The organism is Mesorhizobium sp. WSM4830 (assembly GCF_055811495.1).
In genome coordinates this window covers 1-115343 of sequence record NZ_JBVVQI010000019.1, presented here as the reverse complement: position 1 = coordinate 115343, position 115343 = coordinate 1, and the positions used below count along the sequence as shown (strand labels likewise).

Genomic DNA, 115343 nt, shown 5'->3' with positions numbered 1-115343 from the left:
AGGATCTGTTGCAGCGGTTTGACCACCGGCGGTGTCGTACAGAGCGTCTCAACGAACCTCGGCGGCCTGGCCCGTTCAAGCGAGGTTAAGTGTGATTGGTGTGTGATCTTGTGGGCCTATAATCAAAGTCTGCCAGCGCGTATCGGCTTCTTCCTTGCCGCGAGCTTGCGCTCCGCGCCGGAGCGCGGCTCCTCGCTGAGCGCTACCTCCAAAACTCATTTCCACGAGCGGCAGGCACCTGGGTTGAAAAGAGGGAAAACCGGAGAGATATCCGTCATCCGACCGGCGGTGTTTCCGGGTTAGTGTAAGAGCCCGGGGGCAAACCGGAAAGCGGTCTGTTACGGGCTGAGCGGCGGGGTGGAGGGGGTTTGCCCTTCCTCCTCTGAGCGTTTACGGCGAAGTACTCGTAGTCGATGCCGTGCGGCCGCAGATATCCATCTGGATGGTTACAATGCAGGCCGTCGACGATCGACTTGAGCAGTTCCGTCTGCCGACGCCATTCCGTCCAGATCGACCGGTCGCCGCAGGCCCGTACCACCCGAGAATGGGACGGATGCGGACGAGTTGGTCACTTAAGCGCAACGGCAACCGGACCTTGCCGCGAGGCGAGCACGTCAACGATCGCTGTGGTAAGCTCACGTCAATGTCGCCGAAGTGCCGTTCTGGCTGGCTGAGGCCGACGCGTGCGCCTACCGCCAGACTACCCCGCTCAGGAGCGCGACGGCAGCACTCCCATCTCCTTTAGCAACCGGCCAGCGCCGTCAATCTTGTCCATGGTCCAGAGCATGAAGCGACTGTCGACATGGATGCTGCGGCTGAGGTCCGCGTCGCGCCCCCAGTCAGCGATTACGCCCTCGAGCGTGCCGTCGAAGGCGAGACCCACGAACTCGCCGCGTCCGTTCAGCGTCGCCGAGCCGCTGTTGCCGTTGGTGATGTCGGCGGTGGACAGGAAGTTGACCGGTAACGTGCCCAGCGCCGGCGCGACATAGGGGCCATAATCCTTGGCTCGGATCGCTGCGATAGCCGCATCTGGAGCATCGAACTCACCCTTGCCCGTTTCTTTGGCCAGAAGTCCCTCGGCCGTGGTGAAGGGCATCCAGATCTGCCCGTCGCGTGTTCGCCCCGCCACCTTGCCCCAGGTGATGCGCAGCGAGCCATTCGCGTCGGGATACATCAGCCGGCCGATTGCCTGCTGGTAGGCACGCTGGCCGTGCATATAGATGGCGCGAGCCGCCTGGGTGCGTCCAGCGCGGTCCTTCGCAGCGTGCTCCGCAGCTATGTCGCCGGGATAGAGAGCGACCGCCAGCTTGATGAAAGGATCCTCCGACGCCTCGAAGGCAGCAGCGGGCTTGTCAAGCCAGCCGAGCCGCGTTGCCGTGTCTGCGAGCTTGGTGTCTGCATAAAGTCGGTCAAGGCCAATTTGGCCCAAAGCGCTTTCGAAAGCAGTATCGCGGTCCTTTGCATCCAGCCGGCGATATTCGTCGAGTGCGGCCTCGAACAGCTTTCGATCGATGTCTGGCAAATAGGCGCGCTCGATCTGCGTCAGCTGATCCGAGATTTCTTTACGGTCACGATCCTGAAAGCCGCTTTCACGGTCTTCATCGGCCTTCTCGTGCTCCTTTGTCCAGCGATAGAGAATGCGTGCCGATGACAGTAGTTGCGCGCGATTGAGCAACGCCTGGCGCAGCCTCGCCAGCGAAGCCCGGCTATTCTCGCCCACCATCCCGTCCAGTTCGCGGATTGCTGCGTCAAAGCGCGTCTGCCGCACGGGATACTCGGCGACCCAGGCGCGAAAAGCTTTCTCCTCGATGGCCTTCCGCGCGTCGAGGCCGATCGCGTCGGCGCCGGCTAGATCGCCCGCCAGCTTCTTTTTGTAGTTTTCCACGCCTTGCAGGATGGAGGCGTAGCGGATCTGCGCTTCGCGATTGCCTGCCGTGGCTTGGTTGATCTGAGCGGCATAATCCGAGAGCAAACGCTGGGACAGTGGTTCGTAGTCGGCGAAGTTGAACCGGACTTCATCGGCGGTGAGGAGCCGGTGGGTTGCGCCGGGAAAGCCGGCGACCATCACGAAATCGCCTTCTTGGACGCCTTTAGAGGCCATGCGCAGCCAGCTCTTCGGCCGGTAGGGCACGTTGTCGCGCGCATAGGGCCGGGAGGAACCATCAGGAGCGACATACGCGCGATAAAAACCGAAGTCGCCCGTGTGGCGCGGCCACATCCAATTGTCCGTTTGACCGCCGAAGTTGCCGATGCCGAGCGCGGGCGCGTAGACGAGGCGCACGTCCTCAATTTCAAGCTTCTGCTGGAGGTAGTAGAAGGCGCCGCCATAATAGGGCCTCACGTCGCAGCGGCGATCGGGCTGTTCTTCACATGCAGCGATTAGCGCCTTGCGGTTCGTGTCGAGCTGCTCATGGCGGGCAAAGCCGCTCAGCATGTCCGAGACGCCCCTAAGCATCTCGGCGGTCACATCCCGCACATCCTCGATCACATAGATGCGGCTGGCGGGCGCGGCGGGTAATTCTTCACTCAGGCTCTTCGCTAGAAAGCCGTTGGTTAGATAGTCTTGGCTCTCCCTGCTGTTATACTGCATGGATGGGAACACGCAGTGATGATTAGTCGCGACCAGTCCTTGCGGGCTGACGAAGGAGGCGGAGCATCCGCCCAGTGATACGATCGCGTTAAGCGGGGCAGCATACAGTCGGCTCAACTGCGCGGGATCGATCTGGAGCCCATCCGCCTGCATGGCCGCGCCCACTTCCGCAGTCTGGCCCGGCATCCACATACCTTCGTGCGCCGACGTAGCGGTGACCGTCCAGAGCAAGTTCATGGCAGTTGCTTGGGCCAAACATTTCAAATTCGAGTTCATGCTGATCTCGCTCCCATTCTATGTATTGTTCTGCGCAGACTGGATTGATGAGCTATTGGGCTGGCCGGCGTCCGCAAGCGAGCGCGGCAGCCACTGCGTGAAGACTGATTGGACGGTCAACGCAATGACGCCCCCCTCACATCGGATTGGTTTGTGCAACGTTTGCGGATCATCCGTTGCACCAATCGTGCCAAGGCAACAAAGCTTTCGACGACCCAAATGGTAAGCTGCCTTCGATGTCCGACCTCCGACATTTGGTTGGAGACCCGACACCCTCGTCCTCGCTAGCGACGAAGCCCGCTGCCGAACGGCCGTCGCCTGTCCATAATCTTGAGAGTGCGTGCTATCGTTAGGCGGCGGGAGCGATCACGTGTTCGGGTTGTTCGCTCTGATCGGCAAGCGCTTTGCGCCTCGGCTGCGCAATCTCAAAGATCGGAAGTTCCACACCTTCGAGAAAAATGATGCCTACCCGGCGCTGTCGGACCACATCGGAGCGCCGATCAACACCACGCTTATTCTCGACCACTGGGACGATCTTCTTCATCTGGCGGCGTCGATCACGACGCGATCAGTCGTGTCAACGATCCTGAAGAAGCTGTCAGCATCACCGAAGGAAAGCCAACTCGCAAGGGCCCCGCGCGAACTCGGCCGAATCGAGCGATCGCTGTTCATAATCGAATGGTACTCAAGTCCAGCGCTACGCCGACGTTGCCAGGCCGGCCCCCTCAACAAGGGTGAGGCGGCGCATAAGCTGAAGCGCGCCGTCTTCTTCCGCGAGCGCGGTGAGATCCGGGACCGATCGCTCGAAAGCCAGGCGTTCCGCGCCTCCGGCCTCAACCTCGTCGTCAGCGCGATCGTACACTGGAATACGGTGTATATCGAACGGCCGCCACCCACTTACGCAACGTGCGTATCGAGATTCCGGATCATCTGCTCAAGCACATCTCGCCGCTGAGCTGGAGGCGTTGCAGCATGGGCCTGGTCACGAACGCTTCAATCCGCAAACCTTTTTTGCGTCGGAAGCTCGGCAAGAATGTCGGAAGACCGACCAAAAAGCGTATGGGCGAGGCCGCCGGTATGGAGAAAACGGTGCAGCCAGACAGTGCGCCAGCTCGGCATGCGTTTTGCTACGATTCTGCTGTCACCGGGCGGACGCAATGGCGGATCAATGATTGTCCCGCATGGGTACGTTCGTGACGACGAGTTTCTTGCGGAAGTGCCATCAAAGGTCGTCTCCGCCGGTAGAGACAGTGGAGGTGAGACAGAACTGTGTGGAGGGCATGCTGATAGGCGTACGTGCACAGCCGGATTCCCGATCAGTCCAACTGCCGGCCTTTACATCATGAGCTTCTCAGAAACCGAAGAGCGCTCAAAGCCGTGACCTTCTTACCGAACATTTGCGACAGAGCCCGAGACCGACACCCGGGGACACGAAGGAGAATTATCTGATGCAGCGACTGTTTCTGACATATTTGGCGCTTTGTGGGCTGACGGAGATCGCTACCGCTGCCGATGTTCCGGTGATAACCGATCCGGCAATTGTAGCCGGGGCAGCGGCCCCAGTCTTTTCGTTCGAGGCTGGGCTACGCAACTGGTACAGTACCGGCGAAGCATCGAAGGACCTTTACGACGACAGTGGCACGCTGCTGATCTCTCGGCTCACTTACGACCATCTCGATATGCATTCGAGCGAAGTCTTCTTCAACGCAACCCACAATCCGACCGGCATTTTCGTCAAGGGCCTCCTCGGTGCGGGCGGAGTCAGCGAGGGCTCTCTCGTCGACGAGGATTTCCCGCCAACAGTCGAACCTTATTCGAATACGTCGAGTGATCAGCGCGCCGGCGACATCACCTATTTCACCACTGATCTGGGATACTATTTCTGGAACACGCCGCGCTACCGCATCGGTGCTTTGGTCGGCTATAACTTCTGGAACGAGCGCTACAACGCTGTCGGTTGCGCGCAGCAGGCGGCTATCTCGCAGGTATGCGCGCCGGCTTTGCCGACCAATGTCGGCGTGATCAGCCAGGACAACGATTGGCATTCGCTGCGACTCGGACTGGCCGGGCAGACGCAACTCACCGAACGGCTCAGCCTTTCTGGCGACGTGGCGCTCCTGTTCACGCGATTAAACGGCAAAGATCGGCACCATTGGCGCCCAGCGATCAACCCCACTCCTGAAGACGGCGACGGGCATGGGGTCCAACTCGAGGCGGTGTTGAACTACAAGGTCACAGATTTGTTCAACATCGGCGTCGGCGCCCGCTACTGGAGGGTGGCATCTGAAGGTGCCGCGCATTTCGAAGAGACTCCGGCCGGCGGTTCCCCGCAGGTCGTGGACTGGCAGGCAGAGCGCTACGGCATGTTCGTGCAGGCGAGCATCAAGTTCAACTGAGAAAGGAAACCAGTGGCGTCCGCCGGCGCGCCTTTCATTTGCCGAGCTTCCCGGGTCGATTCCGGTAGGGGGCAAAATGACACCCTAAGCGCCACGGCGACGCACACACGACGCGATATGGCCGGTTCGCCACACAACAGTCGTTGGATAAGCACCTTGCAGACGCCAGAGTGCGACCCATAGCTGCCGCTCGTAGATTCGGACCGGAATTTCCGGACCCGGCCGAGGCCGACAATCGTCTAAAAAATTCATTGGCTCAACTTTAGCCGCTGCGCCCAATCTTTGACTCAAGGCCTTTCTGGGCTGCATTGCGGCATTGCGGCGCATACCGGCACGATTTACCGCGCTGACGCGCGCAACTGCTCCACGGAAACGTTCAACGCCCTCACTTTGGACAGAGACATTCCGCACGCCATACCTGGATGGACTTTCTTCGCCACCACAATCGGCTCATGGCGGCGGACAAGGAAGTAGGCTGGCACCCTCGCCCAGCATCGTGGAGAGCTTCCTCCAAGCGCAGTGCTGTGGCGTTCAGAATTATCTGTCGCTGTCCGGAATTAAGTCAGGACTTTGAAGCCTGCGCACAATGCCCACGCTGAGATGCTGACGCCGTCTGGCACAACGCGATTGTAGGGGAAGCGCAGAGCGGGACCTTGGTCGACGGGCTGCCTCAGTTTTTACCAATCCTGTCGTTTCAGGTTGACCAATCTGTTGCCGACTATAATTGGTTGACCAACAGGGCGCCCATATCCGGCGGAAATCCAGTCACTTAATGCCAATCCGGAATAACCTGTCATTGAGGCCATTGGTAAACTCGGTCTCAGGATCGGAAACCTACCCTCAGCCATAAAACTCTCCTGTTTACAATCGCATAGCCACACACCAGCGACCCATAATTCCGGACTGGTAAACTCCGTGAGTGCCAAGACATTTCCGGACATCACACCAGTCTGCCTTTATGCGAGTTTCGAAGCACAAGTGGCGAACACGCGGGAGGCAAGATGTCAGCCTTCTGGCGCGTTCAACAGGGTTTCCAACCGTTGGACGCTCTCGATCACCAAGTCGAAATTCGGGACGGGTCCGAAGATCATGGCGCTCATGGCAACATAGTCTCGCCCCAAAGCGTCAATCATTCCGTCATATGGCAGCAGAGCAAATGTCGGCGGCTCCGCAGTCGCAAGGTCGTAGTCCTTGCGATTGAAAAACATGCGAGCATGAGCCACGCAGTCGGCGCCAAGCTCCATCTTCGCGATCGCCCGGCGGCCGGTTTCGAATTTCATGAGCCGATGAATGTCATAGTAGTGGCGCGAGATCCGTTGGCCGTCACCACGCAGTTCGCCGCGACGCTCAAACCAGCGACGCAGGCCGTGAAAAATCACGGCCTTATCCCAAAAGGTCCGCTCTGGATCGACCGTGGTGACGTTGGGCACCCTCAGATCGAGACCTGGCGCATCTTCATCGACATAAGGTCGAATGATCTGCGGCGTGTTCGGGTCGAGTGCCGACTTCACGCCTGACTCAATCTTCACTGCCGGACGGACATTCGTCTCAACAGGCGTTGCGGTCGGATACCAAAGCAGGAGGGTCTGCTGTCGTCGTCGTCAGCTCGTACCTGAAAGTCTTCGAGCGACACGCTCTGCGGCGGCAGCTACCAATTCAGTCAAGGCCGCCGCCATCGGTCCTTGGATATTAGGCGCCTCGAGAAGACCTTACAATTGACGGATGCAATGATGCTAGCCTCGGCGAAGCCCCGGGGTTCTTCACGCGCAAGTCTTCCGTGAGCCCATGCTATTGTGCGACTCTCGCAGACCGGGTGGCTATATCGCTTAAGACAGCACGGAGAAGCGTTCCAATTTCCTGTTCGGCGAGCCCCCGTGCAATTCCTAATTGGGACAGTTGGACGAGAATTGTCTTCACGGTGCTGCGCCAGAAGGCATTGGCGTCCTCCCCGTTCTTGCATTCCAGAACCCGGGCGATACCTTCGACCAATTTCCGCCGCCGATGCAGCGGAAACGCGCTTATGTTTGAGTCCCCCATCGATCACCTCACGCCTTCAGTCTCGCGATTAAGCATTGGCGGGTTAAAAAAATTCGTTAACGGCGCTTTTTTTGGACAGAGGCCAGCAGCGCCGGTGATCCAGAGTTTGAGGGAGCAATCTGAACGTTGCGAAAGGAGGAGGTCTGTAAGTGCAGCGCGCGACGCCTTTTCAGCTTTGCGAATCGCGCCGTATGTTGGAGGATGCAGCCTCCGCCAAGCAATGGCTGCCTGACTGCAGGGGGGCAGTGGAAAAGACCGAGCCTAGGCTTCGGCGACTCGTGTGAGGCTGGCGCGGGGCTGGTCAAGAGGGCATTGGCTCGACATTTCACAGTTCGCAGCGGAACCGGCTCGGCTCGGCAAAGAAGACGAGCTCGGCCTATTGACGCATGAACGCCGGGGGGTCGAGAGATGACCGGCTTGCAGAGATTTGAGAGGGCGGTCGTTGTTCAGGTTGGCGGCCGCAGCTCAGAGCGTATCGTATTCGATGTCAATCACGCGGCCGCTATCCTGCTGCGTGATCTTCATCGTCAGACCGAGAAACGGACGGTAGCGATGAACGCCTGTTTGCAGGTACTGCGTGGTGAGGCTCATCCACCAGCTGCTCGACGAGCTTTTGTGGCAGCCGCGCTTGAAGCAAAGATCCTGCGCAGCGACTGATGCTGTTTGCACGTCGACGCTTTGATACTTAGGGTGTGCATGGCTACGAGCTAGTTCCATGTCGGCACCTGTTTGTGGAACTCGTGCTTGATCGTATACCATTGCGGAGAAATGTAGGCGTCGGAGGCCCGGAACACGACGAGCACCTCCTCGCCGATCCCGCCAGACCAGGTTGTTAGGTGCAACGTGGCTCGAAGGGCGCCAAATTCTCCTGGCGAGCTGTCGAGTTCGGAGGGGATGTGATTGGCTTCGAGTCCCGTCGATCCATGGGTGATCAGGACGCCGAGCGCGCGTCGTTCTCGATCAGATCGTAGAGAACCTCTCGGCTAGGTTCCAGTAGTACATGTTCTCCCTTCAATGATTTGAAGTCTCGCGGCTTACGATCCGGTATCTGATCCCAGGCGGGCCAGGGCGCCGGCGAGCTGGCGCTTCGCGGCAGCGGGAAGCGGCATGATTGGCCGTGGGGGCTCTGCGCGACAGATGTCAAGGAGCTCGGCGAGCGCGTAGACGACGCGAAGGCTCGAAAACAGCTCAAAAAGCTCCCACAGCCGGGCCAGCGTGGCGTCGATCCGGTGTGCTTCTGCGTGATCGCCGTGCTGAGCGGCTCTGACAATCCCCAGGCAGGGCTCGGGCAAGATGCCACCGAGGACGCTGTACCATGTATCGGCGCCGGCGATCATGGCCTCGGCGGCGTTCCAGTCGCCGCTGTAGCCGATCGAGAAACCTTCTGGCACGATTTTTTTCTGGTGCACCAGATGGCGTTTGATGGCATCGCCCCGGCCGGTTGAGTTTTTGATTGCGAGGATGCCAGGCAGCTGTGCCAGGCGCCCGACGAGCGCTGGCGTGAAGCGAAAATGCGTCGTTCCAGGATTGTCGTAGATCACGATTGGGAGACCGCTTTCGCGCGCCACTGTAGAAAAATGCTCGAAAACTTCGTCGTCGGTGAGCGGAGTGTAGGAGACGGCCGCGAGCAAGCCAGCGGCTGCGCCGAGGGCCTTTGCGTCACTTGCATATTTTACCGCCTCGTCAGTGCGCAAGGCGCCCACGCCCGCCACGACCGGGATCCGTCCACCCGTCTCGTCCAGTGCCTCGGAAAGCGCGCGGCGGCGTTCCTCGCGCGAGAGATACATATAGGTGCCGGTACTGCCGAGCAGGCCGATGGAATCCACGTTTGCTGCGCAAAGCCGTGCAATCAGCTTGCGCAGCGCCAGGGCATCGACGTGGCCCTCAGCATCTCCCGGTGTGATTGGGAAGGCGGAAAGGCCGGTCAGGAACGCCATGCTGAAGCTCCCGTCGTTGGGTTGGGTAAAGCGTTGGGCATCAGACCGCGTCCAGTGCCTGCTGCAGATCCGCGATCAAATCGGCCGCGTCTTCGAGTCCTACCGACAGGCGCATGAGGTCGTCGCCAACTTCATCAGGCAAATGCGCTTCCTGGCGAATTGACTTGCGCGAGCGGGTCAGGCTTGCCGGATGATAGATGAGGCTGTCTGCGTCGCCGAGGCTGACCGCCCGGGTGATTAGCTTGAGCCGGTCCATCATACGGCGCGCGCCTTCGAACCCAGTGTGGAGGCCCAGAGCCAACATGCCCGAGCCCTGCGACATCTGTCTATGCGCGATCTCATGGTCGGGATGAGAGCCGAGAAACGGATAGCTCACCCAAGCCACAGCCGGGTGCCCCTCGAGCGCCTGAGCGACCGCAAGCCCAGAGGCACTGTGACGTTCCATACGCAAGGTGAGCGTCTTCAACCCGCGCAAGATCAGGAACGTCGACATCGGCGAGAGCGCTGCCCCGGTGACATAACGCAGGCCAGTTTCGTGCAGCAGGTGCAGTGTTTTCGCATCACCGAGTATCGCGCCGCCCAGCGCATCGCCGTGGCCGTTGATGTACTTGGTCAACGAATGCATCACGATGTCCGCTCCGAGTTCCAGCGGACGCTGGAGGGCAGGCGAGGCGAAGGTGCTGTCGACCGCGACTTTCACGCCGCGCGCATGGGCGTGTTCGGCAATGGCGGCGATGTCGAGGATTCGGCTCAGCGGGTTGATCGGCGTCTCAAAGAAAACGAGCCGGGTCCTGTCAGTGATGGCGCCATCGAGATTGCTCGGATTTGAGAGATCGACCGCAACGACCTTGATGCCAAACCGCGGCAATCCCTGTTCGACCATGGCGAGCGTGTTGGAATAGATCGTCTTGTGGACAATGAGTTCGTCACCTTGCGAAAGCAGCGAAAGGATCAGCGTGCCGAAAGCCGCCATCCCCGAGGCAACGACCAGCCCAGCTTCGGCTCCTTCGAGATTGGCGAGCCGTTTTTCGAGGATCTCGGTGGTCGGGTTGTATTCGCGTGCGTAGAGTCTTCCGCCAAGCGCTGCGGCCGCCTCGTTTGCTGCCACACTTTCAAATCCGTAGGTCGAGGTAAGAAACACAGGCGGCTGAACGGAATTGGAAAAGCCGGCCGGATCGTAGCCATGATGGATGGCCCGGGTGGAGAATGCTAGATCGGCGTCGTTCGAGGCCGGCGTTGTTGGTGCATCGGTTCCAAGTTGATCTTCGGCGCCGATCATTGATTTTGAGTCCTCTTGATTTCGGGGACAATGCCGTCACACTGGTTCAGATTGAACGTCCAGTTGGCGATAAAGCAAATGGTCCAGTCTTCCCGTGCCGCGTCGGCAGGTCGCTCGCCAGGGCTGGGCGCTCGCCAAATCTACGAAGCTCTTCGCGGGCAGATCCTGGCCGGGCTCTATGAACGGGGCGGTCAGCTGCCGTCGTCCCGCCTGGCAAATGAGCTCGGCGTTTCGCGAACGCCGGTTAGCGTCGCCTACGACCAGTTGGCTGCGGAACGTTTAATCCAGGTCGTTCAAGGCGCAAGGACTCGCGTACGTCTTCGCTGGTCCGCAGCAAGGCCAGCAGCGCGCTGCCAAAACGGACCGGCCCGATGCAGTTTGCGGCTACGGCGAGCGACTGCGCGCCAGTCCGCCATGGCCTGATTACCATCCCGACCGCTTGAAGGTCGATTTCCGGTATGGCGACCTCGCGCCATCTGATTTCCCGGCGCTGACCTGAAGCGCGCGATGAACGCGGCGATGTCACAACGCCCCGGAAGGCTAGGGTTGGTGGCACTACCACTCACGCTGTTCCGCTTCGAATCTGGCGTAGTGCCTTGTGTTGCCATGACGCTCATTGCTTTTCAGACCCATCTTTCACACTCTGCACCCGCATCGGTCTTGGGTCGCTTCGATATGTCGTTGGCGACGACAAGGCCCATCGCATTCACCACTCGTTGGAACCGCATCACCAGCGCCGAAACTACGGCTTCTTTTCAACTATCTACGATAGGATTTTTTGCAACGGCATACTGGCCAAAACAGAACGAGTGGCCTGAAGTTAGCTCCGAGACCAACTCGAGCCGCTCACCGTGCGCGATTGCGTTATGTTTCCATTTGATCGACGTCGCTGGCGTAGAGCTAAAGTCGGAAGTGGTGGAAAGGCGGGGAATTAAACGAACGGAGGTTTACGCTTCGAATCCGATTGTTGAGCTCGGAACCCATCAACTGCACCTGAAGGGTACGGATGATTGGCGCTGGATTTATCGGAGATGTAGGACCTGGAACTACGCAGTGTGCAATGCTCCTCGAAGCGCATTCAGGCACAGCGAGGTTTTTAAGACCTTGCCTGGGCATTGCAGACGGCCGTGGCTCTATGGGTCTCGGCCGCGGACAGGTTGTTAGAGTCCAGATAACCGGTGATGCCTAGCGCGAGCGATGAAGATCCGACGATGGCATCCGGCTGAGCGTATGCCTCCGGCGAGGCTTCCGATTAGCCACATCGTCGACTTGATCCGATCGCGATGCCGAAACCAACACCCTGAGCGGCAACTTCGCCACTCTGACCTTCGACATCCACATCACTGGCGAGCCGGTTGAAACACAAACCCGAAGGCTCCGGTGTATCGCCTCTATGGCAGGACGCCGCGCAACCGCCGGATCGAGATTGGCGGCATCTGGAAGAAGAAGAACCAGAGCGGCGGCGACTGCTGCACTCCCTCAGGCGGCTTCGCCAAATTGAACGCGAACCTCGGTATCCGGGGCAGGGCGACCGTTGCGCTAGCGCTGGCGAGGGCACGGCGAGAAAGCGTCGAGCGAAGGCAGAGAGAGATCGGAGGCACAGAAGGCGTGCAGGCCTGCAGTCACGAGTTGGCCTTTACGGGCACGCGCTCCGGGACCGAGATTGGAACGGCGCTCTGGAGCAGCTTCTCTGAGTTTGGATGCACGCCGTCGATGTACTATCGGACACACGGGGAAATAGCCTTTGCATGTTGACAGGTTTGGGGATATCGACCTCCTCGTCGATGCCGATGGCATAGCCCACCTGCTCACAGGCTTCATAGGAATCGGTCTGTTCAGGGTGTGGTAGCCAGCAGGCTTGCTCGCGCCGTCGGTGCATATAGCTCGGGCGACAGAAGAAGGCCCTGACGTTCATTCGTCGTCTGCCGCGACTTCCGCGTAAATTCGTGTCCAACAAGGAAAGAAACTATGAGGCGGCAGACCCGACCGTTCACGGTGGAGATCAGACAGAAGCGCAGTTCTCAAAAACGGGGTCGTTCCATCTGGAGCGATGTCGATCTCTCCGCAGCAATGGCCGAGACAACAAGGGAACTCCAGGAGATGGAGTTGCCAAATGGTCGCCTTATTGACTCTAGTGCCGTAGCGCTTGATGCTGAACACATGCACAAACTGGGAGCGGAGCATCTTATGGCAAATCCCTTGGAAGCTGAATCAGTAAAAACTGCCACAGAACCGGCAGCGAAAGTGGAGACGCCTGAAAAGAAGAAAGCCCCCCGGTCGCGGAAGGCGAAGGCTGAGCCTAGGCAGCCTGCTCGGAAGAATGCCGCCAAGACGGCGCCTCAGGCGGAGGAAGGACCAGCAGCGGCCGTGCGGACCGGACGGAAGATTTACTCTGAAAAGGAGCGTGCCCAGATGCTCGCCCAGATCGAGAAGTCTATTAGCGGCGGCGCCAGTCACAAGGATGCCGTAAAGCAGGCCGGCATCTCGGAACAGACCTACTATAAATGGAAGAAGGCTGCGCCGCCTGCATCGGATGGTGACAATCTGAAGGATCTCCTCGCGCTTGAAGAAGAAAACAAGCGACTGAAGAGCCTGCTCGCGGAACGCTTGCGCAAGGAGAACGCGGAACTGAAGAGGAAACTGGAGCTGTAATAACGCTGAATCGCAGACCGGAGCGGATACGTATTCGTCGTGGACGCTATCCGAGCGCTCATCATCTGCTCCAACGCCGAGGACGCCACTCCTTCGTAGAAGGCGGTATAGTGGTAAGAGGGAAGGCGTTGTGCGCCGCCGATCTCGGCCACCGCGCGGTTCAACTCGCCGGCGGCATGATTGGCCGTCGCTTTGAACGTCATATGCTCGAAAAAATGCGCGATGCCGGGTTTCCACGGCGGCTCGTCGGCGCTGCAGATTTGTACCACGCCATGCGAGTGACGATGGGCGCGCGATGATCGGGGATGACGACCACCTCCATGCCGTTGTCGAGCAGTAAATTCGTTGCCTTTATGTCATCGGTGGCAGCCAGAACCGGAGCGGTGGTCACAACCGCCACCGCGGTCGCAAAAAGTGTCCCGCACAGCCAGCCAGACCGAAGATTTATCGATGCCTTCGGTTGTGGTGACCGGGCGGTGGGCAAGGTTCGAGGCGAAGTGAGTTGTCCTCATTTTGAAGGTTCCGCGTCCTCGTCGGCCTTACTGGGAGCAGGTGGATCAGTGGACAGAGCCGGGCCGGGATGAGCCCTCAGCATGCTTCCAGGCCGGCTCGAGCGTTATCTTTGAGTCCGAGGGGGAAAGGTGAGGCGGCAATTTTTGGTGGGGGATCACGGGGCGACTCTCCTGGCTTCGTGACGCGTTTGCGATGACCGCGCACGAGCCGTGCCAAATGGCAAAACCCTTTCGGCAATGTGATTTATCGGATCTGCTCTGTTGTCTATCCGACATTGTCGGATCTGACACGGCGAATGGGAATCCCTTGCCGCTCTACAAGGTGGCTAGGTAAACTACCCGTTGGAGAGCGACGAATGTGGTGGCGTTAGCGCGCGCCGCAGCTGCTGGGTCGTCAGGGTACCCTTGCTCACATGTAGATCGCAGATCCCGCGATAGGGCTCCAAAACCAGCGATAGACGCGGTTCTGGAATTTCTGGAGCGTTGCAGGACTTGCTTGATTTTTTGGGCCATTCCGAGCGCCAGCGCGGGAGATGCTTCCGGCGACAGGCGGTCACCGCGGGCCTTGCGAGCCGCTTTGCCATTGGAGCGGGGCTTTTGCAATTTTCGCTTTTGCTCCTCCTGAAATCTCGGATATGAAGCGGACTGGCTCATGGCCTGCCCACATCGAAATGGTTACAGAGGAATACGATTATGGCGACCGGAACGGTAAAGTGGTTCAACAGCACCAAGGGATTTGGATTTATCCAGCCCGACAATGGCGGTCAGGATGTTTTCGTCCACATTTCGGCTGTCGAACGAGCGGGCCTTTCGACCCTTAATGAGGGCCAGAAGATCAACTACGAGATCGAACAGGACCGCCGTACTGGCAAGTCCTCCGCTGGCAGTCTCAGCAAAGCTGGCTGAACTCTTCTGCTTCTGCCCGGCAAGAGCCGGGCAGACGTGCCACCGACCGCCCCATAAGAGCGGGCAAGAACTTGGATCCCATCGCCGACCGGGGCAGCAGATTGGGGAAGCTGCCAATTCCTACTGAAACAAGATGTTTGCGAGTGGAGAGGGGCGGGTCCCCGGCTTCTTATGTTCTGCAGTCAATCTCTCCACATGTGATTCTGCCTGGGATGTGGGGTCTGACGCACTCTCGATCGAGTGTGGCCGGAGAATGAACGAGCAATTCAAGCGGCCTCCAGCGATTGACATCTCCGGGATCAAGAGGGCCGGGTACATTGGCCCCGAGGGTACCTGGACACATCAAGCCACGCTGGACATCTTTGGTGACCAAGTTGAACTCGTTCCGTTCAGCGACGGATTGTTCGAAGCATATGAAAAGGGCTGCGTCGACGTCGCATGCGCCCCAGCTACGACCTCTCTGGTCGGAACCACTCCTTACCTCGATCAAATCCTAAGCTCGAGGTCTCCCAGGATCATCGCCGAGTATCCGAAGGTCCTGAGCTACAGCCTGATTGCAAGCAAGGATGCGAGTTTCGCGACGATCACCAAGGTAATGGGCCATCCCGTAGCCTTGCAGGAGGTGGCCGCGTGGCTGGACGAGAACATGCCGAACGTCGAGCGAGAGAGCCGCATGGGAACGACATCTTTCGTGGCTGAGCAAAAGTCTCTATCTATAGCGGCATTTGGTCCTGCACTTGGAGCCAAGCTGTACAATCTGCAGATCTTGCGAACAGGAATCGAACAAGGGCTACATAACGTAACCCGGTGGTGGGTGCTTGGGCGCAACACTCCTGCGCCGACAGGATTCGACCGGACGACACTTCATCTCCGCGTTTCAGAGCAAGACCTCAGTTATGTACTGAACATGTTCTCGAAGGAAGATTTAGTGGTTCTCAACATCTATCAGCGTCCAAAATGCCAGCGGCTGGACACCCATCAGTATGTCATCGATGTCGCTGGACACGTTTCGACGCACCCGGCGCTGGCTGCGTTGGCGGCTATCGATGGCATTAGGATTCTGGGATCGTACCCACGTCTTTACTAGCCATGGCTAGACTGGCTATGGCTAAGCTAGTTTCGGCCCATGACGCCAACTGTTGATCCTCGGCACTGATGAAAAAGGGGGCAGCCGAATCGAAACTTGACACGATGCACTCGTGCTGCCGGCCACAGACGAGATCATCCTGATCTTCTCGCTGCCGACACAGCTTCTTGCCTACCCAACGGCGGTAGTCATGGGGCATGTCGAACAGCCGAGCAACTCGCAAATCAGTCACGGTCGAATGATTGTGACGCGTTCATAGGCGGCAACGCTGGTCCATTCGGAACGCGAAGCACTTCAGGCGGCGCAAGGCCGCCATCACTGGCGCCTGCGGTGATTCATGAGCGTGCCGTTTAGCACGATCGGTCATCCCTTGGACTCGCCTCACGTTGCTTGGATGTGCTTACGAGCCAACCCGGTCGCGAAAAGCATCGAATGCGGCAGCAACAGCGCGAATCAGGAAGCGATGCTCCTGCCGCACTCGGATGAAACCCTTTTCGATGTCCACTATCCCGTCCTCAGCCAGCATTGCCAGCCGCTCAGCTGAACCGCGAAAACGAATCGGATCAAATCGATGGGCCGCACAGATTGCCGGCACATCGGCCTCCAAATCGCACATCAGCCGCTCGATAATGGCGGCTCGCACGCGGTCTTCGTCCGTGAGACGGTAGCCCTTTGACGTTGGCAGCCGGCCAGCTGCGATGTGCCGGCTGTAGAAATCCCGTGTAACCTCGTTCTGGACGTAACCCTCGCCGACACGACCGATAGCCGATGTGCCGAAACCGATCAGGGTTTTGCAGGTGTCGGCCGAGTAACCCAGCGAGTTACGCCGCAGGCGACCGCTAGTCTGCGCCACGATAAGTTCGTCGTCCGGCAAGGCGAAATGGTCGAGGCCGACCTCTTCGTAGCCGGCGGCAACCAGCGTCTCGGCCACGGCCGCGGCCTGTTCCGCGCGGGCAACGCTGTCCGGCAGGGCTGTCTCCTCAATCAGGCGCTGAGTCTTTATGACAGACGGAATGTGCGCGTACCCGAACACCGAAAGCCGGTTGGGGCGCATCGCGACCGCCGACGTCGCGGTCTGGACGCATGACTGGACCGTCTGATGCGCGAGACCGTAGATCAGATCGAAGTTGATGCGACTTACTCCATGCCGACGCAGCTCATCGACGGCAGCGGCCGTCTGCGCCTCGCTCTGGACCCGGTTGATCGCTTTTTGAACAATGGGATCAAAGCTCTGCACTCCGAGGCTGGCGCGATTCACGTTGGCTGATCCCAACGCTTCGGCGATCTCGGCCGTGAACGTGCGCGGGTCAATCTCGACGGCGATCGTAGCGGGTTTCCTGAACGCGAAGCGGCGGCGCAGGAGTTCGATCATGGCCAAAAACTCCGCCGGCCCGATAAGGGTCGGGGTTCCACCGCCGAAATGCACGTCGTTCACGGGCAGCCCCTGCGGCACTTGCTCCAAGACCAAACGGATTTCGTCACGTACGACCGCCAGATAATTAAGGATCGGCGCATCATTGCGGGAGATGGTGGTAGGGAAGCCGCAATACCAGCAAATCGATTGGCAGAACGGAACATGGAGATAGAGCGACACCGAATCGTCAGCCGGTAGACCCCTAAGCCATCCCTCATAAGTTTCGGCGCCGACCGCGGCGGAGAACTCCGGCACAGTCGGATAGATGGTGTACCAAGGCAGGAGAGCCTCGCGATATTTTTTCAAGATAGAAGTCCGCAACAGTTTCTCTCCCAAGCTGACAACTGTCCTCCTTCTACCGCTGCGATCTCCTGTGTCTCTGCGTTATGTCAAATTCGTTCCGGTTTGGCCGCGAACCAGCGTTTGTCAACGAAAGGCGGAGGTGAAGTGTCGTCCGGTCGAATCCTGCCGGCGCAGGGGTCTTGCGCCCAAGCACCCAGTCAACCTCAACGCGTGATCCGCAGTGCCGAGGTTTCGTCGACGGAAGATGGATTGACGCAGCAAACTCAAACGGCTGACCAAGTTTGTTTCCGCCTGTCCGCCCAAAATTCGGAACTGACGCGGGCTAACTAGACTGCCGGGACCAGAGACATCAAGCCCGGTCCTTTCGAGACGTCTCTTACGGGAGAAGTCAAACTTGAGATCGACTGACGCGCTGGCAAGTCCTCGCTGGCAGCCTCAGCAGAGCTGGCTGAATTTCTCCTGCGTCCGGGCAAGAGCCGGAATGACGCGGCACCTGCCGGATGTGCTGATGACTGCTGATAAGAGCGGGCGAGAACATGGATCGACCGGAAGGCCGAGGCAGCAGGTGGCTGCAAGCGGGCGTAAATTCCTTGTGAAGTCACGTCGTCTCCAAGGAGGCGGGAGTGGGCCCCCGCCTTTTTCACGTTCTGTACAGATCACGCCTGTTGCAGCCGCCCGCTCCAGAACGGATCTAGAAAGATGGTATCAAGCTGCGACCTTCTTACGGGTCCTATTCGGCGGCGTGTTCGTCTCTGGCTGTTTCGGTCTGCGGCCGAGCCCCATCGTCTTGGCCAACGCAGAGCGCGCGGCGGCGTAATTCGGCGCGACCATGGGATAATCCGCGGGCAGCCCCCATTTTGCGCGATATTCATCCGGCGTCATACCATAGTGGGTCGACAGATGGCGCCTTACCGATTTGAATTTCTTCCCGTCCTCGAGGCAGATGATGTAGTCCGGCGTCACCGATTTCCTGATCGGGACAGCAGGCTTCAGAACCTGCGGCTCTTCTGCGGAGACACTTCCGATCCTGCCTTCGAGTGCCGCGTGCACTTGGCCGATCAGTGCAGGGAGATCGCCCACCGGGACCGGATTGTTGGAGACATAGGCTGACACGACATCAGCGGTAAGCTGGATGAGGTTGTCGATGTTTTTGTAGGCTTCTTCTGTCATGAAACTCTCCGGGCGGATTGAACCTTAGTCGGCGAAGCGTCGCTTCTAGTGGTGGTCTCCGCTGAAAGCAACAAATGTCTCGACAGGATTATTCGATACCGTCCCAATATCGAGGTCTGTAGCGCCGTATCAAGCGGTCGTGAACGCTGATCTGCGCGGTTATGGCTGTCCCGTAACTGGGTCAGTATTGTCTTTCGTTCCCGATCTCGTCCCTTTGAATTTTGCAAAAGCGAGAGCGGAAGACCCAGAAAGCTTGGTTCGATGCCATCAGCCGTGCATCGGCTGGAGTACCAAACTTCGGTCGTAGAAGCACGTTGGCGTTATCGTGGCATTGTCGCGACGGACCACGGAACCAACCAACCCCTCGGGCGAACAGACAGCGATGTTGCGCGCCCACCTCTTTGAATCCGCTGCCGGAGCGATGAACACACCGTTACGGTTTCTGCCGCTCCATGCCGTATGACGGCCCGGCCGGCAGGCCAGATTCTCTCGATCCGCTGATCTAGCGCAAGGCGTTCGCGAACCGCATGTGGAGAATGGTTGCCGTGCATACCGCAAGGACACCATTTATGAAAATGCTATTCATTGCGATGGCTGTTGCCTTTCTGGCGGCCACCGCATTTGCTGCGCAACTGATCCCAGTAGATCTCAAACAAACGGCACTGGCCACCTTCAAGCCTTTGCCATCCAGGCCGGCGGTCGCCGACAACCCGATCACACCGGAGAAGATTGCCCTCGGCAGGGCCCTGTTCTTCGATCCACGCCTGTCGTCGTCAGGAGTCTTCTCGTGCAACTCGTGCCACAACTTGGCGACCGGAGGCGACGACAATCGCGAAACGTCGATTGGGCATGGTTGGCAGAAGGGATGGCGCAACGCGCCGACGGTATTTAACGCCGTCTTTAACAAAGGACAGTTTTGGGATGGTCGCGCCGCGGACCTGAAGGCTCAGGCCAAGGGACCGATACAGGCCGGTGGCGAAATGGCCAACACACCGGATCAAGTCATCGACACCCTCAAGTCGATGCCGCAATATGTCGAGTGGTTCAATTCGGCTTTCCCGGATGAAGCCGATCGCATTTCCTTCGAAAACGTGGCCAAAGCAATCGAAGCCTTTGAGGCGACACTGGTCACGCCGGCCCCCTTCGACGCCTTTCTCAATGGCGATGACGCCGCCATCAGTTCCGAAGAGAAACAGGGCCTGGCACTTTTCATCGAAAAGGGCTGCTCGTCTTGCCATTCCGGTATCAACGTTGGAGGCGAAGGATATTACCCATTCGGCCTCGTTGAGAAGCCTAGCGCGGATGTTCTGCCGGAGTACGACAAGGGCCGATTTGCCCTCACCAATGCAGCCGACGATTCCTATGTTTTCCGCGTGGCACCGTTGCGCAACGTAGCAATCACGGCGCCGTACTTTCATTCGGGCAAGGTTTGGGATCTGAGACAGGCCGTCGCCATCATGGGGACCACCCAGCTTGGCGAAGAATTAACGCAAAACGAAGTCGATCTGCTCGTTGCCTTCCTTAATTCGCTGACCGGAAAGCTACCGGAGATAGCCTATCCCATCTTACCCACCGAAACGGCGACAACACCTCGACCTCAATCGTAGATCCAGGGAAACGATCGCGTCGGGCGCGTGAGCATTGGTTTCCTAATCGACTGGGCGAATCGCCACCAGCGCACCGTCATCGGATTGGGCCGCGGTACGTCGCCGAAGATAATGGGAGGCGCACGTGGCGGGAGCAATAACTTTGTACCCAGCCATGCTGGGTGAAGCGAGGTCGGACAGCTGCTCGCCGAAATGCTGCACCATGTCGTTTCGTTCGGAGGGCGGCTGGTTGGCATGTACTGCAGCCCACAATTGACCCAATTCTTTGCATCGTCCCACATTCAGGAGTTCTGGTAGTCGCGGCCGCCGCCCAGAAACGCAGCATTGCTGGTCAGGGACCTCGGTCGACAGGGCGCGATGGCGCCACGTGTCTCAACAGTTAGGTGTGGCCATGATTCCGAGTCCCTCAGGTAGGCTAGATGTGAGCAACCGGGAAGGTGATCCCGTCACTCAGTGGCTTTCCAGTGTGAGTCCTTAAGGCATGAGGATCTGGTCGAGTTCGCGCCATCGAGCCGCAGCGGCTGGTCACTGTGCGTTGATCACCCGTCGTGCTGCGGAATCAGTCTTGTGAGTGTTTCCCTATCCTTCATCCCGACCGCTGTGGCCGGTCAGTGCTCTTCCTACAGCGAACATCACGTTTCGCGGCCGAACTGCAGAGCTTTGGCCGAAGCCGGGCTGCGCCGCACAGTCGGAAACGTCTAGTCACATTTGCCAAGTGCGTGTTGGAAACGGTGATTCCGTGACACATTGTCGCCACCGTTTAGCCGCGAGATCGTCCCAATCATCCACGAGATAGCCGGCGTTGCCCTGAGACGGTTCGGTCCGGCACCGGCTCAAACCAGCCCCCCGCTTAAGGGTCAGTGCCGGATCGAACCACCCTGCTGCTCTTCTTGAGGAATCAGGTGCGACGCCCGAAAAGCAAATGGCGGGCATCAGAAGCAAGCTGATCCGCTCATTGATCGATACTCCAAATTGCACAGCCCGTTAAAGACCTGCACGCCACAGTGGTTAGGCGGGCGTCGGCCGTCAGGCCAGACGCACCTCGGGCCGGCATCAGGCGGGAGGAGGGTATCAGGAAGGCGACGCAAGCTCGCATCGGGCGAGCCGCTCACGCTGGCGCTCACCGCGCCGCTCGGGATACGGCCCGTCGTTCCGGTCAGCGGTTCAAGCCGGGCAAGGAGGCTGCCCGCAAATACGGAGCGGAGAATGGCTTCGAAGGGCTTCAGCTACAGCTTGCGCGCAATCCCAGAAATGTCCGGACTGTCCACCCGATCACCCCAGCCAACAGGCTGTCAGGACCAGAATGGCCGGTGGATGGTGTCGGCCGAATTGAGAAACTGACCCTGACGAGGCGAAGAACTGCCCCCTCTCCTTGGGAGATGGGATTTCTGTGCGTCCTGCACCGTCGAGGGGCGATGCACGGTAAGGGATGCTGCAAGCAGAGGAAGTGATGTCGATGGTGCGCCTGCATCGATGCGGCTGAGGCGCGAAACGGATTGCAAAAGAATTCGGTTGCGCGCGCAGTACAGCTGGCCGGTACCTTCGTGAGAGCGGGTCATCGCGTATTGAGGCCGCCCGCGTGGGTCGGCCCTAGACGGGTTTCCTCCAATGGCGTCGAAAGCCTGCATATGACAGCGGCAATACGTCTGCAGGTCCTGGTCCATGACGTAGTGGGCGAAGAACTAGCGCGAGTGACTAAGCACGAGCGAGAACAGCCGGACGATGGCGCATCACGCCCGGCGCGTCGGTGAACTCGGTGACGAACCGCGCGAAGTCGATCTGTGCTTGATGTCCGGCCGGAGCCTCGAACTGCAGCTCGAAGGGACGCACCTGCTCCTGCAGTCGGATCATGGCCACGAAGCGCTTCACGGCGGTGTAGGCGTCGTCATAGCCGGTCTCACGAATCTCGCGCGTCAGGCGCAGGCGCTCAGATCGGGAAAGGTTGAGTTCCGTTCGCGTAGATAGTCGACAAAGGGGGCGATCTTGTTTGGCCGCCCCGCCTGTCCCGGGCCATAGGCCGGGAGTTCGAGCCCGCGCTCGATGTATTTGCAGACCATCTTGGGTCGCGGCATGTTCGCCGGGCGATCGCCGTCACGGACAGGCCTTGAGTAGATCCAAATGATCAGAAGTTCTCCTTGGACCACTAACGCCGCTCCTATTCCGATCAAATCGGAACGGACCATCGAGGCCGGAGCGAAAGCCGCCAGTTCCGAGACGCGTCGCGGGCGGCAGCAGCGCCAACGAGGGAAGTCTTCGATGCTCACAATCAGGGAATATTCCTCACCCGATGACAGTGCGCGGTGGGCTATGGGCATTTTTGTTTCGGAGTGTGCCAGCGTGTGTGGCGGACGTCCGCGCGCGGTGCCTCAGATCGTAGAGGAAGTAGCTTCCGGCCAGGTCGGGAAGCCTGTCGCGATGACGACGGTGTGGTTCAGTACCGGAACCGGCGCCCACAGCAAAGGGGCATGCATTTCCGTCGACGCGCGCCGGGGTAGCGCGATCTGCCTTCGGCAGAGTGCTTGTCGCATTGGGTAGCGAGGTAAGCGCCGAAATCGCGATCGGCCAATGCGGCAAGACTTGCCTCCCTGTAGTGACCGGCATCGGCTGAGGTTGCTTTGGCTTCCCGCCGAGATGTCCTTCATACCATCGAGAAAACGGGACGAGTTTGCCTGGAAGGGCGGCGACCCTTTGCCGAAAATGAAAACCGCCTGGATAGCGAAGGCTGTCGAAGCCCAACTGCAGCAGGAATGGCTTGGTGGTGGCATGGCACGGCAATGCATTAGCGGGGGGTTTGTGCAAATTGCCGACCAGGTCGCGACTGATTTCCTTGCCAAGGGAGGAGGACAGCCGCGGGTGTCGGCTGGAATGGCGATGGTCGTCATTGAAACGCTCGAGCATACGGGTCTGCTCTCAAAGGAGAAGCTGCTGCGAGCGACATCATGCCGGCGTTTTCCAACGGCGGGTAGGAGCAGGCGAAAGAGGCGGCATCGGCGTGCCATTCGTGCCATCAGGCTGCGAAACATGCATCGTCTTTGAGGCCAACTTCATCATATTTCTTTGGCTTAGATGGGCTCGCGGCGTGACCCAGAGAGCTGGGAGAAGCCCCCGAGACTACAAGTGTAACACCATATTGGTTCAGCAGATCAAGCTTCGGTGGTAACCTCATGGGGTAGAGAAACGCCTTTGGAGGCCGAGCAATGGATCGCGATAACAAACGGGCACGCGCAGCTGCAAGTTCATCCCAAGGCGGGGGGAGACTCAGTGGCCTCCTGGATCTTCCAGAGGGGCCATTGAGCGATGTTGCAGAACGGCTGGTAACCGCTAACCCGCGCGATACAGCGCGAAATCTTGGGGGCTTCAAAGACCTCGGGACGCAAGCGCGGACAGCCGTTCGGGGCACTCAACCCGGGCCAGAAACTGACCTCGCGAAATTTGAAAGGCGGGCCAATCAGCTCGGACAATCAGCCATGGAGCTGGCCCGGAAATTGACAGACGGATTGGGGTACCAGCCGGATAACGTCGCATTGGAGCAAGTCAGAGCGGTCAGTAGTATAGCCAATTACCTAACGCCACAGATGCAAGATGCTGTTGTTAATCGCATTGGCAACATGGAGCCACCGGAGCAAGCTCTCGGAGCTCTTTACGCTTCACAAAACTTCGGTAAGTTTAATGACGCAAATAAATCCCGCATTTTTGAGCAGGCCATTGAATTGGCGGCTGATCCTCATAATCACCACATGGTCAAGGAGAACGCACAAAATGCCATTATCGCCGTGTATCATGAATTAGACGCAAATCAACAGGCCCAAGCTCACGCAGTTCCCGGCATGCAAGATATCTTGCCGCACATGCCTCCGCCGCGGTATGCAGCAGCGGAACGGAATGCGAATCTGGACGGCCATATAGCAGGTCTTGAGGCTGCAGTCCGTGCGACAAGCGCGCAAATCTCCTATGAACAGCTGCAGCGGGGTGGTCTAGTCGGTCAGGCCATTAACCACGACTTCAGTCACGCTCGAGACGACCTGATGGCTGCCTCGAGAAGCAGAGATCGCTCCGGCCGTTGAGGTCTCGGCCATGGTACAGTGACGCTTTCTCCCCGAATTCCGTTCACGGCCTTGCCATCTCCAATTCGCTGGCCGTTGATGTACCTGCCTGGTGTAACTTTCAAGACCACGCCTGCCGGGTGGTGCGATGCAACCATTGCACCACCCGCTGCGGCATCGATCTGTCGGGCGGCGACATCGCGCGACGTCGGTTCGGTGTTTGAAGCCGCAGCATTAGCTACGGCTAATCCGGCAATGGAACAATGCCTTCAACAAAAACGACGCCCCCCAACATAGCCGTTAGCATCGCCTGCTCACTCGCCTTGGGCTTCTGTGCGGCAAGTCTGTACGCAACGTTCCTTCACGGCGGTGGCGGCGAGGCTTTGATGACGTTTGACGTCCGTGCCTTTTGGTTTGAGACGCCCTTCTATCTGGGTTTCGCAACCCCCGTCTTCTATCGGGGCGCGGCTATCGTGCTCTCGACATCCGCGGTCGTCTTGCTGATTCAGCAGATCGTATTGCGCCGTAAGCTCGAACACCACGGGACGGCTCGTTGGGCTCGAGTGGATGAAATGCGACGCACCGGATATCTGCGACGATACCGTGGCGTGACAGGCCCGGTATTTGGGAAGACGAGTGGCCCTTTCTGGCCTGGCTACTACCTGACCAATGGCGAGCAGCCTCACAGCCTCATCGTTGCACCGACCCGTGCTGGTAAGGGCGTCGGCATAGTCATCCCAACGCTACTTACATTCAAAGGCTCGGTGATAGCTCTCGACGTCAAGGGGGAGCTCTTTGAGCTTACCTCGAGGGCGCGGCAGACCGCCGGCGCCGAGGTGTTCAAATTTGCGCCGCTGGATTCGGAGCGGCGCACGAATTGCTATAATCCGCTGTTGGACCTTATTGCGCTGTCTCCACAGCAGCAATTCACCGAGGCCCGCCGCTTGGCAGCAAACCTGATTACGGCGAAGGGGGAGGGCGCGGAAGGTTTCGTCAACGGCGCGCGAGATCTCTTTGTCGCGGGTATCCTCGCCTGCATCGAGCGGGGCACGCCAACAATCGGCGCCGTCTATGATCTCTTCGCCCAGCCGGGGGAGAAGTTTAAGCTCTTCGCGCGACTCGCCATGGAGACCCGGAACAAAGAGGCACAACGCATCTTCGACGACATGGCCGGGAACGATACAAAAATCCTAACCTCCTACACGTCCGTCCTTGGCGATGGCGGGCTCAATTTGTGGGCGGATCCCGCTGTAAAGGCGGCGACAAGTCGCTCAGATTTTTCGGTCTATGATCTTCGCCGTCGCAAAACGTGCATCTATCTTTGCGTTGGTCCAAACGACCTTGAGGTGGTCGCGCCTTTGATACGCCTGTTCTTTCAGCAAGTCGTTTCAATTCTACAGCGGTCGCTGCCTCGCCGGGATGAAAAATACGAAGTTCTGTTTCTGCTCGATGAATTCAAGCACTTGGGTAAGCTGGAGGCGATCGAGACCGCAATTACGACCATCGCGGGCTACAAGGGTCGCTTCATGCTCATCATCCAAAGCCTCTCGGCACTGACGGGGGCCTATGGCGAGGCTGGCAAGCAGAATTTTCTCAGCAATACCGGCCTGCAAGTGTTCATGGCCACTGCCGATGACGAGACTCCGAACTACATTTCCAAAGCTATCGGTGAATACACGTTTCAAGCCCAATCGATTTCCTACAGCCAGGCGCGCACGTTCGATTGGAACATTCAGAATTCACATCAAGGTGCACCGCTGTTGCGTCCCGAACAGGTGCGGCTGCTCAATGACGAGTACGAGATCGTTCTCATCAAAGGTCTGCCACCATTGCAATTGAGGAAGGTGCGATATTATTCGGATCGCATTCTGAAACGCATCTTTGAAAGCCAGACAGGCGCCCTTCCGGAGCCGGCACCCTTGACGATAGCAGACGAGAGGCTCTCGGCAGAATCTCAACTCGATGAGCCGCTGCGTGGATTAGCGCAGGACTTTGACGATACAGTTTGATGTGAGGCTAATGTGGACCCGCGAAATAGTAATCCATCCCGAGTAACAGCTTCGTCGCAGGTGCAGGATGCCGCCTTGGAAGAGGGGCAAGCGGGCCAGGCCCGGCAAGCGAGCTTTGAGCAGCACCTTGCCGAGGCCCGGAGGCTGTTCGATCAAGCTGACGAGTCGCCAACCAATCCAGAAGAGGTTCTGCGACTAGAACAATTGAGCGAAGGGCTTGAGCGACGGCAGGATGATCAAGCCGCCTCGTCTCTTTTCAGCGACCCAGGGATGCCCGCTGGGGGTGACCTCAACAGCATCGTGGCGGACACTTTCGCAGCGGCCGGCTCTGGGCACGCCGGAGTTGAGGCCGCCGCCCCGCCAGCGTTAGCTGCCAGCCAACAGCAGATCCGGCCCTGGCCGGATGCGCTTGACCAGGGCAACCACCTGCCACCCGGGTGGGTCATCATCAACAATGAACATTCCACAGTGCTATTGAGGCCAGCGGAGAGGCAGAGGGCCCTGAATACGCCGCAAGCCGCCGCCATTCAGCAGCCGCTGATTGAAATCGGCAATTCAGGCGGCCGCGTGCCGATGCAGCCCCCCATGCAGCGGTTGGGTGAATTGCCATTGGAAGGGGTACCCGTTCAAGGGACAGGGTCCGAACACATCGGAAGGCTGCATGCGGAGGCCGCGCCCTCCGCAAGGGCTGAGCCCCCCGCTGCCATCGAGAACTCCATAAACGTCTCATTCGCCGTCCCCAAAGGCTTCTCCCATGGGACTCAAGTCCCAGACGCGATGCTCTCTTTCTTGGACCGCCATGGCTCCTTGCCGGATGCGGGCCAGGCCCGGCAAGTGGGCTTTGAGCAGCACGTGGCCGAGCCGCGCCGAGCCGATCCTGTCGCGAATGGCGCCCGCGCTACCGGCTATCCCCATCTCTCCGGCGAACACCGGGACGTTATTGATAAGGCGATCACTCACGTTGCGGCTCAGCAAAAATATAGCGAGAGCACGGTCCGAAAATACACGTATGCACTTCGCCGATTGGCGAATGATCTCGGCGCTCGTGGCCAAGCGACTGATCTAAAAAATCACCAATCCCTGGTCGATCACGTCGATGCTTTCTTTCCGAAAAACGATGATATGAAGAGGGCGTTGAACGTCCTGCGTGCGTATCATGAGCCGGGCTATTCAGCGACTGCTGGCGCCCCTGCTACCCGCTATCCCCATCTGTCCGACGAACACCGAGACGTTATTGATAAGGCGATCGGCCACGCTGCGGCTCAGCAACACCATAGCGCGGAGACGCTTCGAATATACTCGTCTGCGCTTCGCCGATTGGCGAATGATCTCGGCGCTCGCGGCCAAGCGACTGATCTAAAAAATCACCAATCCCTGGTCGATCACGTCGATGCTTTCTTTCCGAAAAACAATGATATTAAGGATATAAAGCCGGCGTTGAACGTCCTGCGTGCGTATCATGAGCCGGGCTATTCAGCGACTGGCCGGTGGCCAGTGACGGTGCCCTCAAAGGCAGACGCGTATGTCTTGGAACAAGTGACCAATGACAGCAGGTTGGCCTCAACCACCCGTGCTGTCTATGGTCGTAGTCTTCGCAGATTTTCTGAGGAGCTTGAGAGTCGGGGCCAGACGATCTCTGGGCTGGATCACGATTCGCGGATCAAATTCGCCGAGACGTTGTTTCCAGGCCACCCCTATCTCCGCTTGGCGCTGCAACGGGTTCGCGATATGGAGTCCGCGTCAGACAGAAGCGTGACGGACGCTTTCGCAGCGGCCGGCTCTGGGCACGCCGGAGTTGAGGCCGCCGCCCCGCCAGCGTTAGCTGCCAGCCAACACCGGCCCTGGCCGGATGCGCTTGACCAGGGCAACCACCTGCCACCCGTTCCATTCGCCGTCCCCAAAGACTTCTCCCATGGGACTCAACACGTCCCAGACGCGATGCTCTCTTCCTTGGACCACCATGGCCTCTTGCCGGATGCGGGCCAGGCGCGGCAAGTGAGCTTTGAGCAGCACGTGGGCGAGCCGCGCCGAGCCGATCCGGCTCCCGTCGCGAGTGGCGCCCGTGCTACCCGCTATCGCCATCTGTCCGACGAACACCGGGACGTTATTGATAAGGCGATCGCCCACGCTGCGGCTCAGCAAAAATATAGCGAGAGCACGCTCGAAATATACTCGTCTGCGCTTCGCCGATTGGCGAATGATCTCGGCGCTCGTGGCCAAGCGACTGATCTAAAAAATCACCAATCCTTGGTCGATCACCTCGATAGTTTCTTTCCGAAAGACGGTAATATAAAGACGGCGTTGAACGTCCTGCGTGCGTATCATGAGCCGGGCTATTCAGCGACTGTCCCGTCGCGAGTGCCGGTGCCCTCAAAGGCAGACGCGCATATCTTAGAACAAGTGACCAGTGACAGCAGCTTGGCCTTAGGCAGCCGTGCTGAATATGGTCGTAATCTTCGCAAATTTTCTGAGGTGCTTGAGAGTCAGGGCCAGACGATCTCTGGGCTGGATCACGATTCGCGGATCGAAATCGCCGAGACGTTGCTTCCAGGCAACCGCAATCTCCTCTTCGCGTTGCGACGGGTTCGCGATGCGGAGCCCGTGTCAGACGGGGTTCCCGAGGCGGTCCGGCGGCTGTTCGATGATCGAGCTGACGAGTCGCCAACCAATCCAGAGGAGCTTCTGCGACTGGAACAGGGGTTGAGCGAACTGCTTCAGCGAGGGCAGGATGACCAAGCCGCCTCGTCTTTTTTCAGCGAGCCAGGGATGCCCGCTGGACCGGGTGACCTCAACAGCATCACGGCGGACGCTTTCGCAGCGGCCGGCTCTGGGCACGCCGGAGTTGAGGCCGCCGCCCCGCCAGCGTTAGCTGCCAGCCAACACCGGCCCTGGCCGGATGCGCTTGACCAGGGCAACCACCTGCCACCCGAGCGGTTCATCATCAACAATGAACATTCGAAGGCGCTGTTGCGGCCAGCGGAGAGGCAGAGGGCCCTGAATACGCCGCAAGCCGCCGCCATTCAGCAGCCGCTGAGCGAAATCGGCAATTCAGGCGGCCGCGTGCCGATGCAGCCGCCCAGGCAGCAGTTGGGTGAATTGCCATTGGAAGGGGTACCTGTTCAAGGGACATGGTCCGAACACATCGGAAGGCTGCATGCGGCGGCCGCGCCGTCCGCATGGTCTGAGAAGCACCTCGCTGCGATCGAGAACTCCATAAACGTCTCATTTGCGGTCCCCAAAGGCTTCTCCCATGGGACTCACCGCGTCCCAGACGCGATGCTCCCTTTCGTGGACCGCCACGACCCCTTGCCGAATGCGGGCCAGGCCCGGCAAGCGGGCTTTGAGCCGCACGTGGCCGAGCCGCGCCGAGCCGATCCTGTCGCGAGTGGCGCCCGCGCTACCGGCTATCCCCATCTTTCCGACGAACACCGGGACCTTATTGATAAGGCGATCGCCCACGTTGCGGCTCAGCAAAAATATAGCGAGAGCACGGTCCTAAAATACAGGTATGCACTTCGGCGATTGGCAAATGATCTCGGCGCTCGTGGCCAAGCGACTGACCTAAAAAATCACCAATCCCTGGTCGATCACGTCGATGCTTTTCTTCCGAATAAGGAGGAAATAAAGAGGGCGTTGAACGCCCTCCGTGCCTATCATGAGCCGGGCTATTCAGCGACTTCTGCTACCCGCTATCCCCATCTGTCGGACGAACACCGGGACGTGATTGATAAGGCGATCGCCCACGCTGCGGCTCAGCAACACCATAGCGCGCCGACGCTCGGAATATACTCGTCTGCGCTTCGCCGATTGGCGAATGATCTCGGCGCTCGTGGCCAAGCGACTGATCTAAAAAATCACCAATCCCTGGTCGATCACGTCGATACTTTCTTTCCGCAAAACAAGGACATAAAGCCGGCGTTGAACGTCCTGCGTGCGTATCATGAGCCGGGCTATTCAGCGACTGGCCGGTGGCCAGTGACGGCGCCCTCAAAGGCAGACGCGCATGTCTTGGAACAAGTGACCAGTGACAGCAGCTTGGCCTTAACCACCCGTCTTATCTATGGTCGTAATCTTCGCAATTTTTCTAAGGTGCTTGAGAGTCAGGGCCAGACGATCTCTGGGCTGGATCATGATTCGCGGATCAAACTCGCCGAGGGGTTGTTTCCAGGCAATCGTTATCTCCGCTTGGCGTTGGGACGGGTTCGCGATGCGAAGCCCGCGTCAGACAGGATCGTGGCGGACGCTTTGGCAGCGGCCGGCTCTGGGCACGCCGGAGTTGAGGCCGCCCCGCCAGCGTTAGCTGCTAGCCAACAGCAGATCCGGCCCTCGCCGGATGCGCTTGACCAGGGCAACCTCCCGCCACCCGAGCGGTTCATCGTCAACAATGAACATTCGACGGCGCCGTTGCGGCCAGCGGAGAGGCAGTGGGCCCCGCAAGCCGCCGCCATTCAGCAGCCGCCGAGCGAAATCGGCAATTCAGGCGGCCGCGTGCCGATGCAGCCCCCCATGCAGCAGTTGGGTGAATTGCCATTGGCAGGGGTATCCGTTCAAGGCACAGGGGCCGAACATATCCGAAGGCTGCATGCGGAGGCCGCGCCCTCCGCAAGGTCTGAGGCGACCCCCGCTGCGCTCGAGGACTTCATAAACATCTCATTCGCCGTCCCCAAAGGCTTCTCCCATGGGACTCAACGCGTCCCAGAAGCGATGCTCCCTTTCCTGGATCACCAGGGCCTCTTGCCGGACGCGGACAAGCCGGAATGGAACTACGAGATTAAAGGTCACGGCTACACCGCCCGGAGGCCAGAAGGAGGCAACGACGTTTGGCTTGTCCATCGCGGTGCGATGAGGGAAGCTGCAGCGGCGGCAGTACCGGCAAGGGCTCCAGCACATGGCTTGCCTGCGACCGCCAGGCTGTCAGACACCTATCGCGGTGTTCCGTTGGTCGATCTGACCACCTCCTCCGATGCACAGATCGCAGCGCTTCCGTCAGGTTCGTCCAACCTTCCCGCGGGGGCGGTGCTCGGGGCCACCGAACTGCTCAGCGACGCCCATATCCAGAGGGATTACGAATTCCTCCAGCAGCAGTTGCAGCAGGCCGATCCAGCGCTCGCCGCCCGAACGCGGCTGGTGGATCCCTTGGTCTCCCAGCAACTGCGCCGTCACGACCGGGACGCGCAACATACGGTGCTGTCCATCTATTATCAAAACGACGTCGCAGCCGACTTCGTGTTCCTGCCGGTGAACAGTGGCAATCCTATGGCTACAGCGGAGAATGAGGGACGCAACGAGCATTGGTCGCTGCTGCTCGTAGATCGCCGCGACCCGGAAAGAGCGGTCGCCTATCACTACGACTCCATCCATCAGAGCTATCGACGGGGATACAATGACGCGCCTGCACGAGAGCTCGCAGCAAGACTGGACGCGACCACCGTGGTGACACCCGTCATGGCGCAGCAGAACAACGGTGTTGATTGCGGCGTCTTCGTGGTGGACGGCACGCGCGCGCTGGTTCAGAGATTGGCGAATGAAGAGTGGCCGGAACGGCAGCGGCCGCTGCACCTCGACAACCTCGTCGCCGATCGGCAGGCGCTGCAAAACCGACTGAGGCAGGGCCGCTTGCCGCACGAGCTTGCCGCAATCCCCGCGGAAGCTTTTGGAGCAGCCGGGTCGCAGGTGCAACACGCCGTGTTGCAAGAGCAGCAAGCCCGACAAGTCGCGCCAGCGCCGTTTGACCAGCACTTGAGCAAGTCGCGCGAGGCCCATGACGAGCTGACGCGTACACTTGACAGGAGCAACACCGGGGGCGTCATCATCAACACTGAACATTACACAGCGCTGTTGCGGCCAGCGGAGAGGCAGAGGGCCCTGAATACGCCGCAAGCCACCGCCATTCAGCAGCCGCTGAGCGAAATCGGTAATTCAGGCGGCCGCGTGCCGATGCAGCCCCCCATGCAGCAGTTGGGTGAATTGCCATTGGAAGGGGTACCTGTTCAAGGGACATGGTCCGAACACATCGGAAGGCTGCATGCGGAGGCAGCGCCCTTCGCAAGGTCTGAGGCACTCCCCGCTGCCATCGAGAACTCCATAAACGTCTCATTCGCCGTGCCCAAAGGCTTCTCCCATGGGACTCAACCCGCCCCAGACGCGATGCTCTCTTCCTTGGACCACCATGACCTCTTGCCGGTTGCGGGCCAGGCCCGGCAAGCGGGCTTTGAGCAGCACGTGGCCGAGCCGCGCCGAGCCGAACCTGTCGCGAGTGGCGCCCGTGCTACCCGCTATCCCCATCTGTCCGACGAACACCGGGACCTTATTGATCGGGCGATCACTCACGCTGCGGTTCAGCAAAAATATAGCGAGAGCACGGTCCGAATATACACGTCTGCACTTCGCCAATTGGCGAATGATCTCGGCGCTCGCGGCCAAGCGACTGATCTAAAAAATCACCAATCCCTGGTCGATCACGTCGATGCTTTCTTTCCGAAAAACGGTGATATAAAGACGGCATTGAACGTCCTGCGTGCGTATCATGAGCCGGGCTATTCGGCGCCTGGCCGGCGGCGAGTGCCGGTGCCCTCAAAGGCAGACGCGCAGGTCTTGGAACAAGTGGCCAGTGACAGCAGCTTGGCCTCAACCTCCCGTGTTGTCTATGGTCGTAGTCTTCGCAGATTTTCTGAAGCGCTGGAGAGTAAGGGCCTGACGATCTCTGGGCTGGATCATGATTCGCGGATCAAATTCGCCGAGACGTTGTTTCCAGGCAGCCGCAATCTCCGCTGGGCGTTGGGACGGGTTCGCGATATGGAGTCTGCGTCAGACAGAAGCGTGACGGACGCTTTCGCGGCGGCCGGCTCTGGGCACGCCGGAGTTGAGGCCGCCGCCCCGCCAGCGTTAGCTGCCAGCCAACACCGGCCCTGGTCGGATGCGCTTGACCGGGGCAACCTCCTGCCACCCGAGCGGTTCATCATCAACAATGAACATTCGACGGCGCTGTTGCGGCCAGCGGAGAGGCAGAGGGCCCTGAATACGCCGCAAGCCGCCGCCATTCAGCCGCCGCTGAGCGAAATCGGCAATTCAGCCGGCCGCGTGCCGATGCAGCCTCCCAGGCAGCAGTTGCCATTGGAAGGGCTATCGGTTCAAGGGACAAGGTCCGAATACATCGGAAGGCTGCATGCGGAGGCCGCGCCCTTCGCAAGGTCTGAGGCACCCCCCGCTACGATCGAGAACTCCATAAACGTCTCATTCACCGTCCCCAAAGGCTTTCCCCATGGGACTCAACACGCCCCAGACGCGATGCTCTCTTTCTTGGACCGCCATGACCTCGTGCCGGATGCGGAAAAGCCGCAATGGAACTACGAGATTAAAGGTCAGGGCTACGCCGCCGAGAGGCCAGAAGGGCGCAACGACTTTTGGCTCGTCGATCGCGGTCCGATGAGTGCATCTGCAGCGGCAGCAGGACCCGTCTCGCCAGCGACCGCGAGGCTGTCAGACACCTATCGCGGTGTTCCGTTAATCGATCTGACCACCTCTTCCGATGCACGGATCGGAACGCTTCCGTCAGGCTCGTCTAACCTCCCCCGGGGGGCGGTTCTCGGGGCCACCGACCTGCTGGACGACGTCCATATCCACAGGGATTACCAGTTGCTGGAGCAGTACCTGCAGGCGGCCCACCCAGTGCTCGCCGCCCGAACAAGGCTGGTGGATCCCTTGGTCTCCCAGCAACTGCGCCGTCACGACGGGGACGTGCAAGGTAGGTTGCTGTCGATCTACCATCAAAACGACGCCCCAGCCGACTTCGTGTTCCTGCCGGTGAACAGTGGCAATCCTATGGCTACGGCGGAGAACGAGGGACGCACTGAGCATTGGTCGCTGCTGCTCGTTGATCGCCGCGACCCGGAAAGAACGGTCGCCTATCACTACGACTCCATCCATCAGAGCTATGGACGGGGATACAACAACGCGCCTGCAATAGAGCTCGCAACAAGACTGGACGCGACCACCCTGGTGACACCCGTCATGGCGCAGCAGAACAACGGTGTTGATTGCGGCGTCTTCGTGGTGGATGGCACGCGCGAGCTGGTTCTTCGATTGGCGAATGAAGAACGGCCAGTCCCGCAGCTGCCGCTGCACCTCGACTACCTCGTCCCCGATCGGCAGGCGCTGCAAAACCGACTGAGGCACGGCCGCTTGCCGCACGAGCTTGCCGCAATCCCCGCCGATGCTTTTGCAGCAGCCGGGTCGCGGGTGCAACACGCCGTCTTGCAAGAGCAGCAAGCCCGACAAGTCGCGCCAGCGCCGTTTGAACGGCACTTGAGCAAGTCGCGCGAGGCGCAGGACGAGCTGACGAGTACACTTGACAGGAGCAACACCGGGGGCGTCATCATCAACACTGAACATTACACAGCGCTGTTGAGACCGGCGAAGAGGCAGAGGACTGATAATCCGCAAAGCCTCGCCTTGGGGCGGCAGCCGAGCGAAGCAACCACGACGTCCATCAGCCCCTCCGATCAAGCCCGAGCGGACCTAATGGCTTCCTTCAGAAGCAGAGAGCGCTCCGACGCGGGGCGTTGAGCTCCATGGCTGGGGTCAAGCAGAACAGCTCTTTTGACGACAGAGGCGCTGATGCGCTCTCCGGACCGGTAGCTCTCGCCGTAATTGATCAGGCTGGCTTGTTGGAAGGCGATGTAGGCCTGGAACTCGCCGATGGCGGTCAGGAACTTGCGCATGTTCGGCTAGCCTGTCTCGAGACCTTCCGGGTCGAACTGCAGGTCGGCGATTTCGTCACGGGCACGATAGACGTTAAGATGCCAGAGATGCCATTTGATCCTGCGCACGTTTTCAAGCATGTCCTGTCCGGCCTGCTCGTCGTGGTTTTCGAGCCCTTGCACGAACTGGCGAAGGACCGTGGTGCGCATGGTGATATGGAACCAGTCGAGGACATGCTCGCTCGCCGGTGCAATCATTTCCGCGATCGAGCGGACCGTCGGTGATGAAGGTAATATCCTAATTGGCCTGGACACCCTGCTTCTTGAGATGGTCGAGAATGCGCCGTTGCAGCTCGCGATCATCGCCGTGGCCGAAACCGATGTAGCGCGGAGCGCCGTCTTCAGGCCGCGAGCGGCCTGCGATCAGCTCGATTTTTCTTCCGGTCGTCACGGTGGCGGATGTACTCGGGAAAGTCCAGAATAGCTCCCGGTCAAGCGGCCAAGGTGCCTCCGTAGCTGACATCTACGTCAGCGTTGAAGAAGTACCCTGCACCACGGCATGTTTTGACCAGGCGAGGATTGGCCGCATCAGCCTCCAGCTTTCGGCGCAAGCGCAAGATTAGGACATCGATACTTCGATCATAGACCTCTTCTCCACGCACACGGCTCGCGAGCAAAAGCCGTTCTCTGGATAACACGTTGCGTGGGTTCTCCAGAAACGCGATCAAGAGATTGAACTCACATGCGGTAAGCTTGACCTCGCCACGCTCCTCACAGATCAGTCGCCGCTGCTTGACGCTGAGCTTCCAGGCCCCAAAGCGAAATGAGCGCTGATCTCTGGTTCGCGGAATGCGCTGGCGTAACGCTACTCGAATGCGGGCCAAGAATTCGCGCATCCCGAAAGGCTTGGGAATGAAATCGGTTGCGCCGAGCTCCAGTGCAACCACTTTTTCCGCCTCATCAAGCCGGTCGCCGCTGATCACTATGATGGGAACATCCGATTTTGTCGCCAGATTGCGGACGATCGCAAGTCCATCCTCCCGGCCTAGGTTAAGATCAACAACCACCAGATCGACTGGCTCATGTGAAAGAACATGGTCAAACTGCTTGCTATCGTGGACTGCAGTTACCTTCAAGGCATGCATGGTGAGATACTCGGCGATGAGGCGCCGCATTGCGGCATCATCATCGATGACAAGAACATGTTTCAACGGCTCACCTTCAATCTCGAATCGCCCTATCTAAGCTGTTGCCGAGCAACCCTAGGAACCGATGTAGAACAGCTCCACCTTGGTCCCACTCGCCGCTGCGGGCGGCCAGTAACGAGGGCCTTGCTCGTCCAGAATTGGTAGAAAGCTGGCGCCTTATCGATCGCGAATTTGGCCGCATGCATTTAGCCGTGTCACCAGACAGGTTCAAGCGCCGACATGACCTGCCGTGAGGTCTTTCGCTTTTTCGCATCGAGCTTCCCGTTTTGTCAGTTTGGTGCAGGCCTGCTCATACCACTCCTTCGACGGCATGGATGCCGAGTTGCCTGCCATGTCCTGAATCTTCGTCACGTTATCTGGCCTTGCGGACCTGAATCATCTCGACATCCTCCTGCTCGCGGGTCGGGCTCGGACGTGGTTGAGCAGCGGCGTTTGATTGATCCCCTGAGAGGCGGTCGGCGGAAGAACGAATGTGATTCGCCATTGATGGTTTGTGCCAAATAGTACGTCTCCTGCAAAGTCGGGTTCTTCCGAGGTGGCCAAGCGTCAATCCTGTTTCGGGCGACGGCTGGTCCGGTGACGGTTACCGTCCGACCCAACATTCTCATCTTATTCAAGACCTCCGCTTGGAGCCTATCACGTCACCGGTAAGACCACAAAAGTCGACAGCGCCAAATCGAACCTCGTGATCATCCTTGGCGATAGCCCAGTCGGATTCCGTTAATGGCGTGCGGTTTTCTGCCGATGGGACTGTACAGGCTTCTTCACCTAGCGCGGCGAAAAGCTGGACCAGGCTTTCAACACAATGCGCTGCGTGCTGGTCGCTACGCCTTCCCAGTTGACCCTCGCGCCCACGGGTTTGCGCCTTGGAGCCAGCACTTCGCGGGTGAGCTCGCGGTGTTGAATCAGTGACTTGAGTGTGTATGGCCGCGCATGGCTGTCTGTTCAACCAATGGCAGCATGCCGCATATGCGGCGGCTTGGCGCCTCCGTCGGTTTCTCCCGTTCGATCGACCCACGATGATCCGCAGCCAGAACGAACCCCCCAACCGTCTCGTTGTGTGCTTTGGCTTTGGCCCTGAGAGAAGATGCTATCCCTATTTGTCATGACGCCGAAGTCGCGGCTTACGATCTAGGAGCAACGGACGGCCCGGGGCGAGCAATCCCGCTCAGGAGTGATCGTACCAAGATGCTCCGGATTTGTCGGTGACTGATCGGGCCGGCGCCACGCCACGGCATGAGCAAGGTGCTTTCACGCACGCCCATGCCAACAAATGTCCTTTGCTACAGTTGAAACCGAAAAGCTGAACTTGAACATCACGCAGTAACAAACCTCCCCGATAAGCGCGTGCCGGAAAGGCCAAAATCGTCCGGCGGCTTAGAGAGGTAGGTGATAGGGAATGTTTATTGCAGCTTGGCCCCTGGCCCTCGTCCTGTTGACCTCCATGTCAGTCCCGGGCGAGCCTGCGCCACTTTCCCCCGGTGAGTTCGACAGCCTATCGCGCAAATGCGCTCCCTGGGTTGCGCCGTCCACGCTCGCCGCGATTGCCAAAATTGAAAGTGGCTTTGATACGCTCGTGGCTCACGACAATACCACAGGTGAGCAGCTTCGCTGGATAGATCACCTGGAAGCCACGCGGGGCGTCAAGAACCGCCTCGAAGCACAACATTCTGTGGACGTTGGATTGATGCAGATAAACAGCAAGAACTTTCCTATGCTCAAGCTCACGCCGGAAAAGGCCTTCGAGCCCTGCGCCTCGCTTTCGGCTGCCGCCCACTTACTTGAAAGCCGGTATGCCGGCGGCACGACTGCTGTGGCGCAGCAACTGGCGCTTCGCCGTGCCATCTCGGCCTATAACACCGGCGACGTCTCGCGCGGCTTCGCCAACGGTTATGTGCGCAAGGTCGAGTCGGCCGCGAAGGATATCTCAAGGCTCCTTGAGCGGAGGCTGGAGCCGACTGCTCGAGACGTGCGACATCTTGAGGCACCCGGTCGGAAAGCCGTGCCGCCTCTGCTCGAACAAAGCGAGCAGACCAATGAAAAGCAGCCCACACAAGATTCGTGGGACATCTGGGGCTCGTATCAGCCGAACCGCTCGGGGGCAGACCCCTCCGGTCCCCAGGCTGCGGAAGAGCGGGAACCCTCGAACGCGAACAAACTCGTATTCGATTGAATCATGGAGATAAAATGATAAAGCCACTCAAAATACTTCGTGCGCTTAAAACGCGTGTTCCTTCGCCTTTTTCCATGCTGCGCATCGCGGCTGAATATGTACCGGCCGCTGCTGCAGGCGCGGCGTGGACGGTCTTCTCCAGCGGGCCAGCCGCGGCTCAGGTGACCGGAGGGGCGGATCCTGCCAAGATGGTCCAGAATATCTGCACCTTCATACTTGGCCCCTTCGGACAATCACTGGCTGTGCTCGGACTCGTGGCCATCGGTATCTCTTGGATGTTCGGTCGTGCTTCACTTGGCTTGGTTGCGGGTGTCGTTGGAGGGATCGTCATCATGTTCGGCGCCAGCTTCCTGGGCAAGGCGCTCATAGGCGGTGGCTGATGAGCGACCGGCTGGAAGTGAGCACCCTCTATGTGGCGGCAACACGCCCCGCACTGTTTCTGGGGGTGCCGCTGACGCTGGCCGGATTGCTCATGATGTTGGCTGGGCTCGTCATCATTATCCTTCAGAATCCACTCTACGAAATCGTGCTCGCGCCACTCTGGTTCGGAGCACGGCTGGTTGTTGAGCGTGACTATAACGCCGCAAGCGTCGCGCTCCTCTATTTGCAGACGGCCGGCAGAAGCGTGGACGGGCCGGTCTGGGGTGGCGCGAGCGTCAGCGCCAATCCGATCAGAGTGCCCAAACGCGGAAGAGGTATGGTGTAATGTTTGGCGCCAGTGGCCGGACCGAGAGATCTGGTGAGATCTATCTTCCGTATGTCGGTCATCTAAGCGATCAGGTTGTCCTTCTGGAAGACGGATCGATCATGGCCATGGCACACGTGAACGGGCTGCCGTTTGATTTGGAAGACGCTGAGATGCGCAATTCGCGCTGCCGCGCGTTCAACACTCTCTTGCGCAACATCGCCGATGACAATGTCTCGATATACGCTCATCTCGTGCGAAACAGCGATGTGCCGGAGCCGGCACCGCGTCAGTTTCAAAGTGCATTCGCTGGCAGTCTGAGCGGGGCCTACGAGCGCCGTGTGCTGTCGGGAAAGCTCTTTCGCAACGATCACTTCCTCACTGTCATCGTGTTCCCCCGCAGCGCAATCGGCAAGATCGGCTGGCGCATTGCCAAATCCCCCAGACGGAATGACAACGACCTGGCCACCCAAATGCGAAGCCTGGAGGACCTCTGGCAGATCATTGCTGGCTCACTCGGCGGTTACGGTCTCCGCCGGTTGGGTATTCGTGAGAAAGGCAACGTGCTCTTCACGGAAATTGGTGAGGCGCTTCGGCTGATGATGACTTGCCGGTTTCTTCCGGTTCCGATGGTTACCGGCTCACTTGGCGCCTCGATCTACACTGACCAGGTCATCTGCGGGAAGCGGGCGCTTGAGATTCGAAGACCCGGCGGTAGTTCCGTGGGATCATTGTTTTCGTTCCGTGAATATCCGGCGACGACGCGGCCGGGCATGCTAAATTCCTTGCTGTCCGCCAACTTCCCGCTTGTCCTCAGCCAGAGCTTTTCCTTCCTCACTCGGCCACAAGCTCATGCGAAGCTTAGCCTCAAGTCCAGCCAGATGACGAGCGCCGGCGACAAGGCTCTCACCCAGATCAATGAACTTGCCGCGGCAGAGGACGCACTGGCAAGCAACGAGTTCGTCATGGGTTCGCATCATTTGAGCCTGTGCGTCTATGCCGACAGCCTCAATACCCTTGCAGATCGCGCAGCAAATGCGCGCGCAAGGCTGGCCGACGCGGGCGCCGTCATCGTCCAAGAGGGTATCGGCATGGAGGCCGCGTACTGGTCCCAACTTCCGGGGAACAACAGGTGGCGCACACGCCCCGGGGCGATCACCTCGTACAATTTTGCCGGGCTTGTCTCATTTGAGAACTTCCCAAGCGGTTCCACTTCCGGCCACTGGGGCAAAGCTGTTGCGCGCTTTCGCACAAACGGGGGAACTTCTTTCGACTACATCCCCCATGAGAATGACGTCGGCATGACGGCGATATTCGGGCCCGTCGGCAAAGGCAAGACGACGCTGATGACCTTTATCCTCGCGATGCTTGAGCAAAGCCTGGTCGATCGTAATGGTGCGATCGTCTTTTTCGATAAAGACCGGGGTGGTGAACTCCTAGTGCGAGCCACGGGAGGGACATATCTTGCGTTGCGCAGAGGCGCTCCCAGCGGCTTGGCCCCTCTGCGGGGACTGGACAACACCTCCGCCTCGCTGGACTTTCTGCGCGAATGGTTGATGGCCCTAATCGAGAGTGACGGCCGTGGTCCGATCTCGCCGGAGGAAAGCCGTCGATTGGAACGTGGCATTGTTCGTCAACTTTCGTTCGAACCGGTCATGCGCTCACTTGCGGGCCTACGCGAATTCCTGCTGCACAGCCCCTCCGAGGGCGCAGGAGCACGGCTGCAGCGGTGGTGTAGAGGGAATGCGCTTGGATGGGCCTTTGACGGCGATGTCGACGAAGTAAGGCTGGATGCCTCCATTACGGGCTTCGACATGACACAGCTCCTGGAATTTGAGGAGGTCTGTGCGCCGGCCGCCGCATATCTTCTGCATCGCGTGGGTGCTGTTGTCGATGGCCGTCGATTCGTCATGAGCTGCGACGAATTTCGTTTCTATCTGCTCAACCCCCAGTTCTCGGCTGTTATCGACAAGTTCTTGCTCACCGTCCGCAAAAACAACGGAATGTTGATACTCGCAACGCAGCAGCCTGAACACGTGCTTGAATCGCCCCTCGGAGCTAGTCTCGTTGCACAATGTATGACGAAGATTTTCTACCCTTCACCGACGGCGGACCGGGCTGCGTATATCGATGGCTTGAAGTGCACCACGCAGGAGTTCGAGGCAATCCGCCAGGGAATGGCAATTGGCAGCCGCAAGTTTTTGCTCAAGCGCGACAGCGGGAGTGTTGTTTGCGAATTCGATCTCGGGCAGATGCGCGAGTATGTAGCCGTACTCTCAGGGCGGGCCAACACCGTGCGCTTTGCCGACCAGCTTCGTGACCAGCACGGAGATGCCCCAGGTGGGTGGCTCGACAAGTTCATGGCCCGTTACCATGAAGTTCAAGACTGACGGAGAAATATTCATGAGATTTGCCAAACTTGCAGCGACGACGCTTGCTGCTTCCTTTCTGCTTAGCACACAGGCGCGGTCGCAATTTGTCGTCAGCGACCCGGTAACAGAATCACAAGTGACCATAACAGCGCTTTCCAATGCGGCGATCCTTGAGAGGTCAATCGCGACGCTCGCTACCACGATCGAAATGGTGGATATGCTAAAGTCGTCATTCGGTGTCACGACACTGCTGGGCGCACTGAACCAAGGAAATCACTACCCGTCCAGCAATAAGCTCGAGGGGCAGATGTTTGATGCTCGGGCGCCAGTTTCGACTATGGCGCGTCACATTACGGAGGACTCAAACCGGATAATCACCGGCACCGATTCAGAAGCGAAACTGTTACAGGGACAAAGCGCTGGTGCCGCCAATGCCGCAGCTCTTGCAGCCGACACTCTGGCCGTAATGGACAAGCGCCTTAAGGCCAACGACAACACGCTTGGCCAGCTTTCCAGCTCGAGAAATATTGTGCAGGCCACCGTGACCAACGGTCTGGTCCTCAAGCAGATTCACGATGCGATGATCCAAAATGTCCAGGCCACGAGTCTGCTGACGATGGCCACTGCACAAGGCAGCCTTCACGCCGTGGAGGAGGCCGCCACGCAGCGTCGCGAACGCCAGGAAACCGCCAAGATGTTCCTCCCGTAAACCACGCAGAGTCTCATCCGGCTCAGCTGAGCTGATCAGGGACAAATCAGGCTCACGCCATGCCTTTCAAAATTCACGCGCCATTCACGGCTATACACACGATCTTTCACGGGGCCTTTAAGTCCGGTCTGCACAAAGTGCTTGAAAACATCCAAGAGGCGGTCAGTGCGCCTCTGGTTGCCTGTGTCACGCTTTGGATAATAATCCAAGGCTGCCTGGTCATGCGTGGTCAAGTCGATGCGCGCGGTGGTATATCGCGCGTAATCATGGTCTCGATTGTCGTTGCCCTCATCTTAGGGCAGGCCAACTACCAGCAGTACATTGAAGTGCTCTTCGACGACACGATTCCGAGGTTTGCTCACCACGTCAGTGGCAGCGACTTGCCCTTCATCGAAATCCCCCAGAAGCTCGATATCATGTTTGCTTTAACTCAGTATGTCCTTCAGGTGATTGCTTCCGAAATTGGGCCTATGAATGGACAGGACATACTTGCTTTTGAGGGAGCGCAATGGATTTTCTACGGCGCGCTGTGGACAGCGTTCGAGATCTACGATGCCGTTGGAATTCTGACGAAGGTGCTCTTGACGATCGGCCCCCTGGTCCTTGTAGGCTACCTTTTTGATCACACTCGAGACATAGCCACCAGATGGATCGGCCAACTGCTCTCATACGGGCTGCTTCTTCTCCTCCTCAACATCGTTGCAACGATAGTTATCACTGCCGAAGCAGCCTCGCTGGTAGTCATGCTTGGGGTGATCAAATTCTCGGGCACGACAGCAGCCAAGATCATCGGGCTTTACGAGCTCGACATGCTTTTCCTGGCTGGCGACGCTCTGATCGTCGCGCTTCCGATGATCGCCAGCAGCATCGCCGGCGGCTCTTTGGCAGGTGCGAACCGAGCGCCTAACAGCCTCAGTCGCCACTTTGCCAAAACGGCGGGTGGTTAATCAATTAGCGCGGTGCCAACATGAAATATTGCCTAATTTTATCAATCCTAGCTTTGGCCGCCTGCAAGACAACCCATGGGCTTGCGACCTGCGCGGGTGCGCCATTCCAACTGAACGTGGGACAATGGGAAACCACCCCTGAGGATCTTCAGGTCGATTGCGCGGACGAGCCCAAGTGAAGTTTCCTGAACATGCCCTTCTGGTGGAGAGGGAAACGCTAGCCGCCCACTACAAAGAGGTGGAAGCGTTTCAAACTTCACGAGCGAAGTCTGCGCGGCGCCTGTCAAAGGCCCTTATAGCCTTTGCGGCGGCGGCGGTCCTAGGAAATGTTGCCCAGGCATTTACCATCGCTGCCATGGTCCCGTTGGCCAAGCTCGTACCTGTGTTTCTCTGGGTACGGCCAGACGGGACCGTTGATAGCGAAGTGTCAATCTCTCAACTGCCCGCAACCCAAGACCGAGCCGTCATAAATGCTTCGCTGTGGGAATATGTACGCCTGCGCGAAGGCTACACGGCAGATACAGCCCAATACGCCTATGACCTCGTATCCAGCTTCAGCGCACCGGCTGTGCGACAGCAATATCAAGATTTCTTCAACTATCCGAATCCCACCTCGCCGCAAGTCACAGTCGGCAAGCGCGGCAAGTTCGAGGTTGGGCATATTTCCTCAAACGACATCAGTCCGGACGTTCAACAGATCCGATACAAACGTACGCTTGTTGTCGATGGGCAGATGCCGATGGTGACCACCTGGACAGCAACCATCCGCTACGAGCGCCTGACAGGTCTGCCTGGCCAATCGAGGCTCACCAATCCGGGAGGTCTACTCGTCACGTCCTATCAAGCCTCGGAAGATACCGTGTCAAACCTGGGCATTGTGCAGCCATGACAAAAAGAGCGTTTCTCGCGCTGGCCTGTTCACTTTTCTTAACGATGGAGGTGTGCGCGGAAGACACGCCACTTGCCGGCAAGCATGATGCGCGGATGCGCTACCTGGCTTACCGTCCCGACGAAGTGGTGCGCCTATCGACCGCAGTGGGGGCAACGCTGGTTGTCACATTCGCGGCCAACGAGACCGTCGCAGCCGTGGCCGTTTCCAACAGCAAAGACCTAGCTGCGCTCCCACGTGCCAACTATCTCTTTTTTAAGGCTAGCCGGATGCTCCCGCCGCAGCCGGTCATCGTGCTGGCCGAGAGTGAGTCGGGTACACGGAGATACGTCTTCAGTATTTCAACGAGAGCGATGCCAAAACTCGATGAGCAGCAACCTGACCTATACTACAGCGTTCAGTTCACCTATCCCGATGATGAGGCTGCTGCCCAGAGAAAGGAAGCAGAAACGCGCTCGATTCTTGGTCAGGCCCGGGCGAAAGTGCTGCAACAAGAGAGAGTTCAGGATTTGTTGAATCGGCCCGCCGCAACTGCCAGTCCGGACGAAAGCAATTTTCACTACGTCGCAAAGGGCGATCGATCGCTGGCGCCGCTGGAAGTTTTCGATAATGGCTTTACGACCGTATTTGGCTTCGCAAGCAATTCGCGCATACCCTCCCTCTACGTTATCAATCCCGACGGCAAGGAAGCCGCTGCCAATTACACGGTCAAAGGGGACTATGTTGAAGTATCCGCAGTCGCCCGGGAATGGCGTCTGAGAGATGGCAATACGGTCTTGTCCATTTTCAACAGGGCTTATGATCCTGTGGGACGAGCGCCAGGGACCGGTACAGTGAGACCCGACGTGTGGCGCCTTCTGAAAGGCTCGGGCCGATGAATGGAACCGGCCCACAGTCGGGACATGATGTCGATGCATCCGGATCGATGGTCTCGGAGCCGGCCCGCCGGCATCTATCGGGATCGCAGAAATTGGCCGTCGCTGGTCTTGTTCTTATCTCATCTCTATCGCTGATCTGGCTCGGAGGTCGTCCCAGTACACAGGACGAACCATCTGAGCCAAAACCGGCAATTTTCCCCAACGCCGAGCCATACCGCCCCGTGCCAATCGAGATTGCTCCCGAACCTCCAGCACCCGTACAGGCGGCGCAGGCGGCAGATCCTGCGCCATCCACGCCGCCCCCGGCTTCAGCTGATCCGCCGCCCGAGGAAACACCAATTTTCGCCTACAGTAGCAGTAGTCAGATGCACGGCGACGGTCAACGGAGCGAAGATAACCATAAGGATGCTCCCGCGACCGCAGATGAGATTTCAATCGAGGGCCATCTGTCAGGCCGATTGAAGCCAGATATACAGGAGCCGAGCCGGGCCACACTTTTGCCGCACCCCGATCTCGTGATTACTCAAGGAACGATCATTCCCTGCATTTTGCAGACGGCAGTCGACACAAATTTACCCGGCTATGTGAAGTGCGTCTTACCTAAAGACGTCCGCGGCACGACCAACAATGTCGTGCTCTTGGACCGCGGGACGACCGTGATTGGCGAAATCCAGCGCGGTCTCCAGCAGGGGGATGCGCGTGTCTTCGTGCTGTGGACGCGCATCGAAACACCTGACCATGCCCTCGTTTCGATAGCATCGCCGGGCGCTGACGAGCTCGGCCGCTCCGGAATGCCTGGCACGGTGGACAATCACTTCCGGGAACGCTTTGGCGGCGCGATTCTCATGAGCGTCATCCAAGGCGCGTTTCAGGCGGCCGGTCAATACGCGGCCAGCTCTGGCGGAGGAAGCGGCATCAACAGCTTCCAGAGCAATGGTGGACAAGCCGTCGAGACGACACTGAGAGCGACGGTCAACATTCCGCCAACCCTGAAGAAAAACCAGGGAGATGCTGTATCCATCTTTGTAGCTCGGGACCTCGATTTCTCAGATGTATACGATCTTAGAGCGACTGCCGCGGCGCCAAACCCCCAACATCGCGAACGCAGGAGAGACAACAATGCGATCGGAGGCTGATCCTCAATTGCGTTTGCTTCTCGAGCCCGTTCTAAAATGGCTTGAGGAGCCAAGAACCGAAGAGGTCGCTATCAACCGGCCTGGGGAAGCCTTTGTCCGACAGGCCGGCGTTTTCACGAAACAGCGGCTACCGCTATCTTATGACGATCTGGAGGACATCGCGATACTCGCTGGAGCGCTGCGCAAGCAAGATGTCGGACCGCAAAGCCCCCTGTGTGCGACTGAGTTGCCGGACGGAGAGCGGCTGCAGATCTGTTTGCCGCCCGCTGTCCCCTCAGGAACAATAAGCCTGACGATACGGCGTCCTTCAAGTCGTGTGACCGAACTCAAGGAAGTTTCAACTCGCTACGAATACTCGCGTTGGAATCAATGGCGGTCACGAAAAGAGCGCCAAGCGCAGCAGGACGAAACGATTCTTCAGCACTACGACCATGGTGACTTGGAGCAATTTTTGCAAGCGTGCGTTTGGGGACGGCTCACGATGCTGCTTTGCGGACAGACTGGAAGCGGTAAAACTACAATGAGCAAGACTTTGATCAGCGCCATACCCCTGCAAGAAAGGCTGATAACTATCGAGGACACGCTCGAACTTGTAATCCCGCACGAGAACCATGTCCGGTTACTCTATCCAAAAGACCGGGCAGGCATAGCTGCGGTGACGGCAGAGCAACTGTTGCAAGCCAGCTTGCGCATGCGCCCTGATCGAATATTGCTCGGTGAGATGCGCGACGATGCTGCATGGGCCTACCTTAGCGAAGTCGTCTCCGGCCATGCGGGATCAATATCAACGATTCACGGGGCTGATCCTGTCCAAGGCTTTAAAAAGCTCTTTTCACTCGTCAAGAGCAGCCCGCAAGGAGCTGCTGTGGAAGACCGCACGCTTCTTGACATGCTGTCGGCTGCCATTGACGTCATTGTGCCGTTCCGCACCCAAGGGGACGTCTATGAGGTGGGAGAGGTATGGCTCGCCGCCGATGCCCGGCGACGCGGAGAGACAGCGGCCGACCTTCTTAACAAGCACTGAGGCTAGAGCAACGTCTCGGGATCGATAAGTCGGCCGGCACGATTGGAGTGGGTGTGTCGAGCGCCATCCGCTGGATTGCGCGGGCGAAGCTCGGCGAGTTGGTGCCGCGCCCGCAGGGCCATTGCAGCGCTTCCAGCCTCGTCGCGCAGGAAGCCTTCATCGAGCATGGCGGCAGGTTTGCGTGTTGGGGAGCCATTTCCTTGGGCAGACGCAGACCACAGCGCCTGACGAACTTGTATTGGCGAATTCCATCCTCCTCCTCAGATTGCCTCGGTAGCCTGAGCGCGACGGCGGCTATCATGCCATCATCATCGTACGAATCGCATGCTCCATTATCCTGGACGAGACCGGCTTGGCTAGCCAAAGGACGAAGCTCTGATTATCAGATGTGACCGGCATGGGGTCGATTGCACCAATGACTATGATAGGCACCGTCATGAGGGTGGGACATACGGCTTCGGCCTGTCCTCGCTCGAGGAACGGGGTTTTACCGATAATTAGCAGGTCAGCTGCCTTCCCGCTCTCGATCCAGTCGCAAAGACTTTCGAAGTTCGCGAAGCCGACCGGCTTATAACCCAGCGCGGCGATCTTGTCCTTGTAGATCTCCAACGTTGCTGGATCGGACTCCACGACTGCAATGATTTCTCCGTTGCCGAGTGATCCATCGTATTGGCCGAAAGCGATATCAGCTCTGACTGGCTCCTCCTCGGAGGCGGGTAAGTAGAGGTCGAAGCGAGTACCTCGGCCAATAGACGAGGTGACGTCAAGGCATCCCGCGAGCGCGCTCACATGGCTGTCCACTGCAGCAAGACCCAGTCCGGTCCCGCCGACGCGAGCGCGCGTGGTAAAAAAGGGCTCAAAGATATGCGGAAGTACCGAGCTTGCGATCCCTGGGCCATCGTCGCTGATGGAGAGGAGAACGTAATCTCCCGGTCTCAAGGTGCCCTGAGCCAGCGGCTTCGTGTGATGGACGTGGGCGCGAGAAACGCTAACCTCGACACGGCCCCCATTCAAGAGAGCCTCCGACGCGTTCTTGCACAGATTCATAAGAATCTGCTGTAGCTCGGTTGGGCTGCCCTCGATTACCGTTTGCGACTCGTTGATCTTGAAGTTCAACTGAACATCCGCACGAACTGTAACCCGCAGCAATGGCGCAAGATCCATGACAATTTCAGAGACATCGAAAGGCATTACCGCGCGCTTCCGGTTCCGGCTTAGTGACAAAATCTGGTCAACGATCAGCTTGGCTCGGTTGCCGGCCAAGATGATTTGGCCGATGTGGCTCCGAATTCTCGAGGGGCCGCGCACAACACGTATGGCTATCTCTGCGTAGCCGATTATTGCTCCTAAAATATTGTTGAATTCATGTGCAGCGCCGCTTGCGATTGTGCCGACCGTCCTCAGCCTTTCCGCATGCTCCCATCGACTCACGAGAAGGTTGCGTTCCGCGTGTACACGTTGCATTTCAAGATGGTTGCTTAAACGCACAGTGGCGCTGCCAAGAACCCGGAGGTCGTCTGCTGAGGGGAGTGAGCGGTCTCCTTCAAAAACAAGGATGCAAACCGCAGCCTGCTGATCGGAGGCCCTGCAACCAACAATTTGACAAACACCCGAAGTGCCTACGGCGGTCCGAACCACTTGCGGTGCCGGAACGACGCGAAACACTGGCTGTCCTGGCTGGATAAGTGAGACGACTTCGTCGATAAGCGCGGCGTTCCAGACGCGCATGCGCGTGTTCGTCACAAAGCACTCGGTATCCTTGGTGAGACTCGGATCCACCAGAGCAAGCGCGCATTGATCCGCATCGAAGACGCGTTGAACGAGTCTAAGCGCTGCTTCGGTGGAGAAGCGCCGCGAGGCCTCCGTTGCTTGACTGTCGTTGAAGCGAGCTTCGATCTCACTCATTGCCGCTTCAAGCTTCAATCGCCTTTCCAACCGTTTCGTCCGCACATGCAGCCTGGCGGCCCGAACGATCCCAAACAAGCAGAGGCATATGGACAACGAGCCAAAGAAAAGTCGCGTATGCTGCGCTTGCGCACTGGCCAAGCTGTAGCCTTTCAGATGTTCTCGCTCCAGTTCAGCTGCCTTGGCGAACGTGTCGAAGGATGCGATCCGCTTGGCAGCGCGGTCCAACCTAGACATAGCCGACAGGACAGCGCGGCCCTTGCGGACAACATCCGCGGCGGCTTGGTCCTGGCTCGGAGCAAGTCGGTCGAGAGACCGATCGATCTGTGATGCGAGGCTGAGTGCCGGTCTGGCCGAAAACTGAAGGATCGGATTGGAAAGTTCAAGCCGGCTTGACGGTGCCCCCTCAAGGCTATTAACCGAGCGAGCAAAATCTGCGAGAGAGCTTTGCATAAGCTCATTTTGCGCGGCCAAGGCTGAGATGGCAGCCTCGGTGTGTTCGATGGATTTTTTGAGCTGTGCAAGCAATCTGGAGTGCCCTCCGGAGCTCTCATCGGGCGAAATCTCGAGATGGCCTTGCAAGCTTGTAAGATTCCTTTGCAATGCCTGGCCGGTAGAGGCAACCGAACGGTAGTCCAATACGATATCGGTCCGAGCGCGGGCGACGTCGCGCTGGAGCAATGCGGAGTTGATTTGAATCGTTCGCAGCTCGCTTAGGACCGCCTCGTTGATCGGGGGGGCCTGCCTCTGTGTCCCGACCAAGAGCACAAGCGAGGCCGCTAGCGCGAATACAAATACTTTGTCGGTACTGAGCCACTTTTCCCAATGAAACGGCGTTTGATCCGCGGTGCACGCCTTGCGAAGGTCCGATCTGAATTCTAGCTCCCCATCCCTTCGGTGTGCTGCCGGATGCTGTTGGAACAGGAAAGCCAGGTGTACCTCTCCCTCATAAGACGGTTTAAGATCGTCGCCCAGTTGGTCTTGATCCGCTCCCAGGACGAGGATTAGCTCCCAAGGGCCTCTGCGACGCAGAGCGCATCCTCGCGATGTTGGGAATCAGACGTCGATATAGCGCGCCAGCCTGGCCTCGCCCGTGACCGGGACCTCAGCCGAGGCCTAGGATGAAGCGCCGATTGGGTGAACGGATAGGCCGCGCGTTCATGGGGTAGAGTGAGGTAAATCGCTCCATGTCTGCCGGGTCGACCTCAACCGGTTCCGTCGCCAGCATCCACTCGACGTTTTCGGTGCATGGCGGAGTCGTCAAGGATCCCGCATATGTCCAGTAGCCAAGTGAGGCTGGTAGAAGCCCGTTGGGGTCGACCTCGTCGACCGCTGTTTCCTCCCCTGAGATTGCGGGAAATGCTGCGGCAAGGCTGGCGAAGCTGGCATTTGTCGCGCCTGGCGCCAGAAACACGCCCAGCACACCCAGAGTGCCGCTGTCGGTGTCCTTATGGACAAAATGCGCTTCCATCGGAAAATTCTTGCCTGCCACGTAGTGTTCGCTCGGCGCATGGAAATGGAACTGTACCAGTTCGTAGACACGATCCCCGCGGATGAGGGTGCTGCCTTGCGGCAGGTTGACTTGGATGGTGTGGCCGTTGTTCACCATCGTGCCGCCGCCCTTGTGCCAACCTATGGCGATGTGCGGAATATCCGCTTTGACCGCGCCCTTGATATCGATCGGCGATTGCTGCGTGCCCGCCGAGCAGACGAAATTTCTCTTATCCAGATCGCCCCAGTGTTCGGGCCCGGCTGGGCCGGCATATCCCCAATGGGTGCCCGCCGCCCCCGCGGCATCAGCGCAAATGGGACACGCGCCGAGTGCAACGAACCCTTTGATCAGATTACGACGATGCATATTGCTTTCGCTCCTGGACGTGAACTGAGTTTATCATTTGCGGCCGGTATGGCGGGAACTGTGGTCGCAACTGTGATGTGGCAACATCATCGCAACTACGCCGAACAACTCGGCATACGACAGCGCATCACGGAGGGCTTCACGTCGGCGCATAGACGACATCCTCGTCAGGACCGCCGCTGAGCTTCGTTGTCCTCACCGACGGTATGCGGTTTTTAGCGGCCATTTTCACCGGGTAGATGGTCCGAGCTATCTGCGCCGAATACGTGGTTGTTGCCTCCACGACCACCGATTGCCTGGGTATCCCAGATCGCATCCTCGGCCTCGTGACGCCTTCATATTCATCATCCGTCGACTAGAGAAATCGATTGCTTCAATTAAGAACATTCACGTTTTGGATGCATTCACGCGCAATCCGCGGTACTGCTGAGGACGCCTCACTTCGGCAGGCTTCCTATGGAACCGTTCGCCCTGCTCAAGCAGCTCAGGGCCGCCCCGTGTCGAAGCTGTTGCCGGCGAGTCTCGATGCGGCAACCGTGACCGCATCAAGCGAGCACCTTGCCATCCTCGCCTCGGAGCATCTGGTCGACGCGGCAGCGTTTTGGGTGAAATCGGCCGCTGCTGCCACAGCTTTCCACTTCAGTTGGCGTCTTGAGCGCCTGTCGCAGCACCTCGCCTATTGCCAGGCAGTAGGACGGCACGACTAACTCAGCCAGCATCGGTGCGACATTGATCATACCGATCTATTCGGGTGGCCGCACTTCGGCGCTTGCACGACGGAACAAGGAATCGCTCAATCAGGCCCGGACCGATACCGACGTCGGCCGCGATCTGGTGCGTCAGCAAGTGACTGCAGCATAGACCACGTACACCGCAGCCCGGCAAACCCTAGCGGCCAGCAGGCAGCTAATTGCCACTGCGCAGGTTGCCTTGAATGGCGTCGTCGAGGAGCGCGATGTCGGCCAGCGCACCACGTTCGACGTTCCCAACGCCCAGGCCGCAGTCATCACCGGCAAGATCAATCAGGCCGAAGCCGAACACGACGTGGTGGTGATGGCGAGTTATGGCATCCTATAGACAATCGGTCACGTATCGGCCCGAGTGTCTCAACCTGCAGGTGACAAAATACAGGCCGGAAGAACATTACAACGAGGTCAAGGACAAGTGGATTGGTCTACGCACACGCGATGGCCGATAAACTGCCCGACGAGGTGCCAATGCGAATGCAAGACCTTGGGTCCGAAACCGCGCAGGCTTGCTCGCGGCCGTCGTCGGGCAGGATGCCGAACTGGTTTCGCTTCAGGGTACGCAAGGATTTGAGTTCCTGTGGCAGGCCGGGCCGGCCTGGCGGCGCCAACCTCCGGTGCTGTTTCCGATTGTCGGCCGGCTAAGGGCGATCAACTGCGTCACCGCGGGCAGACCTATCCGATGACGCAGCACGGCTTCGCGCGCGACAAGGCCGGCGCATTCTTGCCGTTAGGTGCCAAGCCAAGGGGAGGTTGCCGACTGCTTGCGTCACCGTAAGTTTTTGCCCTCCGTCAAGCGTCGAGCCAAAGGCGCGTGCAAGCGATCCATAGCCTGGATGTATGGCATTCAACTAATCGATTTTACGAATTAGCGGGCATGCTCCATTAGAAGAACAACAATTGACCGAAAGCAAGTACGCCGACACCCGCTGCCGGCAACTTTCTTAGTTATGTTATGGGCGAGTGCGGCAGATCGGCCGAAATCGATCCAGCGGATGATTCGAGAAGGGCACCATTTTCACATCGTTGGTGCGAGGCCTCAGTTCATCCATTAAACCGGGAATTTCATCAGGTCTTCTATGCCGCGAGACTTTCGAGCCGATATCCAGGCCTTGCGGGGTCTATCTGTCCTTCTGGTTGTCCTTTATCATACCCAAATCGCGCCGTTTGGTTATCTCGGCGTTGATATTTTCTTCGTAATTTCCGGCTTTCTGATCACCGGCCTCATCGCGACCCAGCTTGAGCAGTCACGGTTCAGCTATTGGGAATTCTATTATCGTCGTGCGAAGCGCCTGTTGCCCGCGGCCTATGTGGTCATTGCGCTCACGACGATCGCTGCACCCTTTTTCCTGTCAGATGTGGGGCTGCGGGAGTTCCGAAGTCAGGTCCTCGGGGCGCTCACATTCACCGGCAACATCGTTCTCTGGTCTCAGGCGGACTATTTCGGCGAATCCGCCGAAACCAAGCCTCTCCTGCATTTCTGGTCGCTCGCTGTCGAAGAACAGTGTTATCTGCTGCTTCCTGCTTTCTTGGCCTTGGCTCCCAAGAGATGGCGGCTCACAGCGGTTAGTTTGCTTCTGGTTGCCAGCCTGGCACTGTGTCTCTACGTGGCCATTCGTCACCCATACGCTGCATTTTATCTTTTGCCGACCCGCTTTTGGGAAATAGCAATTGGTTCGCTCGGGGCATTGCTTCCCGCCAGCGCTCGCGTGGGGGCCAAGTTTGCGGCGCTGCGCCTCCCGGCGCTCGTGCTTATCCTCCTTATTCCCATTGGGCTTGGTTCGCAGAACCCGATCGTGGATGCCGCTTTGGTTTGCTTGGCAACCCTGATCCTCCTGCTGTCGCACAGCAGGGATAATGTGGCGGTTCGAAGCATGGCAAGGATCGGGGATATCTCGTACTCGCTCTATCTGGTCCATTGGCCGGTGCTTGTATATGTGCGGGCTGCTTGGCTGGCAGACCCTCCCGCGCTTGCGATCTATGCGGCAGTTGCCTTCTCAGTTGTAGCAAGCTTAGTTCTTCACCGTTTCGTGGAAAAGCCGTTCCGGCAGGGATTCTTCGCATCTCGTGGACGGATGGCCTCAGGACTCGTTGCCGCAACGGTTCTTCTCGGCTTCGCACTGTCAGTCGACATTGGCGCAGCCGAAAGTAGGGTTGGCTTTTCCGAGAGCCGACGCATCAATTACGGCCTGGCAAGGGCATGTGATCTCACATCTGGATCGCCTCCCCAGGCCATTCCGGAGGCCTGCCAGACGACGGACAGGCCCGAATTGCTGGTCTGGGGCGATTCATTTGCCATGGCACTGGTTCCCGGCTTGGCCAAGACGATCGGAGAGGCCGGCCTGGCTCAGCTCACGATGAGCGGGTGCTTCCCCGCCATCGGCGTTGCTGCCTTCAATCGCGCAGCGTCTCCCTCCTTCGCTGAGGACTGTATTCGCTTCAATGACAGTGTTTTGGGTATCCTGAAAAATCGGCCGGAGATAAAGACCGTTGTCATTTCGAGCCCATTTGACGCCCCTGACTCCAAAGACTTCATGCTGCTTAAGAGGCGTGATGGGACATTCACGGAAGTTGACACTTCGGTAGATGGAGCCGTTGAGGGTATCAAGTCTCTCATCGAGGCCGTTCGCGCTTTGGGCAGGCGAGTGGTCGTAGTTGCTCCCCCACCAGTCGCAGGCTTCGATATCGGCGATTGCCTTGAGCGAAAGGTGAGAGGAAATATTATGCTCGGGCGGCACAGTGATTGCGAAATCTATGTCACCGATTACCGCCGGATGAGATCCCGCACTCTTGAGCTCTTGAACCAAGTGGCTGTGAAATCTGACGTAGAGGTTGTCTCTTACCACGACTTTCTCTGCGACGACACAAAATGCAGAACCGAGATCGATGGCAAATTTCTCTACCGAGACAGCGGCCACCTTTCCTATGAAGGATCAGAGATCATCGCTCAAAAGACAAGGCTTGCTGAGAGGCTGATCAGGGCTGCTCGTTGAGCATTTTCGAAATGAATACTGTTTCAAGACTATTTTTTGGGCTTCAGACATTGGAATGCTCCCAATAAGCCCGCAACTTGGGGTCGAATTGTTACCATACCTAAGTGTCCGCTCCAAAAAGAAGTGGGTGATTTCATCGGGTTACCGTCACTGGGTGGATTCGGCGGCTCGGCGGGCCGAGACAGGTTTGCGCGATCTCATTCATCCGCCCGACTCGACAAAGCTCCCGGCCCGTGGTTGTGCAACCGAGTCGAGCGATGGGTAAACGGAAGCTTCTCAAGGCTCAAAGCACCTACTGCAAAGGCCGGTGGTCAGACGATCTCGCTTCCTTAAGAGCTGGTGGCGTCTAACTCTGCAGATGTACTCCACCGATCCGAGCAGGGGCGTCCCCGGCTCTTGGCCGACGATCTGACGATAGGTTGCCACGCTCACCAGGAGCTGCTCACGGGCAGCGGCCAATTGCGCCGCGGCAGAGCCGCGCGAAGCGTCGGCCTGAGCGAGGTCAGTACGTGTAGCCCTCGCCGACCTTAAAGCGCGAACGCGCAGCTCGCGCCTGCTCCGTCAGGAACCGCACGTTTTGGTGCGTCAGCACCGCTACCTCCGGTCGCGAACGACGTTCATAGACCTGGGCCAGTGAGCCGCTGTCGCGGTGGCCGCCTTCTTCTGCAGCTTCTCGAAAACAAACCGCTTGCCTTCGCGCACGCTGTCTTCGAGCGGCTTCGCCTTCGCCAAATGCGCCGCAATCGCGCTGGCCAGCATGCAACCTGTTCCGCGCATCGATGCGGCAAGGCGCGGTGTATCGACGTAGATGGGTTCATGATCGGAGCGCAATAGAATATCGGTCGATCGGGGTCCCGAGGCATGCCCACCCTTGATCAGCAGGGCCTGAGGGCCGGCGGCCAACAATCTTTGTCCCTGTTGGAGTGCACCGTCCTCATCCACTGCCAGTTCGGAGCCAATAAGGCGTGCCAGTTCGGGAAGGTTTGGCATGACAAGGCAGCAAAGCGGCATCAGATCGCGCTTCATCACGGCGATAGCGCCTGCCTCTAGGAGCGCCCGGCCTGAGGTGGAGGCCAGCACTGGGTCGAGTATTACCGGCACTTGCGGGTATTTGCGCAGCACAGCGGCAACGGCAACAACGATATCGGCATTCGCCAGCATGCTGATTTTGATGGTCGCCACATTGTTGGCCCGCAGCGCGGCGCGCATCTGATCGGCGACCAGGCTCGGTGGAGAATGATGAATTTCCATCACGGCGTCGTGCGTTTGCACCGTTAGCGCAGTGACGGCCAGACAGGTGCGCACGCCAATGGATGCGATCGTTTCGATATCGCGTGCTATTCCAGCACCCCCGCTGGAATCCGACCCCCCAACGACAAGCACATGCGGTTCTCGTCTCATCGCCATCGGTCCGTCTTTTCGATCCACTCCCTGGTGCGCGCTTCGGGATCGGAGCTCAACGCGATGTCCGTGACCACTGCCGCGCTGTCGGCGCCGGCTCCAAAGACGCCGTCGAGGCGGCCAGGGTTGAGGCCGCCGATAGTGATTAATGGGATTGGCGCCACCCGCCGCTTCCACTCGCTGATTCGCTCTAGCCCTTGCGGTGCCCACTTCATTTTCTTCAAGATGGTGGGATAGATCGGACCCAGCGCAACATAGTCGGGATCGGCAAAAATGGCGGTTGCCAGCTCGACATGATCATGCGTGCTCAACCCGAGCCTGACACCGGCTGACCGTATCCTTGAGAGGTCGGCGGTTTGCAGATCCTCCTGGCCGAGATGCACGAAGTCGCAGCCCTCCTCGATTGCCAGGCGCCAATGATCGTTGACGATGAGCTGGCTTTTATGTTGGGCACACAAGGCCTTCGACTTGCGGATCTCCGCGCGCAGCCGGGCTTCGTCCATGGTTTTAATACGAAGCTGAACCAGCTTGACGCCGAGCGGCGCCAGCCGTTCGATCCAGGCAGCGCTGTCGACGATCAGGTAGAAGGGATCGAGCTTCATGAAAAAACCGCCCTGCCGATCGTCGGTGTCGATGGCACGGCGACGTCGCGCGGTTCGAGCATTCCGGAAAGGAAGGCTTCGCGGCCGGCTTCGACTGCCTTGCCGAATGCGCGCGCCATGCCGACTGGATCGGCCGCCCTGGCGACTGCCGTGTTCAGGAGCACGGCGTCAAAGCCGATTTCCATGACGGTTGCCGCATGCGACGGCCGCCCGAGGCCAGCGTCCACAATCAGCGGGACGCCAGGGAGATGTCCGCGCATCAAGCGCAGAGCCGTTATGTTGATCGGTCCGAGAGCGGAACCGATCGGTGCGCACCACGGCATCAAGACCTTGCAGCCCGCCTCCAGCAGCCGCTCGGCGACAACAAGGTCGTCGGTGGTATAGGGGAACACCGAAAAGCCGTCCTCGCACAGGATGCGGGCAGCTTCGACCAGGCCGAACACATCAGGCTGCAGCGTGTCGTGGTTGCCGATCACCTCGAGCTTGATCCAGGTCGTCGCGAACACCTCGCGCGCCATTCTCGCCGTTGTGACCGCTTCCTTGACGGAGTGGCAGCCGGCCGTGTTGGGCAGGATTCTTGTGCCAAGCGAGCGGATCAGCGACCAGAACTTTTCGCCGTCCCTGCCGCCGGCCATCTCACGCCGCAGGGATACGGTCACCACCGAGGTGCCCGATGCCTGGACCGCATCGGCAAGGATGGCGGGCGATGGATATTGAGCCGTGCCGAGAAACAGCCGAGAGGGAAGCGTCGTCCCGAGAAGCTCGAACATGCTAGCCTCCCTGCATAGGTGAGAGGATTTCGATCCGGTCGCCGTCGCTCAACTGGAACTCCGCCCGGTTGGCTTTGTGCACGAGGTCGCTGTTGACGGCCGTCGCCAGCCAATCGCCTTCGTAGTCGAGCGCGGCAAGCAGTTCGGCCAGCGTTGAGGCGTCAATCTCAAGCGCTTGGCCGTTGACGATTAGTTTCATTGGCGAGCTCCAAGGTTTTGTCATGACTGAAGACGAGTTCGGCCGCCTGGCGCGCCATGGCGGGAGCGAGAAGAAAGCCATGGCGATAAAGCCCGTTGATCGCGACGGTGTTTCCGCGTGCTTCGACACGCGGCAGATTGTCGGGAAAGGCTGGACGGACGCCGACACCGGTTTCAACGATCTCGGCCTCACCAAAGGCCGGATGGAGGGTATAGGTCGCGCTCAAAAGCTCCATCATGGAACGCGCCGTGACCCGTCCAGCGGACTGGCTCTCGATCATCGTCGCGCCGGCCATGAATTGGTGGTCAGTTCGCGGCACTACGTAGAGCGGAAAGCGCGGATGAAGCAGCCGGACCGGGCGCGAGAGCGAGACATCCGGCGTGCGCAGGATCAGCATCTCGCCACGAACGCCGCGCAGTCGGTCGTCGACGGCGGCAATCCCCGTGCAGTCGATCCGGCGATCGAAACCGGAGCCAAGCCGGGCGTCGGCGCCGAAGCGGAACTCGACGCCCATCTCTGCCAGTCTGTCATGCAGTGCCGCCATCGCCTGGCGCGGGTCGAGATGGGCTTCGTCGGGGAAGAGCAATCCACGACGGAAGCGGCCGGCGAGGTCGGGCTCCAGCAACGCGATTTCGTCTTCATCGACGCGCTTTTGCCCCGAGGTGCGGCTGGCGAACCGCTCGAGTTCGCCGTTGTCACGAGGCGCGGCCACAACCATTGTTCCGGCCCGTGTGAGCTGGTCAGGCGTCGCCGCATCCCACCAGTCCGCGGCGTTGCGTCCGAGATCGAGCACGGACTGCTCGGCGCTTTCACGCTCGCACCAGGGCGCCAGCATGCCGCCGGCGAACCACGACGCATTGCCGCCGAGGGCATCTCTTACCTCGGCAACTGTCACCGCCGCGCCGCGCGTGGCGAGCTCGAAGGCAGCGGTGAGGCCGGCGACACCCGCCCCTTTGACCAGCACCCTCATGACGGCTCATGCGCCTCCGGCATAAACGATGCGCCGGTCTCATCCGCGGACACGTAGAGATCGCCGCCTTCGCGATATTTCGCCGCCATCGCCGCCATGCCCTCCTTCTGCGCCTCGCCGCGGATGTCGTGGGAAATGCGCATCGAACAGAATTTCGGCCCGCACATCGAGCAGAAATGCGCCAGCTTGTGCGCCTCCTTGGGCAAGGTCTGGTCATGGAAGGACCGCGCGGTTTCCGGATCGAGCGACAGGTTGAACTGGTCCTCCCAGCGGAACTCGAAGCGAGCGCGCGAAAGGGCATCATCCCTGACCTTCGCCGCCGGATGCCCCTTAGCCAGGTCGGCGGCATGAGCCGCGATCTTGTAGGTGATCACGCCGGTCTTGACGTCGTTTCGATCGGGAAGGCCGAGATGTTCCTTCGGCGTGACGTAGCAGAGCATGGCTGTGCCGAACCAGCCGATCATGGCAGCGCCGATACCTGAGGTGATGTGGTCATAGCCCGGCGCGATGTCGGTCGTCAGCGGTCCAAGCGTATAGAACGGCGCCTCGCCGCAGACGGCGAGCTGCTTGTCCATGTTCTGCTTGATCTTGTGCATAGGCACGTGGCCAGGGCCTTCGATCATCACCTGGCAATCTTTGGCCCAGGCGATCTTCGTCAGCTCACCGAGGGTCTCCAGCTCTGCGAATTGCGCCGCATCATTGGCATCGGCGATCGAGCCCGGACGAAGGCCGTCGCCGAGCGAGAAGGACACGTCATAGGCGCGGCAGATGTCGCAGATCTCCTCGAAATGCTCATAGAGGAAGCTTTCGCGGTGATGGTGCAGGCACCATTTGGCCATGATCGAGCCACCGCGCGAGACGATGCCCGTGACCCGGTCGACGGTCAGCGGGATGTAATGCAGCCGCACGCCGGCGTGGATGGTGAAATAGTCGACACCCTGTTCGGCTTGTTCGATCAACGTGTCGCGGTAGACCTCCCAGGTCAGGTCCTCGGCGATGCCACCAACCTTTTCCAGCGCCTGGTAAAGTGGCACCGTGCCGATCGGCACCGGCGCATTGCGAACGATCCAGTCGCGGATGTTGTGGATGTTGCGGCCGGTCGACAGGTCCATCACCGTATCGGCGCCCCAGCGGATCGCCCAGACCATTTTGTCGACCTCTTCGGCCATCGAGGAGGTGACCGCCGAGTTGCCGATATTGGCGTTGATCTTGACCAGGAAATTGCGGCCGATGATCATCGGCTCGCTCTCGGGATGATTGATGTTGGCGGGAATGATCGCCCGTCCGCGCGCCACTTCCTCGCGCACGAATTCCGGTGTGACGAAGTCGGGGATAGCGGCGCCAAATGCCTCGCCGTCGCGCTCAAGCTTGCCGCGCAGCATCTCACGACCAAGATTCTCGCGGATGGCGACGAACTCCATTTCAGGCGTCATGATGCCGGCGCGCGCATAGGCAAGCTGGGTCACCGCCTTGCCCTGCTTGGCCCTGAGTGGCCGGCTGCGAATGGGAAACTCCGGCGTCAGGCGCTCGCCCGCCGCAAATCCGTTGTCCTCCGGCCGGATGTGGCGGCCCTCATAAGCCTCGACATCACCGCGCGCTGAAATCCATTCGTGACGAAGCCGGGCAAGACCCTTTTCGATACTGATTTCGACGGTCGGGTCGGTGTAGGGGCCGGACGGATCGTAGACGGTGACGGCCGGCTCGTCGGCCGTCGGATGGACGGAGATTTCGCGCATCGGCACCCTGATCTGCGGGTGGATGGCACCGGGCTTGTGGATTTTCCGGGAGGCGGGCAACGGTCCCGTCGAGACGGCGGGAGTGAGGGCATTCATCTGAGGCTCCTTTGCTCAAGCATTGGAGATCCAGTTCTGTGCCGGAAGGATGAAAAGACGCTTCTGTTGACCTGCCGAAACAGGACCTCGGGCGTAAACTCCCGCAAAGCGCTTGCACCGTCCCTACGCCAGTATGAACTGGATCAGGTTCAACGGGTCACTGCGCCGCGAAAGCCAGCAGTATCTCAGCCCCTTGCCGGGACTCCCCTGGTGAATGCTTCAGGTTGAACGGGCCGGCGCCGATTTGTCAAGCGCATTCGGGCCGAGGCGATGATCGGTAGCCGGTCAGACCATATGTCGGCGACAAACCAGGCGTTGGAGACGAAGACAGGGATAAGGGGTCGCAAACGGTTGAACTAAAGATCGGTCCTTATGATGATTACGCCTTCAATCGGCACCGAAGGTTTGCGCGTAAATCGCCTTCGGGCGATCCGCTGGGGCGCCGACACCAGATGGAGTTGTTTAAAATGAGCTTTGGAATCGGAGTATGCCGCCGAGGCTGTTCTTTTTGCCGACGTGAGTCCAGTTCACGCGGGAATGGTCGACCGCGCCGGCGCCGAAGTTGCTGTAGTGGTCGTAGTCGACTTCGGCTGTGACTGTGAAACCTGGAACGACCAAGTAGGCGACGTTTGCAGCCACACCAGAGTTCCAGAACTGATCACCCGAGACCTGAAGGTTGAACGAAGTTTTCTCGTTGAGTGTGTAAGTGGAGCCGGCCCAGAAAGCCCAGTTGCCGCTCCAAGTTTTGTAGAAGCCGCGACCGTGAGCGGCGACTGCATTGGTTGGGTCATCATTGAGATTGCCAATGGAGCCATAGCCGAACATTCCGAATAGCGACAGGTCATCTGTGACATTGAAATCGACGCGGACCTTGCCGGCCAAAGCATCGTAGTTGCTGTCACGGGCGATTACGCCGGTGATCGCGCCCCAGCCCTGCGTCTGTTTTACGCCGAAGACGACGTGCGGAACATGGCTGTCGATAGTACCGACTACACCCGACCCTTGTTCAAGTGAAACCAGAGCCGAAAAGCCATTGCCGGCATCGAAGTAATACTGGGCCACGTTGGTATCGAAGTCGCCGTACGGAACGAGTACGTTATTGAGGACGTTCCCGGCGTAGCCTGTAAACGTGTCGAAGGCCGACTCGTCCTTACCAACTCGGAGGCCACCAAGCTGAATCCAGGCGGAAGCCAACTTGACGCCGCTGTTGAAGCCATAGTTCTGAGGGCTGTCCGGACCCGGATGAGCGTTGCGGTTGCCGAAGTTCACGCGGTTTTCAGTATAGGTCTTCAGTGCGCCGAGTTCGGTCTCCTGGCGCGTCCAAGTTTTGAACGTGAAACGCGTGTTGTTTCGCCAGGTGCCCCGAGCCTCGCCAGGGCTCCCATCGGTGGTTCTTGCCCCGTCATAGGATCGGACATCGCCGAGGCCGACGTCGTAACGGATGTAGCCGCCGATGCGCAGGCAGGTCTCGGTGTCGGGGATATGGAAGTAGCCCGAACCGTAGACGTCGCAGATCTTGACGTATTCGGTCGGGTCCGGCGCAGAGACTTGGTCCGCCGCGCGAGCGACGGAAACGGAGATCAGGGCCGCAACTGAGCCGAGAAGAAGGCTGCTTACGTTCATTCCGGATCTCCATTCAAAGGTTAAAAGATAATCATCAAGATGAGTTCTCGTGAATGCTAAAAGTGCGCAATTGAACGTTTGAAACTTTTGTTGCACAAAAACGAACTGCTCAAACGACTGGAGATTTACGGAAGAACAACTATGCTTGGTCATGCATTGCCCGAAAAAGGTTGGATTCGACCTGTGTCAGGCTCAAAGAAAGGCAGGACGCCTATTGCTTTGCCCCGCTGCGCTTCCACACTGCTGTTCAGCCACTCAGTTAGATTCAGCACTTCTGAACAAATCGCCATTATTCATCTCTGCTATTTGTGGGTTGGGCGTCGGCGTTCGATGCAGAGCAGCAAGCGACGTGCCATACTGAAGAGGTAGCTCGCGCTGACACTTAAATGCCCGGCGAAACTTCGTCGTGCTCTCTTCTTTTTTGCTTTTGGGGGTCACGCTGAGCACGAAAAACAGATGTTTCGGACATGGTTCGTATGTTCGATATGTGACACTTTCGTTCGATACCGTCAGCATTTGTTCGCTGTCAGCCGACGAAGCGACGCCTCTGGGCACGTTGCGCTATGACCAGCAGGGCGCGCCCGAGTGCGCTGCGTTTGAATACGATGCAGGCTGGCTGACAGCAGCGGAAGGCTTCTCGATCGAACCGGGTCTGCCATCGTCACAGGCCCTCAATTCCATCGGAAGACCGGCGACGGATCCCATAGCGCGATCGCCGACACGGAGCCGGACGGATGGGGCCGGCGTGTTATCCAGCGCGACCACGCCAAGCCTCGCCAAGAGGCGAGCCGGGGGAAATGGCGCCGAAACGCGACCTCTGAACGCGATGGATTACCTAGGCAGTGGATGACATGAGCCGCATTGGTGCGCTTCCGCTTGCAGGGCGAAGAGAGGGTTACGAAAGAACGATCGAGGAGGGTCGACGCACCACGCCGCCGCTCATTGAAATCAGCCGAACTCCTCGCTGCGACGCATGCCGTCGAGACGAACACCGAGACGGCAACGGATCTCGCCTATTTGCGTGGACGTAGCACGTCCCTTGGCGGCCTTCGTCCGAAATGTTCTGTTGACGACGACGCCTCGCTATCGGCAAATTTCCGAAGGTTGCCGATGATCGCTCTGTCACGAAGGGCGAAGTGCTCTCGTCAGGCTGCAATTCGAAATGCTTGATCATGTCCTCGAACGGGCCTGGTTCTGGCTGGCCCAGCGCCAGCTGATAGCGGGTCAGATCCTCCTGCAGGTCTCTGAGCCGCAAAGCGCTGGCTGAAGCGCACGTCGAAGGTGATGCTGATCGGCTTGTGCGCAGGCCGCGCACCAGCGTTCGAGACCCATGCCCTCCTTCTTGCCGTCGAGCGCCGCCTCGAAGATGGCCCAGAACCGACCGTTCCTGCCCCCGCCCTCAAGGGCCCGCGGCGGCATGGGTATTCGCAAGAGAGCGCCGGACGCATTGCCTCGCCTACTGGCGATGCGGTCTTCGCGCTGCTCGAAGTCGACCGGCGCGGCAGATCCCAATGCACGATGCGATCGCCTTCGTGATCACGTCACCTGGGAGGACGAGAAACGATTGTTGAGGCACGGGTACGAGCTGCCTCAGTGGTTCGTTCGATCGAAAGCACTGTTTGCGGAGGACGCTCTCCATCATGCAGTGCCAGGAGACGCTGGCCGACTTCCTTATCCGCTGCCGTGAGCCGATGATTCAGGCGAAGAAAGTCCATCCAGGTTGGCGTGCGGAATGTCTCTGTCCAAATCGAAGGCGTTTGAAGATTGCGCTGGAGTGTCCAGTTTCGCGCACCGGCACGGCTCTGAACATGGCGCCTTGTGCGCATGTAGCCCAGAAAGGTCTCGATATTCTCTTCGGATATAAGATACTCGACCTTGACCACTATGGGGCCACTCCTAGGCTTCAACTCGAGTGCCAGCTCCGGCGGGTGAAAATCCGAACTCTCCTGATCCGTTTCTTCCCATGGACGGACCGGCAACAATATTCCCGCAGCTGCAACGAGCAAAAGAGCGCCTGCGGCACCCTCCAAAGCCCAGCCTAGCGAGTAGTTCTGTGCGACAGTACCCCAGATCCAGCTGCCGGCCGCCATCCCGCCTGCGCTCAAGGCGTAGTAGATCGACAGTGTGCGGCCAACGACCCACCTTGGGCTGGCCAGCTGCACCGACACGTCAATGCCCGTCCAGGTGATAAGCCAACCCGCGCCACCAAGTGCCAGCGAAATGGCCGCCACAGCGACTGACGATGTGAGTGCAAGGGAAAGGCAACATGCTGCACAAGCAACGGAGGCAAACGACACCAGCCTGTCTTGAGACGTGATCCGCCTTAGAAAGCTATTGCTCATGCCGGCAATGAAAGCACCCATGCCGAAGCCGGCCAGCAAGATGCCGTAGATGATTGGCCCGCTCTTCAGCTGATCCCGGACGACTAGCGGGAGCAGCGCAAGGATGGAGATGCTAGCCAACCCGAAAAGGGTTGCACGGGCAATCGCTGCCCTGATTTCCAAGGACATGACGGTGAAGCGCAGTCCGTCATGAATTGCCATCGTCATTCGCTCACGAGGGAGAGGTGACGTGCGAACATTCCATCTAGTGCGCCATATTGCGGTTAGCGGTGCCAGATCGCTCAGCGCTGCCAACGCGAAAGCGGCCAGCGGTCCAAAAAATGCCAAGACCACGCCCCCCAAAGCCGGACCAACGCTGCGCACAATGTTGTATCCGACAGACATAAGCGTCACCGCAGCCGGGATGTCGCGCTTGTGAAGGATATCGCCAACAGAAGCGTGCCAGGCCGGATCATTCAAGGCAAAGCCGCAGCCGGCCAGGAACCCTAATCCTAGAATTAGCCAGGGACCGGCAAATCCCAGACCCACGGAAATCATCAGCGTCGTTGATGCCAATGCGATCAGGCAGTGCCCCGCAAACATCACCCATCGGCGGCTGAAGTTGTCAGCGATGGCTCCGGCCAAGATCGAGAGGAAGAACACCGGTAAGGTCGATGCGGCCTGCACGAGTGCAACCATCAGATCCGAAGCGGAAATCGTGGCCATCAGCCAACTGATAGCGACCGTTTGCACGAGCCACCCGAGGCTGGATATTTGTGTGGCCGTCCAGATCGAGCGAAACACCTGGTTTCGAAATGGAGCGAGCGTTGTTGAGACAGGCAGATGAGTATTTTTTTCGGACTGCATGACGGTTGACGCCTTCGAGGGACCGCTTATTCAATTCAAGGCTGCCCTACTACCGTTAGATGTTGATCAATGGATCAGAAGGGCCGACATATCGATTAGGATGACTTCATCGCAATGAGGAGGGCGCGCATGAGCTCGGATACCTCCGCTCTCCTGAACTGGCGCTAACCCCTCCTCGCCCAGCAAGGTAGCCTCACCGATCGTCCTGCTCGACAAGAAATCGTCTGCAGGGTGATCGCTCTCGTTCACCGAGCCAGCGCCCATGTAACTTGCCGGCGCATATTTTTTCGTATTGGGCCGTGTTGGTAGTGTCATTCGTGACCAATCCTGTTCATGGCCGTCGTACCGCTAGATTCCTAGGATGAGGGCGCCTCCGGTGAGGCCGGCACCGGCCGCCGCAAGGAGAATCTTTTCGCCCGCCCGAAACGGCTGCGTCCGATGGGCGAGCGACAGCGAGAGCGGGATCGTCGCGGCGGAAGAGTTGCCGTACTCGGCGACCGTCTTGACGATTGCCTGATCCGCTATTCCGAGGTTCCTCCCGACCACATCGAAAATCCGAGCATTGGCCTGATGCGGCACGAAACGAACAATGTCTCGCGGCAGCATTCGGGCAGAAGTGAGCGCGTCCTGCGAGCAGGCCGTCATCATGTCCACGGCCTTGCTGAACACTGCGCGGCCGTCACTCATTGTCATCCGGGTCTGCGCCAGGTCTAGGTCGCCATGGAACGGCGTGTTGCTTCCGCCGGCGGGAATCTGGATCAGCCCGTAGCGCGAGCCATCCGAATTCACAGAGGCGCCGAGAATGCCCCGATCGGGGTCGTCGCACGGACCGATCACCACGGCGCCTGCGGCATCGGCAAACAGCACGGCGCTGGCGCGCTCCGCCGGATTGATGCGGCGGCTGAGGATGTTGGCGGCGATGACCAGGGTCGTTTTGCCTTGAACGCGGGTGAAGCCGTCGGCGAACATCAGCGCATAGATGAAGCCGGCGCAGGCGCCGGTCAGATCGATCGCGCCGGCACGGCCTAGTCCCAGGCGATGTGCGACCAGCGGCGCGCTTGGCGGCAAGAGGTGATCGGGTGTCGAGGTGGCAAGCAGCAAAAGACCGATGTCGCGGCGGTCGATGCCGGCATTCGCCAGCGCCATCTCGCCGGCATGCGCGGCAAGACCCGACAACGTGTCTTGGTCCGTTGCCCAGAAGCGCGAGCGTATCCCGGTCCGCTGCTCGATCCAGCCGGGCTCAAGCCCGAGACGGATTTCGATTTCCGGATTCTCGACCTTGCGCGACGGCGCATGATGACCCAAGCCGAGAATCGTCGACGATCTCATCATGGCCGGAAACCGAAGCGTTCGCCGGCCTCCTCGATGGCGTCATAGAGCCCGTCCAGCTCGTTGCCGGTGATGCAGTAGGGCGGCAGAACATAGAGCACATTGCCCAGCGGGCGCACGAGCAGGCCGCGGTCGAGGAAGAAAGCGCGCAGCCTTGGTCCGATCTCGGCCAGATAACCGGCCGAGCCGGCGCACAGATCGAGAGCTGCGATCGTGCCGGTTGCCCGGCAGTCTGTGAAGTTGGTATTGTTGCGAAAGCGTCGAAGTCCGGCGGCCTGCCCGGCGCTCAAGGCCGCAATCCGCTCCGCCACCGGCTCCTCCCGCCATATCTCGACATTGGCAAGTGCTGCCGCGCAGGCGATCGGGTTGGCGGTGTAGGAGCTCGAGTGGAAGAACGTCTTCTGCCGGTCCTCGGAATAGTGGGCCTGGAAGATCGGATCGGTCGCGAGTGTGGCCGCCAGTGGGATCGCGCCGCCGCTCAAGCCCTTCGAGGTGCAGAGTATATCCGGAGAGATCGACGCCTGCTCGCAGGCGAACATGGTTCCGGTGCGCCCCCAGCCGGTCATCACCTCATCGGCGATCAGCAGCGTGCCGGAGGCTTCGGCGACCTTTTTCAATTCGGCCAGAACCCAGGCCGGATACATCAGCATGCCGCCGGCGCCAAGCACTAGCGGCTCGACGATCAGCGCGGCGGCGCGGCGGTCGCGACAGAAAGCCTCGAACCGATCTAGCGTTTCCTGCTCGCGCCCTGCGGCCGGAAACGGAATGGTGTCGACCTCGAACAGCAGGGGTTCGTAGGCGGCGTTGAACACGCCGCGGGCTCCGACGCTCATCGTGCCGATCGTGTCGCCATGATAGCTGTGTTCCATGACGACGATGCGCGAACGCGGCGCGCCGATGTTGCGGTAATAGCCGAGCGCCATCTTCAGCGCGACTTCTACGGACGTCGATCCACTGTCGGAATAAAAGACCCAGTCGAGGCCTGCCGGCACTATTTCGATCAGCGCCGAGGCCAATTGCTCTGCCGGCTGATGGGTGAGGCCGGCGAAGATCACCTGGTCGAGCATCTCCGTCGCAATCCGGATTGCTTCCATGATCCGTGAATGGCGGTGGCCGTGGGTGACCACCCACCAGGAGGAGATTGCATCGAGGATACGCCTTCCGTCACTCGTCTGTAGCCAAGCCCCTTCCGTGCGGACAACGGACGGGATGGCCGGCTCGATCGCGTGCTGGGTGAATGGATGCCAGACCCGCGACCGCGACATCATTCGCCTCCGGCTATCTGGGCGAGGTCGAAGCCGGCAAACATGGCCTTCCGCAGAGTTTCGCGCGTCAGCGGAACGAGGTGTGGCAGCCTTCCGAGCTGACGCACCGAGCCGAATTCGGTGATTGTCCTTTGCGTATCGGCCACCTCTTCGCCGATAAACGCGATGCCGATTAGCGGGATCGAGCGAACCCGCAGGGCTTCGATCGACAGCAGGGTGTGGTTGATCGTGCCGAGCTCGGTGCGAGCGCACAGAATAACCGGCAGCCGCCATTCAGCGAAGATGTCAATAAAGCTTGTCTGTCGGTTGATCGGCACCATCAGTCCTCCAGCGCCTTCGATGACGAGCGGTGTCGGCAGGACCGGAAATGAAAGATCGGCAGCTTCGATGGAGACGCCGTCGATTTCGGCAGAACGATGCGGCGACAGCGGGCTCTTCAAACGGTGAGCTTCCGGCAGCACGCGCCCTGACGGCAGGCCGGCGAGCCGTTCAACCACCTCGCTGTCGGTCTCCTCATCGAGACCCGATTGCACCGGCTTCCAGTAGAAGCCGTCGAGCAGGCCGGCGAGTCCCGCCGAAAAGACCGTTTTGCCAATTCCGGTATCTGTTCCGGTGACGACGATACGCTTGATCATGCCGTGGCCAACACCGCGGCGAGCGTCTCGACCATGGCCGAAATGTCAGCGTGGCCGACATTCAGGGTCAGCGAAATGCGCAGCCGCGACGTGCCCTCCGGCACCGTCGGCGGACGAATGCCGCGTATGTCGAAGCCGCGGGCCTGCAGAGCCGCCGCGACCTCCATGGTGCGCGTCACATCGCCGATCACAAATGGCTGGATCTGCGAGCCGTTGAGCTTTGCGCCGCAACGCTCGGCCAGTTGCCGGCTTGCCAAGGCAACGTGCTCATGCAGCTGAACGCGGCGCATCGGCTCGTCGACCAGTATTGCGAGCGCTTCGCGCGCCGCCACCGCCATGAGCGGCGAGGGCGCCGTGGCGTAGATGAACGGCCGGCAGCGGTTGACAATATAATCGCACAGCGTTCCTGGCCCGGTGAGGAGCGCGCCGGACGCGCCGAGCGCCTTGCCGCATGTATGCAGCGCGACGATGTTGTCGCGGCCCTCGAACGCGGTGGCAAGGCCGCGGCCGTGCGGTCCCCAGACCCCGGTGGCATGTGCCTCGTCGACCACTATGAATGCCTCGTGCCGATCGGCAAGGGCGACTAGGCTCTCCATCGGCGCGAAGTCGCCATCCATGCTATACAGGCTTTCGACCGCGATCCAGATATGCCCCATGCCACCTTCGGCGCGCCAGCGCCTGATAGTATCCTCGAAAGCATCAACGTCATTGTGCGTAGCCGACCTGAACTCGGCGCGTCCGGCTCGCGCCCCTTCGTGCATGCTGGCATGAGCGAGTTCGTCGAGGATCAGGAGGTCGCCCGTCTGCGGCAGGGCGGTCAGCAGGGCAAAGTTGGCGATGTAGCCGCTGCTGAAGAACAGCGCCCGCTCGGCCCCGAAGAACGACGCCGCATCTGCCTCCAAGGCCTCATGCTCCGGCGCGTTGCCGCGCAGAAGGCGCGATCCGGTTGCGCCGACCGGGGTGCCCCGCGCGATTGCCGCCCCCACTGCATCGCCAAGTCTCTTCGAGGCGGCAAGCCCGAGATAGTCGTTGGACGAGAAGTCGAAGCCGACGCGCGGCGCCAGTCTCCGCAGCCGGTCCTTGCGTGCCAGTCCCTGCAACGTTGCTTCATAGCGGGCTAGCTGTGGCCCGTTCATTTCGCCTCGCATTGCATCGACTCGATGCCGAGACGTCTAAATAGACGAATATCCTTGTCCTCGCTGGGATTGTCCGCTGTCAGCAGCGTGTCGCCGACAAAAATGGAATTGGCGCCGGCAAAGAAGCATAGCGCCTGGGTTTCGTCGCTCATCGCCGTCCGTCCGGCGGACAGCCTTACATAGGACTTCGGCATCATGATGCGGGCGAGCGCAATGGTACGGACGAAATCGATCGGATCGATGGGTTCGGCCTCGGCTAGCGGCGTGCCTTCGATAGGGATCAGCATGTTGATCGGCACGCTTTCCGGCGGCTCGGGCAGGTTCGCGAGCGTGACCAGCATGTCGATGCGATCGGCCTTTTCCTCTCCCATCCCGACAATGCCGCCGCAGCAGACCTTCATGCCAACTTCGCGCACGTGCCTAAGTGTTTCAAGCCGGTCGGCAAAGGTCCTGGTTGAAACAACCTCCCCGTAATAGCGCTCGGACGTGTCGATGTTGTGGTTGTAGTAGTCGAGACCGGCCGACTTCAGGCGCTGCGCCTGACTGAGGTCGAGCATGCCAAGCGTCATGCAGGTCTCCATGCCGAGTGCTTTCACGCCCTCGATCATGGCGACCACGGTGTCCATGTCGCGCTCCTTCGGACTGCGCCAGGCAGCCCCCATGCAATACCGGGTTGCGCCCGCATCTCGTGCCTTGGTCGCTTCGTCGATGACACGATTGACCTCCATAAGCTTCGACGCCTTCAGGCCGGTTTCGTAATGCGCAGACTGGCTGCAATAGCCGCAATCCTCCTGGCAGCCGCCGGTCTTGATGCTGAGCAGCCGCGACAGCTGCACCCGGTTGCGATCGAAGTTCTGCCGATGGACGGTGTGAGCCAGGAAGAGCAGATCGTTGAACGGCATGGCTTGGATAGCCTCGGCCTCTTTGCGGCTCCATCGGGCTGGGGCTCCATCGATCGTTTGCATGCCCTGGTTCACGTCACACTCCGAGTTCATTCCAGTCGTCATCGTCAAAGCCTCTGTTGCTGATCAGCGAGTGCGCTCAGGAGGTCCGTCGAGTCGCGAGCCCGTCCGATATGGCTCGTCGCGAGCGCAATACCGCAGGTTTAAAGGGTGAGCCGAATGGGGGCGCAGGCTCCTTCGAGCCTCTTGCGCCGCGTGCAGTCCGAGCCTGTTGCTCCTCATTCCGTTTCCGCTAGTTCAAGTGAGTGCAGATGTTCGCGTGGCCCGGCATGTCTAGACCGACGTCGAGGATCGGAGCGCTGTGTGTGAGCCATCCGACCGAGATGAGGTCGACACCCGTCGCAGCAATCGACGGAGCCGTTTCCAGTGTCACCCGACCAGAAGCCTCTGTGATGGCGCGGCCAGCGACCAGTGCCACGGCGCGGGCAATATCCTCAACCGACATGTTGTCGAGCAGCACTGCGTGGACGCCCAGCGCGAGCGCTATATCGAGCTGCTCCAGCGTGTCGACCTCGACCTCGATCTTCACCATGTGGCCCGCGGCGGCGCGCGCTCGCTCTATTGCCGTGCGAATGTCGCCGGCGATGGCGATGTGGTTGTCCTTGATCAGCACGGCATCATCGAGCCCGAAGCGGTGGTTGGCGCCGCCGCCGACGCGCACGGCATATTTCTCCAACGCGCGCAGGCCGGGCGTCGTCTTTCGCGTACACACGATCTTCGCCTTGTGGCCACGCACGGCCTTGACCATCGTCGCTGTGGCAGTGGCGATGCCACTCAGGCGGCACAGAAAATTGAGCGCCGTGCGCTCGGCGGTGAGCAGACCTCGCGCCGGTCCGCACAGCTTGGCGATAGTCTCGCCGGCCGCGACATCGCTGCCGTCAGCTCGCCAGATGTGCATGTCGATTGCTGGATCGACGAGAGTGAAGGCGAAGGCGGCCAGATCGAGCCCGGCAACGATTCCCGTCTGTCGCGACTTGAGCACCAAGGTGGCCGTGCAATCATGCGGGATCACCGCATCGCTGGTCAGGTCGCCGCATCTGCCCAGATCTTCCAGAAGAGCAGCGCGCACGATCGGTTCGATCAGGGCGGAGGGAAGGGGTGAGAATGAAACCATGTCAGGTGCTCCGTTTCGGCGCTCGCCAGCTGAGTGCGACCGCGGCCTGCATTGCGATGCGCAGTGTCAGCCGTGCCGGGCGCGCGTCTGCATCGCGCCCTGGGAAATCGGACCGGCAGTGCGAACCGCGGCTCTCTTCGCGCCGCAGGGCCGCAATGGCGATCATCAGCGCCACCAAGGCCGGGTCGGATGCGGCCTCGTGGCCAGCCGCGATCGGCAGCAAGTTCGCCACCGCCTCGCGTAGCGTCTCGCCGTCCCGGATGATGCCCAGTGCGGTGGAGACGACCGGGCGGATGCAGGAAGGATCTGGCGGCGGAGGCACAAACGTCGAACATACGCGCCGCCGTTTCGTGTGAGATGTGCCGGCAACGCTTTCAGCAACCCAGCTCGCGGTGACCACCGCTTCGGTGAGCGAATTGCTGGCGAGGCGGTTAGCGCCGTGCAGACCGGTACATGCGACCTCGCCGCATGCCCATAACCCCTCGACGGAGCTGCGGCCGGCCGCGTCAACAGCAACGCCGCCCATGTGATAATGAGCCGCCGGGCGTACTGGGATCGGGTCGACGGAGGGATCGACGTCTGCCTCTCGGCACAAATGGGCTATGGCTGGAAAGCGATTGCCAAATCTCGGGCCGAGGCATTGCCGGGCGTCCAGGAACACTCGGTGCCCGCCAGTTATCTGTTGCCACACCGCACGCGCGACCACGTCGCGAGGTGCAAGCTCGCCGCCCGGCGTTTCAGCCAGGAAGCGTTCCCCTGCTTCGTCGATGAGCACCGCGCCTTCGCCGCGAACCGCCTCGCTCACCAATGGCATCGGCCGGCGCGGACCATCGAGCGCGGTCGGGTGGAACTGTACGAATTCCAAGTCGGCGAACTCCGCCCCGGCCCAGGCGGCGAGCGCTAGCCCGTGCCCACATGAGCCAGGCGGATTCGTGGTATCGCAAAACAGGCCGCCGATGCCGCCGGTTGCCAGCACCGCCCGGCGTGTAGGCAAGACGATCGTTCCGGTGCGCGAAACTGCGAGCACGGCGATGATTCCCCCGTCTTGCAGGACGAGCCGGCGAGCCTCCACATTTTCCAGGACGGTGATCGAAGCTGTGCACCGCACCGCGGCGATGAGCGCGCGGACCAGCTCGCGACCCGTCGCGTCGCCGTCAGCATGAACGATCCGCCGATGCGCGTGCGCCGCCTCGAGCCCGAGCCGCAACCGCCCGTCAGGGTAGCGGTCGAAGACGAGGCCGAAGTCTTCGAGGCCCTTGATCGCTTTGGGCGCAGCTCGGACAACTCGCCACGCGGTCGCCTCGTCGCAGAGCCCATCACCGGCTTCAAGTGTGTCGCAAAAATGAAATTCCGGGCCGTCCTCGCCGCCGAGACTTGCCGCAAGACCGCCTTGGGCGAGCGCACTGCAGGCTCCGGTTCCGAGCGGCGCATTGGACAGAAGCACGACCGGCTCCGGCGCCAAATGAAGCGCCGTCATCAGGCCTGCCACGCCAGCGCCTATGATGATTGGCGCCCCGCCGATGTCGTGAATGTCGCAGCTCATATCGAAAGCATGCGCTCGACTGCCAGGCGCGCGCGGCTGGCGATCCCGGGCTCGATCCGGACCTCGTGCCGGTTCTCCTCTAGAGCGGAGCGAATATTGGCGAGCGTAATGCGCTTCATATGCGGGCAAAGATTGCAAGGGCGCACGAACTCGACGTCGGGATGCGCGACCGCGATATTGTCGCTCATCGAACATTCCGTCATCAGGACTACGCGTGCCGGCGTCTCTCGTCCGACATATTCCGACATGGCGGCGGTCGAGCCCGAGAAATCCGCCTCTAGGACAACTTCTGGCGGACATTCGGGATGGGCGAGCACGATGATCCCTGGATATGCATTGCGCAGTTCCCGGATGTCGGCAGGGGTGAAGCGCTCATGCACCTCGCAACGACCCTTCCAGGCGATGATCCCGACCTTCGTCTCGGCGGCGACGTTCTTGGCCAGATATTCATCGGGCAGCATGATCACACGCGGCGCGCCGAGCGATTCCACCACCGCCTTTGCGTTGCCCGAGGTGCAGCAGATGTCGGACTCGGCCTTCACGGCGGCGGAGGTGTTGACATAGGTGACGATGGGCACGCCGGGATAACTCTGTCGCATCAGCCGCACGTCTTGTGCCGTGATCGAGTCGGCCAGCGAGCAACCGGCGCCCATGTCCGGGATGAGCACGGTCTTGTTCGGGTTTAGCAGCTTGGCGGTCTCGGCCATGAAATGCACGCCCGCAAGCACGATGACTTGCGCCTCGACCGTCACGGCCTTGCGGGCCAGCGCCAAGCTGTCGCCGACAATGTCTGCGACGCAATGGTAAATCTCGGGCGTCTGATAGTTGTGCGCCAGGATGACGGCATTGCGCTCGCGCTTGAGTGCAAGGATGGCTTCGATATCCTCGACGAAAACCGGCCATTCAATCGGCGGGATCACGCGTCGGACGCGCTCATAGAGGAACGCGGCCGTAGGCAGCACGGCGCTCATTGATGCCCCCGCTTATACTCTAGTTGAAGATAACCGGCATATACTTGCCGTGAGTATAAGGGATGTCAACCCCGCGCCAGCGGCAATTTTGTCCCGGCGATGGCCCTCTCGTCGAGAACGGCGTGGCGAAAGCGGTAGAGCTTCGCCGGCCGACCTCCGGTCTCGGCGGTGGTCTCGCCAGTCTCCTCCACCAGTTCCTGCTGCTCGATCAGGCGCCGAAAATTCGGCTTGTGGATGAGCCTACCGGCGAGCGCCTCCACGGTTCGCTGGAGTTGCAGTAGCGTAAAGGTCGGTCGCATAAGCTCGAAGACGACTGGGCGGTATTTGATCTTGGAGCGCAGCCGCGCAATGCCCGTTGCCACGATACGGCGATGATCTGCGACCATGGACTTGCTCGGCACCAGGGGAACTGGGGGCGTTTCCCCTCCGCTTGCGGCCTCTTGGACCAGGCCTGCCTCATAAAGTAATTCATATCGCTGAAGCACGAGCTCCTCGTTCCAATAGCGGTCATCGAAGCCAAAGGCGATCGCCGCCCGCTGTCGACGCTCGCGTCGCGTGGCCGCGTCGCTGGCTCCGTCTGCCCAACCGATCAAGCGCGGTCGCACAACATCCAACACCACCGGCGGGATGCCGGAGCGGTGGTCCTCCCACGGAAAATAGTCGTACCAGCTTTGCCATCCGCACTTGGATGAGCCCGTCGCCTGTTCTTTGCTGGTCAAAGCGAGATAGCTGATGGAGATGACGCGCTGCTGGCGTTCGGCGCCGATCCGGTCCCGATCGGCGAAGGTGTAGAGTTGCTCGATGTACCCCAAGGGCTGACCGGTCTGCTGCTCAACCCACCCCCTCAACCCGGATTGCGGCGACCGGTGCTCAAGCGCAAATGGTCCGGAGGGCAGGGTGTCAGCCTGACCGATAGTGAGGAGGCAGGGTTCACTTTCATTTACGGCCACGACAACGGCGATCAGGTCCACTTTGACTTCCGCCTTGCGGGCTTTGTCTTTCCTCGTTCCTGTTGCCTGATCGTCCATGTTCGTGACCTGAGCTCGGACGCATTAATCGATTTAATTGTAAGCGTGGCTGTTCGCACGTCAACACCGCACAGCCGCAGCCCCTTTTTTGCTCTTCGCACTTGCACAAAAATGTGCCAGACGCGACACCTTCAGCGAGTAACGCTACGGAAGGAGGGGATGGATTGAGCGCAGCTGGTGACCCAAAGGGAATTGCACCACCGGATATTCGGATGCGGAAAGGCAAGACGCCACTCGTCTGCCTGACGGCATATACCACGCCGATCGCCAGTTTGGCCGATCGACACTGCGACATCGTTCTCGTGGGCGACAGCGTCGGCATGGTACTGCACGGCCTCTCGTCGACGCTGGGCGTCAGCCTCGACATGATGATCATGCACGGCCAGGCGGTGCGTCGGGGTCTGGCGCGAGCGTTGATGGTCGTAGACATGCCATTCGGCTCCTATGAAGAAAGCCCCGAGCAGGCCTTCCGCAACGCTACGCGCCTGATGGTGGAGACCGGTTGTGCAGCGGTGAAGCTCGAGGGCGGCCAGACCATGGCCGAGACGATCCGCTTCCTCGCCGCCCGCGGCGTGCCTGTCATGGCCCATACCGGCTTGACGCCGCAGGCCGTCAATACTTTCGGAGGCTACCGGGTCCAGGGGCGGGGAGATGATGCCGAGCGCATCAGCCGCGACGCCGGTGCAGTCACGGAAGCTGGCGCTTTCTCGGTGGTGCTGGAGAAAGTGCCAGAGCCGCTCGCACGGCGCATCACTGCGGAGATCGCCGTCCCCACAATCGGCATCGGCGCCTCGCCCGCCTGCGACGGCCAGATTTTGGTCAGCGATGATATGCTCGGGCTTTTCGGCTCTTTTCGGCCGAAATTCGTCAAACGCTACGCCGAACTAGGCAACCAGGCCGATGCGGCGATTGCGGCTTATGCCGCCGACGTGAGGGAACGGCGCTTTCCGGCGGCCGAACATCTCTACGCCGACGAGACGAAGGCCGGAGGCGTCACATGAGCGTGCCGATCGTTCGAACCGTTGCCGAACTCCGCGCTGTTGCCGCGGGATGGCGTCGCTCAGGCGCCCGTGTCGCCGTTGTGCCGACCATGGGGGCCTTGCATGAAGGCCATCTGAGCCTCGTGCGTGCCGCGCTTCAGAAGGCCGATCGGGTGATCGTGACGCTGTTCGTCAATCCCAAGCAGTTCAACAGTGCCGCCGACCTTGCCGCCTATCCCCGGACGGAAAACGAAGACGCTGCAAAACTCACTCCGTTGGGCGCACACCTGCTCTATGTTCCGAACGCGACTGAGATGTATCCTGACGGCTTCACCACGACCGTGTCCGTGTCCGGCGTCAGCGAAGGCCTGTGCGGTGCGTTCCGGCCTGGCCATTTCGATGGGGTGGCGACCGTCGTTGCCAAGCTCTTTCTGCAGACCGGCGCTGATTTTGCCTTTTTCGGAGAGAAGGACTTCCAGCAGCTTCTGCTTATCAGGCGCATGGTCCGGGACCTGGACATTCCGATCACCGTCGTCCCCTGTCCGACAGTCCGGGAAGCCGATGGTCTCGCTTTGTCATCGCGCAATCTCCGGCTCTCGCCGGCAGAGCGCGCCGTTGCCCCAAGGCTCGCATCGGTCCTGCTCGATACAGCGGAGGAGCTCTCGAACGGCTCTCCCGTCCTGCCAACGCTTACCCAGGCGCGTGCAGCAATTCTGGCGGCAGGCTATCGCGAGGTCGAATACCTGGAACTCCGTGGGGAAACGGACCTGCAGCCGTTAGCAAAGGTTGACCGACCGGCACGCTTGCTTGTCGCGGCTTGGCTCGGCGACACACGGCTCATCGATAACGTCTCAACATCCCCGGTCGGTAAGTGGTCAGGTTCGCGGCGTTCGCTTCAAGTGGAAGCTGCAAAGTAATGCCGGTGATGATGGCCAAATCGGCCGCGCCGCATCGATGCGGGGTCGTTTAGACCCAGGTTTCCGCCTCGCATCGAGCAACATTCGGGAGGTTGCGCAAAGGGCAGATGTATCGCGTATTCGAAAACTTCGTCGAGCAACTCTCTGCAAGCGTCGATGCTGTCGATCTCCATGAGGCAATGGCGTCCGCCGCAGCCGGATTCGATTTTCCGCTCTTCGCCTATTTCAGTTACCGGTCCGCCTCCGACCAGACGCCGCGGTTGATTTCGAATTATCCATCATCCTGGACATCAAACTATCTGCAACTGCGCTACCACAGCCATGATCCGGTGATCCTGCGCGGGCTGCAAGGCTGGGATACTTTCGATTGGGGCGTGGATCGATCCCGCCAGTGTCTTCCGGCCTCGCAGCAGGAAATCCTCGAAAAGGCAGCTCACTTTGGCATTCGCGGCGGATTGACCATGTCAATGCATGACTATCGCGGCCGGTTTGCGTCGCTGACCTTCGCTTCCGACCAGTCCCGTCCGCCTCTTTTGCGGTCCCTGACACGTTACGAAAAGGCATTGCAGCTGGTCGCAATCAGCTTTCATATACATGCCCGGCGCAGGCTAGCCGAAGATTGCGTAGTGGATGGCATAACGCTGACCCCGCGGGAGTTCGAATCGCTGAAATGGGCGGCGCGCGGTAAGTCGGCCTGGGATATTAGCCAGATCCTCGGCGTTTCTAAACGCACCGTGACCTTCCATCTGGAAAACGCCAAGGCAAAGCTTGGAGTGCGAACCATCAACCAGGGCGTGGCGCGGCTGACTGCTTCCCGTCAGTGGAGATCCTGAGTCCTTTTGTCGGATAGCTGTAAAGGTCTACAGGCTGCATCAATGTCGGCTTTGCTCTTCGATGGCGGGAACACATCCTGCACGGAGGCGACAAATGATGCAGCTGATAACACCTGAACTCTACGGCGAGTTTCCAAACGAGCTCAAAGAAATGCACGGGCTCAGGCATCGGGTCTTCAAGGAAAGGCTGGATTGGGAAGTTCAGACCGAAAGCGAGATGGAAACAGACGCATTTGACAGCCTGAACCCCATCTATTTGCTTCTCAAGGGAGCCGACTGGCGAATTTGCGGTTGCGTCCGTCTTCTGCCGACTACCGGACCGACAATGTTGCGCGACACCTTTCCGATGCTGCTGGGCGAGACTACGGCGCCCGCGAGTGCCCGCATTTGGGAGAGCAGTCGTTTCGCACTCGATCTTCCTCCATCAGCGCCTAAGGCTGGTGGACTGGCGCAAGCAACCTACGAGCTCTTCGCGGGCATGATCGAATTCGGCTTGGCGAACAATCTCACTCGGATTGTGACAGTTACCGATACGCGCATGGAACGGATCCTGCGTCTCGCAACGTGGCCGTTGTCGCGCATCGGACAGCCGAAGCCGGTCGGTAACACGGAGGCCGTCGCCGGCTTTCTCGAGATTTCCCACGCTAGCCTCTTGCGCATCCGCTGGAAGGGACGTCTGAACGGACCGGTGTTATGGCAACCGGTTCTCGGCCTGTCGGCATAGCGCCTGACGATGCTCAGCCCTGACCAATGCACCTGCCCGCGGGCGCTACGAACAGTCGATGACCGGACTGGCGTAGTTGCGAAGGTTACGACCTTCCGGTCAATTTCCCCCACACGGCCTGGGCCTGGGAGTTCATCGGCGCAATTCGCAACCCAGCGTGACCACGCCGAATGGCGCCGCCCGGCGCAGACACCCGGGTTTTGGACGCCGTAAAAGCCCGGATTTCTTGACGCCGTTAAAAAGCAGCGGAACCTTGCACAGAGCAGCCAACGGCTGCAACGCTGGACCTCTCAGCGGTGCCATCTGATAACCCAAAAAAGCCCCGGCGCGGGATCGATGCGCCGGGGCTTGGGCACGTACGAGCTACACCAACATGTCCACTTATGAACGTGCGCTAATAAAGTGAATGAATGGTGAATCGCGCAATGGCTCGCCAACGCGGCTCGTATGCATGCTCCCATGTGAGAAGCGTTGCTGGCATGGATCAACGCTGCCGCAGGCCTAAGGGCGCACGCTCAAAGCTGGGCTGAAGCCCGCAGGATCGCGGTATCGGCGACAGGCCTGGACACGACAAGACGCGTCGCGGAGATGTCCGTCATGCCGCCCCCTTTCGCAACTCGAGGCCGCACAGTGTTCAGACTCGCCCGTATTCCCGCCAAGTTCCTTTTGCAGTCCGGGATGGTTTTGTGCACGTGCGAAGTCGCGAGGACATTATGGGGTGACCACGTTTTGTAGCCGGTCCCACCGAACGCCCGCGATGCGCACAGCTGCCCGGTCGCCCTCGTGCTATATTGACGACCGGTGAATGGTGGCTCCGACATGGCCAGGGAGCTGTCACGACGGCCATGGATCCAGCGCTCAGCAAGCATCGAGTTCCTGCTCAAGAAGTTCGGCGATGGGCAGCCGCCGGGCAGCGACTGGTACGGTACACCCTATCAGGCCATTTTAGGCAGGCAGGTTCTTCGGACTTGATCAGAACCAGTTCAACCGCCATATACCGGCCCGGCCGCCAGTCAGGTTGCCCATGGACGAGACCGAACCGGTCGAATTGACGTCCATTTATTCGACTAGCTACGAGCGCCAACTCAGGAGGAACTCTCCCGAGCTGTCAGGCGCCTTTGCTCTCCTTCGAGGTGGTATATGAAAGATTCGCGCATTCCCGAGCCAGTCTTGACGGCTATGTTGGAGGGAACCCACATCATCCGTGCTTACCGTGAGCACCTCGGATATTCCGTCGAGGACTTGGCGGTGGCGTGCGGGCTAGCCGCTGAGGAAATCCTGAATATTGAGTCCGGTCTGAGATACCACAAGGGTTATCGAGATCGGATCGCGAAATCGCTGTCCCTACCCGTGGGAATATTTGAGGCGGACATATTGGACGCGGCCTGACAGAGGAAGACTCGTTGCCCGTTGGGTCTGTCGGGGAGCAGGTCGCGTACGAATCAACTGAATTGGTGTTCCGCTGGCGACAGGATGAATGAAAGAACGGAACCACCGACAAGCGCATGATTCTCCCAAGCTATCATCGCTGATCTGTCGAGTTTAGACGACAGGGCAGCGACAGCGATGGCGCCGAAGCGCCGGCCTTGCCCCGAGGAGTTCCGCGAGCGCTCGAGCTCCAGCTCGATAATCAACGCGCCGCTCTAAAGCGGCGGCACGCGCGTTGAGGCGTGTCTCTGTGCAGAGTTCGGGCGGACGCCGATTGCGCTTTCCGGCTGGCGCGCAACTAACCGCCAAGCAGTCGCACCGGCGGAACATTTTCGCGCCAACCCCTGTAACGTGAAGTAGGTCACCGGGAAGCGCGGCTCGTGCGCCGGAACGTGATCGTCGCGCTCTTCCTGGTCGTGACACATCCGCGCGCTACAGAGCCTCGATGCCAGCTGCTCGGACGCCCAGGCGGATGTAAAAATCCACAGATGCATCCAGGTCATATACTAGCTGCCAAGCATATGACCCGCCTTTCGCAAGGCGCCTAGGAAGAGACCGGCATGGATGATGACGTCGATCTTGGCCTGCATTGAGAGGGGCATGCTGGTCCAGTTCTCCAACGGCGAAAGGAAATGTGAGAAAGTGCCATTGACCATACAAGAGCGGGTGACAAGGCCTTGTCTGTCTAACGCGACCACGCCCGTCTGGTCGCCTCGATATCGGATGCCTGCGATCCGCTGGACCTCCGAGTCACCATCGACCCGCACGTCGAAAACCAGGACACCCTGGCTCCTCGTGGCTATCTCTGCGGCTTTTTGGTTGAAGCTTAGGGAGAGTGAGCGGACGCTTTCGACCGCCATCTGGAAAATCGCCAAATCCAGTTCATCCAACGCCATGTAGGCTATTGCGCGCAATGTCAGGGTGATTGCAACGACGCACGCGGCTTGTTCACAGGTGTCGGCTCACGACCAATCCTTAGCTGGTTTGATAGCTCGGCCACCGACCGATTCGTGTTTCACTTCGAACTAATGCTGAAGCGGGGCGCGCGCACTGTCCTTGGACTTGGGCTTTGCACTATCGCCGTTGACGAACTCCTTTCCTTCCTCGTTGCTTCGCCAATTCGCGGGTGGCTTATTCAAGTCCGCTCTCGAACCCAGAGTTCGAAGGTCGGCTTTCCTAGCCGTCCCGCGAGGTCGCTTCGCATCTGTCCTTCTGAGCATATGCTTGGGCTTGGACATCCACGAACGAGGCTCAGCCCCGCTGTCGGGATCCTGCTGCATCACGGCACGTCAGCGCATCAGACTCCCACCGGGTTCACAAAGTAGACTCGCTGGGGTAGGGGGAGCGCAGAGAAATCTCCGGTCGCAGCCTTACCCGGTCAAAACAAGGATACCACAATGAAGACTCTCGTCATCTGCTCTGGCGGATTGGACTCCGTTTCCCTTGCTCACAGCGTGGCAGCGGAGCACGAGCTCGCCGGCCTGCTGTCTTTCGATTACGGCCAACGGCACAGGAAAGAATTGGGCTTCGCCGCTCTCTGCGCGGAGCGACTGAACACTATGCACCAGATCATCAACATCCCCGAAATCGGCCGCGGCCTTTCCGGTTCAGCGCTGACCGATAATGTCGACGTGCCGGACGGACACTACGCCGAAGACACGATGAAGATCACGGTGGTGCCGAACCGGAACGCCATCATGTTGGCAATTGCCTTTGGTCTCGCCGCCGCGCACAAGGCCGAAGCGGTCGCGATGGCCGTACATGGTGGGGACCATTTCATCTATCCAGATTGCCGTCCGGCCTTCATCGAAGCTTTCCAGATGATGCAAGATCGCGCGCTCGACGGCTACGCGAAGATTCGCCTTTATACGCCTTACGTCAACCTCACGAAGGGCGACATCGTCGGGGATGGAGCAAGACACGGAACCCCATTTGCGGAGACCTGGTCGTGTTACAAGGGCGGCGAGCGTCACTGCGGACGGTGCGGGACCTGCGTGGAGCGGCGCGAGGCGTTTCATCTCGCGGGGCACGCTGATCCAACCGACTACGAAGACGCCGACTTCTGGCTTGAGGCGCTGCGGAGGAGGAGCACCTGATGTTCCGCATCACCAAGGAATTCCACTTCTCGGCCTCGCACCAACTCACCTGCTTGCCACCTGATCACCAGTGTGCGCGCCTGCACGGGCATAACTACATCGTCGAAGTGGAGCTTTCGGCGAAGGACCTGGACGCGCACGGCTTCGTGCGCGACTATCACGATCTGGCGCCGCTCAAACGCTATATCGACGAGAGCCTCGACCATCGGCACCTCAACGAAGTGCTGGGACATGAGCAAGTCACGGCGGAATACTTGGCCAGACATTTCTATGAATGGTGCAAGGCACGTCTGCCGGAAACCGCGGCCGTGCGGGTGAGCGAAACCCCGAAAACCTGGGCGGAATACCGGCCGTGACGGACACGCGTCCCGCAATCCGTGTGAGCGAGATATTTGGGCCCACGATCCAGGGCGAGGGAGTGCTCATTGGTTTGCCTACGGTCTTCATCAGGACCGGCGGGTGTGACTACCGGTGTTCCTGGTGCGACAGCCTCCATGCGGTGGACAACCAATTCCGCCACAAATGGGAGATGATGCCAACCGAAACGGTGTGGCAAAGCGTCGTTGGGCTTTCCGGTGGCCGGCCAGTGATGGTGTCGCTGTCGGGCGGCAATCCGGCCATTCAGCCGTTCGGAGCGCTGATCGAGCTTGGCCATGGTGAAGGCTACCGTTTTGCGCTGGAAACCCAAGGTTCGGTGGTCAGGGACTGGTTTGCGGATCTCGACGTGCTGGTTCTCAGCCCAAAGCCGCCGTCAAGCGAGATGAGGACGGATTGGGCTGCATTCGAGGCGTGCATAGAAGCGGCGCAGGAGAAGCCGCAAATCGTGCTCAAGCTCGTTGTTTTCGACGAGAGTGACTACGCCTACGCCAAAGATGCCGCCGCGCGATTTCCGCGTTTTCCGGTCTATCTGCAACCCGGCAATCACACGCCACCGCGCCCTGGCAATGAAGACGCACCTGTCGACCTGGACGGAATAAACAAACGCATGGAGTGGCTTGTGGAAAAGGTGACACACGACAGGTGGTTCGAAGCGCGCGTGTTGCCGCAACTGCACCTTATGCTCTGGGGAAACAAGAGAGGCGTCTAGTCTCGCCTGTGCGGGAATGCCGCCTGCGGATCTTCGGTTCGACGGGTTGGCCCATCTGGCGGCGCTGCCGGGTACTTGCGGAGGTGCTTGAGGCCGAGATGGTGTTGGACGCTTCGAAGGTGAGCGCACACCGGAGCGGCTAGGCTGCCGCTCCGGTGTATAGTGGACGCAACGTTGGCAGCCATCTATCCATGGCGTGGATGCGCTTCATCGAAACAAACGATTTTATCAACTTTCCGGAATGTCGCATTGACCCTGCACCGGACACGCATCGATCATCCGCTGCCTCTGTCGCGTGAAAAGGGACCCGAAAGGGGAAAATCTTTGCATGAGCTCAGACGTGCGCTGCAAACTGGCCTGGGAATGAGTTGCAGCAGGCCGACGATCTCAAACTCTCCGACCTCTCTTTTACGCCGGTGCAGTTAGCGGAGAGTGTCCCCTCTCACAAGGGTTGAATGGCTCATTCAGACCAGTCCGCAATGGCACGGCACTTGCTCCCGAGATGGCAGCAGCGTTCGACCGGAGCGCCGCCAGGGACAAGCCTTGAAACGAGCAAGAGGCCCCCAGTCCGTTCAGGGAGAGAGACGGTGTTAGCTCCACAAGCCCACGGCGTGAACGCCGGACCTCGTAAGCCCCATTTTGCCCGGCTTTATGTGCAGGTGCTTGCCGCAGTCGCCGTTGGCGTCGCAGTTGGCTGTTTGTATCCGGAGGTCTGCGAGAGCCTGAAGCCGCTCGGTGATGCTTTCATCAAGCTCGTGAAGATGATCATCGCGCCTGTCAGCTTCCTGACAATTGCGACCGGCATCGCCGGCATGAACGATCTCAAGAAGGTCGGCCGGGTCGCCGCAAGGCGATGAATTATTTCCTCACCTTCTCGAGCCTCGCATCGATTGTCGGTCTCATTGTCGCAAATGTCGTCAGCCAGGTGCCGGCCTCAACATTGATCCAGCCTCGCTCGATGTTCAGAGGGTGAAGGGCTATGCCGCCGAGGTTCACGAACAATTCGTGACCGGCTTCCTGATGACATCGTCCCGTCAACCATCGTTGGTGCGTTCGCCGAAGGCGACATTCTCCAGGTCCTGATAATCTTCGGAATGGCAATGGGATATTTGACAAAGCACGACGGCAATCAAGTTATATACCGCAGCTGGGAAGAGCAGAAACAGTCAAGCGCCAAGATGAGAATTTTGGCGCTTAAGCTTGATCATGTCGGAGACTTTTGGATGTCTCTAGCGCCCCTGAAGGACCTGCGTCAGCGCTTTGCGCATGCCCACATTACGCTGGTGGTTGGAAGCTGGAACATCGACACTGCAAAACAGTTCGACCTCGCCGACGATTACGTTGCTTTTGATTTCTTTCCGCGCAACCCGAAGGTCGATAGGCGCAAGAAAGCGGCCGACATACGGCCGCTGCTGACCGGCGAGTTTGATCTTGCCATTGATATGCGTGTTCCGGATGAGACAAGGCCCATTTTGCTCGAAGTCCCCGCCAGGCATCGTGCGGCTATAGTTGATCCTTACGCCATGCATCAGATCGATATTGCGATAGCGCCATTCGATCTGAAATTACGCAGAAGCATCTTCTACAAGCTGACCCAAAAAATAGGGGTCGCCGACAAAGTCCCTCGCCGATGGCTTGATTGGTTCGTTGACCGTAAGCAGGTACGTCTTCAGCATGTGTCGGAAATTCTCCTCTTTCTGGTCGCAAAGGCAGGGGCCTATTTCGACGCCGAAAGTGAAGCGGGCCGCCGACAGAGTTCGACAGAAGGCAAGTCCCCGATCGTCGTGGCTCCGTTTTCGAATTCCAGCCTGCGGGATTGGCCGATTGAAAATTTTGGCAAACTTGTCGCTGCTCTTTCTACCCGCGGTGAGGTGATCCTCGTCGGCCGTGACGAAAGCCGGGAAGCGCTTGAGGAGGTCGCGATGATAGCTCGCGACGGTGGAGCCGCGGACATTCGAACGGCTGTCGACTTGTCAGAATTGGAATTCAATCATCTCGTCAAATCGGCCGCACTCGTGGTGTCGAACAATTCGGGCACTGGGCATGTCGCTGCCCAGCTTGGCCGCCCTACTGTCGGCATTTTCACCGCGTCACATCTGCCGGAAATCTGGGGGTTTCGTGGTCCCCTGGTCAGCATGCTTATGAGCGTTATTGAATGTCGCGGATGTGGTCTGGACAAAGTGCGGCGCTGTCCGGTCAAAGTCCGCTGCAAGTTCGACATCACGCCCGATCTGGTGATTGCCGAGGTAGACGCCTTGATGAATTATTGTAAGGGGCGGGACAAACTTATTGTGGCTCTGGGCGGTGCGGCCAGCACGAACATCGCGCGCGGGGAGGCAGCTTAGGGCGTGTGGACTCTCCAGATTCCCTTTTTGGCCGTAGCATATTCAAGACTGCTTTTGGGGCGAGTGACGCGGCGTGGGATAGGACGTCGCCGCTGATCATCGGGCGTCTTGATCAGAAGGGATCGACGGGCCGCGATAATGGGATGTTCGTCGAGGCGGTCCTATCGATTGTGCGAACGGGCTCCCCCTGGCGCGGTCTTCCCAATGTATTCGGCGATTGGAACAGCGTATTCCGCCGCTTCAGTCGATGGAGCAGCAAGGATATCTGGTGGCGCATCTTCGAGGCGATGTCCGATGATCCGGACTTTGAATATCTAATCATCGATTCCACCATCGTCCGAGCCCACCAACATGCGGCTGGGGCCAAAAAAAGGGGGGCTGTAGATCAGGCCCTTGGTCGCTCCCGCGGCGGCCTGAGCACCAAAGATACACATGGCCGTTCGCCGGTTGGGGTGCCCTGTGCGGTTCACGCTTACTGCAGGCAAAAGAGCGATGGCGCCGCAAGCCGCAGCCTTGATCGAAAGACTGTCCGCCGACGTGGTCATGGCCGACACCGCCTATGACGCCGACTATACGCCAAGCCATCGCCGGTTACGCCAAGCCATCGCCGCCATGAATGCAGTTGCTGTCCTACCCAACAATCCATCACGCTCACTCAAATATCCGCTCGACAGGCACCTCTATGCCCAGCGTCAAACTCGTCGAGTGCTGCTTCTCCAAGCTCAAGCAGTTCCGCCGAGTCGCAACCCGCTCCGACATTCTCCAGGTCCTGTCCTTCCCGGCATCGCTCTGGCGATGTTCGGAGAGAGGGGCACGCCTGCCCTTTCTTTGCTTCAGGCGCTCGTCGCGCCGGTGTTCAAGCCGGTCGGCATTCTGGTGAGGGCCGCGCCTGTCGAAGGCGCGCGCGCCGGGCGTTCGGTCGTGGGCCTGATCATCCCGGCCGGACATTCATTCAAATTTAGATGGCACCGATATTTGTATAACGCTCGCCGCCTCTTGATGCGATCTATCGGATCAACTCTTGCATCCATATGTCGACGGACGGCAATCCAGGTGAACGATCAGCGTATTGTCTTCGGCTTCTGCCCGCGCCACCTCCACCACACGTTCATAGACCTCGTCGATATCGCTGCCCTGAACGGTCGTCGGCCCATCCGGCATATTCTCGGACGCCCAAAGGCGTTTCTTGGTGGCTGGAATAGAAGGGCGGAGGGAAATGGGTGGATGGCCGCTTTGCGTCCCCATGGTGGTCGTTGTGATAGACTCTTCTGCATCGCATTGAAATGTATCTCTATCCACAACGTGGATGCCTCTCATCGAAACAAACGATTTTATCAATCCTTCGGAATCTCGCATGACGACAGCACCTCACACACACTGACCACCCGCTACCACTATCGTGTGAGGACTGCGAAAAAGAGCCCGAAAGGAGAAAATCTTTCCATGAGCTCAGACGTGCGATGGAAGTTTTGCTGGGAAAAAGAGTTGTAGCTGGCGACCATTTCGAACTCTCCGGCTTCTTCCGAAAAACCTATGGACCGACTGGGGTCTTCAACGCAAAGCCATTCGAAGGCGGCCGACACGTTTGACGGCGGTCCACTTTGCACTTCCGAGATGCTCGGTGTGCTGGCGCAAAATGGGTGCCGGCAACGTCCTTCGTCATCGACGCCTACGCCGCAGACCATCTCTATAATCCAATTGGTATTGGTGAGTGCACAAGCGTGGTCAGGGACAATTTTCGCGACGCGGTTGGCAGAGGCATGGCGACCCGCCCACGTCAAAAGGCATTATTAGGAAAGGAACAGAATGGCTGATCAACTCGCAACGGAAATCATTGCCACGATCAAGAACCGCCTCCAATCGGAGAGCGGCGAGGGAATGAGTGCGTCCATCATCGGCGAAATAACGACTGCCACGGAACTGACCTCGCTCGGAGTCGATTCGCTGGGTCTGGCGGATCTCCTCTGGGATGTGGAGCAGGCCTACGGAATCCAGATCGACATGAACGCGGCCGACGCCTGGTCGAATCTCCAAAATGTCGGCGACATGGTGGAAGCCGTCCGCGGTTTGCTCGCGAAGGAGGTCTGATTGGACAGGCGAGTCGTCATTACTGGGATGGGCGGGCTTTGCGGCCTAGGCAACAACGCCGCCTCTATCTGGAAAGAGATGCGCGAAGGCCGCTCCGCCATCCGCCCGATGGTCACTTCCGAGCTTCATGAGATGAAGGGCACTGTCGGTACAGAGATCAAGGAGCTGCCCACGCACGACATCGGCCGCAACCAGCTCGTCTCCATGGATCGCCTCAGCTTGCTCGCTGTGCTTGCAGCGCGCGAAGCCGTGCAACACGCCGGACTTTCCTGCGACGAGGGAAATCCGTATCGCTTCGGCGCGACAGTGGGCGTCTGCGGCTGGGGCTGGGGAACGGTCGAAAAAACCTACCGCGCCCTCTATTTGGACGGCGCGAAGCGTACTGGCCTCTACGCTGCACCAAAGGGATTGCCGAGCGCCGCTGCCAGCCAGGTCAGCATGAGCCTCGGCCTGCGCGGCCCGGTCTTTGCCATCGCGTCTGCATGCGCATCAGCCAATCATGCAATGGCTTTGGCGGCGGATCAGATCAGGCTCGGCCGGGCCGACGTAATGCTTGCCGGAGGCGCCGAAGCGCCACTCGTATGCGTTCAGCTGAAGGCATGGGAAGCAATGCGCGCCCTCGCTCCGGATACTTGCCGGCCCTTCTCCGCTGACAGGAAGGGAGTGGTGATAGGTGAGGGTGCGGGCATGGCCGTGCTGGAGAGCTATGAGCATGCCGCGGCGCGCGGTGCCACAATGCTTGCCGAGATTGCAGGCATCGGCCTTTCCGGCGATGCCTTCCACATCGTCGCGCCGTCCATCGAGGGGCCGGAGGCCGCGATGCGCGCTTGCCTTGCCGACGCCGGGCTGAATGCCGAGGACGTGGATTACCTCAACGCCCACGGCACCGGCACCAAGGCCAACGACCGCACCGAGACGGCGGCGATCAAGCGCGTCTTCGAAGACTATGCCTATTCGATGTCTGTCTCGTCCACCAAGTCCATGCACGCGCATTGCCTCGGCGCGGCGAGCGCACTTGAAATGATCGCCTGCGTGATGGCGATTCAGGAGGGCATCGTGCCGCCGACCGCCAATTATCGCGAGCCAGACCCCGATTGCGATCTCGACGTCACGCCCAATGTGGCGCGCGAGCGCAAGGTGCGCGTGGCACTGAGCAACGCCTTCGCCATGGGCGGCATGAACGCAGTTCTGGCGTTCAAGCAGGTGTAGAAGCCATGCCAGATGCCTCCAGTAACTCTGTCTCTCAAATGCTTGCAACGATTGTGAAGGACGTGGCCTTGGACCGCCTCGGTGAATGCGCCAAGTGGCAGCGGAAGCTGGTCGAGCCGGGGCCCCGTTTTTACAAAATTCTCAACTGTTGAAGCGCGTGGACGTACGGCTACCCGGAAGGTTAAGCGAGGCCCTTCGGTTCGGCTCGAGGGTTTGTCCAAAGCTTTACCCGACAATGTCTGGAGGCACGCAGGGCCGCCAGTGGCCGCTTCCATGCGAAGCCGGTCCTTAGAAAGGGAAATCGATAACAATGTTCGATCTGACCGGCCGCAAGGCGCTCGTCACCGGAGCAAGCGGTGGAATCGGCGAGGCCGTGGCGCGGGCGCTGCACGCGCAGGGCGCAACCGTCGGCCTGCACGGCACGCGTGTCGAAAAGCTCGAGGCGTTGGCTGCCGAACTTGGCGGGCGCACAAGACTGTTTCCGGCGAACCTCTCGAACCGCGACGAGGTCAAGGCGCTGGGCGCAAAGGCGGAAGCCGATCTCGAAGGCGTCGACATACTGGTCAACAATGCCGGCATCACCAAGGACGGGCTTTTTATCCGCATGTCGGACGCGGACTGGGACGCGGTCCTCGAGGTCAACCTGACCGCCATGTTCCGGCTCACACGCGAACTGACCCATTCGATGATGCGCCGCCGCAACGGCCGCATCATCAACATCACCTCCGTGTCCGGCGTAACCGGCAATCCCGGCCAGGCGAACTATTGCGCCTCAAAGGCTGGCATGATCGGCGTGTCGAAATCGCTGGCGCAGGAGATCGCGACACGCGGCGTGACGGTTAACTGCGTGGCGCCGGGCTTTATCGAATCGGCCATGACCGACAAGCTGAACGACAAGCAAAAAGAAGCGATCATGGCCGCCATTCCGGCCAGGCGCATGGGCACCGGCGTGGAAGTCGCCTCGGCTGTGGTCTACCTGGCCTCGAACGAGGCCGCCTACATCACCGGCCAGACCGTTCATGTGAACGGTGGTATGGCAATGATTTAGCGTGAAAAGTTCAGTGCGCCCCGATGACGCGTATCAACAGTGGAGGAAGGTTCCCACCCAGATAGCAGTCGGTTGGTTTGGCAACTGACGAGCGGGTCGGTCGGGCAACTGGCGGGGGTCCAAGCCTCGTGATCAAGGCCGCCTTGGGCGGAGGTTTAGATCAAGCTCTTTGACACGCATGTCTTTTCCTATCCATAGCGTGGATGCAATTCATCGAAACAAACGATTTTGCCTTCTGCAGAACGTCGCATAGCAAGATTTCAAAGATGTAAGCCAAAGGGTAATTATCGATGTTTGCATTGGCTCCGAGTAGTATTTTTCTGGTGTACGCCTTCCGGTGTGCTCCGAACACAACGGAGTCCCATGTTCTTTGCGGCTAGTTTCTTAGGGACCTGCGCAAGCTACATCGAGCCGGCTCGATGCGACAAGCGTACACCTGCCGGCGCTTCCCCAACAAAACAGCAACAAAGATGAGGTCTTTCCATGTGCTCTGACGTGCGGTGGAGGTTGTGCTGGGAAAATGAGTTGCAACAGTCCGACCATGTCGAACTCTCCGAGTTTTTCCGAAAGACCTACGGATCGACTGGGGCCTTCAACTCAGAGCCATTCGAAGGCGGCCGTAGCTGGGCCGGTGCGAGGCCGGAGCTCCGCGCAATCAGCTACGACGCGCATGGCGTAGCGGCTCATATCGGCATACTACGCCGCTTCATCAAGGTTGACGAGGTCGATCTCATGGTGGCCGACTTGGGGTTGTACGGGGTGCGTGCGGATCTTGAGGGACAAGGGATCGGTCATTCAATGCGCGTTTTATATCCAATATTGCGGCAGCTTGGAGTGCCATTCGCTTTCGGCACCTTTCGGCACGCGATGCGGAACCATATGGAGAGGTTTTGCAGAGACGGCCTGGCGGCGATTGTGTCGGGCGTTCGCGTGCAGTCCACTCTTGCAGATGTGTGTCTCGACCTGCCGCCCACGCGCGTCGAGGACGTGCTCGTCGTGGTTGTGCCGATTGGACGCTCGATGAGCGATTGGCCATCCGGCACGCTGATCGTTCGGAACGGTCCGGAGCTATGAAACATCTTGAAGTGCCGGGTGATCGCGCAGAGGGCACCAAAGTCGCGGGTTTTTGCAGAGCTACTCTCGGACTGAATACGCGTTCCCATTCAAGTTTGCTGTGGATGATTAAGGCTGAATTATCATGCAAAATCTGAGCACCTGAATCGATCCGAGCGCGAGGTTCCGCGCGCACGGACGTTCCGGACCTGAATCGCCGTCACCCTGAATCGAAAGGCATCGGCTATTCTAAAATCGGTGATTGAGGTTACGTAAGGCCCCGTGTTTTCCGATGTGCGGGAGCGACTCTCAGTCTCACCTTAACGCGACGAAATGAGGGGCAGCAATGGTGGCTGGCGAACTCAATGACGTGCGCGTCAAGCGTTGCGGTGGGGGATGGGTCGTTCATATTGTTGAGGACGGCAAGACACAGTCTCCCGCCGAAAATTGCGCCGATGGCCAACGAGGCAGGCTCGGCCTTGCTGCCAAACCCCCGATCGACGAACGCTGATATGTGACCGGATCAGGCGTTCGACGGCTGGTGAGCGCTTGACGCCAGCGCGAAACACTTTGCCGAAGGCCCACTTCAATGCTGCTTGCGCCCGTTCGGCTGGCCATATTCCCGATGATGGTTGGCACTGCTGCCGATGCGGAAGACGAGTATGTGGCCTGCTGATCGACACGGAGGCAAAGATCATGAAAAGCCAATCCGAGATCGAGGATGGGCGCTGTGGGTGAGCCAGCCGACGGAGATGAGATCCACCCCGGTCGGCGCGATCGCCGCGACCGTGCCGGCACCCGCGGGCCCACAGGTATCTCCCGCGCTCCGCTCCGCCGGCCGCGTGGAGGCGCTCCGCTACGCGCGGGTCCCTCCTGTGGACTCCGGGACCGAGCCACACTCCATCAACCAAGGGGGGCAGTTTTAAGTGTCGCCGAGGGGTCACTTTCGGATGTCGCTTGATACTGGATTGCGGCAAGCGCCGACAGGAAGGCTGCACCGCCTCACACCGACGCTTGATTTGTCCCAGCTATTCGCTTCGTGCGCTATGTCACGGCCCTGACACATCGGAAGTCCGACAGCCGGTTCAGAGACACTTGATCTCGATACCGTATTTCTTCAGCGCGTAGCCAATCTGGCGCGGCGTCAATCCAAGCAGGCGCGCTGCCTTTGCCTGTACCCAGCCGGATCTTTCCATGGCCGCGGTGAGACGCTCGCGATCGGTCATCTTCGCGTCGCTTACGAGGCCTACCCTGACAGGCACTGATAGTGCCTGCTCGCTGTCAACAGACGGGGCCGCGACGGCGGGCGAAGCAAAACCACCAGACGATTGCATGGCAGGGTTCAGTGGCGATGGTGCCATTGGCTCCGATTTCGGCGCTGTCTCCTTCGATGTATTCTTCCATAGCATCGCGGAAAGACATTGGCCGTGGCAGCAGTCAAAGTCCTTTCTGACGATTGACGCTCCCGCTGCCAGGGTCGCTGTCCGCTGCACGCAATTTTCAAGCTCGCGGACATTTCCGGGAAAAGCACAGTTCATCAGAACTTCAGTCGCACTTGCATCGAAAGCCAGCGTACGGCCGTTCTCGTTGTTGAAATTCTTGAGAAACTCAGCGGCAAGAAGCGGAATATCACTGCGCCGTTCGCGCAACGGCGGCACCAGCAAGGGAACAACGCTGATGCGATAATAAAGGTCTGCGCGAAACTCGTTCCTTGCAACAGCGTCTTCCAGGTTCCTGTTCGTGGCGGCAATCACGCGGACGTCGACCTTAATCGTCTGGTTGCTGCCGACGCGCTCGAACTCCTGCTCCTGCAGCACGCGCAGCAGCTTTGCCTGGAACGAGGCCGAAATTTCACCGATCTCATCCAGAAACAACGTTCCCTTGTCGGCGAGCTCAAAGCGCCCCTTGCGCGAGTTGAATGCACTGGTAAAGGCACCCTTTTCGTGACCGAACAGTTCGGATTCCAGGACTGTCTCAGGGAGCGCTGCGCAATTGAGCTTGATGAACGGCCGCTTGACGCGCCCCGACAGCTCGTGAACGGCCTTGGCGACCAGCTCCTTGCCGGTCCCGGATTCGCCGCGCAGCAAAACGGTGCTGTTGGACCTGGCTACTAACGCGACCTTCTCAAGCAGCCCGCGCAGCGCCGGGCTGTCGCCAATGATGCCCTTGACGTGAGCCTTTTTTCGCTCCTGCCCAGGCTGTTTGAGCTCGCCGAATTGCGTTTGCAACCGGATTTTCTCAGCCATCAGTCGCTCGCGGTCGGACGCGAACAGGCGATGCAGCTTCACTGTCTGTCCAACCAGATTGGCGATTGTGGTAAGGAGGCGGAGGTCGTAATCGAGGAGGGAAGCTGATTTGTTGTCCAGGATGCGGTCGATGGTCAGCGTGCCCACGACGTTCGCATCGACGCGAATGGGTACGCCGATGAACGACACTTTGACGTTGTCGGACGCCCCGAGCACGTGCTTGTCGGCGGCGTTGAAGGCCGGATCCACCGCTATGTTCTCGGCGGCGAGCGCCATGCCCGTCGTTATGATCTGGTCGATCGCCGTCCGTGGCAGATGCTTCCGGTAGTGCTCATCGCTGCCTTCGCTCCACCCGGCGCCGACGGTCATGTCCGGTATGCCGGCACCGTCGAAGAGCGAGATGATGCCGTGCCGCACCTGCACCAACGATGGCAGGAGATCGACGACATTGGCCAACGTGGCTTCGAGCCCAGAGGGGGCGGTGAGTGCTTTCGATGTTTCGAAGATGTCTGGCGCCCTCTCGCGCAACGGCACTATATGGACCACGTGATTGGCCTCGCACTTTGAATTAGGCTTCTTCATTTTTGGAAGCGATATGCAGCGTGACGAGACCTGCCTGGCACTTTGCTCGGAGTTGCGGGTATCGTGTTAGATGTGATCATCCATCTCGCGCCATGCATTCGTGGGCGTCTTCGCTCCGAGGGCCGCTGCATAATCGACGAGTTTGCTCGCCTCGGCCTGGCACGCGGGGATTCATTGGAGCACGAAAAGGCGTTGATAAAGATAGTCGTGACGATTGATTCGCCAGCGAGACAGACGTCTGCAGCCGGCTTTTCGCCAGCAATGAGATTGCCGCCGAGATGATCGTTAATGTCGATGCCAGTCACGCCCGGGCCGCGGGCAAGTGCGGCCCTGGCAAGTTGGGGCGCCGTCATGCGGTCGATCGCAAAGCGGAGCGATGCTTGACGCATGGCTTTCCTTTCTTTTCCATGAAGTGCGGGTCGTCGTTCTCGGCTGACTGGCTTCCGCCGCGCAGCAATCATTCGTTGTTAAACGAGAGCGGAATAGGGGAGGTGAGTCAACCAAACTCCCACTGCTTTTCTTTCATCGATGAAACGAAATTAGACTCTCATGATAGTATTTTATCAGTTCTCAGATGTTTTCCGGCAGATAGATCTCAAACGGCAGAAAAGTCTGCCCAAGCGTCTCCGAAGTGCCGACAGTGATGGCCTCGGCCATCAGCGTCATCAGTTCCTGGCAAAGCCGGCGCTGGGGCGTGGCGACGGACATCGTGATCATGCCATCTGCGAGTGCTGCCCGTGACTCCGGCGTGATCTCGTTAACGATCGCGACGAGACCCCGGCGTTCGCCTTCTTCACGGAGCGCGGAGATCGCTCCCTCCATACCTCCGCCGGCCACATAGAAGCCGGTGAGTTCGGGTTCCCGTTGCATGAGATCCAGCGTGGCCTCGTAGGTGATCTGCCGTGCCTCAAGGTTCACGAGCGGATCGAGCAGCTCGAATGTCGGTGCATTCTCACGGAAATAGGAGCGAAAGCCGACCTCCCGCAGCTCCTGGCCCTGAAAACGGTGGCTGCCGACAAAAACCGCCACCTTGCCGGGCCCTCTTGCGACCTTTGAAAGCATCCACGCTGTCGTCCGCCCGACCTTGCGATTGTCGAGGCCGATGTAGCCCTCACGAACACCTTCGGCGAAATCGGAGAGCAGCGAGAAAACGGGGATGCCTTTTGCCTTGAGTTCTTGGACGGCTGCCGTGATCGCCGGATGGTCCGGCGCCACCATGGCGATCGCGTGGCAGCGCGCGCCGAATTTCTTGAGCAGTGGAATAAGGTCGCACGGCATGTGGGATGGCGCGAATTCGATGAGCGGAGTGCCATGGAAGCACGTCGCCGCGTTGACCGCTGTTTCGACCTCACGCGCGAAGCCCTGGTAGAAGTGGTGAGCCGGTTTTCTCAGGATGAAGCCAAGCCGATAGTGCGGTAGGTCCCGCTGCAGGCGCTGCTTGATAAGACCTGCGGCGTGATATCCGATGGCCTGTGCCGCCGCTAAGACCCGATGCGCAGTCTCCTCCCGCACCGGATGACGAGCATTCAGAACTCGGTCAACGGTGGCAACACCGACCCCGGCTTCCCGGGCGATATCAGCAATTGTGGGTCGCTTCGCCATTGTCGGAGTCTGATTAAAACGACATCAGGAAGAAACCCGGTAATGATAAGTTTCAGTAAAATCTATCATTCCTGCATCAATCCTGTTCGCTATCGGAATTCTTGTCGTGGCGCGGTGCGAGGTAGAAGCCGAAACGTGGACCACGCGCCTTCCGACCGTTTTCGACATCATCGATGCCCATAGATCATTGATTCCACTACGCCAACATCGCTTGGTTGCGTAGAACGTGGGCGAATTGTTCAGCCGGGCCGACGAGAGCTGATCGTGGTGGGGTCCGATCGTGCTCCGCGGTCGGTTCCACCAACCGTCGCAATCTTCGTAAGCATTAAGCGCATCATCGATGACTTGTGTGTCGTGACTGGTGCGAGACCTTCGCAAGGCGCACATGATTTTGTACTCACTACATTTCGGGATTTTATCTGCCCGCGAGAGGCCGTTTGGAGCCCGCGGCTCGATTGTCCGACGTCTGCGAGCAGCCGGGCGATTCAACCGGTAACGATGCTGCCGACTTGCTCGGCGCGGGCGCTATTGATGGCTGGCCGGTTGATGTCTCGGCAGGCTGGTGGCCGCAGAAGGCAGCTTTCAATTGCGCCTGATCCAATTCGCCTTCCCAGCGGGCGACGACGAGCGATGCCACCGCGTTACCGACCAAATTCGTCAGTGCCCTGCATTCCGACATGAAGCGGTCGACGCCAAGGATCAGCGCCATTCCAGCAACCGGAACGGCCGGCACTACGGAGAGCGTAGCGGCCAACGTGATGAAGCCGGCACCTGTGACACCTGCTGCACCCTTTGAGGACAGCATCGCGACGAGCAGCAGGAGGACCTGATCGCTAACTGACAAATCGGTATTCGTCGCCTGCGCGATGAAAAGGGCCGCGAGGGTCATGTAGATATTGGTGCCATCCAGATTGAAGGAATATCCGGTCGGGACGACGAGGCCCACGACCGAGCGCTTGGCTCCTGCCTTTTCCATTTTCTCCATCAGAGAGGGCAGCGCGGCCTCGGAGGAGGATGTTCCGAGGACCAGCAGCAGCTCTTCCTTGATGTAGCGGATCAGAGAAAAGATCGAGAAGCCGTTATAGCGACAGACTGCACCGAGAACCCCGAACACGAAGAGCAAGGCGGTGACATAGAAGGTCCCGACCAGCATCGCAAGGTTGGCCACCGAGCCGATGCCATATTTGCCAATCGTGAAGGCCATTGCTCCGAAAGCGCCTAACGGCGCGGCTTTCATCAGGATGCTGACCAATTTGAAAACGGGTGCAGTGAGGTCCTGAAGGAAGGAAAGAACCGACTTGCCCCTTTCTCCTACCATCCCCAGCGCGATGCCGAAGAGGACGGAGAAGAACAGCACCTGTAGAATGTCGCCTTCCACAAAGGCGCCGACAATCGTGGTCGGGATCATGTTCATCAGGAAGCCGGTCACGGACTGCTCGTGGGCCTTTGAGGCATAGCCATTGACGGCCTGGACGTCGAGCGAGGTCGGATCGATGTTGAGGCCGGCGCCAGGCTGAATGACATTGCCGACGATGAGCCCGACGATAAGCGCGAGCGTCGAGAAGGTGAAGAAATAGATCATCGCCTTGCCGGCAACACGGCCGACCTTCTGAAGATCGCTCATGCCGGCAATCCCAGTCGCCACGGTCAGAAAAATAACGGGCGCGATGATCATCTTGACGAGCTTGATGAAGGCATCGCCGAGCGGCTTCAGGTTTTCTCCGATTTGCGGATAAAAATGGCCAACTGCAACTCCGAGAATGATTGCGACAAGCACCTGTACGTAAGGCTTGGCATAAAAGGTCTTGCGGGGTGCGCGGTTTGCGCTGGGGGCCAGCGGGGTCAACATGTAAGTTTCCTCTCCCTGACCGGTTTGGGGCGGGCTCTTCCTCTCTTCCCGCGGCTTCTCCCATCGCGGCGCTCCGGTCGAACGCTGCTGCGTTCTTGGCGCAAGAGCCGTGCCAAACCAAGAAAACCTCGAAATCGCCGGGATCTCAGGTACTTTCTACAATTGCGCAGCAAGATTGTGCGGTTTTCCGCACGGATCGCTTTCCCTTCTGGCGGAATTCCGCACTATGGTTCGTTAATGGTCGGTCTGAATAATGCGATGGCAGAAGAAGACATTGGCAAGGGCGCCTTCCAGCGCGCCCTCTCTGGCTTGCAATTCCTTGTGCGGTCGCTCTGCTCGTCGTCTTTGCAACGGGCCGCATCGCCGGCACCAGAGCGGCTGCCCTGCGCGACCCGTGCTCTTGCCGGGTTCCCGCTTGCAGCCGACCAGTTTGAAAGGGAAGGTCGAGAAGCAGGGAGTGATTCCGCTGGTCCTCCCACGCGACGATGCGGTTCAGGAGATGCTTCGCAGTCCGAGCACCTACCAACGAAGCCGCGCTTGATGACAAGCTTCGCGCCATCGCGCGCCATGCCGGTTTCTAGAATCTACGTCATTAAACGTTAGGGCATAGCGGCTGCTGCGAGCAATGCCGGCGAGCCGACCAGTTTCGTCGGCAGGGTTTACCGCTTTCGCCACCACTTCACCGAGGCGATGGCGGATAGCGCGGCTATGCAACATACGCTCGGCACCGGTTAGCGCGGCCTAGGCCCTATCTGTCGAGCCGGTTCGATGGGCCGGAGGGGCCGCTCGGTGTGATTGTGGTGAAGGTGTAGCTCGACCGGGTCGAGTCGCGTTGGCTGGAGTGCGGCTTCGTGGTGTTCACGAGCGATGAGCGCGGCGTGGTTCTTGCCATGAGCGTGTCCCAATGGCGTTTTCGCGCTCTCTCACCGCTTTCCAAAAAAGGGGGACTCAAACCGCTCGCGATCATCTACAGTTACCGGGCGCAACTTTCCGAGGCGGTGCCACTTTTCCCGCCGCGGCGGCAACCTGGTCACCGCAAGTCCTGAGAGTCGATCAGCCGGTTTCGTTGCGGTTTCGGAGAACTCGGCAAAGCAGTTCCGGGCTGGCGCATGTCGTTCACGCCAACACCGAAATCTCCTCGACGGTCATGACAGCCCGCTGACTACGCTGCTTGCCCTCGTTCTCGTGGGGTTCTTCGCTTTCATCATTGTCCGACGGCGGGCGATCCGGCAGCGGCGAAGTGCTTGTGCTCCTGAATGCGGAACTGGAGCATCGCCTTGAACTGCGCACGGCGGAGTTCCAGCGCTCGAACGAAGCGCTCGCCGGCGAGATCGGCGAGCGAGAGAACGCCGACGCAAGAGTGCGCCGCTTGCGCGATAAACTCTGCCGGGCGAACCGCTTGTCAATCCTGGGACGGATAACGGCGCGGTCGGCCGGCCTGCCGCCGAGCGCCAGCCCAAGTGGTGAACGGTCCGGCGAGTCTCTCCGCGACAGCCCCGTCCTTAAACCGTTCGGCAAATATCCGTTTTCGGCGGAGGGGTGTACTACAGACGAAGCGTCTTGGGACAAGCTCAATCTTCTTGGCCGCACACGGAGGACATCATCGGGATCGTCGTCGCGGCCGCGCTCATGGCCGGCTGACTTGGGTCATGCTGCGTGCTGTCGCCGTAAGGTTCCCCTGGGATTAGCAGTGACGCGCAACGTTCAGGTCAACGCGCTGGAACCCATGTCATTAACCATCCATGGCGTGGATGCGTTTCATCGAAACAGACGATTTTACGGATGTTGCGGCACGTTGCATAGAATGAATTCAAAGGATGTAAGCCTTTAGGGAAAGTCGTTGATGTTTGCGTTGGCTCCGAAGAGCATTTTCTGGTGTGCGCCGAATTCCAGCCTAGGCGCGCGTCCATCGCGGCCAGGCACTTCCTCGATCGACGCAAGCTACATCGCGTTGGCGCAGCACGACAAGCTCCCCCGAATTGCGCAGGCGCTTGCCTCAAAGGGCAGCAGCAAAGCTGAGGTTTGTGGTGTTTTGGAAAGAGGCAATTTAGATGCTTGTTGATGGCTCAAGGATGGATCGGTTTGTAGTTTCTCGACGGCGCGAGGGTCTCGGTGATTGCCTGTGGTCTCTCGCGTCGGCATGGGACTACGCACATCGGACGGGACGGGCTTTAGCAATAGATTGGCGCGGCTCTTGTTACCTCGACAATCCGTTTGCGAATGCCTTTCCGGCTTTCTTCAAGCCAATTGAAGAGATCGGTGGTGTACGGGTCATTTGCGATGACGAGATCAACCACGTCTCATTCCCCGGTCCCTTCTTCCCGTCGTGGTGGAACAAGCCATCCATCGACTGCGTGTACCGTCCGAATGAACAGATTTTCCAAGAACGCGACGAGCTTAAGGATCTTTTCCAGGCCCAAGATGATTGTGAAGCCAACACGGTAGTGTGTGATGCTTGCTTGATGTGGCGCTGCGATGAGCAAGCCGAGCGAACGATATTTCGGAGCATCACACCGAGGGCCGAAATTGAGGATCGGATTGAAGCGCTCTACCAGGAACACTTTGCCGGGCACAGCATAATTGGGGTCCATGTCCGCCACGGCAACGGCGGAGATATTATGGATCATGCACCTTACTGGGCTGATCCAAAGGTTGCCTTAGAGCAGGTATGCACTGCCATTCGTATGGCCAAAGCTCAACCGCATCCAAGGCCTGTAAGGGTGTTCTTGTGTACAGACAGCGCCCAGGTTGTTGATCACTTGTCGGGCGTATTTCCCGAACTTTTCACCGTCCCAAAACGCTTCAAAGCGGATCAGGCCGGCCCCTTAAACAGTGCAGCACTGGGCACTGACGGGGGTGTTTCCGCTCTCGTTGATATGTACCTCCTCGGTAGATGCGACACTGTAATTCGCTTTCCTCCGACTAGCGCCTTCTCCCGCTATGCCCGCCTCTTCGCGCCACGAATTATCGAATTCGATTTGAATGACCCGCGTCGTTTGATCTTGATTGATAACTCTTTCGACCGTTCCCCGACCCCATGAAGGGGTTGGCATCCCGCTCGAACTCTCCCTTGCCTTCGCGCAGAGGCCCCGTTCGCCCTGCCCAATGCGCCCCTTTCTCGCCACGCTATCCCGCCGCAGGCGAGCATTTTCTTCGGCGCGTCAAAATCAAAAGGATTCAAGCTTGTCAAAGAGAAAAGTCGCTTTAATCACCGGGGTCACGGGGCAAGATGGTTCCTACCTCGCAGAATTGCTTTTGGAAAAGGGCTATTCTGTGCATGGGATAAAAAGACGATCGTCTCTTTTCAATACGGGCCGTATAGACCATCTCTATCATGATCCTCATGAAAGTGGCGTTGATCTTACACTTCACCACGGGGACTTGACAGACTCGTCCAGCCTTACGCGCGTCATCCAACTGGTTCAGCCGGACGAAATTTACAATCTGGCAGCTCAGAGCCACGTTGCAGTTTCCTTTGAACAACCAGAATACACCGCGAACTCGGTCGCGTTGGGTGCGCTGCGTATCCTCGAGGCAATTCGGATCCTGGGGCTCGTCGAGCATACGCGCTACTACCAAGCCTCGACGTCTGAGCTCTACGGGCTGGTGCGGGAAACGCCACAGACCGAGACGACACCGTTCTACCCCCGATCACCCTACGCTGTTGCCAAATTGTATGCTCACTGGATCACCGTAAATTATCGAGAAGCTTACAATTTGTACGCGTGTAACGGCATTTTATTTAATCATGAGTCACCCGTGCGCGGAGAAACATTTATAACGCGAAAAATAACGCGCGCCCTGGCTCGGATTAAGCTTGGAATGCAGCCGACTCTATTCTTGGGAAACCTTAATGCTCGGCGCGATTGGGGGCACGCTCGAGACTACGTCCAGATGCAGTGGTTGATGCTTCAGCAGGAGCAAGCTGAAGACTTTGTGATCGCTAGCGGTGAGCAACATTCGGTGCGCGAATTTGTCACCGTCGCGGCCGCTGAACTCGGCATTGGTGTTCGTTGGGTTGGGGAAGGGGTCGACGAAGAGGGGTACGATGCAAAGACGGGAGCTTTGATCGTAAAAGTAGATCCCCGTTATTTTCGTCCTGCAGAAGTCGAGACACTTCTCGGCGATGCCCGGAAGGCCAAAGAAAAACTTGGGTGGGAGCCAAAAATCTCCTTCATTGAATTGGTTAGGGAGATGGTTCGGGAAGATTTGCGCATGGCAGAGCGCGACGCATTGCTGATGGCGCAGGGTTATTATTCATACAGTCCACGAGAGTTATGATGACAACGGCGGCGCCATGCTAGCTTGTTGTCAGCGTTACGGTTGCGTTCTTAAGGAGCGTCCATAGCGTTATCACATGGGAAACAAAAAGATGAAGAAAGTCTATGTAGCAGGCCATCGCGGCCTTGTTGGATCCGCCACAATGAGTGCCCTCGAGGCGTTAGGATCCTATGAGATAATAACACGTACTCACGACCAACTGGATTTATTTGACCGGAGCGAGACGCGCAGGTTCTTCATGTCGCAGCGGCCTGATTACGTCGTTATGTGCGCCGCAAAGGTTGGTGGTATAGTGGCGAACGCTAGCTCCCCCGTCGATTTCCTTCATAACAACCTGGCGATTCAACTCAGTGTTTTTGATGCCGCTTACGCTTCCGGCGTCGAACGGATGATTTTTCTTGGCTCCTCGTGTATCTATCCACGCGACTGCCCGCAGCCGATACGGGAGGAATACCTTCTAACCGGTCCGCTTGAAGCGACGAATCGTCCCTACGCTTTGGCAAAAATCGCCGGAGTCGAAGCATGTTGGTCTTTTAACCGGCAGTACCAGACGCGCTATCTCGCGTTGATGTCGACCAGCTTATATGGTCCCGGCGATAATTATCAGCCCGAAAATTCCCACGTTCTGCCTGCTCTAATACGCCGTTTTCATCAAGCTAAAATAAACGGCGACTCCTCGGTTGAGGTCTGGGGATCCGGAAAGCCTCGGCGAGAGTTTATGTATTCGTCGGATGTAGGCGATGCCATTGCGTTCCTACTTGGCCTGCCAGATTCGGCTTTTGACGCCTTGACAGCCCCCGACACCGCGCCCCTGATTAATGTTGGCGTTGGCGAGGATGTCACAATTCGCGAGGTGGCGGAACTCGTCAAGGCGGCGGTCGGCTGGGAGGGCAATCTGGTATTCGACACGACGAAGCCAGACGGTACTCCGCGCAAGTTACTGGACGTAACGCGTTTGCATAAGCTTGGCTGGAAAGCCAAAACGTCTCTTGGTGCCGGGTTGCAAGCGATGTATGAGGATTTTCTTCGCCTTCATGGGGCTTGATGTGGATGCGCGCATCCTGGTTGGACTGCGTGTCCGACCGGATGCAAGTTTGTTCAGTCAGCCCAAACAGAAGAGAGGGACGCATACATGCGGCGTGCTGTGCCCCGAAGATGGAATTCGAGACGAGCTTGCCCTGATCCTCAATGCAAAGCAGGTCGTAGCCATAGGAACAGTGCGCGGCGGCGATGTCGAAAATCCGCCCAATTTGGCCATAAGCTTGGGCAGGACGCTCAGAAAGGCCGCTTGCGTCGCGTGATTGCGTGGGCTGGCAGGCCGATGGAGGCAACCTCAGCCGCGATCAGTCGGCTGACCAGCTTCCCCAATGCGTAAATCTTGACCCGGCCGGAACGATCGGCGGGGGTGATCGGAAAAGCAGACAGGCCGTTTGCGAAAAATCATGGTTCAATTCCTCGATCGGTGGGGGCGAAACCCGGCCAGTAGTGGCCGTCAGGCGTCGGCCGGTTGCCGAAGATGGCCTGACCGACGCGCACGACAGTGGCGCCTTCCTCGATGGCTTCCTCGAAGTCTCCGGTCATGCCCATGGAGAGCCCGGTCAGCGCGGCGTTGTGCTTCACGGCTTTGTCCCGCAGCCGGCGCAGCAGAATGAAGCAAGGCCGCACCTTGGCCATGTCGGAGGAAAACAGCGCAAGCGTCATCAACCCGCATGGCCGGAGACGGGGAAGCTGATCGAGAGTCTCCAGGAAGGGCAGCAGTGCGTCCGGATGGACGCCGAACTTGCTGTCCTCGCCAGACGTGTTGACCTGCACATAGACGTCGAGGAAGCGATCTTCGCGCTCCAGCCGCGTGTTCAGAAGGTCGGCGAGCTGCAGGCTGTCGAGCGCATGAAACTCACGCGCGAAGCGGGTCAGATATTTGGCCTTGTTGGTCTGCAGATGTCCGACGATGCTCCAGTCGATGGCGAGACCGTGAAGCGCCTCGCACTTTGACATTGCCTCCTGGATTTTGTTCTCGCCGAAGGTGCTGATGCCGATGTCGAAGGCATATCGCAGGATTTGGGCCGGCACCGTCTTGGTGATCGGCAGCAACCGCACGGAGGCTCGGTCGCGCCCGGCCCGTGCGCAAGCAAGCGTGATGCGCTCTTCAACCAACGCCAGATTGGTGCGGAAGCGGGTAAGGGGATCAGGCCCGAAGCGTTCGACGTCCTCCGGCGAAAGCGGCGCATTGTTCGTGCCCATCACCGACCTCAACCCAGTCCTGATCAACGTGCCGGGCGCACGGCTTTTGCGGCCAAGTGAAGCCGATCAGGCGCGACCGCTCGCCGCGACAATACTCCAGTATGCGCATTCCCCACCGCCTTGGCGCCAGACGATGCTCTGCTCGGCTGGTTCGAGCCCGTCGCCGCAGTGTTATCCGCAGCATCGAACAGCATATCAGCATATCCGCTGCAGCTGGAATGAAACCGTCGCAGCTTTTTCAGCGCTGGCTCGAAACAGTAGCGCCTCTCGGAGTTCTTGAAAAACCCGGAAGTCAATTGCCCGTTTACCTTTTCGGCAATCGCTGTTGAGCCGCCTGTGAATGGCTCAAACGATCGCCCTTTTGGCTTCATCCAATGTCTCGCACAGTCCGACGAGACGGGCCGCGGCTTGACCCGTCGGCATGTCAATGACCGTGATTGCGCTTTCCGCAAGGAAGCGACGCTCGTTCCTGGTCAGCGTTGCTGTATCGATTGCCGCAAAATGTGGGCCATTGGAGCGCTTCATGATCTGTCGGGCATAGGTGCGCAGCATCTGATCGTTGAAGCGGCAGCCGAGGAAGAAAAGACCACGGCTGGCTCGCCGTTCCTTCACCAGGTCAGGGATCGGCGTCTGGATGTCGATTTCGCTCAGCACTTCAACGTAGTCGGAATCTGCGACGAGGAAGTTTGCGGCCGGCCTGGCACCGCCGTGGGGGGCGTAAAGAACCGTCTTCGCCGCTGGTGCGGATTCGAGTAATATCCCGGTCAAATCGTAGGCTTTCGTCCAAATTTCGCCGATCTCGAGCGCCCGAGAGACGCCCTGTATTTCGACGACGTCCGTTCGGCGGGTCTGTATTAAGGCCGCGCGCATGGCACCGTCGTACCAGCTGTCGACGATCACCGAGAGCGGCAGCGTTGCTAACCAGGCATGCAAGATGGTCGGCACCACCGGGGCCGCGAATATTTCGGCCATCCAAACTTGAAGCGTCCGGCGGTGCCGGCGCTGTTCGATATACTGCGCAACCGACCACATGTTGGTGCGAATCTTCGAAGGGGCCGGCGTGCGCTTGTTGAGCGCTGCTGCAACGGCTTCGGGGGTATGCGGTACAAGCGGTTCCGCGGAGCTGATCTCAAGCAGACCCGGGCCGAGATAGGGGATGACCTCATCGGCCGCGAGCGCTTTCTTCAAAAGGTCAAGCTGCCTTTCGGCAAAACTGTCCCGAATGACGACGAGATGGCCCGAGGTCATTGTGTTCATGCTCGTATCCCTTTGCCGCTCTCTTTGTGTCAACCCGAAGGTCAGTCCTCGTCGGAAATCTTCCTTGCCTCCACGGTAATCGGCAAAGGCGTATCCCGCGGAAGGTCGGGCAGGACTAACCGCCAGCCGTTCTTCAGCGTCACAGCTCCACCCCATAAGTGTTCGTTGTCGACCTTGATGATCGGCTCTTCGATATCCTTTTTGGGAATATATGCCGACAAGCCAGCACCGGTCCTGCGGATCATTACCTTCATCCGGCCGTTCCTTCGTCAAACCCAGCGCCGATTTCGGCAGTGCAAGCAATCCCAGCCGTATCAAGGCTCATGAGTTCACGTGCACGCATGCCGACGACGGTGCCGCGATCGACCCATTCCACCGCATAGATGTAGAACTGCTGGAGAAAGGTGCCGATGTCGCGCACATAGCCTTGATCGCCCTTGCGCACCAGGTTTTCGCCGATCTCCTTGCCAGGATAGGTGCCGTCATTTTTTACGTGGCGAATGGCGCGGACACGCTCACCCGGCATGAATCGCGGGGGTGAACGGATTTCGACGTCCTGTTCGCGTCCGAGGCTCATGGCACTTCCTTTCTCACGGCTGCAGCTTTTCAACAGCGGATCAATGGTCCGGGCGCAGGCGCCTCGACCGTGTCGGTGGCCGAAATGGGTTCAGGCGGGGACGCAAGTCTTCGACACCGGACATACCGAGGCGCATTGCTGCGTTTCGAAGGCCCCCTCGCATTCGGTGCACTTTTTCGGATCGATCACGTAGGCCTCGCCCTTGAACTTGATCGCTCCGGAAGGGCATTCAAACTCGCAAGCGCCGCACTGGGTACATTGGGAAGCGATGATCTTAAAGGCCATTTTCAACTCCGGTTCGGTTGGAATGAGACGGCTCAGGCCGTCGCAGCCAGTGGCTCGCCCCCAAATTCGGCGGCGTAAAGCGCGCCGATGGCGGTCTCGATGTAGTCATACCCGTAAGCATCCGTTGCTCGGATGCCGCCTTCCTTGAGTCGATCCTCTGGGCAATTTCCAATTCTGGCGCACAGCAAGATGTCTACGCCTTCGAGCGTAGAGATGAGGCCGTCGAGACTCTTGTCCTCGGCCCAGCCGCCGAGGCAATACTGCTCGACCTTGCGATGACCGACGAAGCTGATCCCTTTCGGCGAGGCCTCATAAACCTGGAATTCCTTCGCATGGCCGAAATGCACGTTGATGCGGCCGCCACCCTTGGTCGCTACCGCGACAAGAAGCGACTTGCCGGAGCTCGCGGTCTTCACCATCCCGAGCGCCTCGCTCTTGGCCGCCATGCGATCGCCCCGCTCGCGCGCGACCACCGCCCGATAGGTCTCGCGCTTGCTGGCGTTGTAGGTGACCTTGTCGGGAAGCCGGTCGAGCGTGAATTCCTGGCCGCGATCCTCGCCGAGCAGGCCGACAGCATCGGCCCGGCACTGCCGGCAGTGGCGCATCAGCTTGGCGCCGCCTTCGAGACGATCCTGAAGGGCCTTCAGCTCCATTGCCTTGGGCCCGCGCTGCCCGCTCAGGCCGTAATGCGTACCGTGTGCCGGGTCGGAAATCAGCGGCATGACATTGTGCAGGAACGCGCCGCGCTCCTTGACCCATTTATTCACCTCGATCAGGTGCTCGTCGTTTACCCGTGGGATCATTACCGAATTGATCTTGGTGAGGATGCCCCGCGCCGTCAGCATCTCCAGCCCCGACATCTGTCGTTCGTGCAGGATCGTGGCTGCCTCGACGCCGGTATAACGGCGGTGATCATAGAAGATCCACGGGTAGATCTTGGCACCGATCTGCGGGTCGACCATGTTGATGGTGATCGTCACGTGATCGACATTCATGTCGGCAAGCTCGGCGACGTGGTCTGGCAGCGCGAGCCCGTTGGTGGAGATGCACAGCTTGATATCGGGGATTTCCTTGGCGACCCGTTCAAATGTCGCCCTTGTGTTCTTCCAGTCGTAACAGGCATCGCCCGGTCCGGCGATGCCAATTACGGAAAGCTGCGGCACTTCGTTGGCGACCTCGATCACCTTGCGCAGCGCCTGGTCGGGCGTCAGTCTTTCCGAGACGACCCCGGGCCGGCTTTCGTTGGCGCAGTCATATTTGCGATTGCAGTAGTTGCACTGGATATTGCACGCCGGGGCGACCGCCACATGCATTCGCGCGAAATAGTGGTGCGCTTCCTCTGAAAAGCAGGGATGATCCTTGATCTTCTCCCAGACAGCTGTGTCCATCTCGTGCGGCTTTGCGGAGGAGCCGCAGGATGAAGATGCGCAACCAGTGGATTTCGCTCTCGCCGGCGACTGATCGAAGAATGTTGTGCCGGAAAGGTCCTGTGGCGAAATCATCGGTGCGGACATCGACCGGCTCCGTGCGTGGTGTGAACATCGCACTTCAGAGCGCAAGAGATATGCCAACTGGAAAAGCGGTCTTTATCCGTTATGTTGGCTCTTACGTCGGCCTTTTGTGCCCAATTGTGTCAGTTTCCTGCGACACGGGTTTGTCAGGTCCCCGACAACAACAAAACGTGGTCGCGAAACGTACCGTGTTGTCTCAGTTACGTCCGTTGCGGGGAGCAACCGTACCCCAAATGTGATGTCATCAATGACGTTTAGAACTTCTTCACTCCGATACGATGCCGGCGCAAAGCATAGCCGACCTGGCGCGGCGTGAGACCGAGGACACGAGCCGCCCTGGCCTGAACCCAGCCGGCCTTCTCCATCGCATCGATCAGCCGGTCGCGTTCCGTCAGACGCGGGTTCATTGCAGGGCAGGCGGGATGGTTGGGGTCGCAGGTCTTGCCGGGCGATGCCTCATCCTGTGAGGCGCCGACTCGCGGGGCAGGCAGCGGCGATGCAACCGGCATCATATTGCCACGTGCAGACTCGTCGACGGCATAGCCGCCATGTGAACGGGCGACTCCTTTCCACAGAAGCGAAGAAAGGCACTGGCTGTTCTGGCAGGCGAAATCCGACGGAGTTATTGTCGTTGAACGCGCAAGCGTGGCCGTCCGTCGCACACAATTCTCCAACTCACGCACGTTGCCAGGGAAATAGCATTGCGAGATCAGGTCAAGCGCCGACGGCGTGAAGGCGAGATCGCGATGGTTCTCCCTGTTGAATCGGTCGAGGAGAGCTTTCGCAAGGCGTGGAATATCGCCCGGCCGTTCTCTGAGGGGAGGCAGGACTATTGGCACCACATTGATGCGGTAATAAAGGTCGGCCCTGAACTCTCCATTCCGGACAGCCGCCTCGAGGTCCTTGTTGGTGGCGCATATGAGCCGCACATCAACCTTTAGGGTCCTGGTGCCGCCCACTCTCTCCAGTTCTCCTTCCTGCAAGACGCGCAACAGCTTGGCTTGAAAGGCAGGCGAAATCTCGCCGATTTCATCAAGCAGCAGGGTTCCGCCATTCGCCAATTCGAACCGGCCGGCGCGCTGCAGGATAGCCCCGGTGAAGGCGCCCTTCTCGTGCCCGAAGAGCTCCGATTCCAAAACACTTTCGGGCAGTGCGGCGCAGTTCAATTTGACGAAGGATTTCTCACTTCGATGTGAAAGCTTATGGATGGCCTGTGCAAAGAACTCCTTGCCGGTACCGCTTTCGCCTCGCAGAAGCACGGTGGAATTGGTCCTGGCCACGACCGAGACGATCTCGAGCACCTGCTTGAGTGCGGGACTTTCTCCAATGATTCCGTCGATCTTGACATGCGGACGCGGGGCCGAACGGGTCCTATCCTCGTCGAGCGACTCCTCTGGTCTCGGTTGCTCGATAAGTGGCTGACGAGCTGTGCTTAAAGTGCGATGGAGGCGGATGGTCCGGCCGACCAGATTGGCGACCATGGCCAGGAAGCGTAAGTCCTCCTCGTAGCAGAACCTGGTGGTACCGTTCCTGACGCGGTCAATCGACAGTGCCCCGAAGATCTTTTCCTCTGCCTTTAGCGGGACACCGATAAAGGCAGTTGCGGTCGTATCGCTGCTCGATTGAGGATCAGCCTGAAATAGCTCAGACGTGCGTGTGTCTTGTATGACGATCGGCACTCCGGTAGCGACGATCTTGTCTATTACGGCCTGGGGTACGACGCTGCCGGCGCCTGATTGAGGCACAGTGCCGCCGCTAGTTGCGCTAATCTGCGGCTGACCTTCAGCGTCCAGGACGACGATTGCACCACGACGCATTTGCACAAACGAGGAGAGGACATTCGCGACATTGGCAAGCGTAATCTCCAGCCGGGCCGGGGCAGTCAGAAGCTTGGATATCTCGTAGATTCCCCTGAGCAAGCTGTCCGCATTGCGCACTGCTTCGACCGCAGGTTCAGGCGGGGTGTTCCGAGATGCAATTTCACCGACCTGATCTCGAAGCATGTGAGCCATGCAAACACCTCAAGGGTTGTCCAAGGTGCTCCTCCCGAGCCCTTTCTTGTATTTTGAGTAAAGAAACATAGTATTTTCAGCTTTTCGGTAATTGCGAACGATGTTGACGGATGTTGACCGCAATTGCGAACCTCTCATTCTCGCTCTTTGTGCCAGTCATCCGAACTTGAAGAGGACCCCGAAGCCGCCGCGCGGGTAATTCCACACGATCTCACCGCTGGCCTCGCACAGCACGCGACAGGTGCCGCATTCCATGCAGCCGTCGGGAGTGGTTTCCACCTGGCCCTTGTCGTTCAGCTCATAGCACTTAGCGGGGCAGATGTGTGTCAGCGCGAGCAGGTTCGCGCTCGGCCTCTCGTGGGGTTGCACTTTGATATGCGGGCGGCCCGGATCGACCAGATAGCGATTCTGGTAAAGCTTCTCCTCGACGCGTAGCTTCGTCACGGCGATGGTCATCCTGTTTCTCCTTCAGCGCCACGCAAGTGCCAGGCGGACCACATCGTTGATCAGCCCCCAGCGCGAACGCGCCTTGATGAAGGCAGCAGTGGTCGCCTTTTCCTTCTCGATCTTAGGGGTGCCGTCGACTCGCATGAAGTTCTGCGCGGCCTGCGACATCAACTGCGGGTAAGTCATGAAGAAATTGCGGGAATTGGTGTGTATCAGGGCCGGCATGTCCTTATATTTCATCAGGTCTTTGAGTACGAAGGACTTGTCCAGCATAGTCTTGTAGAGGGCAAGGTTCCTCCTGGTCATCGGCTGGTTGCGGCCCTTGATCTCGATGATTGCCTCGCCCGCGATGCGACCGGAAGTCATCGCAAGGTTCGAACCCTCGCGGTGAATAGCGTTGTTCAGTTGGGCGGCATCGCCGACCGCGACCCAACCGTCGCCGAAGAGCTGCGGAATTGCCTTGTAGCCACCTTCGGGAATGAGATGGGCGGAATACTCCTTGACTTCCGAGCCCGCGATCAGCGGCCGGATCGAAGGATGGTTTTTGAAGGCGTCGAGGAGGACGTAAGGGCTCTCCATAGTCTGGGCGAAATCGGAGACGAGGCAGCCGATGCCGAGAGAGATTGACTCCTTGTTGGTGTAGAGGAAGGCAAGTCCGGCCATGCTGCGGGAGATCGTACCTGCCGCTTCGATCACGCAGCCTTCGTCGCCCTGGAGGCCGAACCGCTGCTCAATGACCTCATCGGGTAGGAAGTGCATTTCCTTGACAGCCAGCGCCACGCTTTCTGGCTTCGGCATCTTGCGCAGGCCGGCCCGTGTACCGAGCAGTCCGTTGACACCTTCCGCGAGCACGACGACGTCCGCGTAGATCGGCCCGCCAGCCCGGTCGGTGCGCACGCCGATCACCTTACCTTGGGCATTGCGGACGAGTTCGGTCACCGTCGTCTCACACAGAACCGTCGCGCCGGCCGCGCGCACCTTGCGCGAAAACCACTTGTCGAATTGGGCGCGGATGATCGTGTAGCGATTGGGCTTCGCCTCGTTGAAATCATCCGACCGATACTGCATCCCGGTGTGGGAGGTGTCGTCCATCACCCAGAATCGCTGCTCGACCAGATGCCGCTCCAGAGGCGCATCATTCCGGAAATCCGGGATGATTTGCTCCAACATGTCGGCGTACATGATGGCGCCCTGCACATTCTTGGAGCCCGGATACTCGCCGCGCTCCAACTGCAGCACCGTCAGGCCCTGGCTTGCCATAGTGTAGGCAGCCGCGTTTCCCGACATACCGGCCCCGACGACGATGGCGTCGAATTCTTCCTCGATCATGGCCGTCTCCCTTAGCTCGCAAGCTTGTCGTGGCTGTGCGGCGACAGCCGCCGGGTGAAGGCTTCCGTCAATGCCGGCAGAAAACGGATCGCATCGGTCACGATGCCGAGGTGGGCAAAGTCGAAGATCGGGGCGTTCGGGTCGGTGTTGATGGCTACGATCAGATCAGCCCCCTCCACGCCAACCCGATGCTGAATGGCGCCGGAAATCCCGGCCGCTATGTAAAGCTTTGGCCGAATGGTCTTGCCCGTTTGGCCAACCTGCCGATCGGCCGGCATCCAGCCCTTCTGGACCAGCGGGCGCGAACAGCCATATTCGGCGCCGATTGCCCGCGCTAGATTCTTCACAAGCTGCAAATTCTCCGCTGAGCCGAGGCCGAGGCCTCCGGCAATCACGATGTCGGCGTAAGCGAGATTTGCCTTTGCCGATTGGCGATCGAGGTTGAAGCCAAGGACTTTGGTGATGATCTCTTCCTCGGTCATCGACAGCTTGTGCCGGATGACTCGTCCGACCGGCTTATCCGTCCGCGGTGGCATGGCCATAACCCGCGGTCGTACCGTAGCCATCTGCGGCCGGTAGTTGAGCGTATAGATCGTGCATAGCAAGGAACCGCCGAAAGTCGGACGGGTCGCGGCGAGCGAACCGTCGACATCCACATCGAGTTCGGTACAGTCGGCAGTGAGCCCTGTCAGCAAGGTCGTCGCTACTGAGCCAGCGAGATCCCTGCCGAGCGTGGTCGCACCGAGAAGCAGGATCTCCGGTTTGTGGGTATTGACCAGATCCGACATCGCCTTGGTGAAAGGCTCGTTGCGATAGTCGGCAAGCAGCGGTGCCTCGACGAGGTAGACAAGGTCGGCGCCGTAAGCGAAGGCCTCGGCAACGGCATGCTGGGTGGCCTCACCCGGGGGTCCGAGCACGATTCCCGCAAGCTGGATGCCAAGCTTGTCGGCGAGCTTGCGGCCTTCGCCAAGCAGTTCGAAGGAGACGGGATGGACCTCGCCGCGTTCCAGTTCGATGAAAACCCAGACATGCCGATAGTCCCTAAAGTGCTCAGGCAATTCCTTCTTGATGCCGGCACGGCCGGCGGAAGGAGGGGCTTCGCGGTTCGCGTTCAACATCTCTCTCCTTGCCGTCACTGGCCGCCGTCGAAGGCGAGTTCGTGTTCCAGCGGTGGCTGGCGGGTGAAGATTGCGGCGATCAGTTCGTCAGCCAGGTCATGCTGCGTCTTGTCGGTCATGTCGATCTGCGTCGCCTTTTCCGCCCGCGTAGTAGGGGCGAAAACGCGCTTGACGACCGTCGGCGAGCCGCGCAGGCCGCATTTGTTGAGGTCCTCAATGCCAGCTTCGGCCGCGCTCCACTTCACGATGTGGCTGCGCGCGGCGCGCATGGCATCGTCGAGCGAGCCCCTGCGGATTTCGTTGGTGCCTTCCAGCATTGTGATGAGGCAAGGCAGCCTGCTTCTCAGCATCTGTGTACCGCCTTCCGAACGGCGCTTGACAGTGATCTCGCGTGCATCAAGATCGATAGAGGCGATCTTCGCCACATAGGTGAACTGCACGAGGCCGAGGCGCTTGGCGATGCCGGGGCCGACTTGGGCGGTATCGCCGTCGATCGTCTGCTTGCCGGCGAATATGATGTCCGGCGCGCCGAAGGTCTCGCCAATTCTCACGATTGCCCGAGAAAGCGCGAAGGAGGTCGCCAGCGTGTCGGAGCCGGCAAAACAGCGGTCCGTCAAGAGTACCGCGCGGTCGGCGCCATAGGTGAGCGCCTTGCGCAGCGAATCTTCTGCCATCGGCGGACCCATCGTAAGCACGGTGATCTCGCCGCCATGGGCGCCGCGCAATCTAAGTGCCTCTTCGAGGGCGAACAGGTCGTAAGGGTTGATGATGGTCGGCACGCCCTGGCGCATGATCGTGTTCGTCACCGGGTGGACACGGATCTGCGCGGAGTCCGGCACCTGCTTGATACAGATTACAATGTGCATTGCGTCCTTCTCGGCTCCAACCCGCAAGCGGCCCTGGCGTTCATCTCCTTCGCAGCATCATTCGTGCCAACCGTGTTGCGTTGCTCTGTTCCCTTTGACATGGGTTGTTTTCTTCCGAAAAGTGCCGTCGTGATGACCGGATTTGTCGGCTTTTCGACATTGTCGCGTCGCAACCGTGTCGCGCTCATTCTGTCCCGAACCGCCTCAAGATCGAATCGAACGGGACAAAGGTGTGGTCCCGAGTGGCCGGTTTGTCCGGATCGTGCTCTTCGAGCACCTTGAAGACCCGGTGCGTGAGTGGCGAGGATGTCGCGAAATCCTCATAGGCGCGTTCCAACGTCCCACGCGCCCGCGCGGCGATCACCCCGTCGGGAAGACCGGCGAAATCCTCTTCAGCGAGGTATTGGCCCATGCGCTTCATGATATGGAGCCGTGAGACATTGAGCACCTTCGGATCATAAGAGATGCCAAGGACTGCGAAGAACTCCTCCGCAGCCGACAGACTCTTCAGCCGGGCGAGGATGTCGGTGACATCGATGGCACAATTTTCAGCGAAACAACTGCGCATTGCATTTTCCTTGACCGGAAACGGCGGTCGGGGTTGCGTGGTCGCCCAGACCTGGAACCGATTGAAGTCCTCTGACCTAGCTCGCGAAGACGGGGAAAGGTCTCGCAGCTTCTTAACGATCCCGGGCATGACCTCGAGCACCCGGTCGACGTCCTCCTCGCCATTGTTGCGCGAAAAGGAGAAACGGATTGCGCCGTGTGCGGCGCTATTGGGGATATTCATCGCCACCAAGACGTGGCTCGGCTCCAGCGAGCCGGACGCGCAAGCAGAGCCGGAGGAGCAGGCGATGCCCTCGCGATTGAGGAAATGCAGTATGCCCTCACCTTCGATATGTTCAAAGGCGATGTTTGCGGTGTTCGGTAACCGCTTTAGTAAATCGCCGGCGACGAAGGTGTGTGGGATGCGCTGGAGAAGTTCTTTCTCCAGGCGGTCGCGCAACGCCTTTACCCGTGTGTTCGCGTCGTCTATGAATTTCAAAGCAAGATCGGCTGCCACGCCGAGGCCGACGATGCCTGGCGTATTCTCCGTGCCCGCGCGGCGGTTGCCCTCCTGGCGCCCCCCCTTGATCAGCGGAGAGAAGTGCACGCCGCGCTTTACATAAAGTGCGCCGACCCCTTTCGGTCCGTGTAATTTGTGACCGGAGAGAGACAGCATATCGATTGCCGCCGATTTCAAGTCGATCGCAAGCTTGCCGACCGCTTGCACCGCGTCGGTATGGAAAAGGGCGCCGACTTCCTTGGCCAACTCAGCAAGCTCGACCACCGGGAAGATCGTTCCGGTCTCGTTGTTCGCCGACATGATCGAGACGACCGCCACGCGCGAGGTGAGGGCGGCCTTATAGCTGTCGAGGTCGAGCCGGCCGTGGCGATCCACCGGGATCCTATGCACCTTGATGCCGCGCGTCTTCTCAAGGTGGGCGCAAAGCGTCAGCACGGCCGAATGCTCGACGGCGGAAGTCACGATCTCAGTACGCTCAGGCATCACCTCGAGCGCCGAAAGTATCGCCGCGTTGTCGCTTTCCGTCCCGCCCGAGGTGAACGTGATCTCGTCGTCGAACTCCGCGCCGATCAGCGTTTGCACCTGCAGGCGCGTCTTTCTCACCGCCGCCCCGGCGGAAGCACCAAAATCGTGGCTCGACGAAGGGTTGCCGAATTGGTCCGTAAAAAACGGCAGCATTGCTTGAACGACTTCAGGATCGACCCGTGTCGTTGCGTTGTTGTCCAGATAAACGGGCCTCATGGATGTGATCCTTCTCCTGAGCGCAATCACGCAAAGCGCACGCGCGGTCTGTCATGATGATGGCTAGCCGAAGGAGTTGCCGCCGCCACACTCGGCCCGCTCGCTTCTTGGAGCCGGCGCGGCCGCCCGCCCCGACTTGATGCGCCAGCCTTGAGCCGGCCCGGGAAAGCGCGGTCTTTTTGCCACGGCGTTTTCGGTGTGCTGGATCATGGATTGTTTTCTCCTTCAGGCCGGGACGCGCTCGCGAACAGCTACGCATGGACCGTGCCAAAGACGAAATCCTTTCAAGACAACATGATCGGTCCAACACTGCTATGTCGCATGCCCGACACCGGCGGGAATTGTTCAACGCGGAACGCCGTTGAAGCGTGAATTCCGCTTCGCGTGAGGAGCAATCCCGTCGGCCGTTCGGATCGTGTCCCAGGGAGTGGTGTAGCTGGCGGCATTGGTCGCCGTGCTCTCCGGCATGGGCCGGGCTGATCAGCGCGCCACGGCTGGCAAGCTGATCAGGGGATCA

Annotated in this window: 89 protein-coding genes, 13 pseudogenes and 1 riboswitch; of the genes and pseudogenes, 49 read left to right on the top strand and 53 right to left on the bottom strand. The window is 59.4% G+C overall.

Annotated features, from left to right (window positions below; genetic code table 11):
- Positions 1-709 precede the first annotated feature (709 nt).
- Positions 710-2866 (bottom strand): S46 family peptidase, encoded by a 2157-nt coding sequence (locus AC0L2Y_RS22875; RefSeq protein WP_473506288.1) that lies wholly within the window; start codon positions 2864-2866, stop codon positions 710-712.
- Between the two features lie 352 nt (positions 2867-3218).
- Here AC0L2Y_RS22875 and AC0L2Y_RS22870 point away from each other — a divergent pair.
- The 3 genes and pseudogenes from AC0L2Y_RS22870 to AC0L2Y_RS22860 all read left to right on the top strand — a co-directional run.
- Positions 3219-3841, top strand: a pseudogene (locus AC0L2Y_RS22870) (Tn3 family transposase); the annotation flags it as partial.
- On the top strand, positions 3839-4063 hold the full coding sequence (locus tag AC0L2Y_RS22865) for a hypothetical protein (RefSeq protein ID WP_473559658.1): 225 nt from the start codon (positions 3839-3841) through the stop codon (positions 4061-4063). The pseudogene AC0L2Y_RS22870 and the gene AC0L2Y_RS22865, both read left to right, overlap by 3 nt.
- 323 nt (positions 4064-4386) lie before the next feature.
- A complete protein-coding gene (locus tag AC0L2Y_RS22860) occupies positions 4387-5262 on the top strand; it encodes an omptin family outer membrane protease (protein WP_473506290.1) in 876 nt (291 codons plus the stop codon).
- 1004 nt (positions 5263-6266) lie between these two features.
- Here the strand turns inward: AC0L2Y_RS22860 and AC0L2Y_RS22855 are convergent.
- Both AC0L2Y_RS22855 and AC0L2Y_RS22850 read right to left on the bottom strand, forming a co-directional pair.
- Positions 6267-6842 carry a nucleotidyl transferase AbiEii/AbiGii toxin family protein gene (locus tag AC0L2Y_RS22855; protein ID WP_473559654.1) on the bottom strand — a complete coding sequence of 192 codons (576 nt, stop codon included), beginning with the start codon at positions 6840-6842 and terminating at the stop codon, positions 6267-6269.
- A 208-nt stretch (positions 6843-7050) separates the two neighbouring features.
- Entirely contained in the window at positions 7051-7299 is a 249-nt protein-coding gene (locus AC0L2Y_RS22850) for a DUF6074 family protein (RefSeq protein WP_473506292.1), read from the bottom strand.
- A gap of 408 nt (positions 7300-7707) precedes the next feature.
- On the opposite strand from AC0L2Y_RS22850, the gene AC0L2Y_RS22845 reads away from it, so the two are divergent.
- A complete protein-coding gene (locus AC0L2Y_RS22845; protein ID WP_473506294.1) occupies positions 7708-7956 on the top strand; it encodes a DUF982 domain-containing protein in 249 nt (82 codons plus the stop codon).
- Positions 7957-8006: 50 nt separating this feature from the next.
- On the opposite strand, the gene AC0L2Y_RS22840 is transcribed toward AC0L2Y_RS22845, so the two are convergent.
- The 3 genes from AC0L2Y_RS22840 to AC0L2Y_RS22830 form a co-directional block, all read right to left on the bottom strand.
- Entirely contained in the window at positions 8007-8195 is a 189-nt protein-coding gene (locus AC0L2Y_RS22840) for an FMN-binding negative transcriptional regulator (protein WP_473559652.1), read from the bottom strand.
- A 138-nt stretch (positions 8196-8333) separates the two neighbouring features.
- Positions 8334-9236: a dihydrodipicolinate synthase family protein gene (locus AC0L2Y_RS22835; protein WP_473506296.1), complete on the bottom strand. Its 903-nt coding sequence runs from the start codon at positions 9234-9236 to the stop codon at positions 8334-8336.
- Between the two features lie 40 nt (positions 9237-9276).
- Positions 9277-10515 carry a trans-sulfuration enzyme family protein gene (locus AC0L2Y_RS22830; RefSeq protein WP_473506298.1) on the bottom strand — a complete coding sequence of 413 codons (1239 nt, stop codon included), beginning with the start codon at positions 10513-10515 and terminating at the stop codon, positions 9277-9279.
- Positions 10516-10545: 30 nt separating this feature from the next.
- Here AC0L2Y_RS22830 and AC0L2Y_RS22825 point away from each other — a divergent pair, with 30 nt between their 5' ends.
- Together AC0L2Y_RS22825 and AC0L2Y_RS22820 are read left to right on the top strand one after the other, a co-directional pair.
- Positions 10546-10938 (top strand): winged helix-turn-helix domain-containing protein, encoded by a 393-nt coding sequence (locus AC0L2Y_RS22825; RefSeq protein WP_473559636.1) that lies wholly within the window; start codon positions 10546-10548, stop codon positions 10936-10938.
- A gap of 1545 nt (positions 10939-12483) precedes the next feature.
- Positions 12484-13167 (top strand): transposase, encoded by a 684-nt coding sequence (locus AC0L2Y_RS22820; protein ID WP_473506302.1) that lies wholly within the window; start codon positions 12484-12486, stop codon positions 13165-13167.
- Positions 13168-13223: 56 nt separating this feature from the next.
- Here the strand turns inward: AC0L2Y_RS22820 and AC0L2Y_RS22815 are convergent.
- A pseudogene (locus AC0L2Y_RS22815) lies at positions 13224-13615 on the bottom strand (M16 family metallopeptidase); the annotation flags it as partial.
- Between the two features lie 757 nt (positions 13616-14372).
- Between AC0L2Y_RS22815 and AC0L2Y_RS22810 the strand changes: the two are divergent.
- The 3 genes and pseudogenes from AC0L2Y_RS22810 to AC0L2Y_RS22800 all read left to right on the top strand — a co-directional run.
- Positions 14373-14585 carry a cold-shock protein gene (locus AC0L2Y_RS22810; protein ID WP_095777381.1) on the top strand — a complete coding sequence of 71 codons (213 nt, stop codon included), beginning with the start codon at positions 14373-14375 and terminating at the stop codon, positions 14583-14585.
- Positions 14586-14838: 253 nt separating this feature from the next.
- Positions 14839-15672 (top strand): prephenate dehydratase, encoded by an 834-nt coding sequence (locus AC0L2Y_RS22805; RefSeq protein WP_473559634.1) that lies wholly within the window; start codon positions 14839-14841, stop codon positions 15670-15672.
- Positions 15673-15743: 71 nt separating this feature from the next.
- A pseudogene (locus AC0L2Y_RS22800) lies at positions 15744-15914 on the top strand (SIS domain-containing protein); the annotation flags it as partial.
- Positions 15915-16072: 158 nt separating this feature from the next.
- Here AC0L2Y_RS22800 and hemN read toward each other — a convergent pair.
- Together hemN and AC0L2Y_RS22790 are read right to left on the bottom strand one after the other, a co-directional pair.
- Positions 16073-17407 carry an oxygen-independent coproporphyrinogen III oxidase gene (hemN, locus tag AC0L2Y_RS22795; protein WP_473506320.1) on the bottom strand — a complete coding sequence of 445 codons (1335 nt, stop codon included), beginning with the start codon at positions 17405-17407 and terminating at the stop codon, positions 16073-16075.
- Positions 17408-18094: 687 nt separating this feature from the next.
- Positions 18095-18559, bottom strand: a complete 465-nt coding sequence (locus tag AC0L2Y_RS22790) for a Ros/MucR family transcriptional regulator (protein ID WP_473506306.1) — start codon at positions 18557-18559, stop codon at positions 18095-18097.
- A 569-nt stretch (positions 18560-19128) separates the two neighbouring features.
- Between AC0L2Y_RS22790 and AC0L2Y_RS22785 the strand changes: the two genes are divergently transcribed.
- A complete protein-coding gene (locus AC0L2Y_RS22785) occupies positions 19129-20166 on the top strand; it encodes a cytochrome-c peroxidase (protein WP_473506308.1) in 1038 nt (345 codons plus the stop codon).
- Here the strand turns inward: AC0L2Y_RS22785 and AC0L2Y_RS22780 are convergent.
- From AC0L2Y_RS22780 to AC0L2Y_RS22770, 3 genes and pseudogenes are all read right to left on the bottom strand, one after another.
- Positions 20163-20382: pseudogene (locus tag AC0L2Y_RS22780) on the bottom strand (5-methyltetrahydropteroyltriglutamate--homocysteine S-methyltransferase); the annotation flags it as partial. The gene AC0L2Y_RS22785 and the pseudogene AC0L2Y_RS22780 overlap by 4 nt on opposite strands.
- A 1379-nt stretch (positions 20383-21761) precedes the next feature.
- Positions 21762-22267 (bottom strand): annotated as a pseudogene (locus AC0L2Y_RS22775) (IS21 family transposase); the annotation flags it as partial.
- Positions 22268-22446: 179 nt separating this feature from the next.
- Positions 22447-23064, bottom strand: a complete 618-nt coding sequence (locus tag AC0L2Y_RS22770; RefSeq protein WP_473559632.1) for a hypothetical protein — start codon at positions 23062-23064, stop codon at positions 22447-22449.
- A gap of 299 nt (positions 23065-23363) precedes the next feature.
- Between AC0L2Y_RS22770 and AC0L2Y_RS22765 the strand changes: the two genes are divergently transcribed.
- The 3 genes from AC0L2Y_RS22765 (at position 23364) to AC0L2Y_RS22755 (ending at position 34783) form a co-directional block, all read left to right on the top strand.
- Positions 23364-24230, top strand: a complete 867-nt coding sequence (locus tag AC0L2Y_RS22765; protein ID WP_473559630.1) for a hypothetical protein — start codon at positions 23364-23366, stop codon at positions 24228-24230.
- Between the two features lie 242 nt (positions 24231-24472).
- Positions 24473-26218, top strand: a complete 1746-nt coding sequence (virD4, locus tag AC0L2Y_RS22760) for a type IV secretion system ATPase VirD4 (protein ID WP_473559628.1) — start codon at positions 24473-24475, stop codon at positions 26216-26218.
- 75 nt (positions 26219-26293) lie between these two features.
- Positions 26294-34783 carry a Ulp1 family isopeptidase gene (locus tag AC0L2Y_RS22755; protein ID WP_473559627.1) on the top strand — a complete coding sequence of 2830 codons (8490 nt, stop codon included), beginning with the start codon at positions 26294-26296 and terminating at the stop codon, positions 34781-34783.
- Between the two features lie 23 nt (positions 34784-34806).
- Here the strand turns inward: AC0L2Y_RS22755 and AC0L2Y_RS22750 are convergent.
- Positions 34807-35381, bottom strand: a pseudogene (locus tag AC0L2Y_RS22750) (ISKra4 family transposase); the annotation flags it as partial.
- Positions 35382-35408: 27 nt separating this feature from the next.
- Positions 35409-36128, bottom strand: a complete 720-nt coding sequence (gene virG / locus AC0L2Y_RS22745) for a two-component system response regulator VirG (protein ID WP_473503207.1) — start codon at positions 36126-36128, stop codon at positions 35409-35411.
- A 1396-nt stretch (positions 36129-37524) separates the two neighbouring features.
- Between virG and AC0L2Y_RS22740 the strand changes: the two genes are divergently transcribed.
- From AC0L2Y_RS22740 to AC0L2Y_RS22685, 12 genes and pseudogenes are all read left to right on the top strand, one after another.
- Positions 37525-38298 (top strand): type IV secretion system lytic transglycosylase VirB1, encoded by a 774-nt coding sequence (locus AC0L2Y_RS22740; RefSeq protein WP_473559626.1) that lies wholly within the window; start codon positions 37525-37527, stop codon positions 38296-38298.
- A gap of 74 nt (positions 38299-38372) precedes the next feature.
- Positions 38373-38678, top strand: coding sequence for a pilin major subunit VirB2 (virB2, locus tag AC0L2Y_RS22735; protein WP_473503402.1), 306 nt, complete (start codon positions 38373-38375; stop codon positions 38676-38678).
- Positions 38678-39004 (top strand): type IV secretion system protein VirB3, encoded by a 327-nt coding sequence (locus tag AC0L2Y_RS22730; RefSeq protein ID WP_473503211.1) that lies wholly within the window; start codon positions 38678-38680, stop codon positions 39002-39004. The genes virB2 and AC0L2Y_RS22730 overlap by 1 nt, the downstream gene beginning before the upstream one ends.
- Entirely contained in the window at positions 39004-41373 is a 2370-nt protein-coding gene (gene virB4, locus AC0L2Y_RS22725) for a type IV secretion/conjugal transfer ATPase VirB4 (protein ID WP_473559625.1), read from the top strand. Before AC0L2Y_RS22730 ends, virB4 begins: the two co-directional genes overlap by 1 nt.
- Before the next feature lie 13 nt (positions 41374-41386).
- A complete protein-coding gene (locus AC0L2Y_RS22720) occupies positions 41387-42064 on the top strand; it encodes a TrbJ/VirB5 family protein (RefSeq protein WP_473503404.1) in 678 nt (225 codons plus the stop codon).
- A gap of 59 nt (positions 42065-42123) precedes the next feature.
- The gene (locus AC0L2Y_RS22715) at positions 42124-43011 is read left to right on the top strand and encodes a type IV secretion system protein (RefSeq protein ID WP_473503215.1); all 888 of its coding nucleotides are present in this window, start codon (positions 42124-42126) and stop codon (positions 43009-43011) included.
- 20 nt (positions 43012-43031) lie between these two features.
- Positions 43032-43190: a type IV secretion system lipoprotein VirB7 gene (locus AC0L2Y_RS22710; protein ID WP_473503217.1), complete on the top strand. Its 159-nt coding sequence runs from the start codon at positions 43032-43034 to the stop codon at positions 43188-43190.
- Positions 43187-43900, top strand: a complete 714-nt coding sequence (locus AC0L2Y_RS22705) for a type IV secretion system protein VirB8 (RefSeq protein WP_473503219.1) — start codon at positions 43187-43189, stop codon at positions 43898-43900. The genes AC0L2Y_RS22710 and AC0L2Y_RS22705 overlap by 4 nt, the downstream gene beginning before the upstream one ends.
- Positions 43897-44778, top strand: a complete 882-nt coding sequence (locus AC0L2Y_RS22700) for a P-type conjugative transfer protein VirB9 (protein ID WP_473559624.1) — start codon at positions 43897-43899, stop codon at positions 44776-44778. Before AC0L2Y_RS22705 ends, AC0L2Y_RS22700 begins: the two co-directional genes overlap by 4 nt.
- A complete protein-coding gene (gene virB10 / locus AC0L2Y_RS22695; protein ID WP_473559622.1) occupies positions 44775-45914 on the top strand; it encodes a type IV secretion system protein VirB10 in 1140 nt (379 codons plus the stop codon). Before AC0L2Y_RS22700 ends, virB10 begins: the two co-directional genes overlap by 4 nt.
- On the top strand, positions 45898-46938 hold the full coding sequence (virB11, locus tag AC0L2Y_RS22690; protein ID WP_473559620.1) for a P-type DNA transfer ATPase VirB11: 1041 nt from the start codon (positions 45898-45900) through the stop codon (positions 46936-46938). The genes virB10 and virB11 overlap by 17 nt, the downstream gene beginning before the upstream one ends.
- A 38-nt stretch (positions 46939-46976) precedes the next feature.
- Positions 46977-47099 (top strand): annotated as a pseudogene (locus AC0L2Y_RS22685) (IS630 family transposase); the annotation flags it as partial.
- Positions 47100-47235: 136 nt separating this feature from the next.
- Here AC0L2Y_RS22685 and AC0L2Y_RS22680 read toward each other — a convergent pair.
- A complete protein-coding gene (locus AC0L2Y_RS22680) occupies positions 47236-49767 on the bottom strand; it encodes a two-component system VirA-like sensor kinase (protein WP_473559650.1) in 2532 nt (843 codons plus the stop codon).
- A 181-nt stretch (positions 49768-49948) separates the two neighbouring features.
- A complete protein-coding gene (locus AC0L2Y_RS22675; protein ID WP_473559619.1) occupies positions 49949-50701 on the bottom strand; it encodes a carbonic anhydrase in 753 nt (250 codons plus the stop codon).
- Between the two features lie 497 nt (positions 50702-51198).
- Here AC0L2Y_RS22675 and AC0L2Y_RS22670 point away from each other — a divergent pair, with 497 nt between their 5' ends.
- The 4 genes and pseudogenes from AC0L2Y_RS22670 to AC0L2Y_RS22655 all read left to right on the top strand — a co-directional run bounded on the left by AC0L2Y_RS22670 (position 51199) and on the right by AC0L2Y_RS22655 (position 54440).
- Complete coding sequence (locus AC0L2Y_RS22670; RefSeq protein WP_473559617.1) at positions 51199-51408, top strand: hypothetical protein; 210 nt, start codon at positions 51199-51201, stop codon at positions 51406-51408.
- Positions 51409-51631: 223 nt separating this feature from the next.
- Positions 51632-51778 (top strand): hypothetical protein, encoded by a 147-nt coding sequence (locus tag AC0L2Y_RS22665; RefSeq protein ID WP_473559615.1) that lies wholly within the window; start codon positions 51632-51634, stop codon positions 51776-51778.
- Positions 51779-51956: 178 nt separating this feature from the next.
- Positions 51957-52159: pseudogene (locus AC0L2Y_RS22660) on the top strand (aldose 1-epimerase family protein); the annotation flags it as partial.
- Between the two features lie 367 nt (positions 52160-52526).
- Positions 52527-54440, top strand: coding sequence for an acyltransferase family protein (locus AC0L2Y_RS22655; RefSeq protein ID WP_473559613.1), 1914 nt, complete (start codon positions 52527-52529; stop codon positions 54438-54440).
- 594 nt (positions 54441-55034) lie between these two features.
- On the opposite strand, the gene AC0L2Y_RS22650 is transcribed toward AC0L2Y_RS22655, so the two are convergent.
- The 17 genes from AC0L2Y_RS22650 to AC0L2Y_RS22570 all read right to left on the bottom strand — a co-directional run bounded on the left by AC0L2Y_RS22650 (position 55035) and on the right by AC0L2Y_RS22570 (position 75008).
- Positions 55035-55847: a hydroxymethylpyrimidine/phosphomethylpyrimidine kinase gene (locus tag AC0L2Y_RS22650; protein WP_473559611.1), complete on the bottom strand. Its 813-nt coding sequence runs from the start codon at positions 55845-55847 to the stop codon at positions 55035-55037.
- On the bottom strand, positions 55838-56443 hold the full coding sequence (locus tag AC0L2Y_RS22645; RefSeq protein WP_473559609.1) for a thiamine phosphate synthase: 606 nt from the start codon (positions 56441-56443) through the stop codon (positions 55838-55840). The genes AC0L2Y_RS22650 and AC0L2Y_RS22645 overlap by 10 nt, the downstream gene beginning before the upstream one ends.
- Complete coding sequence (locus tag AC0L2Y_RS22640) at positions 56440-57213, bottom strand: thiazole synthase (protein ID WP_473559608.1); 774 nt, start codon at positions 57211-57213, stop codon at positions 56440-56442. The genes AC0L2Y_RS22645 and AC0L2Y_RS22640 overlap by 4 nt, the downstream gene beginning before the upstream one ends.
- A gap of 1 nt (position 57214) precedes the next feature.
- Entirely contained in the window at positions 57215-57412 is a 198-nt protein-coding gene (gene thiS, locus AC0L2Y_RS22635) for a sulfur carrier protein ThiS (RefSeq protein WP_473559606.1), read from the bottom strand.
- The gene (gene thiO / locus AC0L2Y_RS22630; RefSeq protein ID WP_473559604.1) at positions 57381-58382 is read right to left on the bottom strand and encodes a glycine oxidase ThiO; all 1002 of its coding nucleotides are present in this window, start codon (positions 58380-58382) and stop codon (positions 57381-57383) included. Before thiO ends, thiS begins: the two co-directional genes overlap by 32 nt.
- Entirely contained in the window at positions 58379-60214 is a 1836-nt protein-coding gene (gene thiC / locus AC0L2Y_RS22625) for a phosphomethylpyrimidine synthase ThiC (protein ID WP_473559603.1), read from the bottom strand. The genes thiO and thiC overlap by 4 nt, the downstream gene beginning before the upstream one ends.
- Positions 60215-60316: 102 nt before the next feature.
- Positions 60317-60433, bottom strand: a riboswitch (TPP riboswitch).
- Between the two features lie 243 nt (positions 60434-60676).
- On the bottom strand, positions 60677-61837 hold the full coding sequence (locus tag AC0L2Y_RS22620; RefSeq protein WP_473559601.1) for a porin: 1161 nt from the start codon (positions 61835-61837) through the stop codon (positions 60677-60679).
- A 1541-nt stretch (positions 61838-63378) separates the two neighbouring features.
- Positions 63379-65025, bottom strand: a complete 1647-nt coding sequence (locus AC0L2Y_RS22615; protein WP_473503244.1) for an MFS transporter — start codon at positions 65023-65025, stop codon at positions 63379-63381.
- A gap of 348 nt (positions 65026-65373) precedes the next feature.
- Positions 65374-66357, bottom strand: a complete 984-nt coding sequence (locus tag AC0L2Y_RS22610) for a beta-ketoacyl-ACP synthase III (protein WP_473503246.1) — start codon at positions 66355-66357, stop codon at positions 65374-65376.
- Entirely contained in the window at positions 66354-67619 is a 1266-nt protein-coding gene (locus AC0L2Y_RS22605) for an adenosylmethionine--8-amino-7-oxononanoate transaminase (protein ID WP_473503248.1), read from the bottom strand. The genes AC0L2Y_RS22610 and AC0L2Y_RS22605 overlap by 4 nt, the downstream gene beginning before the upstream one ends.
- Positions 67619-68254, bottom strand: coding sequence for a dethiobiotin synthase (gene bioD / locus AC0L2Y_RS22600; RefSeq protein ID WP_473503250.1), 636 nt, complete (start codon positions 68252-68254; stop codon positions 67619-67621). The genes AC0L2Y_RS22605 and bioD overlap by 1 nt, the downstream gene beginning before the upstream one ends.
- Positions 68251-69390 carry an 8-amino-7-oxononanoate synthase gene (locus tag AC0L2Y_RS22595; RefSeq protein ID WP_473503252.1) on the bottom strand — a complete coding sequence of 380 codons (1140 nt, stop codon included), beginning with the start codon at positions 69388-69390 and terminating at the stop codon, positions 68251-68253. Before AC0L2Y_RS22595 ends, bioD begins: the two co-directional genes overlap by 4 nt.
- The gene (bioB, locus tag AC0L2Y_RS22590; protein WP_473503408.1) at positions 69387-70355 is read right to left on the bottom strand and encodes a biotin synthase BioB; all 969 of its coding nucleotides are present in this window, start codon (positions 70353-70355) and stop codon (positions 69387-69389) included. The genes AC0L2Y_RS22595 and bioB overlap by 4 nt, the downstream gene beginning before the upstream one ends.
- Positions 70356-70584: 229 nt before the next feature.
- Positions 70585-71466 carry a carboxylating nicotinate-nucleotide diphosphorylase gene (nadC, locus tag AC0L2Y_RS22585; protein ID WP_473503254.1) on the bottom strand — a complete coding sequence of 294 codons (882 nt, stop codon included), beginning with the start codon at positions 71464-71466 and terminating at the stop codon, positions 70585-70587.
- Between the two features lies 1 nt (position 71467).
- Entirely contained in the window at positions 71468-73009 is a 1542-nt protein-coding gene (locus AC0L2Y_RS22580; protein ID WP_473559600.1) for an L-aspartate oxidase, read from the bottom strand.
- The gene (gene nadA / locus AC0L2Y_RS22575) at positions 73006-73980 is read right to left on the bottom strand and encodes a quinolinate synthase NadA (protein ID WP_473503258.1); all 975 of its coding nucleotides are present in this window, start codon (positions 73978-73980) and stop codon (positions 73006-73008) included. Before nadA ends, AC0L2Y_RS22580 begins: the two co-directional genes overlap by 4 nt.
- A gap of 65 nt (positions 73981-74045) precedes the next feature.
- Positions 74046-75008 carry an NUDIX hydrolase gene (locus AC0L2Y_RS22570; protein ID WP_473559598.1) on the bottom strand — a complete coding sequence of 321 codons (963 nt, stop codon included), beginning with the start codon at positions 75006-75008 and terminating at the stop codon, positions 74046-74048.
- A gap of 212 nt (positions 75009-75220) precedes the next feature.
- Here AC0L2Y_RS22570 and panB point away from each other — a divergent pair, with 212 nt between their 5' ends.
- The 4 genes from panB to AC0L2Y_RS22550 all read left to right on the top strand — a co-directional run bounded on the left by panB (position 75221) and on the right by AC0L2Y_RS22550 (position 78462).
- Positions 75221-76009, top strand: coding sequence for a 3-methyl-2-oxobutanoate hydroxymethyltransferase (panB, locus tag AC0L2Y_RS22565; protein ID WP_473503261.1), 789 nt, complete (start codon positions 75221-75223; stop codon positions 76007-76009).
- Positions 76006-76905 carry a pantoate--beta-alanine ligase gene (panC, locus tag AC0L2Y_RS22560; protein ID WP_473503263.1) on the top strand — a complete coding sequence of 300 codons (900 nt, stop codon included), beginning with the start codon at positions 76006-76008 and terminating at the stop codon, positions 76903-76905. Before panB ends, panC begins: the two co-directional genes overlap by 4 nt.
- 107 nt (positions 76906-77012) lie before the next feature.
- The gene (locus AC0L2Y_RS22555) at positions 77013-77738 is read left to right on the top strand and encodes a LuxR family transcriptional regulator (protein WP_473503265.1); all 726 of its coding nucleotides are present in this window, start codon (positions 77013-77015) and stop codon (positions 77736-77738) included.
- Positions 77739-77832: 94 nt separating this feature from the next.
- Positions 77833-78462, top strand: coding sequence for an acyl-homoserine-lactone synthase (locus AC0L2Y_RS22550; RefSeq protein ID WP_473503267.1), 630 nt, complete (start codon positions 77833-77835; stop codon positions 78460-78462).
- A 1934-nt stretch (positions 78463-80396) separates the two neighbouring features.
- Here the strand turns inward: AC0L2Y_RS22550 and AC0L2Y_RS22545 are convergent.
- Entirely contained in the window at positions 80397-80786 is a 390-nt protein-coding gene (locus AC0L2Y_RS22545) for a hypothetical protein (protein WP_473503269.1), read from the bottom strand.
- A gap of 501 nt (positions 80787-81287) precedes the next feature.
- Here AC0L2Y_RS22545 and queC point away from each other — a divergent pair.
- The 11 genes and pseudogenes from queC to AC0L2Y_RS22490 all read left to right on the top strand — a co-directional run bounded on the left by queC (position 81288) and on the right by AC0L2Y_RS22490 (position 90837).
- A complete protein-coding gene (queC, locus tag AC0L2Y_RS22540; protein ID WP_473559596.1) occupies positions 81288-81986 on the top strand; it encodes a 7-cyano-7-deazaguanine synthase QueC in 699 nt (232 codons plus the stop codon).
- Complete coding sequence (gene queD, locus AC0L2Y_RS22535) at positions 81986-82342, top strand: 6-carboxytetrahydropterin synthase QueD (RefSeq protein ID WP_473559594.1); 357 nt, start codon at positions 81986-81988, stop codon at positions 82340-82342. The genes queC and queD overlap by 1 nt, the downstream gene beginning before the upstream one ends.
- On the top strand, positions 82339-83073 hold the full coding sequence (queE, locus tag AC0L2Y_RS22530; RefSeq protein WP_473559648.1) for a 7-carboxy-7-deazaguanine synthase QueE: 735 nt from the start codon (positions 82339-82341) through the stop codon (positions 83071-83073). The genes queD and queE overlap by 4 nt, the downstream gene beginning before the upstream one ends.
- A 587-nt stretch (positions 83074-83660) precedes the next feature.
- Positions 83661-84176, top strand: a pseudogene (locus AC0L2Y_RS22525) (cation:dicarboxylate symporter family transporter); the annotation flags it as partial.
- A gap of 6 nt (positions 84177-84182) precedes the next feature.
- Positions 84183-85418, top strand: a complete 1236-nt coding sequence (locus AC0L2Y_RS22520; RefSeq protein WP_473559646.1) for a glycosyltransferase family 9 protein — start codon at positions 84183-84185, stop codon at positions 85416-85418.
- A 5-nt stretch (positions 85419-85423) separates the two neighbouring features.
- Complete coding sequence (locus tag AC0L2Y_RS22515; RefSeq protein WP_473559593.1) at positions 85424-85981, top strand: IS5 family transposase; 558 nt, start codon at positions 85424-85426, stop codon at positions 85979-85981.
- Positions 85982-86861: 880 nt separating this feature from the next.
- A pseudogene (locus tag AC0L2Y_RS22510) lies at positions 86862-86998 on the top strand (acyltransferase); the annotation flags it as partial.
- Positions 86999-87224: 226 nt separating this feature from the next.
- A complete protein-coding gene (locus tag AC0L2Y_RS22505; RefSeq protein ID WP_473559591.1) occupies positions 87225-87506 on the top strand; it encodes an acyl carrier protein in 282 nt (93 codons plus the stop codon).
- Positions 87507-88715 (top strand): beta-ketoacyl-[acyl-carrier-protein] synthase family protein, encoded by a 1209-nt coding sequence (locus tag AC0L2Y_RS22500; protein WP_473559589.1) that lies wholly within the window; start codon positions 87507-87509, stop codon positions 88713-88715. It begins immediately after the preceding gene.
- 310 nt (positions 88716-89025) lie between these two features.
- Positions 89026-89763, top strand: coding sequence for a 3-oxoacyl-[acyl-carrier-protein] reductase (gene fabG / locus AC0L2Y_RS22495; RefSeq protein ID WP_473503283.1), 738 nt, complete (start codon positions 89026-89028; stop codon positions 89761-89763).
- A 483-nt stretch (positions 89764-90246) separates the two neighbouring features.
- Entirely contained in the window at positions 90247-90837 is a 591-nt protein-coding gene (locus AC0L2Y_RS22490) for a NodA family N-acyltransferase (RefSeq protein ID WP_473559587.1), read from the top strand.
- A gap of 678 nt (positions 90838-91515) precedes the next feature.
- Here AC0L2Y_RS22490 and AC0L2Y_RS22485 read toward each other — a convergent pair.
- The 4 genes and pseudogenes from AC0L2Y_RS22485 to AC0L2Y_RS22470 all read right to left on the bottom strand — a co-directional run.
- Positions 91516-91606 (bottom strand): annotated as a pseudogene (locus AC0L2Y_RS22485) (carboxylating nicotinate-nucleotide diphosphorylase); the annotation flags it as partial.
- A 295-nt stretch (positions 91607-91901) separates the two neighbouring features.
- Positions 91902-93644, bottom strand: a complete 1743-nt coding sequence (nifA, locus tag AC0L2Y_RS22480) for a nif-specific transcriptional activator NifA (RefSeq protein ID WP_473559586.1) — start codon at positions 93642-93644, stop codon at positions 91902-91904.
- 570 nt (positions 93645-94214) lie between these two features.
- On the bottom strand, positions 94215-95246 hold the full coding sequence (locus AC0L2Y_RS22475; protein WP_473559585.1) for a LacI family DNA-binding transcriptional regulator: 1032 nt from the start codon (positions 95244-95246) through the stop codon (positions 94215-94217).
- A 415-nt stretch (positions 95247-95661) separates the two neighbouring features.
- A complete protein-coding gene (locus tag AC0L2Y_RS22470; RefSeq protein WP_473559583.1) occupies positions 95662-97095 on the bottom strand; it encodes a dicarboxylate/amino acid:cation symporter in 1434 nt (477 codons plus the stop codon).
- An 851-nt stretch (positions 97096-97946) separates the two neighbouring features.
- On the opposite strand from AC0L2Y_RS22470, the gene AC0L2Y_RS22465 reads away from it, so the two are divergent.
- The 5 genes from AC0L2Y_RS22465 to AC0L2Y_RS22445 all read left to right on the top strand — a co-directional run bounded on the left by AC0L2Y_RS22465 (position 97947) and on the right by AC0L2Y_RS22445 (position 102421).
- Positions 97947-98141 (top strand): hypothetical protein, encoded by a 195-nt coding sequence (locus AC0L2Y_RS22465; protein WP_473559580.1) that lies wholly within the window; start codon positions 97947-97949, stop codon positions 98139-98141.
- Positions 98142-98335: 194 nt separating this feature from the next.
- Positions 98336-98926 (top strand): hypothetical protein, encoded by a 591-nt coding sequence (locus AC0L2Y_RS22460; RefSeq protein ID WP_473559578.1) that lies wholly within the window; start codon positions 98336-98338, stop codon positions 98924-98926.
- A gap of 220 nt (positions 98927-99146) precedes the next feature.
- Positions 99147-100136 carry a nodulation protein NodZ gene (locus AC0L2Y_RS22455; protein WP_473559576.1) on the top strand — a complete coding sequence of 330 codons (990 nt, stop codon included), beginning with the start codon at positions 99147-99149 and terminating at the stop codon, positions 100134-100136.
- Positions 100137-100278: 142 nt separating this feature from the next.
- Positions 100279-101376: a GDP-mannose 4,6-dehydratase gene (gene gmd, locus AC0L2Y_RS22450; protein WP_473503302.1), complete on the top strand. Its 1098-nt coding sequence runs from the start codon at positions 100279-100281 to the stop codon at positions 101374-101376.
- Positions 101377-101467: 91 nt separating this feature from the next.
- Entirely contained in the window at positions 101468-102421 is a 954-nt protein-coding gene (locus AC0L2Y_RS22445) for a GDP-L-fucose synthase family protein (RefSeq protein ID WP_473503304.1), read from the top strand.
- Between the two features lie 269 nt (positions 102422-102690).
- On the opposite strand, the pseudogene AC0L2Y_RS22440 reads toward AC0L2Y_RS22445, so the two are convergent.
- The 15 genes and pseudogenes from AC0L2Y_RS22440 to AC0L2Y_RS22370 all read right to left on the bottom strand — a co-directional run.
- Positions 102691-102801, bottom strand: a pseudogene (locus AC0L2Y_RS22440) (dihydrodipicolinate synthase family protein); the annotation flags it as partial.
- 15 nt (positions 102802-102816) lie between these two features.
- The gene (locus tag AC0L2Y_RS22435; RefSeq protein ID WP_473559574.1) at positions 102817-103617 is read right to left on the bottom strand and encodes a YggS family pyridoxal phosphate-dependent enzyme; all 801 of its coding nucleotides are present in this window, start codon (positions 103615-103617) and stop codon (positions 102817-102819) included.
- Between the two features lie 345 nt (positions 103618-103962).
- Entirely contained in the window at positions 103963-104874 is a 912-nt protein-coding gene (locus tag AC0L2Y_RS22430; RefSeq protein WP_473559644.1) for an SIR2 family NAD-dependent protein deacylase, read from the bottom strand.
- Between the two features lie 41 nt (positions 104875-104915).
- A complete protein-coding gene (nifT, locus tag AC0L2Y_RS22425; protein ID WP_126079055.1) occupies positions 104916-105128 on the bottom strand; it encodes a putative nitrogen fixation protein NifT in 213 nt (70 codons plus the stop codon).
- A complete protein-coding gene (locus AC0L2Y_RS22420; RefSeq protein ID WP_473559572.1) occupies positions 105125-105451 on the bottom strand; it encodes a nitrogen fixation protein NifZ in 327 nt (108 codons plus the stop codon). Before AC0L2Y_RS22420 ends, nifT begins: the two co-directional genes overlap by 4 nt.
- Before the next feature lie 90 nt (positions 105452-105541).
- A complete protein-coding gene (locus AC0L2Y_RS22415; protein ID WP_066993254.1) occupies positions 105542-105736 on the bottom strand; it encodes a 4Fe-4S binding protein in 195 nt (64 codons plus the stop codon).
- Between the two features lie 32 nt (positions 105737-105768).
- The gene (gene nifB, locus AC0L2Y_RS22410) at positions 105769-107250 is read right to left on the bottom strand and encodes a nitrogenase cofactor biosynthesis protein NifB (RefSeq protein WP_473559570.1); all 1482 of its coding nucleotides are present in this window, start codon (positions 107248-107250) and stop codon (positions 105769-105771) included.
- Between the two features lie 251 nt (positions 107251-107501).
- A complete protein-coding gene (nifA, locus tag AC0L2Y_RS22405; RefSeq protein ID WP_473559568.1) occupies positions 107502-109259 on the bottom strand; it encodes a nif-specific transcriptional activator NifA in 1758 nt (585 codons plus the stop codon).
- 156 nt (positions 109260-109415) lie between these two features.
- Positions 109416-109715, bottom strand: coding sequence for a ferredoxin family protein (locus AC0L2Y_RS22400; RefSeq protein WP_126079051.1), 300 nt, complete (start codon positions 109713-109715; stop codon positions 109416-109418).
- Positions 109716-109727: 12 nt separating this feature from the next.
- On the bottom strand, positions 109728-111035 hold the full coding sequence (locus tag AC0L2Y_RS22395; RefSeq protein ID WP_473559566.1) for an FAD-dependent oxidoreductase: 1308 nt from the start codon (positions 111033-111035) through the stop codon (positions 109728-109730).
- Between the two features lie 11 nt (positions 111036-111046).
- Positions 111047-112153: an electron transfer flavoprotein subunit alpha/FixB family protein gene (locus tag AC0L2Y_RS22390; RefSeq protein ID WP_473559564.1), complete on the bottom strand. Its 1107-nt coding sequence runs from the start codon at positions 112151-112153 to the stop codon at positions 111047-111049.
- A 14-nt stretch (positions 112154-112167) separates the two neighbouring features.
- Positions 112168-113019: an electron transfer flavoprotein subunit beta/FixA family protein gene (locus AC0L2Y_RS22385; protein WP_473559562.1), complete on the bottom strand. Its 852-nt coding sequence runs from the start codon at positions 113017-113019 to the stop codon at positions 112168-112170.
- A 184-nt stretch (positions 113020-113203) separates the two neighbouring features.
- Positions 113204-113587, bottom strand: a complete 384-nt coding sequence (gene nifW, locus AC0L2Y_RS22380; protein ID WP_473559642.1) for a nitrogenase stabilizing/protective protein NifW — start codon at positions 113585-113587, stop codon at positions 113204-113206.
- 72 nt (positions 113588-113659) lie between these two features.
- Positions 113660-114826, bottom strand: a pseudogene (gene nifS, locus AC0L2Y_RS22375) (cysteine desulfurase NifS); the annotation flags it as partial.
- A gap of 63 nt (positions 114827-114889) precedes the next feature.
- Complete coding sequence (locus AC0L2Y_RS22370) at positions 114890-115036, bottom strand: hypothetical protein (protein ID WP_473503322.1); 147 nt, start codon at positions 115034-115036, stop codon at positions 114890-114892.
- Positions 115037-115343: the final 307 nt, after the last annotated feature.

What these genes read in the sequence shown, in the direction of transcription:
- AC0L2Y_RS22765 (WP_473559630.1), top strand. Translation starts at nt 23,364, where the DNA reads ATGGATCGCGATAACAAACGGGCACGCGCAGCTGCAAGTTCATCCCAA.
- AC0L2Y_RS22430 (WP_473559644.1), bottom strand. Translation starts at nt 104,874, where the DNA reads ATGAACACAATGACCTCGGGCCATCTCGTCGTCATTCGGGACAGTTTT.
- nadC (WP_473503254.1), bottom strand. Translation starts at nt 71,466, where the DNA reads ATGGTTTCATTCTCACCCCTTCCCTCCGCCCTGATCGAACCGATCGTG.
- bioB (WP_473503408.1), bottom strand. Translation starts at nt 70,355, where the DNA reads ATGCAAACGATCGATGGAGCCCCAGCCCGATGGAGCCGCAAAGAGGCC.
- AC0L2Y_RS22595 (WP_473503252.1), bottom strand. Translation starts at nt 69,390, where the DNA reads ATGAACGGGCCACAGCTAGCCCGCTATGAAGCAACGTTGCAGGGACTG.
- AC0L2Y_RS22415 (WP_066993254.1), bottom strand. Translation starts at nt 105,736, where the DNA reads ATGGCCTTTAAGATCATCGCTTCCCAATGTACCCAGTGCGGCGCTTGC.
- AC0L2Y_RS22370 (WP_473503322.1), bottom strand. Translation starts at nt 115,036, where the DNA reads ATGATCCAGCACACCGAAAACGCCGTGGCAAAAAGACCGCGCTTTCCC.
- AC0L2Y_RS22835 (WP_473506296.1), bottom strand. Translation starts at nt 9,236, where the DNA reads ATGGCGTTCCTGACCGGCCTTTCCGCCTTCCCAATCACACCGGGAGAT.
- AC0L2Y_RS22810 (WP_095777381.1), top strand. Translation starts at nt 14,373, where the DNA reads ATGGCGACCGGAACGGTAAAGTGGTTCAACAGCACCAAGGGATTTGGA.
- AC0L2Y_RS22720 (WP_473503404.1), top strand. Translation starts at nt 41,387, where the DNA reads ATGAGATTTGCCAAACTTGCAGCGACGACGCTTGCTGCTTCCTTTCTG.
- queD (WP_473559594.1), top strand. Translation starts at nt 81,986, where the DNA reads ATGTTCCGCATCACCAAGGAATTCCACTTCTCGGCCTCGCACCAACTC.
- AC0L2Y_RS22550 (WP_473503267.1), top strand. Translation starts at nt 77,833, where the DNA reads ATGATGCAGCTGATAACACCTGAACTCTACGGCGAGTTTCCAAACGAG.
- AC0L2Y_RS22545 (WP_473503269.1), bottom strand. Translation starts at nt 80,786, where the DNA reads ATGGCGTTGGATGAACTGGATTTGGCGATTTTCCAGATGGCGGTCGAA.
- AC0L2Y_RS22825 (WP_473559636.1), top strand. Translation starts at nt 10,546, where the DNA reads ATGCCGTCACACTGGTTCAGATTGAACGTCCAGTTGGCGATAAAGCAA.
- virB11 (WP_473559620.1), top strand. Translation starts at nt 45,898, where the DNA reads ATGCGATCGGAGGCTGATCCTCAATTGCGTTTGCTTCTCGAGCCCGTT.
- AC0L2Y_RS22805 (WP_473559634.1), top strand. Translation starts at nt 14,839, where the DNA reads ATGAACGAGCAATTCAAGCGGCCTCCAGCGATTGACATCTCCGGGATC.
- AC0L2Y_RS22785 (WP_473506308.1), top strand. Translation starts at nt 19,129, where the DNA reads ATGAAAATGCTATTCATTGCGATGGCTGTTGCCTTTCTGGCGGCCACC.
- AC0L2Y_RS22475 (WP_473559585.1), bottom strand. Translation starts at nt 95,246, where the DNA reads ATGGCGAAGCGACCCACAATTGCTGATATCGCCCGGGAAGCCGGGGTC.
- AC0L2Y_RS22790 (WP_473506306.1), bottom strand. Translation starts at nt 18,559, where the DNA reads ATGACAGAAGAAGCCTACAAAAACATCGACAACCTCATCCAGCTTACC.
- AC0L2Y_RS22715 (WP_473503215.1), top strand. Translation starts at nt 42,124, where the DNA reads ATGCCTTTCAAAATTCACGCGCCATTCACGGCTATACACACGATCTTT.
- AC0L2Y_RS22610 (WP_473503246.1), bottom strand. Translation starts at nt 66,357, where the DNA reads ATGATGAGATCGTCGACGATTCTCGGCTTGGGTCATCATGCGCCGTCG.
- nifT (WP_126079055.1), bottom strand. Translation starts at nt 105,128, where the DNA reads ATGAAGGTAATGATCCGCAGGACCGGTGCTGGCTTGTCGGCATATATT.
- AC0L2Y_RS22420 (WP_473559572.1), bottom strand. Translation starts at nt 105,451, where the DNA reads ATGAGCCTCGGACGCGAACAGGACGTCGAAATCCGTTCACCCCCGCGA.
- queC (WP_473559596.1), top strand. Translation starts at nt 81,288, where the DNA reads ATGAAGACTCTCGTCATCTGCTCTGGCGGATTGGACTCCGTTTCCCTT.
- AC0L2Y_RS22820 (WP_473506302.1), top strand. Translation starts at nt 12,484, where the DNA reads ATGAGGCGGCAGACCCGACCGTTCACGGTGGAGATCAGACAGAAGCGC.
- nadA (WP_473503258.1), bottom strand. Translation starts at nt 73,980, where the DNA reads ATGAGCGCCGTGCTGCCTACGGCCGCGTTCCTCTATGAGCGCGTCCGA.
- AC0L2Y_RS22580 (WP_473559600.1), bottom strand. Translation starts at nt 73,009, where the DNA reads ATGAGCTGCGACATTCACGACATCGGCGGGGCGCCAATCATCATAGGC.
- AC0L2Y_RS22455 (WP_473559576.1), top strand. Translation starts at nt 99,147, where the DNA reads ATGCTTGTTGATGGCTCAAGGATGGATCGGTTTGTAGTTTCTCGACGG.
- AC0L2Y_RS22445 (WP_473503304.1), top strand. Translation starts at nt 101,468, where the DNA reads ATGAAGAAAGTCTATGTAGCAGGCCATCGCGGCCTTGTTGGATCCGCC.
- AC0L2Y_RS22570 (WP_473559598.1), bottom strand. Translation starts at nt 75,008, where the DNA reads ATGGACGATCAGGCAACAGGAACGAGGAAAGACAAAGCCCGCAAGGCG.
- AC0L2Y_RS22875 (WP_473506288.1), bottom strand. Translation starts at nt 2,866, where the DNA reads ATGAACTCGAATTTGAAATGTTTGGCCCAAGCAACTGCCATGAACTTG.
- AC0L2Y_RS22850 (WP_473506292.1), bottom strand. Translation starts at nt 7,299, where the DNA reads ATGGGGGACTCAAACATAAGCGCGTTTCCGCTGCATCGGCGGCGGAAA.
- virB2 (WP_473503402.1), top strand. Translation starts at nt 38,373, where the DNA reads ATGCTGCGCATCGCGGCTGAATATGTACCGGCCGCTGCTGCAGGCGCG.
- AC0L2Y_RS22605 (WP_473503248.1), bottom strand. Translation starts at nt 67,619, where the DNA reads ATGTCGCGGTCGCGGGTCTGGCATCCATTCACCCAGCACGCGATCGAG.
- AC0L2Y_RS22740 (WP_473559626.1), top strand. Translation starts at nt 37,525, where the DNA reads ATGTTTATTGCAGCTTGGCCCCTGGCCCTCGTCCTGTTGACCTCCATG.
- AC0L2Y_RS22640 (WP_473559608.1), bottom strand. Translation starts at nt 57,213, where the DNA reads ATGTTCGAGCTTCTCGGGACGACGCTTCCCTCTCGGCTGTTTCTCGGC.
- thiS (WP_473559606.1), bottom strand. Translation starts at nt 57,412, where the DNA reads ATGAAACTAATCGTCAACGGCCAAGCGCTTGAGATTGACGCCTCAACG.
- AC0L2Y_RS22675 (WP_473559619.1), bottom strand. Translation starts at nt 50,701, where the DNA reads ATGCATCGTCGTAATCTGATCAAAGGGTTCGTTGCACTCGGCGCGTGT.
- AC0L2Y_RS22390 (WP_473559564.1), bottom strand. Translation starts at nt 112,153, where the DNA reads ATGTTGAACGCGAACCGCGAAGCCCCTCCTTCCGCCGGCCGTGCCGGC.
- AC0L2Y_RS22710 (WP_473503217.1), top strand. Translation starts at nt 43,032, where the DNA reads ATGAAATATTGCCTAATTTTATCAATCCTAGCTTTGGCCGCCTGCAAG.
- AC0L2Y_RS22655 (WP_473559613.1), top strand. Translation starts at nt 52,527, where the DNA reads ATGCCGCGAGACTTTCGAGCCGATATCCAGGCCTTGCGGGGTCTATCT.
- AC0L2Y_RS22865 (WP_473559658.1), top strand. Translation starts at nt 3,839, where the DNA reads ATGGGCCTGGTCACGAACGCTTCAATCCGCAAACCTTTTTTGCGTCGG.
- AC0L2Y_RS22490 (WP_473559587.1), top strand. Translation starts at nt 90,247, where the DNA reads ATGTGCTCTGACGTGCGGTGGAGGTTGTGCTGGGAAAATGAGTTGCAA.
- nifA (WP_473559568.1), bottom strand. Translation starts at nt 109,259, where the DNA reads ATGGCTCACATGCTTCGAGATCAGGTCGGTGAAATTGCATCTCGGAAC.
- fabG (WP_473503283.1), top strand. Translation starts at nt 89,026, where the DNA reads ATGTTCGATCTGACCGGCCGCAAGGCGCTCGTCACCGGAGCAAGCGGT.
- panB (WP_473503261.1), top strand. Translation starts at nt 75,221, where the DNA reads ATGCGGAAAGGCAAGACGCCACTCGTCTGCCTGACGGCATATACCACG.
- AC0L2Y_RS22435 (WP_473559574.1), bottom strand. Translation starts at nt 103,617, where the DNA reads ATGGGCACGAACAATGCGCCGCTTTCGCCGGAGGACGTCGAACGCTTC.
- virB4 (WP_473559625.1), top strand. Translation starts at nt 39,004, where the DNA reads ATGTTTGGCGCCAGTGGCCGGACCGAGAGATCTGGTGAGATCTATCTT.
- nifB (WP_473559570.1), bottom strand. Translation starts at nt 107,250, where the DNA reads ATGTCCGCACCGATGATTTCGCCACAGGACCTTTCCGGCACAACATTC.
- AC0L2Y_RS22555 (WP_473503265.1), top strand. Translation starts at nt 77,013, where the DNA reads ATGTATCGCGTATTCGAAAACTTCGTCGAGCAACTCTCTGCAAGCGTC.
- thiC (WP_473559603.1), bottom strand. Translation starts at nt 60,214, where the DNA reads ATGAATGCCCTCACTCCCGCCGTCTCGACGGGACCGTTGCCCGCCTCC.
- virD4 (WP_473559628.1), top strand. Translation starts at nt 24,473, where the DNA reads ATGCCTTCAACAAAAACGACGCCCCCCAACATAGCCGTTAGCATCGCC.
- AC0L2Y_RS22700 (WP_473559624.1), top strand. Translation starts at nt 43,897, where the DNA reads ATGACAAAAAGAGCGTTTCTCGCGCTGGCCTGTTCACTTTTCTTAACG.
- AC0L2Y_RS22615 (WP_473503244.1), bottom strand. Translation starts at nt 65,025, where the DNA reads ATGCAGTCCGAAAAAAATACTCATCTGCCTGTCTCAACAACGCTCGCT.
- AC0L2Y_RS22830 (WP_473506298.1), bottom strand. Translation starts at nt 10,515, where the DNA reads ATGATCGGCGCCGAAGATCAACTTGGAACCGATGCACCAACAACGCCG.
- panC (WP_473503263.1), top strand. Translation starts at nt 76,006, where the DNA reads ATGAGCGTGCCGATCGTTCGAACCGTTGCCGAACTCCGCGCTGTTGCC.
- thiO (WP_473559604.1), bottom strand. Translation starts at nt 58,382, where the DNA reads ATGAGGGTGCTGGTCAAAGGGGCGGGTGTCGCCGGCCTCACCGCTGCC.
- AC0L2Y_RS22730 (WP_473503211.1), top strand. Translation starts at nt 38,678, where the DNA reads ATGAGCGACCGGCTGGAAGTGAGCACCCTCTATGTGGCGGCAACACGC.
- bioD (WP_473503250.1), bottom strand. Translation starts at nt 68,254, where the DNA reads ATGATCAAGCGTATCGTCGTCACCGGAACAGATACCGGAATTGGCAAA.
- AC0L2Y_RS22385 (WP_473559562.1), bottom strand. Translation starts at nt 113,019, where the DNA reads ATGCACATTGTAATCTGTATCAAGCAGGTGCCGGACTCCGCGCAGATC.
- AC0L2Y_RS22645 (WP_473559609.1), bottom strand. Translation starts at nt 56,443, where the DNA reads ATGAAGCTCGATCCCTTCTACCTGATCGTCGACAGCGCTGCCTGGATC.
- AC0L2Y_RS22470 (WP_473559583.1), bottom strand. Translation starts at nt 97,095, where the DNA reads ATGTTGACCCCGCTGGCCCCCAGCGCAAACCGCGCACCCCGCAAGACC.
- nifA (WP_473559586.1), bottom strand. Translation starts at nt 93,644, where the DNA reads ATGAAGAAGCCTAATTCAAAGTGCGAGGCCAATCACGTGGTCCATATA.
- AC0L2Y_RS22770 (WP_473559632.1), bottom strand. Translation starts at nt 23,064, where the DNA reads ATGCTCGAGCGTTTCAATGACGACCATCGCCATTCCAGCCGACACCCG.
- AC0L2Y_RS22400 (WP_126079051.1), bottom strand. Translation starts at nt 109,715, where the DNA reads ATGACCATCGCCGTGACGAAGCTACGCGTCGAGGAGAAGCTTTACCAG.
- nifW (WP_473559642.1), bottom strand. Translation starts at nt 113,587, where the DNA reads ATGCGCAGTTGTTTCGCTGAAAATTGTGCCATCGATGTCACCGACATC.
- AC0L2Y_RS22505 (WP_473559591.1), top strand. Translation starts at nt 87,225, where the DNA reads ATGGCTGATCAACTCGCAACGGAAATCATTGCCACGATCAAGAACCGC.
- virB10 (WP_473559622.1), top strand. Translation starts at nt 44,775, where the DNA reads ATGAATGGAACCGGCCCACAGTCGGGACATGATGTCGATGCATCCGGA.
- AC0L2Y_RS22395 (WP_473559566.1), bottom strand. Translation starts at nt 111,035, where the DNA reads ATGATCGAGGAAGAATTCGACGCCATCGTCGTCGGGGCCGGTATGTCG.
- AC0L2Y_RS22650 (WP_473559611.1), bottom strand. Translation starts at nt 55,847, where the DNA reads ATGGCGATGAGACGAGAACCGCATGTGCTTGTCGTTGGGGGGTCGGAT.
- AC0L2Y_RS22620 (WP_473559601.1), bottom strand. Translation starts at nt 61,837, where the DNA reads ATGAACGTAAGCAGCCTTCTTCTCGGCTCAGTTGCGGCCCTGATCTCC.
- AC0L2Y_RS22845 (WP_473506294.1), top strand. Translation starts at nt 7,708, where the DNA reads ATGACCGGCTTGCAGAGATTTGAGAGGGCGGTCGTTGTTCAGGTTGGC.